This is a genomic window from Rhizobium sp. Root1204 (assembly GCF_001424965.1).
In the GTDB taxonomy this organism is placed as follows: domain Bacteria; phylum Pseudomonadota; class Alphaproteobacteria; order Rhizobiales; family Rhizobiaceae; genus Pararhizobium.
In genome coordinates, this window is the sequence record NZ_LMCZ01000023.1 from 1 (window position 1) to 115,343 (window position 115,343).

The 115,343-nt window shown below is 59.2% G+C and carries 100 protein-coding genes, 1 tRNA gene and 3 pseudogenes (1 of these 104 running past the window's edge); 76 read left to right on the forward strand and 28 right to left on the reverse strand.

The window, feature by feature from the left end; genetic code table 11:
- From ASC96_RS33955 to ASC96_RS18765, 23 genes and pseudogenes are all read left to right on the forward strand, one after another.
- A pseudogene (locus ASC96_RS33955) lies at positions 1-279 on the forward strand (flagellin); the annotation flags it as partial.
- 1 nt (position 280) lies between these two features.
- Positions 281-760, forward strand: a pseudogene (locus ASC96_RS33960) (flagellin); the annotation flags it as partial.
- Between the two features lie 277 nt (positions 761-1,037).
- A pseudogene (locus ASC96_RS18665) lies at positions 1,038-2,048 on the forward strand (flagellin).
- A 336-nt stretch (positions 2,049-2,384) separates the two neighbouring features.
- On the forward strand, positions 2,385-3,350 hold the full coding sequence (locus ASC96_RS18670) for a flagellin (RefSeq protein ID WP_060504871.1): 966 nt from the start codon (positions 2,385-2,387) through the stop codon (positions 3,348-3,350).
- 502 nt (positions 3,351-3,852) lie between these two features.
- Positions 3,853-4,509: a hypothetical protein gene (locus tag ASC96_RS18675; protein WP_060504640.1), complete on the forward strand. Its 657-nt coding sequence runs from the start codon at positions 3,853-3,855 to the stop codon at positions 4,507-4,509.
- Positions 4,506-5,729, forward strand: a complete 1,224-nt coding sequence (locus tag ASC96_RS18680; RefSeq protein ID WP_060504641.1) for a MotB family protein — start codon at positions 4,506-4,508, stop codon at positions 5,727-5,729. Before ASC96_RS18675 ends, ASC96_RS18680 begins: the two co-directional genes overlap by 4 nt.
- A 5-nt stretch (positions 5,730-5,734) precedes the next feature.
- Positions 5,735-7,048: a chemotaxis protein MotC gene (motC, locus tag ASC96_RS18685; RefSeq protein ID WP_060504872.1), complete on the forward strand. Its 1,314-nt coding sequence runs from the start codon at positions 5,735-5,737 to the stop codon at positions 7,046-7,048.
- On the forward strand, positions 7,045-8,580 hold the full coding sequence (locus ASC96_RS18690; protein ID WP_060504642.1) for a flagellar hook-length control protein FliK: 1,536 nt from the start codon (positions 7,045-7,047) through the stop codon (positions 8,578-8,580). The genes motC and ASC96_RS18690 overlap by 4 nt, the downstream gene beginning before the upstream one ends.
- Complete coding sequence (locus tag ASC96_RS18695) at positions 8,531-9,082, forward strand: lytic transglycosylase domain-containing protein (protein ID WP_060504643.1); 552 nt, start codon at positions 8,531-8,533, stop codon at positions 9,080-9,082. The genes ASC96_RS18690 and ASC96_RS18695 overlap by 50 nt, the downstream gene beginning before the upstream one ends.
- A 279-nt stretch (positions 9,083-9,361) precedes the next feature.
- Positions 9,362-10,033, forward strand: coding sequence for a response regulator transcription factor (locus ASC96_RS18700; protein ID WP_060504644.1), 672 nt, complete (start codon positions 9,362-9,364; stop codon positions 10,031-10,033).
- Between the two features lie 102 nt (positions 10,034-10,135).
- Positions 10,136-11,344 (forward strand): flagellar hook protein FlgE, encoded by a 1,209-nt coding sequence (locus ASC96_RS18705; protein WP_060504645.1) that lies wholly within the window; start codon positions 10,136-10,138, stop codon positions 11,342-11,344.
- 22 nt (positions 11,345-11,366) lie between these two features.
- On the forward strand, positions 11,367-12,809 hold the full coding sequence (gene flgK, locus ASC96_RS18710) for a flagellar hook-associated protein FlgK (RefSeq protein ID WP_060504646.1): 1,443 nt from the start codon (positions 11,367-11,369) through the stop codon (positions 12,807-12,809).
- 4 nt (positions 12,810-12,813) lie between these two features.
- Positions 12,814-13,887 (forward strand): flagellar hook-associated family protein, encoded by a 1,074-nt coding sequence (locus ASC96_RS18715; RefSeq protein ID WP_060504647.1) that lies wholly within the window; start codon positions 12,814-12,816, stop codon positions 13,885-13,887.
- Positions 13,888-13,924: 37 nt separating this feature from the next.
- Positions 13,925-14,272, forward strand: coding sequence for a flagellar biosynthesis regulator FlaF (flaF, locus tag ASC96_RS18720; protein WP_060504648.1), 348 nt, complete (start codon positions 13,925-13,927; stop codon positions 14,270-14,272).
- The gene (gene flbT, locus ASC96_RS18725) at positions 14,269-14,718 is read left to right on the forward strand and encodes a flagellar biosynthesis repressor FlbT (protein WP_060504649.1); all 450 of its coding nucleotides are present in this window, start codon (positions 14,269-14,271) and stop codon (positions 14,716-14,718) included. The genes flaF and flbT overlap by 4 nt, the downstream gene beginning before the upstream one ends.
- Positions 14,709-15,122 (forward strand): flagellar hook assembly protein FlgD, encoded by a 414-nt coding sequence (gene flgD / locus ASC96_RS18730; RefSeq protein WP_060504650.1) that lies wholly within the window; start codon positions 14,709-14,711, stop codon positions 15,120-15,122. The genes flbT and flgD overlap by 10 nt, the downstream gene beginning before the upstream one ends.
- Before the next feature lie 6 nt (positions 15,123-15,128).
- Entirely contained in the window at positions 15,129-15,395 is a 267-nt protein-coding gene (fliQ, locus tag ASC96_RS18735; RefSeq protein ID WP_060504651.1) for a flagellar biosynthesis protein FliQ, read from the forward strand.
- Between the two features lie 163 nt (positions 15,396-15,558).
- On the forward strand, positions 15,559-17,646 hold the full coding sequence (gene flhA / locus ASC96_RS18740; RefSeq protein WP_060504873.1) for a flagellar biosynthesis protein FlhA: 2,088 nt from the start codon (positions 15,559-15,561) through the stop codon (positions 17,644-17,646).
- Positions 17,643-18,395 (forward strand): flagellar biosynthetic protein FliR, encoded by a 753-nt coding sequence (gene fliR / locus ASC96_RS18745; RefSeq protein ID WP_060504652.1) that lies wholly within the window; start codon positions 17,643-17,645, stop codon positions 18,393-18,395. The genes flhA and fliR overlap by 4 nt, the downstream gene beginning before the upstream one ends.
- A gap of 4 nt (positions 18,396-18,399) precedes the next feature.
- The gene (locus tag ASC96_RS18750) at positions 18,400-18,813 is read left to right on the forward strand and encodes a hypothetical protein (protein WP_060504653.1); all 414 of its coding nucleotides are present in this window, start codon (positions 18,400-18,402) and stop codon (positions 18,811-18,813) included.
- A gap of 120 nt (positions 18,814-18,933) precedes the next feature.
- Complete coding sequence (locus ASC96_RS18755; protein WP_060504654.1) at positions 18,934-19,497, forward strand: rod-binding protein; 564 nt, start codon at positions 18,934-18,936, stop codon at positions 19,495-19,497.
- A gap of 104 nt (positions 19,498-19,601) precedes the next feature.
- Positions 19,602-19,970: a hypothetical protein gene (locus ASC96_RS18760; protein ID WP_060504655.1), complete on the forward strand. Its 369-nt coding sequence runs from the start codon at positions 19,602-19,604 to the stop codon at positions 19,968-19,970.
- On the forward strand, positions 19,970-20,539 hold the full coding sequence (locus ASC96_RS18765) for a hypothetical protein (RefSeq protein WP_060504656.1): 570 nt from the start codon (positions 19,970-19,972) through the stop codon (positions 20,537-20,539). The genes ASC96_RS18760 and ASC96_RS18765 overlap by 1 nt, the downstream gene beginning before the upstream one ends.
- An 18-nt stretch (positions 20,540-20,557) precedes the next feature.
- Here the strand turns inward: ASC96_RS18765 and ASC96_RS18770 are convergent, their stop codons facing one another.
- A complete protein-coding gene (locus ASC96_RS18770) occupies positions 20,558-21,547 on the reverse strand; it encodes a glycosyltransferase (RefSeq protein WP_060504657.1) in 990 nt (329 codons plus the stop codon).
- A gap of 160 nt (positions 21,548-21,707) precedes the next feature.
- Here ASC96_RS18770 and ASC96_RS18775 point away from each other — a divergent pair, with 160 nt between their 5' ends.
- From ASC96_RS18775 to ASC96_RS18785, 3 genes are read left to right on the forward strand one after another with little or no spacing between them, the layout of a single operon-like run.
- On the forward strand, positions 21,708-22,985 hold the full coding sequence (locus tag ASC96_RS18775; RefSeq protein ID WP_060504658.1) for a glycosyltransferase family 4 protein: 1,278 nt from the start codon (positions 21,708-21,710) through the stop codon (positions 22,983-22,985).
- Entirely contained in the window at positions 22,982-23,797 is an 816-nt protein-coding gene (locus ASC96_RS18780; RefSeq protein ID WP_060504659.1) for a WecB/TagA/CpsF family glycosyltransferase, read from the forward strand. The genes ASC96_RS18775 and ASC96_RS18780 overlap by 4 nt, the downstream gene beginning before the upstream one ends.
- 11 nt (positions 23,798-23,808) lie before the next feature.
- A complete protein-coding gene (locus tag ASC96_RS18785; RefSeq protein ID WP_060504660.1) occupies positions 23,809-24,687 on the forward strand; it encodes a DUF6492 family protein in 879 nt (292 codons plus the stop codon).
- A gap of 5 nt (positions 24,688-24,692) precedes the next feature.
- On the opposite strand, the gene ASC96_RS18790 is transcribed toward ASC96_RS18785, so the two are convergent.
- Entirely contained in the window at positions 24,693-25,958 is a 1,266-nt protein-coding gene (locus ASC96_RS18790; RefSeq protein ID WP_060504661.1) for a lipopolysaccharide biosynthesis protein, read from the reverse strand.
- 299 nt (positions 25,959-26,257) lie between these two features.
- On the opposite strand from ASC96_RS18790, the gene ASC96_RS18795 reads away from it, so the two are divergent.
- Both ASC96_RS18795 and folD read left to right on the forward strand, forming a co-directional pair.
- Positions 26,258-28,228 carry a GumC family protein gene (locus ASC96_RS18795; protein ID WP_162246372.1) on the forward strand — a complete coding sequence of 657 codons (1,971 nt, stop codon included), beginning with the start codon at positions 26,258-26,260 and terminating at the stop codon, positions 28,226-28,228.
- Between the two features lie 206 nt (positions 28,229-28,434).
- Positions 28,435-29,334 (forward strand): bifunctional methylenetetrahydrofolate dehydrogenase/methenyltetrahydrofolate cyclohydrolase FolD, encoded by a 900-nt coding sequence (gene folD, locus ASC96_RS18800; protein WP_060504663.1) that lies wholly within the window; start codon positions 28,435-28,437, stop codon positions 29,332-29,334.
- Between the two features lie 20 nt (positions 29,335-29,354).
- Here folD and ASC96_RS18805 read toward each other — a convergent pair whose 3' ends face one another.
- Positions 29,355-30,386 (reverse strand): substrate-binding domain-containing protein, encoded by a 1,032-nt coding sequence (locus tag ASC96_RS18805; RefSeq protein ID WP_060504874.1) that lies wholly within the window; start codon positions 30,384-30,386, stop codon positions 29,355-29,357.
- A gap of 297 nt (positions 30,387-30,683) precedes the next feature.
- On the opposite strand from ASC96_RS18805, the gene ASC96_RS18810 reads away from it, so the two are divergent.
- From ASC96_RS18810 to ASC96_RS18840, 7 genes are all read left to right on the forward strand, one after another.
- Complete coding sequence (locus ASC96_RS18810; protein ID WP_060504664.1) at positions 30,684-32,042, forward strand: ABC transporter substrate-binding protein; 1,359 nt, start codon at positions 30,684-30,686, stop codon at positions 32,040-32,042.
- Positions 32,043-32,341: 299 nt separating this feature from the next.
- On the forward strand, positions 32,342-33,352 hold the full coding sequence (locus ASC96_RS18815) for a sugar ABC transporter permease (protein ID WP_060504665.1): 1,011 nt from the start codon (positions 32,342-32,344) through the stop codon (positions 33,350-33,352).
- A gap of 1 nt (position 33,353) precedes the next feature.
- Positions 33,354-34,499: a carbohydrate ABC transporter permease gene (locus tag ASC96_RS18820; protein WP_060504666.1), complete on the forward strand. Its 1,146-nt coding sequence runs from the start codon at positions 33,354-33,356 to the stop codon at positions 34,497-34,499.
- Between the two features lie 34 nt (positions 34,500-34,533).
- Positions 34,534-36,192 carry an alpha-glucosidase family protein gene (locus ASC96_RS18825; RefSeq protein WP_156397669.1) on the forward strand — a complete coding sequence of 553 codons (1,659 nt, stop codon included), beginning with the start codon at positions 34,534-34,536 and terminating at the stop codon, positions 36,190-36,192.
- Between the two features lie 66 nt (positions 36,193-36,258).
- Positions 36,259-37,347, forward strand: coding sequence for a sn-glycerol-3-phosphate ABC transporter ATP-binding protein UgpC (gene ugpC, locus ASC96_RS18830; protein ID WP_060504667.1), 1,089 nt, complete (start codon positions 36,259-36,261; stop codon positions 37,345-37,347).
- A 148-nt stretch (positions 37,348-37,495) separates the two neighbouring features.
- Positions 37,496-37,903, forward strand: a complete 408-nt coding sequence (locus tag ASC96_RS18835; RefSeq protein WP_082512175.1) for a hypothetical protein — start codon at positions 37,496-37,498, stop codon at positions 37,901-37,903.
- 150 nt (positions 37,904-38,053) lie between these two features.
- Entirely contained in the window at positions 38,054-38,419 is a 366-nt protein-coding gene (locus tag ASC96_RS18840; protein WP_060504669.1) for a GFA family protein, read from the forward strand.
- 47 nt (positions 38,420-38,466) lie between these two features.
- On the opposite strand, the gene edd is transcribed toward ASC96_RS18840, so the two are convergent.
- The 5 genes from edd to ASC96_RS18865 form a co-directional block, all read right to left on the reverse strand.
- Positions 38,467-40,287: a phosphogluconate dehydratase gene (gene edd / locus ASC96_RS18845; RefSeq protein ID WP_060504670.1), complete on the reverse strand. Its 1,821-nt coding sequence runs from the start codon at positions 40,285-40,287 to the stop codon at positions 38,467-38,469.
- Positions 40,288-40,474: 187 nt separating this feature from the next.
- Positions 40,475-41,173, reverse strand: a complete 699-nt coding sequence (gene pgl / locus ASC96_RS18850; RefSeq protein WP_060504671.1) for a 6-phosphogluconolactonase — start codon at positions 41,171-41,173, stop codon at positions 40,475-40,477.
- A gap of 11 nt (positions 41,174-41,184) precedes the next feature.
- Complete coding sequence (gene zwf / locus ASC96_RS18855; RefSeq protein ID WP_060504672.1) at positions 41,185-42,660, reverse strand: glucose-6-phosphate dehydrogenase; 1,476 nt, start codon at positions 42,658-42,660, stop codon at positions 41,185-41,187.
- Positions 42,661-42,769: 109 nt separating this feature from the next.
- A complete protein-coding gene (locus tag ASC96_RS18860; RefSeq protein ID WP_060504876.1) occupies positions 42,770-44,056 on the reverse strand; it encodes an FAD-binding oxidoreductase in 1,287 nt (428 codons plus the stop codon).
- A 16-nt stretch (positions 44,057-44,072) separates the two neighbouring features.
- A complete protein-coding gene (locus tag ASC96_RS18865) occupies positions 44,073-45,509 on the reverse strand; it encodes a glutamine synthetase family protein (RefSeq protein ID WP_060504673.1) in 1,437 nt (478 codons plus the stop codon).
- 172 nt (positions 45,510-45,681) lie between these two features.
- Here ASC96_RS18865 and ASC96_RS18870 point away from each other — a divergent pair, with 172 nt between their 5' ends.
- From ASC96_RS18870 to ASC96_RS18875, 3 genes are all read left to right on the forward strand, one after another.
- Positions 45,682-46,866 carry an NAD(P)/FAD-dependent oxidoreductase gene (locus ASC96_RS18870; RefSeq protein ID WP_082512176.1) on the forward strand — a complete coding sequence of 395 codons (1,185 nt, stop codon included), beginning with the start codon at positions 45,682-45,684 and terminating at the stop codon, positions 46,864-46,866.
- 221 nt (positions 46,867-47,087) lie between these two features.
- Positions 47,088-47,243: a hypothetical protein gene (locus tag ASC96_RS33430; protein ID WP_164491956.1), complete on the forward strand. Its 156-nt coding sequence runs from the start codon at positions 47,088-47,090 to the stop codon at positions 47,241-47,243.
- 352 nt (positions 47,244-47,595) lie between these two features.
- A complete protein-coding gene (locus tag ASC96_RS18875; protein ID WP_060504675.1) occupies positions 47,596-50,124 on the forward strand; it encodes a HAMP domain-containing methyl-accepting chemotaxis protein in 2,529 nt (842 codons plus the stop codon).
- A gap of 63 nt (positions 50,125-50,187) precedes the next feature.
- On the opposite strand, the gene ASC96_RS32825 is transcribed toward ASC96_RS18875, so the two are convergent.
- Positions 50,188-50,340: a hypothetical protein gene (locus ASC96_RS32825; RefSeq protein ID WP_156393800.1), complete on the reverse strand. Its 153-nt coding sequence runs from the start codon at positions 50,338-50,340 to the stop codon at positions 50,188-50,190.
- Positions 50,341-50,507: 167 nt separating this feature from the next.
- Here ASC96_RS32825 and ASC96_RS18880 point away from each other — a divergent pair, with 167 nt between their 5' ends.
- A complete protein-coding gene (locus ASC96_RS18880) occupies positions 50,508-51,383 on the forward strand; it encodes a LysR family transcriptional regulator (protein ID WP_060504676.1) in 876 nt (291 codons plus the stop codon).
- A 70-nt stretch (positions 51,384-51,453) separates the two neighbouring features.
- On the opposite strand, the gene ASC96_RS18885 is transcribed toward ASC96_RS18880, so the two are convergent.
- Both ASC96_RS18885 and aceA read right to left on the reverse strand, forming a co-directional pair.
- Positions 51,454-51,705, reverse strand: a complete 252-nt coding sequence (locus ASC96_RS18885; RefSeq protein WP_060504677.1) for a hypothetical protein — start codon at positions 51,703-51,705, stop codon at positions 51,454-51,456.
- Between the two features lie 84 nt (positions 51,706-51,789).
- Positions 51,790-53,079 (reverse strand): isocitrate lyase, encoded by a 1,290-nt coding sequence (aceA, locus tag ASC96_RS18890; protein ID WP_060504678.1) that lies wholly within the window; start codon positions 53,077-53,079, stop codon positions 51,790-51,792.
- A 231-nt stretch (positions 53,080-53,310) separates the two neighbouring features.
- Here aceA and ASC96_RS18895 point away from each other — a divergent pair, with 231 nt between their 5' ends.
- A complete protein-coding gene (locus tag ASC96_RS18895) occupies positions 53,311-54,720 on the forward strand; it encodes a helix-turn-helix transcriptional regulator (RefSeq protein WP_060504679.1) in 1,410 nt (469 codons plus the stop codon).
- On the opposite strand, the gene ASC96_RS18900 is transcribed toward ASC96_RS18895, so the two are convergent.
- Complete coding sequence (locus tag ASC96_RS18900; RefSeq protein ID WP_060504680.1) at positions 54,721-55,674, reverse strand: fatty acid desaturase family protein; 954 nt, start codon at positions 55,672-55,674, stop codon at positions 54,721-54,723.
- A 344-nt stretch (positions 55,675-56,018) separates the two neighbouring features.
- On the opposite strand from ASC96_RS18900, the gene ASC96_RS18905 reads away from it, so the two are divergent.
- The 4 genes from ASC96_RS18905 to ASC96_RS18920 all read left to right on the forward strand — a co-directional run bounded on the left by ASC96_RS18905 (position 56,019) and on the right by ASC96_RS18920 (position 60,084).
- Positions 56,019-57,113: a polyamine ABC transporter substrate-binding protein gene (locus ASC96_RS18905; RefSeq protein ID WP_060504681.1), complete on the forward strand. Its 1,095-nt coding sequence runs from the start codon at positions 56,019-56,021 to the stop codon at positions 57,111-57,113.
- A 94-nt stretch (positions 57,114-57,207) separates the two neighbouring features.
- Positions 57,208-58,350 (forward strand): ABC transporter ATP-binding protein, encoded by a 1,143-nt coding sequence (locus tag ASC96_RS18910; RefSeq protein ID WP_060504877.1) that lies wholly within the window; start codon positions 57,208-57,210, stop codon positions 58,348-58,350.
- 4 nt (positions 58,351-58,354) lie between these two features.
- Positions 58,355-59,266, forward strand: a complete 912-nt coding sequence (locus tag ASC96_RS18915) for an ABC transporter permease subunit (RefSeq protein ID WP_060504682.1) — start codon at positions 58,355-58,357, stop codon at positions 59,264-59,266.
- A gap of 2 nt (positions 59,267-59,268) precedes the next feature.
- On the forward strand, positions 59,269-60,084 hold the full coding sequence (locus ASC96_RS18920) for an ABC transporter permease subunit (protein WP_060504683.1): 816 nt from the start codon (positions 59,269-59,271) through the stop codon (positions 60,082-60,084).
- A gap of 136 nt (positions 60,085-60,220) precedes the next feature.
- Here the strand turns inward: ASC96_RS18920 and ASC96_RS18925 are convergent, their stop codons facing one another.
- Positions 60,221-62,044 carry an AsmA family protein gene (locus tag ASC96_RS18925; protein ID WP_060504684.1) on the reverse strand — a complete coding sequence of 608 codons (1,824 nt, stop codon included), beginning with the start codon at positions 62,042-62,044 and terminating at the stop codon, positions 60,221-60,223.
- A 173-nt stretch (positions 62,045-62,217) separates the two neighbouring features.
- On the opposite strand from ASC96_RS18925, the gene ASC96_RS18930 reads away from it, so the two are divergent.
- Positions 62,218-64,170 carry an acetoacetate--CoA ligase gene (locus ASC96_RS18930; protein WP_060504685.1) on the forward strand — a complete coding sequence of 651 codons (1,953 nt, stop codon included), beginning with the start codon at positions 62,218-62,220 and terminating at the stop codon, positions 64,168-64,170.
- A 278-nt stretch (positions 64,171-64,448) separates the two neighbouring features.
- Here ASC96_RS18930 and ASC96_RS18935 read toward each other — a convergent pair whose 3' ends face one another.
- Positions 64,449-65,516: an alpha/beta fold hydrolase gene (locus ASC96_RS18935; protein WP_060504686.1), complete on the reverse strand. Its 1,068-nt coding sequence runs from the start codon at positions 65,514-65,516 to the stop codon at positions 64,449-64,451.
- A 149-nt stretch (positions 65,517-65,665) separates the two neighbouring features.
- Between ASC96_RS18935 and ASC96_RS18940 the strand changes: the two genes are divergently transcribed.
- Entirely contained in the window at positions 65,666-66,691 is a 1,026-nt protein-coding gene (locus ASC96_RS18940; RefSeq protein ID WP_347360121.1) for an AraC family transcriptional regulator, read from the forward strand.
- 27 nt (positions 66,692-66,718) lie between these two features.
- Here ASC96_RS18940 and ASC96_RS18945 read toward each other — a convergent pair whose 3' ends face one another.
- Entirely contained in the window at positions 66,719-70,540 is a 3,822-nt protein-coding gene (locus ASC96_RS18945; protein ID WP_060504688.1) for a PAS domain S-box protein, read from the reverse strand.
- Between the two features lie 250 nt (positions 70,541-70,790).
- Between ASC96_RS18945 and ASC96_RS18955 the strand changes: the two genes are divergently transcribed.
- From ASC96_RS18955 to bcsN, 8 genes are all read left to right on the forward strand, one after another.
- Positions 70,791-71,240, forward strand: coding sequence for a phasin (locus ASC96_RS18955; protein ID WP_037105817.1), 450 nt, complete (start codon positions 70,791-70,793; stop codon positions 71,238-71,240).
- A gap of 167 nt (positions 71,241-71,407) precedes the next feature.
- A tRNA-His gene (locus ASC96_RS18960) sits at positions 71,408-71,484 on the forward strand.
- 224 nt (positions 71,485-71,708) lie between these two features.
- Positions 71,709-72,263: an NUDIX hydrolase gene (locus ASC96_RS18965; protein ID WP_060504690.1), complete on the forward strand. Its 555-nt coding sequence runs from the start codon at positions 71,709-71,711 to the stop codon at positions 72,261-72,263.
- Between the two features lie 399 nt (positions 72,264-72,662).
- Positions 72,663-73,298 (forward strand): DUF1062 domain-containing protein, encoded by a 636-nt coding sequence (locus ASC96_RS18970; protein WP_060504691.1) that lies wholly within the window; start codon positions 72,663-72,665, stop codon positions 73,296-73,298.
- Positions 73,299-73,805: 507 nt separating this feature from the next.
- The gene (gene bcsA, locus ASC96_RS18975; protein WP_060504692.1) at positions 73,806-76,070 is read left to right on the forward strand and encodes a UDP-forming cellulose synthase catalytic subunit; all 2,265 of its coding nucleotides are present in this window, start codon (positions 73,806-73,808) and stop codon (positions 76,068-76,070) included.
- The gene (locus ASC96_RS18980) at positions 76,063-78,429 is read left to right on the forward strand and encodes a cellulose biosynthesis cyclic di-GMP-binding regulatory protein BcsB (RefSeq protein WP_060504693.1); all 2,367 of its coding nucleotides are present in this window, start codon (positions 76,063-76,065) and stop codon (positions 78,427-78,429) included. The genes bcsA and ASC96_RS18980 overlap by 8 nt, the downstream gene beginning before the upstream one ends.
- 5 nt (positions 78,430-78,434) lie before the next feature.
- Entirely contained in the window at positions 78,435-80,516 is a 2,082-nt protein-coding gene (locus tag ASC96_RS18985) for a bacterial transcriptional activator domain-containing protein (protein ID WP_156397671.1), read from the forward strand.
- On the forward strand, positions 80,513-81,475 hold the full coding sequence (gene bcsN, locus ASC96_RS18990) for a cellulose biosynthesis protein BcsN (RefSeq protein WP_060504695.1): 963 nt from the start codon (positions 80,513-80,515) through the stop codon (positions 81,473-81,475). The genes ASC96_RS18985 and bcsN overlap by 4 nt, the downstream gene beginning before the upstream one ends.
- 6 nt (positions 81,476-81,481) lie before the next feature.
- Here bcsN and ASC96_RS18995 read toward each other — a convergent pair whose 3' ends face one another.
- Positions 81,482-82,363 carry a LysR family transcriptional regulator gene (locus ASC96_RS18995; protein ID WP_060504696.1) on the reverse strand — a complete coding sequence of 294 codons (882 nt, stop codon included), beginning with the start codon at positions 82,361-82,363 and terminating at the stop codon, positions 81,482-81,484.
- A gap of 10 nt (positions 82,364-82,373) precedes the next feature.
- Positions 82,374-82,691 (reverse strand): antibiotic biosynthesis monooxygenase family protein, encoded by a 318-nt coding sequence (locus ASC96_RS19000; RefSeq protein WP_060504697.1) that lies wholly within the window; start codon positions 82,689-82,691, stop codon positions 82,374-82,376.
- A gap of 123 nt (positions 82,692-82,814) precedes the next feature.
- Between ASC96_RS19000 and ASC96_RS19005 the strand changes: the two genes are divergently transcribed.
- The 4 genes from ASC96_RS19005 (at position 82,815) to rirA (ending at position 87,371) form a co-directional block, all read left to right on the forward strand.
- On the forward strand, positions 82,815-84,311 hold the full coding sequence (locus ASC96_RS19005) for a CoA-acylating methylmalonate-semialdehyde dehydrogenase (protein ID WP_060504698.1): 1,497 nt from the start codon (positions 82,815-82,817) through the stop codon (positions 84,309-84,311).
- Between the two features lie 176 nt (positions 84,312-84,487).
- Positions 84,488-85,579 carry a YjgN family protein gene (locus tag ASC96_RS19010; protein WP_060504699.1) on the forward strand — a complete coding sequence of 364 codons (1,092 nt, stop codon included), beginning with the start codon at positions 84,488-84,490 and terminating at the stop codon, positions 85,577-85,579.
- The gene (locus tag ASC96_RS19015; RefSeq protein ID WP_060504700.1) at positions 85,569-86,636 is read left to right on the forward strand and encodes a M48 family metallopeptidase; all 1,068 of its coding nucleotides are present in this window, start codon (positions 85,569-85,571) and stop codon (positions 86,634-86,636) included. The genes ASC96_RS19010 and ASC96_RS19015 overlap by 11 nt, the downstream gene beginning before the upstream one ends.
- Positions 86,637-86,909: 273 nt before the next feature.
- Complete coding sequence (gene rirA / locus ASC96_RS19020) at positions 86,910-87,371, forward strand: iron-responsive transcriptional regulator RirA (RefSeq protein ID WP_060504878.1); 462 nt, start codon at positions 86,910-86,912, stop codon at positions 87,369-87,371.
- Positions 87,372-87,421: 50 nt separating this feature from the next.
- Here the strand turns inward: rirA and ASC96_RS19025 are convergent, their stop codons facing one another.
- On the reverse strand, positions 87,422-87,808 hold the full coding sequence (locus ASC96_RS19025) for a response regulator (protein ID WP_060504701.1): 387 nt from the start codon (positions 87,806-87,808) through the stop codon (positions 87,422-87,424).
- A 64-nt stretch (positions 87,809-87,872) separates the two neighbouring features.
- Entirely contained in the window at positions 87,873-88,577 is a 705-nt protein-coding gene (locus ASC96_RS19030; protein ID WP_162246373.1) for a helix-turn-helix transcriptional regulator, read from the reverse strand.
- Positions 88,578-89,073: 496 nt separating this feature from the next.
- Between ASC96_RS19030 and ASC96_RS19035 the strand changes: the two genes are divergently transcribed.
- From ASC96_RS19035 to ASC96_RS19060, 6 genes are all read left to right on the forward strand, one after another.
- The gene (locus ASC96_RS19035; protein ID WP_060504703.1) at positions 89,074-90,669 is read left to right on the forward strand and encodes an ABC transporter substrate-binding protein; all 1,596 of its coding nucleotides are present in this window, start codon (positions 89,074-89,076) and stop codon (positions 90,667-90,669) included.
- A gap of 106 nt (positions 90,670-90,775) precedes the next feature.
- Entirely contained in the window at positions 90,776-91,780 is a 1,005-nt protein-coding gene (locus tag ASC96_RS19040; RefSeq protein ID WP_060504704.1) for an ABC transporter permease subunit, read from the forward strand.
- Positions 91,781-91,789: 9 nt separating this feature from the next.
- Positions 91,790-92,683 (forward strand): ABC transporter permease subunit, encoded by an 894-nt coding sequence (locus ASC96_RS19045; RefSeq protein WP_060504705.1) that lies wholly within the window; start codon positions 91,790-91,792, stop codon positions 92,681-92,683.
- Positions 92,683-93,537 carry an ABC transporter ATP-binding protein gene (locus ASC96_RS19050; protein ID WP_082512169.1) on the forward strand — a complete coding sequence of 285 codons (855 nt, stop codon included), beginning with the start codon at positions 92,683-92,685 and terminating at the stop codon, positions 93,535-93,537. The genes ASC96_RS19045 and ASC96_RS19050 overlap by 1 nt, the downstream gene beginning before the upstream one ends.
- Positions 93,534-94,361, forward strand: coding sequence for a dipeptide ABC transporter ATP-binding protein (locus tag ASC96_RS19055; protein ID WP_060504706.1), 828 nt, complete (start codon positions 93,534-93,536; stop codon positions 94,359-94,361). Before ASC96_RS19050 ends, ASC96_RS19055 begins: the two co-directional genes overlap by 4 nt.
- Positions 94,362-94,479: 118 nt before the next feature.
- Entirely contained in the window at positions 94,480-94,824 is a 345-nt protein-coding gene (locus ASC96_RS19060; protein WP_060504707.1) for a RidA family protein, read from the forward strand.
- Between the two features lie 65 nt (positions 94,825-94,889).
- Here the strand turns inward: ASC96_RS19060 and ASC96_RS19065 are convergent, their stop codons facing one another.
- Entirely contained in the window at positions 94,890-95,276 is a 387-nt protein-coding gene (locus ASC96_RS19065; protein WP_060504879.1) for a hypothetical protein, read from the reverse strand.
- 184 nt (positions 95,277-95,460) lie between these two features.
- On the opposite strand from ASC96_RS19065, the gene ASC96_RS33435 reads away from it, so the two are divergent.
- From ASC96_RS33435 to ASC96_RS19095, 6 genes are all read left to right on the forward strand, one after another.
- Positions 95,461-95,631 carry a hypothetical protein gene (locus ASC96_RS33435; RefSeq protein ID WP_164491954.1) on the forward strand — a complete coding sequence of 57 codons (171 nt, stop codon included), beginning with the start codon at positions 95,461-95,463 and terminating at the stop codon, positions 95,629-95,631.
- Positions 95,632-95,791: 160 nt separating this feature from the next.
- On the forward strand, positions 95,792-97,285 hold the full coding sequence (locus ASC96_RS19075; protein ID WP_060504709.1) for an ATP-binding protein: 1,494 nt from the start codon (positions 95,792-95,794) through the stop codon (positions 97,283-97,285).
- Positions 97,282-97,728, forward strand: coding sequence for a response regulator (locus ASC96_RS19080; RefSeq protein WP_200954865.1), 447 nt, complete (start codon positions 97,282-97,284; stop codon positions 97,726-97,728). Before ASC96_RS19075 ends, ASC96_RS19080 begins: the two co-directional genes overlap by 4 nt.
- Positions 97,728-98,786: a histidine kinase dimerization/phosphoacceptor domain -containing protein gene (locus ASC96_RS19085; RefSeq protein WP_060504710.1), complete on the forward strand. Its 1,059-nt coding sequence runs from the start codon at positions 97,728-97,730 to the stop codon at positions 98,784-98,786. Before ASC96_RS19080 ends, ASC96_RS19085 begins: the two co-directional genes overlap by 1 nt.
- Positions 98,787-98,969: 183 nt before the next feature.
- A complete protein-coding gene (locus ASC96_RS19090) occupies positions 98,970-100,097 on the forward strand; it encodes an AI-2E family transporter (protein ID WP_060504711.1) in 1,128 nt (375 codons plus the stop codon).
- Positions 100,098-100,147: 50 nt separating this feature from the next.
- Positions 100,148-101,395 (forward strand): FAD-dependent oxidoreductase, encoded by a 1,248-nt coding sequence (locus ASC96_RS19095; protein WP_060504712.1) that lies wholly within the window; start codon positions 100,148-100,150, stop codon positions 101,393-101,395.
- Between the two features lie 5 nt (positions 101,396-101,400).
- On the opposite strand, the gene ASC96_RS19100 is transcribed toward ASC96_RS19095, so the two are convergent.
- Positions 101,401-102,198 (reverse strand): response regulator, encoded by a 798-nt coding sequence (locus tag ASC96_RS19100; protein WP_060504713.1) that lies wholly within the window; start codon positions 102,196-102,198, stop codon positions 101,401-101,403.
- Positions 102,199-102,484: 286 nt separating this feature from the next.
- On the opposite strand from ASC96_RS19100, the gene ASC96_RS19105 reads away from it, so the two are divergent.
- The gene (locus ASC96_RS19105; protein WP_244482198.1) at positions 102,485-102,649 is read left to right on the forward strand and encodes a NepR family anti-sigma factor; all 165 of its coding nucleotides are present in this window, start codon (positions 102,485-102,487) and stop codon (positions 102,647-102,649) included.
- Between the two features lie 394 nt (positions 102,650-103,043).
- Here ASC96_RS19105 and ASC96_RS19110 read toward each other — a convergent pair whose 3' ends face one another.
- Entirely contained in the window at positions 103,044-103,994 is a 951-nt protein-coding gene (locus ASC96_RS19110) for a LysR substrate-binding domain-containing protein (protein ID WP_060504715.1), read from the reverse strand.
- Between the two features lie 328 nt (positions 103,995-104,322).
- Here ASC96_RS19110 and ASC96_RS19115 point away from each other — a divergent pair, with 328 nt between their 5' ends.
- Together ASC96_RS19115 and ASC96_RS19120 are read left to right on the forward strand one after the other, a co-directional pair.
- Positions 104,323-104,616: a DUF1127 domain-containing protein gene (locus ASC96_RS19115; protein ID WP_060504716.1), complete on the forward strand. Its 294-nt coding sequence runs from the start codon at positions 104,323-104,325 to the stop codon at positions 104,614-104,616.
- 375 nt (positions 104,617-104,991) lie between these two features.
- Complete coding sequence (locus ASC96_RS19120) at positions 104,992-105,747, forward strand: alpha/beta fold hydrolase (RefSeq protein ID WP_060504717.1); 756 nt, start codon at positions 104,992-104,994, stop codon at positions 105,745-105,747.
- A gap of 116 nt (positions 105,748-105,863) precedes the next feature.
- Here ASC96_RS19120 and ASC96_RS19125 read toward each other — a convergent pair whose 3' ends face one another.
- Complete coding sequence (locus ASC96_RS19125) at positions 105,864-106,703, reverse strand: DUF937 domain-containing protein (protein WP_060504718.1); 840 nt, start codon at positions 106,701-106,703, stop codon at positions 105,864-105,866.
- Positions 106,704-106,883: 180 nt separating this feature from the next.
- Between ASC96_RS19125 and ASC96_RS19130 the strand changes: the two genes are divergently transcribed.
- Positions 106,884-107,315: a GNAT family N-acetyltransferase gene (locus ASC96_RS19130; RefSeq protein WP_060504881.1), complete on the forward strand. Its 432-nt coding sequence runs from the start codon at positions 106,884-106,886 to the stop codon at positions 107,313-107,315.
- 3 nt (positions 107,316-107,318) lie between these two features.
- Here the strand turns inward: ASC96_RS19130 and ASC96_RS19135 are convergent, their stop codons facing one another.
- The 5 genes from ASC96_RS19135 to ASC96_RS19155 form a co-directional block, all read right to left on the reverse strand.
- Positions 107,319-108,692: a glutamate--cysteine ligase gene (locus tag ASC96_RS19135; protein WP_060504719.1), complete on the reverse strand. Its 1,374-nt coding sequence runs from the start codon at positions 108,690-108,692 to the stop codon at positions 107,319-107,321.
- A 147-nt stretch (positions 108,693-108,839) separates the two neighbouring features.
- Positions 108,840-109,577, reverse strand: coding sequence for a 16S rRNA (uracil(1498)-N(3))-methyltransferase (locus ASC96_RS19140; protein WP_060504720.1), 738 nt, complete (start codon positions 109,575-109,577; stop codon positions 108,840-108,842).
- A 10-nt stretch (positions 109,578-109,587) separates the two neighbouring features.
- Entirely contained in the window at positions 109,588-111,093 is a 1,506-nt protein-coding gene (locus ASC96_RS19145) for an inorganic phosphate transporter (protein WP_060504721.1), read from the reverse strand.
- A 104-nt stretch (positions 111,094-111,197) separates the two neighbouring features.
- Positions 111,198-111,704 (reverse strand): NUDIX hydrolase, encoded by a 507-nt coding sequence (locus tag ASC96_RS19150; RefSeq protein ID WP_060504722.1) that lies wholly within the window; start codon positions 111,702-111,704, stop codon positions 111,198-111,200.
- Between the two features lie 277 nt (positions 111,705-111,981).
- Positions 111,982-112,776, reverse strand: a complete 795-nt coding sequence (locus tag ASC96_RS19155) for a FadR/GntR family transcriptional regulator (protein ID WP_112834558.1) — start codon at positions 112,774-112,776, stop codon at positions 111,982-111,984.
- A 188-nt stretch (positions 112,777-112,964) separates the two neighbouring features.
- Between ASC96_RS19155 and ASC96_RS19160 the strand changes: the two genes are divergently transcribed.
- Positions 112,965-114,248, forward strand: a complete 1,284-nt coding sequence (locus tag ASC96_RS19160) for a DUF3422 family protein (protein ID WP_060504723.1) — start codon at positions 112,965-112,967, stop codon at positions 114,246-114,248.
- Between the two features lie 37 nt (positions 114,249-114,285).
- Positions 114,286-115,343, forward strand: the 5' portion of a protein-coding gene (locus ASC96_RS19165; RefSeq protein WP_060504724.1) for a DUF6880 family protein. 394 nt of this gene lie beyond the right edge of the window; 1,058 of the gene's 1,452 nt are visible here — the first part of the coding sequence; the start codon lies at positions 114,286-114,288; the stop codon falls past the right edge of the window.

Here is a 115,343-nt window from a genome sequence, read left to right on the forward strand (position 1 = left end):
AAATCAAGGCCAAGCTGGTTGCTGCTCGCGAACCGGGCGTTGACAAGCTGAAGATCAACAAGGAACTGACGGAACTGAAGAACCAGCTGGTTTCGACGGCGCAGTCGGCTTCCTTCTCCGGTGAAAACTGGCTCTACAACGACTCGACTGCTGCCCTTGGTACCAAGGAAATGGTCGGCTCCTTCACACGTGACGCTTCTGGCAACGTTGCGGTTGGCGTTCTGAAATTCGATGCTTCGACATCGGTTCTGATCGACACCAAGGATGCCACAAAGGGTCNCTTCACACGTGACGCTTCTGGCAACGTTGCGGTTGGCGTTCTGAAATTCGATGCTTCGACATCGGTTCTGATCGACACCAAGGATGCCACAAAGGGTCAGCTGACCAAGGACATCTCTGTCACCCAGCCGAGCGGCGCAACGACGGCTGCTGCCACATACCGCCTGGTGAGCGCTGGTGGTACAGGTGCGACGGGTACCGTCATTGAACTGACGGCAACAACCAGCGATGACAACATCGAAGGCATGATCAGCGCCGTCGACAAGATGCTGACCAACCTGACGGACTCCGCTGCAACGCTGGGCGCTACCAACAAGCGTATCGGTATGCAGGACGACTTCATGGCCGACCTGATGGACGTGATCGACAAGGGCGTCGGCCGCCTCGTCGATGCCGACATGAACGAAGAGTCGACCCGCCTCAACAGGCTCTCTCGATCGCCAACTCGGACTCGCAGAACATCCTGTCGCTGTTCCGCTAATCGAAAAAAGGTACGGGGCCGCCATCCCCCCCAAACGGCGGATCCCGCGACCTATCGAAAACCGCATCTCGCAAGAGGTGCGGTTTTTTCTTTGCCGCGAAAAAATGTTTTCCGTCTTTAGGTTTTCTTTAACCATGTTGGTGTTTTCTATGCCCATCGAAACAGCGGGTTAACCAAAGAAATTAACGCGTTAGCAGGCATGAGGCTGGCCGCTGTTTCCCGGTAACGACCGGAATGTCCCTTCCATTTTCACCTGTTCAAAAGGGGCAGTATTACCATGACAAGCATTCTCACCAATTCGGCTGCAATGGCAGCACTCTCGACGCTGCGCTCGATCAATTCCGGCATGGAAATGACCCAGGGCCGCGTCTCTTCCGGCCTGCGCGTCGAAACCGCTGCCGACAACGCCGCTTACTGGTCGATCGCAACGACCATGAAGTCGGACAACAAGGCTCTCTCCACGGTTCAGGACGCTCTCGGTCTCGGCGCTGCCAAGACAGACACCGCCTACACCGGTTTGAACGCCGCTATCGACGTCGTTTCGGAAATCAAGGCCAAGCTGGTTGCTTCCCGCGAACCGGGTGTTGACAAGCTGAAGATCAACAAGGAACTGACGGAACTGAAGAACCAGCTGGTTTCGACGGCGCAGTCGGCTTCCTTCTCCGGTGAAAACTGGCTCTACAACGACTCGACCGCTGCCCTCGGTACCAAGGAAATGGTCGGCTCCTTCACACGTGACGCTTCTGGCAACCACCGGTCTTCTGTTTGCTGCGACCGCGGCTGGCCCTCGGTACCAAGGAAATGGTCGGCTCCTTCACACGTGACGCTTCTGGCAACGTTGCGGTTGGCGTTCTGAAATTCGATGCTTCGACATCGGTTCTGATCGACACCAAGGATGCCACAAAGGGTCGGCTGACCCAGGACATTGCTGTCACCCAGCCGAGCGGCGCAACGACGGCTGCTGCTACGTATCGCCTGGTCAGTGCTGGTGGTACCGGCGTAACGGGTACCGTCATCGAACTGACGGCAACAACCAGCGACGACAACATCGAAGGCATGATCAGCGCCGTCGACAAGATGCTGACCAACCTCACGGATGCTGCTGCCACGCTCGGCGCCACGAACACCCGCATCTCGATGCAGGACGACTTCATGGCCGACCTGATGGACGTGATCGACAAGGGCGTCGGCCGCCTCGTCGATGCCGACATGAACGAAGAGTCGACCCGCCTCAACGCTCTCGATCGCCAACTCCAATTCGGAAAACATCCTCTCGCTCTTCCGTTAATCGGAACAGGCAAGACGATAGCGTCGGCGAGCTAAGTTCACCTTTGGCCCGCCGGATAGCCTACAAGCCGCGTCCCACAAGGGGCGCGGCTTTTTCGTGCTTGCTTACCTCGTATCGCGGTCGTTAACGAAATGGCAATTGATCTTTATTTTTGTTCATTTTGATTACGCACTTGCTAACGCGCTTAATGATTTGTTAACCATATGATTGTTAAGTGTTCGTTAAGAGCGATAGGCTGTCCCTGGGCAAAACATGGGGCAGTTTGCATGACGCTGGTCCCGTCGCTGCCGGTCCGATCCGGAATGTTCCGTTTAATTTCGAACTGGGGCAATGACCATGACCAGCATTTTGACCAATTCCGCCGCGATGGCGGCTCTCCAGACATTGCGTTCGATCAATACGAACATGGAAGAAGTGCAGAACCGCATTTCGTCCGGCTATCGCGTCGAGACCGCAGCCGACAACGCTGCATACTGGTCGATCGCGACCACCATGCGCTCCGACAACGCCGCTCTCTCGACCGTTCAGGACGCGCTCGGGCTGGGTGCTGCGAAGGTTGACACATCCTATGCCGGTATGAGTTCCGCCATTGATGTCGTGTCCGAGATCAAGGCCAAGCTGGTCGCCGCACGCGAACCGGGCGTGGACAAGACGAAAATCAACAAGGAACTGACCGAGCTCAAGAACCAGCTGGCATCCGCAGCTGAATCCGCGTCGTTCTCGGGCGAAAACTGGCTGTACAATGACAGCACGACGCCGGCGGGTACCAAGTCCATCGTGGCATCCTTCAACCGCTCGACGAACGGTACGGTGTCGGTGTCGACGTTGGACTACGACACTGCTGCGTCAATCCTGATCGATACCAAGGATGCCTCCAAGGGGCAGTTGACCAAGGGCGTTGTGGTCACGCAGCCGAACGGCACGACGACCGCAACTGCAACTTATAAGCTGCTTGCGTTTAGCGGCGGCACTGCGGCGGCAGGTAATGTCATCGAACTGACGGCTGGCACCAGCTATGATGATATCGAAGGCATGATCAAAGCTGTCGATGCCATTTTCAGTAGCTTGACCGACTCCGCTTCGACGCTCGGTGCCATCACCAGCCGCATCGACATGCAGGAAAACTTTGTCGCCAATCTGATGGATGTGATCGACAAGGGCGTGGGCCGTTTGGTGGATGCCGACATGAACGAGGAATCGACCCGGCTGAAGGCGCTGCAGACGCAACAGCAGCTGGGCATTCAGGCACTGTCGATTGCCAACACCAATTCCGAAAACATCCTGCGTCTGTTCCAACAGTAAGCCTGAACGCGCCGGACCGGCGGGCATGAAACCGGTCTCGGCACCCCTGCCGCCGTTCCCCCTTTCGTGAGGGGACGGCCTCTTTTCCGCCAGGCCGCCGGTCATCGGCAGGTGGAAACGGTTGGACCGCGCCTATTGCCCAGGTGCGGTCCAACACCTTTTGCCGGTTTCGCCTGCCGGAGATTTTCCGCCGGGCTGATATATCTCTGACCTACATTTTCGCACAAGTTTGACCGGATAGTCTCCAATCGCAGCCATCCTCATCCGGGTTGCCAGCCAAGATGATTGTTGTGCTGCCGTTGTATGCTGTCTGTACTGCCGGTCCTTCCGGCGGCAGGCTGGTACGGATTGAAAATGTTCGGGCCTGCGGCACTCCTGCTCCGCTGGGTCCTGAAGGAGACATTCCGGAAGTGTCACAGACTTTTGTTTTCAGGCTTGTTAGCCCAACGCGGTCCGTATGGATGGCTGACCCGGTCTTGACCACGGACTGTGGAGGCCGCCGATGAGCGCGTCCATCTCCCGCTATCTCAAGGATTTCAGCGCGCCGAAGGTCGAGCTGTCCCTGGTTCCGCCAAGGTATTTTCCGGATCTGGACGACGACTTCCCGGCTGATGGTGCTTTTGTCATGAAGCCGCAGGCCCAGCCCCAGATCGATATTGACGCCGAGCGCAGTGAGGCGTTCGCGCAGGGGCGGCGGGAAGCGGAAAAGGAGCAGCTTGCGCTTCACGAGGCTGAAATCAGCGCACTGAATGCGCGCCACGCTGCCGAACTTGAGGCCATGCGCGTGCGCTGCGAAAACGAAATCGCCGCGATGATCTACGATCGCTTTTCCGACATGGGGTCGCAGCTTGCGGCTATGCTGTCAGATCAGACGGCACGGGTGCTGGCGCCCGTCATGGACAGCGTGCTGCTGCAGAAGTCTATCGCCGATCTCGCCCGGATGATCACCTTGTCGATCGGCGCCGGCGAGGGCGTCAAGATCACCGTCAAGGGGCCTGCGCCGCTCTTCGAGGCGCTGAAACGTCACCTCAATGATGAAACCCTGATTTTCCGTCACCTGGAAACCGACGATGTCGATCTTTCGGTCGAATTCGGCGATTCCATTCTGGTGACGCGTATGGCCGCCTGGGCCGATACCGTAGGCAAGGTGCTGGCATGAGCGAGAATGACGGCCACCACCACGGCAAGAACGAAATCATCATCATCAAGCGTCACAGTGGCGGCCACGACGGACATCACGGTGGCGCCTGGAAGATTGCCTATGCCGACTTCATGACGGCGATGATGGCGTTCTTTCTCGTCATGTGGTTGATCAATGCCGCCAACCCGCAGACGAAGGCGGCGCTCGCGTCCTATTTCAACCCCGTGCAACTGACCGACGCAAAGCCGTCCGAAAAAGGCGTCAAGCAGCCGGCCAAGGATGCCAAGGGTGAAGAAGACCAGATGAAGTCGAAGGTCGATGGAACGGAGACGAAGACCGGCGGATCGGCGAAAAGCGGCGATGACATGACTGCGACGTCAGGCGAGGAAACCCAGTATTCCGACGCCGACTTCTTTGAAAATCCCTATTCGGTCATGTCTGAAATCGTCAACGAAGTCGGCCGCAATGCCAATATCAGCGCCAAGGGTGAGGGTGGCGCATCGACGTCTGGACCCGCGACCGGTGCAGATGGTGGCGAAGCCTACCGCGATCCGTTCGACCCTGACTTCTGGACGAAACAGGTCGAGTTGCAGAACGCGGAAAAAGGTGGCGACAGTCTCGAAGCCAAGGCTGGTAACGGTCCGGCGGACGCATCCAAGCAAGAGATTGCAGCCTTGGCAGATCAGTCCGAGGCCGCCAAGAAGGATGCATCGGACAAGTCCGCAATTGATGCGCCTGCTGCCGCCGAAAGCACGACGCCGGTCAAATCCGGTGAAGATGCCGCCAAGTCCCTTAAGGCCGATATCGAAAAGGAAATCGGCGGTTCCGCCGGTAAGCTCGCCGAAGGTCTGTTGGTAACGCCAACGGAGGGAGGGCTTCTGGTGACGATCAGTGAGCAGGCCGACACGCCGATGTTCGGGCTCGGCTCGGCCGTACCTGAAAAGGACATGGTCATCGCCATGGAAAAGATCGGAAAGCTCCTATCGGCTCGCAGCGGCGCCATTGCCATTCGGGGCCATACGGACGCACGGCCGTTCAAGAAGGGCGCCTATGACAATTGGCGGCTGTCGTCCGATCGCGCCCAGAGCGCCTATTATATGCTCATTCGCGGCGGCCTTGCGGAGAGCCGCGTCAGCCAGATCAGCGGCTTTGCCGACAAGCGCCTCCAAGATACCAAGGATCCGCTGGCACCGGCCAATCGTCGTATCGAAATCCTGCTGCAGACGAACCAGGGCTGATGGTTATGCTGAAGGCGATCCGCACCCTCCTTCTTTGTGCATGTGCCGTCGGGACAACCCCGGCGACGGCCGTGCATGCGCAAGGTCCGGAGGACTTGGCGCCCTACAAGATGCTGCGCTCGCTGCAGGCAATCCAGGACGCCATCGTGCTCGGCGATCATTCAGCAGCCGAAATGCAGCGCTTCATGCTGGCGGCGATCGACAAGCGGTTGCGCGAGGCCGATCCCACGGTCTTCGATGATCCGCGCAATGTCGATGCTGCCTTCATCTATGCGATGAGCGGCGGCAATCCGGAAACGTTGTCCTACCTTGCCAACCACGACATCGAAGGCAATTTCGATACCCGCGTCATCGACGCGCTGAGCCATTATCTGGCCGGCAAGGGTGGGCTGATGGTGGAAAGCTTGGCGAAAGCCGTTCCGGAATACCGGAATTCACGGGTCGGCCCCTATCTCTATCTGGTGCTAGGAAATGCGACAGCCCAGCAGAACCCGGCGAAATCGGTGCAATATTACGATTGGGCGCGTCTGACCTCACCGGGTACCAATATCGAGGAAGCTGCCTTGCGGCGTTCGATCGCGCTGGCAACCCGGGGCGGCATGCCGGACAAGGGCTTTGCCTATTCGCTCTCCTATGCCCGGCGCTTCCTGACATCTCCCTATGCCAGCCAGTTCGCCGATGTTTTCGTCGAATTGGCTGTTGCCAACTACAATGAGAAGACGGAAATAAAGATCCAGGAAATTCTTGGCTTCATGGACAAGCCGCGGCAGCGCGAGGTCTATTTGCGCATTGCTCGCCGCGCAGCGATCGGCGGCATGCAGGAACTGGCAACGCTCGCGTCGACGCGGGCGCAAGATCTCTCCGATGCCGCAGATGCAGGTCCCAAGGCCTTGGCCAGCCTCTATTCCGGCCTTGTCGGTATTCCCTCCAAAGGCATTCTTGAAGCGGTCAAGGACATCAGCGCCATTCCCGAAGCGGAACTCTCGCCCAGGGATCGCGCGTTGCGTGAGGCGGCGAGGGTCATCGCGGAGGAAGTGCTGCGTGCACCCAATCCGGAAAGCTTGACGCAAGCATCTGTTTCTAATGTCAAATCCGATATTACCATGGAAGAGAGCGGAGTGGCCACCGGCAGCGGTGACAGCCCGTTTGCAACACCGGCATCGGAAGCGGCTTTGAAAGCGGCTCAACCCAATGCGGTGCCGCAGGCGGCCTCGTCTGAGCAGGGGCCAGTTGATCCGGTTCTCGATGCGTTTCTGAGCACAGGCCGCTCGAAGCTCGACGAGATCGATTCTCTCCTGAAGGGGGAAGACCAGCCATGACATTCGTGGACGATAACCTTTTGGCCGCAAGTCCGGTACGCTCGGGCAAGGCGGGCGCCAACGCGTCAGGCAAGTCGCATGACATGGACGCCGCCAATCAGAAGGCGGCCTTCGAAAGTGCTTTCGCCGATGCCGGCAAGAAGAAGCAGCCGGCCATTGCCGACGATCTCCCATCGAAGCCCGATTCCGCGGCTGAAAAGCTTACTGCGTCGGCCAAGGAGAGCGGCATCGATCCGCTGGCTTCCGACGCCGAAGCGAAGGCTCTTCCGTCGCTGCAGGATCTTGCTACGGAAAGCGATGGCTTCATGAAATCCTCATTCGGCTCTTCCAGCACGGCGGACGCTCACCTCTCAGGCAAGACAATCCCGGCGCAAGGTTCTTTGGCCGCAGCAAAGGGCGATCATGCGCAAAAGTTCTCCCTGATGCAGGCAAACTTTGCAGGAATTGGTGAGGACGCGGGCAAAACCGTTGATGGGCCGATCGGGGAAAAGAGTGCCAGCCTGTTGAAGAATGCTGAAGTAGGCGCCACCAAGACCGGCGATAAAACTGCAAAACCCGATGAGGCATCGGCGGAGAACCCGCAGAATGAAGCGATGGACGCGGTGACGGGCGATGTCAGTCAACTGCTCAGTCTTCTGGATGCAGCCCAGAAACCGGTTGTTGCAAACCAGCCTGCTGGAGCAGAAGCGACGCGGGGAATGTCTGAATTCCAGGCGCTGGCCGAACGGGCCGGCAAGGCGAAGCCTGCCGGGAAGGATGCGGTCAAGGCCGAGGCGCAGATGGCTGGCGATGCGAACGCGGTCAAGAACGCCACTGAGGCCGGAACCGATCAAGTGTTCCGCTTCGCCCGCGCCGATGGCAAGGGGCAGGCGGTGTCCATGAGCCTGGCGTCGGACGGAGACAGGACTGTCGCCAAGAACGACGTGTCTGCCGCTACTGCCAAGGCTGAAAACGTCACCGTGCTGGAAGCGCGCCGGTATCTCGGCTTAGCACCTTCCAGCAATGCGGCGGCCGTAACCAACCAGATCGCTGGCAATCCGGAATGGGCCCGTGCGCTACAGCCGGGTGGCACTGGGGCCGAGACACCGTTGACGCAGGCCTCCACCGGCAAAGTTCTCAACACCTTGAAGATCCAGATGCACCCGATCGACCTCGGCATGGTGACCGCGACGCTCAGGCTCAAGGATGACGAGCTGCAGGTTGAGATCAAGGTGGAAACCGGTGATGCGTTCCGGCAATTGAGCGACGATCAGTCCGCCATGGTCAGGGCCTTGCGCGCGCAGGGTTTCGCCGTCGATCAGGTCAACATCGTTTTCAATGCCTCGGATACCTCCAGCAGCAACAACGCGCAGCAGCAGGCACAGCCTCAGGCGGGGCAGCAGGGCCGCGAGGCGGCTGGGGATGGCTCGAGAGGGCAGCGCAATGACAATGGCGGTCAGGAACAAGGTCGCGGAAGGTGGACGGGCAATGAAGGGACGGGCGATGCGTCTTCTGGGGCTGAGCTTAACCGCACTGGTGACGTCTACATGTAGCGTATTCGCGAGCGCCGGTGTCTGCGAAAGCGAGATCACGGCGGCGGCGGCGAAGTATCAGATACCGGCGGGCATTCTCTATTCTGTCGGTTTGACGGAGACCGGCAGGAAGGGATCGCTTCAGCCGTTTGCGATGAATATCGAGGGCAAGGCTTACTTTGAAAACAGCGCCGGAGACGTTCTGCAGCGCTTTGCGGCGGCGCGGGCGCAGGGTGCCAAACTGATCGATCTTGGTTGCATGCAGATCAATTACTATTTCCACGGAGAAAATTTCAGCTCGCCGGACGAGATGCTCAACCCGCGAAAGAATGTCGAATATGCCGCTCAGTTTCTCTCCAGGCTTCACGCGCGGCATGAGACCTGGACGATGGCAGTCGCCCGTTATCATGCAGGCCCCAACAATGATCCCGCACAGAAGAAATATGTCTGCCGGGTGATCGCCAATCTGGTTGCTACGGGCTATGGGAAATGGACAACGAACGCGTCGAACTTCTGTCAATAACTCAATCACTGCGTGAATTAGCAAAATAATTTCCGCTTCGGACGATTGCGTCAACATTGAGTTAGAAAAATGACCACAAGCGATTTCTTAATATGCCGTTAACGTTTCCACATGAAAATTAGTGCCATATTCGCCTGGTGCCACTATATCTAGTTCAAATCGGTACACAAATCTTAATCTAGTATTAATTTCAGCCACTAACATTCCATAGTTGTTCATGAATCCCCCGATTCGTACCTCTTAACCATAGTGGTGCCATGCTGATTCGGAGGCGGACGAATGATCGTAGTGGTTGATGAGCGTGAGCTCGTGAAAGACGGATATACTTCACTGTTTGGACGGGAGGGCGTGCCTTCCCAAGGGTTCGATCCAAGCGAATTCGGTGATTGGGTTTCAAAGGCGGCCGATAGCGATATCGACGCCGTCGAGGCGTTCCTGATTGGCCAGGGCGAAAGGGCGATGAGCCTTCCACGCGCTATCCGGGATCGTTCCACGGCGCCGGTCATTGCAATCAGCGATAGTCCTTCATTGGAAACGACACTGGCGTTTTTCGACTGTGGCGTCGATGATGTGGTGCGCAAGCCGGTCCATCCGCGCGAGATCCTGGCGCGGGCAGCAGCAATCCGCCGCCGCCTGAAGGCTCTGGTGAATTTCACCGACATCGGCCCGATCCGGGTCTTTTCTGACGGCCGTGATCCGGAAGTCCAGGGCGAGGTTTTTGCCTTGCCGCGCCGCGAGCGCCGTATTCTCGAATATCTGGTCGCAAACCGGGGGCGTCGCGTTTCCAAGTCGCAGATATTCAACGCGATTTACGGCATTTTCGATGAGGATGTCGAAGAAAACGTCGTCGAAAGCCATATCAGCAAGCTGCGCAAGAAGCTGCGCAAGCGGCTGGGTTTCGATCCGATCGATTCCAAGCGTTTCCTTGGCTACTGCATCGACTGGAGCTGATCCTGCAATTGGGTTTTGGAGCCGCGCACCTGGCATCCCAAGACAGGTTCACGCAAGGCCCACCCCATAGTCTCGCCATAACGACGAAAACGAGGATCGGACATGAGTCTTTACGGAATGATGCGAACCGGTGGTTCCGGCATGAATGCTCAGGCAAACCGCCTGGGGACGGTCGCTGAAAACATCGCCAACGCCAACACCACCGGCTACAAGCGCGCTTCGACGGAGTTCTCTTCGCTGATCCTGCCAACGAGCAACGGTTCGTACAATTCCGGCGGTGTCGAAACCAAGGTGCGTTACAGCATTTCGGAGCAAGGCCCGACCAGCTACACGACATCAGGCACAGACATGGCCATCAACGGCGGTGGTTTCTTCATCGTTTCGGGTGCCAATGGGGCCAATGCCCTCACACGTGCCGGCGCTTTCACGCAGAACGGCGATGGCGACCTGGTAAACTCCGCCGGCTACACGCTGATGGGCTACGAATACAAGGCGGGCGTCGATCCGACGGTAGTGGTCAACGGCTTTGACGGCCTGACGAAGGTCAATCTCTCCTCTGATGGTCTCGTTGCCAAGGGCTCGACAGCTGGCGCCATGGGCGCAAATTTGAATTCCGGCGATGCGATCGGTGACGAATCGAAGACGTCACTTAGCGTGTTCGACAGCCAGGGGAACTCGCGCCTACTCGACTTTACTTATACCAAGACAGCTGCCAACGCTTGGAGCGTTAAGGTGGTTGACCGGACATCAGGCACCACGATCGGCACTTCGGCTCTCAGCTTCAATGCTGACGGGAGTTTGGCTACTTCGCCGGCGACCCTAACAACCTCGGCTCAGGGGCCTTTTGCTGGCACCGGCGCGACGCTAGCGCCCTTGGCGATCGATCTCACCAAAACGACGCAGCTCGGCTACAAGTTTAACCCCGATGGTGGCTCCATCGATGGCAATGCCCCGAGCAAGGTTGCTGGCTACCAGATCGACAAGGAAGGTATCGTTTACGTCAAGTACGAAAACGGCAAGCTCGATCCGCGCTACCGCGTGGCGCTGGCCACCGTTCAGAGCCCGGACAACCTCGTTCCGCAGTCCGGCAACGTTTATTCGCAGGGGGTCGATTCGGGCGTCATCGTCACCGGTTTTGCTGGCTCCGGCGATTTCGGCAGCATCCAGTCGGGCGCCCTTGAAGGCTCCAACGTCGATATCGCCAACGAACTGACGGCGATGATCGAATCCCAGCGCAGCTACACGGCAAACTCGAAGGTCTTCCAGACGGGCGCCGACCTGCTGGACGTTCTTGTGAACCTGAAGCGATAATTGAAAAGGTACGGTCTGCGTCATGTCGCTGTCATCAGCCATCAACACCGCACAGACGATATTCAACAACACGGCCGCCCAAACGGCGCTCGTTTCGAAGAATATCCAGAATGTCAGCAATGCGGATTATTCGCGCCGCATGGCAATGCTGGGCACGAGTGGCAACGGCGCGCAGATCGTATCCATTCAGCGTGCCCAGAACGACGCGCTGATGAAACAGCATTCCATCAGCATTTCGCAAGCTTCCGCCCAGGATGCGCTTCTGACGGGTCTGGAAGCGGTGAAGGCGGCGCTCGGCGGCAACGGTTATGAAACCTCGCCGTCGAACTACCTCAAATCCTTCCGTGACAGCCTGCAAACCTTTGCGGCGACACCCGGTAATACGTCCATTGCGGCGACGACGGTGTCGAGCGCAGCGGATCTTGCCAAGTCGCTGAACAAGACGTCTTCCGCCGTCCAGGACGTACGCTATGATGCGGACAAGGAAATCGACGCGTCTGTCAAAAAGTTGAACGGGCTGCTGGCCGAATTCGAAAAAGCCAACAGTGCGGTGCAGGGCGCGGCGGCCAGTGGTTCGGATGCAAGCGATGCGCTCGACCAGCGCGACAAGCTGCTTCGCCAGATTTCCGAGGTCGTTGGTATTTCGACGGTCACGCGCGCCAACAACGATACGGTCATCTTTACGTCCGATGGTACGGTCCTGTTTGAAAACACCGCGCGCACTGTGACGTTTCAGCCGACCCCCGGTTTCGGCGCAACCACAGTCGGCAACGCGATTTACGTCGATGGCGTGGCGCTGAAGGCCGGCAAGGGGGCCGATACGTCTGGCGAAGGCAAGCTCGCCAGCCTGCTTCAGCTGCGCGACGAGACAGCGCCGAAATTTCAGTCGCAGCTCGACGAGATCGCACGCGGTCTGGTCACATTGTTTCAGGAAAACACGACGCCTGCCACGACAGCACTGCCCGGTCTTTTCACCTGGGCAGGCGGCACTGTGCCGGCAGCTGGCACGGCAGTCCCCGGTATGGCGGCGTCGCTCACAATCAATCCGCTGGCTACAAGCAACCCGACATATGTCCGTGACGGTGGCTTCAACGGTCCTACCTACAAGTCAAATACCACCGGAAACTCCGGCTATACAGCGCTTCTCGACGGGTTCGTGACATCGCTTAGCGCCGACATGCAGTTCGATCCGGCCACGGGGCTCGACGGTTCAAGCAGCATCCTGGATTTTTCGGCTTCCTCGATCGGCTGGCTGGAAGAATTGAGGAGCGGTGCCTCAACTGCCAACGACAACAAGATGGCCATGCTGTCGCGCACGCAAGATGCGTTGAGCAACGTCACAGGCGTTAGCCTTGACGAGGAACTGTCGCAATTGCTGGACCTTGAGCAGTCTTACAAAGCATCGGCGAAATTGGTCAGTACGGTGGACGCCATGATGACGTCCCTTCTGCAAGCTGTAGGATAAAATCATGAAAACGTCTTTCGTTTCCAATCTGGCTGTTCAAAACGCCATGCGCCTGACCATCCAAAGAGGTCAGGTGGAAATGATGAAGCTGAACGACGAGGTGTCGACCGGCGTTCATGCCGATTACGGTCTGGCACTTGGGGCCTCCACCTCGAAATCCGTCAACATCTCATCGCAGCTTGACCGGTTGGCGACGTTGAAGAGCACCAATTCCATCGTCACGCAAAGACTTGCCGGTTCTCAGGAAGCCTTGAAGACGATGCAGGATGCGGCCCAGAAGTCGCTGTCGTCGCTGATGGCCTTCCGAGACAACAGCACTGCCGATCTTCTGAAAATCGCGCAGGACCAGAACGCTGCGGCGATGACGACGTTCACGTCGGCTGCCAACACATCCTTGAATGGGGAATACCTGTTCTCGGGCATCAACACCGATGTCCAGCCTTTCACGGAATACACACCCACCTCCGCTGCCAAGGCTTCCTACGATGCGGCATTGTCGACCTTTATCGCGGCACAGCCGGTTCAGGTTCCGCCGCTGAACTCAGTGAACCAGTTCACCAAGGCGCAGATGACCGACTTCATCGACAACTCGCTGGCGCCGATGTACGCGGATCCGTCGGTTGCCGGATCGAAGTGGACGGATTGGTCGGACGCTTCCAGCCAGAACATGACGAGCCGCATCAGCGCCAATGAAGTCATTCAAAGTTCCGCAAACCTCAATGCCGAGGGTGCACGGAAGTTCGCCCTGGCCAGCCTCATCTCGACTGAACTTCTCAGCGTCGGCTTGAGCGACGACGTTCGTGGCGCGGTCACCGGCAAGGCTATCGAGTTCATGGGTGAAGCTGTCACCGGTTTGATCAGCATGCAAAGCAATCTTGGTCTGTCGCAGGAGCGCGTCAAGAAAGCCAACACCTCGATCGAGGCGCAAACCAAGATCATCAAGGCCAATCAGCTTGATCTTGAGGGCATCGATACCTTCGCAGCATCGACCATGCTCAAGACTTTGCAGAGCCAGCTTGAGACCTCCTACACGCTGACCGCGCGGCTTCAGCAGTTGAGTTTGATTAATTTCCTCTGATGCGGTGAGGACCAGGACAAACATGAAGGATGTCTGAATGTATCAGTTTTCATATGCCGAGATCATGGAGGATGGCGTTGCCGACTCCAAGGATCGGGAACGGCAAGTGCTCGACCGATCGATCACGCTGCTCGCGGCCGCAAAGCGACAGCAGGGCTACTCAAGAGAGGCCATCGAGGCGATCTACTATACCAGGCGGGTCTGGATTCGGTTCATCGAGGATCTTCGTGCTTCGGACAATCAGCTGAACGACGAACTGCGCGCCAACCTTATTTCCATTGCCATCTGGATTCTCGGTGAGACAGAGAAGATCCGCAAGCGCGAATCCTCGAACTTCCAGGGCATTATCGATATCACAACCATCATCAGGGATGGACTCAAATGAAAAGCACACTGCGTATTTCGCTGAAGTCTGGCGAACGGATTTTTGTCAACGGGGCCGTGCTGCGTGTCGACCGCAAGGTTGCCGTCGAATTCCTGAACGACGTGACGTTCCTGCTTGAAAACCATGTCCTGCAGCCGGAAGATGCGACGACCCCGCTGAAGCAGCTCTATTTCATCGCACAGATGATCCTGATCAATCCGGAAGGCGCCGAGCAGTCGACGAACATGTTCCGCAAGTCGGTCGTCATGCTTTTGAATTGCTTCAAGAACGAAGAGATCGTTTCCGAGCTGAAGAAAATCGACGGAATGGTGACGCAAGGCCGCGCCTTCGATGCTTTGAAGGCGATCCGTGGTCTCTACGCCCTGGAAGACCGGATCCTGAACAACCAGGAAATCACCCCTGCAACGATCGAGCAGATTCGCAAGGAGATCGCACCATGGCGGTAAGTGGCGTCAATTCGGCGAACAGTTATGTGCCGACCGCGTCGGGAACGGAATCCGGAAACGATTCCGCCAAGGCCAGCCTGAACTATGACAGCTTCCTCAAGCTGCTCGTGGCCCAGATGAAGAACCAGGATCCCACCCAGCCGATGGATTCGACCCAGCAGATCGCCCAGCTGGCGACCTTCTCGCAGGTTGAACAGACGATCAAGACGAACACCAATCTGGAAAGCCTGCTGCAGCGCACGTCGCTCAGTGAGGCCAATGCCGTGATCGGCAAGACAGTGACCAGCGCCGATGGCAAGACAACTGGTGTCGTCAAGGAAGTAAAGCTATACTCGGATGGAATCATCGCGGTGCTCGATACCGGCAAGGAACTTGTCGTAGGCCCGGGTGTTACCATAAAGTGATAGCCAATGAATGAGGCGGATGCCCTCGATATCGTGCAAGCGGCGATCTGGACAGTGGTCGTCGCTTCCGGGCCCGCCGTTCTCGCCGCCATGATTGTCGGCGTCGTCATCGCTTTCATTCAGGCGCTGACCCAGGTTCAGGAAATGACCCTGACCTTCGTTCCTAAAATCCTTGCTGTGCTTGTCACCATCGCGCTTTCCGCCTCTTTTGTCGGTGCGCAGATTTCGATTTTCACCGACGTGGTGTTTTCCCGCATTCAAACCGGGTTCTGACCTTCCGGCGAAATTGAAACGGATGATGCTGAGAAAAGCGTGTCATCCCCTTCCTTTCGACATCGATGCCACCTTCGCGCAAGTTTGGTGCGTTAGGCCTGCTGCTTAGTATGGGCAGCAGGTATGAATGCTGTCCGCCTCTCATGAAGAGACGGAATTTCCGATGGCACAACCTCCTGCTCTGATCATTCCGAAAGTCGCGCCCAAAGGCCGCGACGTCGGCTTCGCGCTCGGCATCGTAGCGATCCTGTCGATCCTCTTCCTGCCGATACCGCCATTTCTGATCGACGTCGGGCTGGCTTTCTCCATCGCATTCTCCGTGCTCATCCTGATGGTATCGCTCTGGATTCAGAAGCCGCTGGATTTCTCGTCCTTTCCGGTCATCCTGCTGATCTCCACCATGACTCGGCTGGCGCTCAACATTGCGACAACGCGCGTCATCCTTTCGCATGGTCATCAAGGACATGATGCGGCCGGCGGTGTCATCGCCGGTTTTGCCGAACTGGTCATGGGTGGCGATTTTGTCATCGGTCTGATCGTCTTCCTGATCCTCATCACGGTGAACTTCATCGTCATCACCAAGGGCGCCACCCGTATCGCCGAAGTCGGCGCGCGGTTTACCCTCGATGCCATTCCCGGCAAGCAGATGTCGATCGATGCCGATCTGTCCGCCGGCCTGATCGACGAGAAGGAAGCGCAACGCCGTCGGCGCGAACTGGAGGAGGAAAGCTCCTTCTACGGTTCAATGGATGGTGCGTCCAAGTTCGTGCGCGGCGATGCGATCGCCGGCCTTCTCATCACCGCCATCAACGTTTTTGGCGGCATCATCATCGGTTACGCGCGCCACGACATGTCGATCGGCGAAGCTGCCGACGTCTTCGTCAAGCTGTCCGTCGGCGACGGCCTGGTTTCCCAGATTCCGGCTTTGATCGTATCGCTCGCTGCCGGCTTGCTCGTATCGCGTGGCGGCACCTCCGGTTCCACCGATCAGGCCGTCATCAATCAGCTTGCCGGTTATCCGCGCGCGCTGATGGTCGCATCAGGCCTGATCCTGATGCTGGCGCTGATGCCGGGTCTCCCGTTCATTCCGTTCGCTGTTCTCGGCGGCGGTATGGCCTTCCTCAGCTGGGTCATTCCCCGTCAGCTGGCTGCGGCCAACAAGCTCAAGCATGATCAGGACCAGCAGACGGCGCAGCTGAAGACGGACAGCGAAAAGGACTCGGTCAAGTCGGTCTTGAAGACAGCCGAGATCGAATTGCTGCTCGGCAAGCAGGTCTCCACACGCCTGCTCGGCGCTCATCAGGAACTGGCTTTCCGTGTCGGCAAGATGCGCCGAAAGTTCGCAGGCCAATACGGGCTCATCGTCCCGGAGATCAAGGTTTCCGACGATATCAGCATCCCGGACAAGGCCTATCACGTCCGTATCCACGGCACGACGATCGCGTCGAACACGGTGCGCGTCGGCGAGGTCATCGTCGTTACCGGCGGCGGCCGCAAGCCCAGCGTTCCAGGCGACGATATTCGCGAACCCGCATTCGGCATGCCCGCCGTGTCGATCCTTGAAACCTTTACCGAGGATCTGAAGCGCGAAGGCTTCCACCCGATCGACAACGTGTCGGTGGTACTGACGCATCTCTCCGAAGTGATCCGTAACAACCTGCCGCAGCTTCTGTCCTACAAGGACGTCAAGATCCTGATCGAGCGGCTGGACCCGGAATACCGCAAGCTCGCTGACGAAATCTGCACCTCGCACATGTCCTATTCGGGCCTGCAGGCCGTGCTGAAGCTGCTTCTGGCCGAGCGCGTCTCGATCCGCAACCTGCATCTGATCCTCGAAGCGGTCGCCGAACTCGCGCCGCATGTCAGGAAAACCGAGCAGATCGTCGAGCATGTCCGGGTGCGTATGTCGCAGCAACTCTGCGGCGATCTCGCCGACAACGGCACACTGCGCGTTCTGCGTCTCGGCAGCAAATGGGACATGGTCTTCCATCAGGCGCTGAAGCGCGACGCCAAGGGCGATATCGTCGAATTCGACATCGATCCGCGCCATCTGGAGGAGTTCAGCGAGCAAGCGACCAAGGTTATCCGTGAACATCTTGACCGCGGCATGCCGTTCGTACTGGTAAGTTCGCCCGAATCCCGCTCTTATGTCCGCATGATCATCGAGCGTCTTTTTGCAACATTGCCGGTTCTCTCGCATGTCGAGCTCGCCAAGGGCCTCGAGATAAAGATCATCGGCTCGATTTCATGATCACCGATCCGGAAGGCACAGTGCTGGCGCTCTTCGCCGCATTCTGCCGGATCGGCGCCTGCATCATGGTCATGCCCGGATTTTCCACCGCCCGCGTTTCGGTGCAGATCCGGCTCTTCGTGGCCGTGGCAATCTCGATGGCGATCCTGCCGATCATGTGGAACGAGATCTATCCGCAGATTTCCGGCAAGGGTCATACCTATATCTACATCGTCGCGACCGAAACCGTTGTTGGCGGCGTGATAGGACTGATCGCACGCTATTATGTGCTTGGTCTGCAGTTTGCCGGCACGGTGATCACGATGATGATGGGGTTCAATGCTCCTCCGGCCAACGACGTGTTGGAAGACACGGCGGAAAACCAGCTGACCAACCTGATCAGCTTTGCCGGTCTCATGGTTCTGTTCATGCTGGATTTCCACCATGTCATCCTGTCGAGCCTTGTCGATTCCTACAAGGTGATGCCGCTCGGCGTCGGCTTTGATCCGCAGGGCGTGCTGATCACGCTGACCAATGCGCTGGAGACCACGTTTTATATCATGCTGCGGCTGGCGAGCCCTTTCATCATCTACGGCCTGCTGTTCAACGTCGCGATCGGCATGGTCAACAAGCTTGCGCCGCAGATGCCGCTCTACTTCATCTCGCTGCCCTATCTCATCATGGGCGGCATGTTCCTGCTCTATCTTGGTATCGCCGCGATGCTGAAACTGTTTGCCGATGGCTTCGGTTCGATGATGCAAGGGATCTAGCCAGATGAAGAGCCGATCCGAAAAACTCAAGCGCCTCGTGGCCGTCCAGCGGCACCTGGAACAGATGGCGGAAAACGATCTTGCCGAAACCGCAAGGAAGCGCCGCGATCTTGCCGATACAATCGACGTGGTCGTCGATGCCATGGGATCGGCAAGTCCGCTGCACGCGATGTTTTCCGGACACTACGCCTCGCAGCTCGGCCGCCTTGCGATGAAGGACCAGATGCTTCTGGATATCCAGCAAGGGCATGAGGCCAGGGTTCTGAAAGAACGGGCCAAGGGCGACCGGCTTGAGGAAAACATGAAGGACGCTCGCGTCCTGGAAGACCGGACCGAAGCCGACGACGCCATTTATGACCTCGTCGATCAGCACGTGATGAGCGGATCACCAGCTTCCGGTAAGGTTGGCCGGTCATAGTACCGGCAGGAATGGTGGCATATTACGGCCGATCCGTTCTTTAAGATATTGATTTTATGGAGTTACCGCTGGCCTTGACAGAGGCGCTTGCAGCAGGCTTCGTAACCGAGAGGATACCGCATGGCCATTTCTCCTCCAAGCGACCTGGTGCTGGATGTCGTGCGCGCCGCGGATCCAGCTCAAGTGCAGGAAGCGCAGGCGCGGCTGAAGGCCAATCGGGCGGCGTTCCAGGCGACCAGCCTCGCCGAGAACGGGAACGGGTTTGCCAACACGGTTGCGGTCCTCAACCAGGACAGCCCGACTAACAGTCTTGGCGACGTCACCAACCGCGCCGAGGCCAAGAAGATTCCGGAAAGCTACCGCAAGTTCGAAGCCATGGTGCTGCAGAACTTCGTCAAGTCGATGCTCCCCACCGAAAGCGAAGAGGTTTACGGCAAGGGTACGTCTGGCGACATGTGGAAGAGCATGATGGCCGAGCAGATCGGTAACGTCATGGCGCAGGGCGATGGTGTCGGCATAGCCGAGCGCATGGTCACGGACCGCATCGTCGGTGAAGGCCCCGACCGGGTCAATGCATCGCTCGATGGGAATAGCAGCAATGTCGCGCTGAGCATGGTTCAGGAATACGAGCGCAAGGCGGTCGCCAATTTCACGGGCACGCAGGACAATAACGATCAAGCCTGAGGCGGGGCCGGTCATCGGCCGGGCTGATTTTAAAGAAGTTTCGCGCACTCATCACGCCAAGGGTTTGGGCCCTGCGTGCCGAAAGCGCCAATGGGAGCCAAATGATGGAAGTTGCAGCATCGAGTGACGTACGTATCCAGAATGTACTGGGGCGGCTTGAAATGATCCTCGACAATGAGAATACCCGGATCGGCGTCGATCCGAGCTTCGATCTGAAGACGTCGAACGCCCGCAAGAGCCGGTGCCTCTATGAACTGACAATGCTGCATCGCGACGCTTCGCCGGACGAAATTTCGCCGGCATTCGTATCGCAGACCCGGCACATCAAGACCAAGCTGATGACCAATTCGCAGAAGGTCAACGCCCATATGGAAGCCTGCCGTTCGGTGGTCGACCTGCTGAAGGCGGCTGTTCAGGACGCCGACGCGGATGGCATCTACACCGAACAGCAGTTCCGCTACGGCGATTTCTGATGCTGAAGCTTGTTTTCACCGGTGTGTGGATTTGCGCCGTATCGCTCGGATCCGTCTATTTTTCGATCCAGCATGCGTCGGCACCGGTGGAATCGGATGCGGAGGCTGAGCGCCGCGCATTGCAGGAATACATACCGGGCGAGTTGATCACCGTACCGGTCATCACCGATGGCGCGGTGCAGGGCTACTTTCTGACAAAACTCTCGTTCTCGGTCGACAAGGCCAAGGCCAAGACCATGGAAGTGCCGTTCAAGCAATCGGTGACCAATGCGTTGTTCGACATTCTGGTCGGCCAGAAACTGATCAACGTCGCGGATACCAGCAATTTCGATCTCGCCAGCTTCAAGACGATCGTCAAGGACCAGCTCAACAAGCAGCTGCGTGAAGAGGTGATTTTCCAGGTTCTGGTCGAGCAGCTCGAATATCTGTCGAAAGCAGACGTTGCCCGCGTCGCCAATGCGGCGAACGAAAAACAGCGCAAGCCCGTGCCGATCGTCGACAAGAATGGTCAGGTGGCCAACGACGAGATGCCGGAAAGCGAAAAGCGCGCGGCTGCCGCAGGCCACTGAACGGACACGGCGTACGGCTCAGTTTTTCTCCGGGTTGCGATATTGCTCGTTGACGAAGCCGAACTCCATCATCAGCCGCCCGCACGCCACATAAAAATGGTAGAGGCCGGCCGAAGGCAGGCCGGATGATTTCCAGAGCGAAATGCCGCGAAACGGCGAGGCGGCCAAAAGGGCCAGGGATCTGGCGATCGTCCTCACCCGTCCGGCAAAGCCGGGGGTAGCGCGATGTTCGAGCAAGGCGGAAATTGCCCCGTTTCGCAGGCTTCGTGATCTGATCCAGGACAGTTCTGTCCGCCGCGCCGGAATGGTTTCGGCCACCCAGGCTTCCGCTGCCCAGCCAAAGCAAAAGCCTTTCTCCTTGCACCGGCGATAGAAATCGCTGTCTCCGCCACCGATGAAATTGAACAACGGGTCGAGGAACGGCCGCGGCATGGCATCGAGAACAGGGCGCGTAATCAGGACATTGCCTGAAGAGTATAGGATCGGGACGGGGCCGGTCGTGTCATAGTGGGGCATGAAGACCGGGTGCCGCTTGCGGTCATTGCGGGTCTTGTCCTCCAAATCTGGAAGCTGCGGTCCGCCAACAAGATCCGCACGCGTCTGCCGGTGTACTGAAACGAGACTGTCGAGCCAATCGGGTGCCGCCAGTTCATCATCGTCGATCACGGCGATAGCCTGCAGATTGGGGTAGACGTCAAGCGCCATCGACCAGCCGGCATTGTAGGCATGGCAGTTGCCGCGCTGATGCGCGATCACCACCAGCGCGTTGACCCGGTGGTCGGCGAAGAACATTTTTGCGGCATTCGCGCCTTCCAGCCCATCCGCGTCATTTTCCATGACCACGATCGCAAAAGGGCAGCCTGGAGCCTGCGAAATAACGGTTTTCAGGGTCTTGAGCAGATGCTCAGGACGCCGGAATGTCGGCAGTGTGACGACGAGTTCAATACTGTCACGGCTATCGACCGCCGTCCGGTAGAATTCGGTCACATCCTGGGCGGGCGGGGTCATGGCGGCTACCTGTTGAAGGCGAAGAACTGGCAAGCACTAAAGCAAATGTTCCTAAACAGATGCTGAATTTCCAAATTCGCTTTCGAATGAATGGTTTAAAGCTCGCTTCACGCCGTGTTGCTACAGTCCGGGCAGTTGTTCTCAAGTCTCACGTGGCAGCATGCATCTGGTCTTCGTTTCCTCGCTGGTGCCGGTGGAGAACCCTTCATCGGGGTTCGACATCGCAAACCGCGCCGTCTTCGACGGTCTTCGCGCGCTTGGCCACAAGGTGAGCGTCATCGGCTATCTGCAGCCGGGACAGGCCGCTGCTTCGCACGAAGATGTTCATCTGCTGGGCCAACTGGAAGTCACCAATGCAAAGGTCGGCGCTGCCGCCAAGCTGCGTTGGCTGGCAAAGGCATGCCTTCATCGCACTACGCTGTCTTCGGCGAAGATGCTCGAGGTTAGCCGCGCGCATGTCGAGGCCCTGTTGCAGCGCCTGCAGCCGTTCGACGGCATCGTCCTCAACTCCGTGCAATTGCCCGGCGCCTTTGCCGCCGCATTCCAGAAACACAAGACGATCTACATCGCGCATAATGTCGAAGCAGGCTCGGCGCGTGAAAACGCTGCCACCGCCTCCAGTCTTTTGCAGCGCTGGCTGTTCAGGCGCGAAGCGTACTATCTCGAACGGCTTGAGCGGACGCTGACACAGGCGGCTTCGGTGATCTGGACATTTGCGGAAGCCGATCGCCTTGGCTTTGGCCATGCCGTCTCCAGCCGCGCAACCGTCCTGCCGCTTGTCACTCGATGGGACCTTGCTCAAGGCGGCCCGGAAAAACTGCCGCAATACGATCTGGCGCTGATTGGAACCTGGAGTTGGCAGTCCAATAGGCTCGGCCTGGATTGGTTTCTGTCAAAGGTCGTGCCGCTGCTGTCGGCCGAGATGACGATCGGCATTGCTGGCCAGCTGCCGGATGCACCCGTGATTGCCCATCCCGGCGTGCGCCTGCTTGGCAGGGTGCCTGATGCCCGCGCCTTCGTCTGCTCCGGCGCCGTTCTGCCGCTGATCAGCCGTGGTGGCACCGGTGTGCAACTGAAGACCATCGAGACTTTCGAACTTGGCATGCCGAGCGTTGCCACGCGCGCATCCCTGCGCGGCATCGGCGCGTTACCCGGCAACTGCTCGGTCGCCGACGATCCTGCCGAATTCGCGAAACTGTTGATCGACAAGGTCGCGCAAGTGCGGGCGGGCAACCATCAGCGCCTATCGGGCGCGATTTTTCATCAGGCTCAGAAAACAAAGCTGCTTGAGACGCTGGATGAGGGGTTGTCGTGGTTCGGCAAAACGACTGCCGCATCTGACCCGGCTTTTACGAGAGATGAAGCGCGTCCGCGGGCAACCAAAGTTGTCAGCGCATCTTACAGTCTTGCAGTGCATGAGGGGGGCAAATCTCGATGAACGTTTTTCCGGGTACATCGATCGTTGCCTCGCAGCGCATGATCCTCGACATGCCGGTCTGCGATTTCGGTTGGGCGGACGCTTTCGCATTTGCCGACGAAGTCGCCTCGCTGCCGATCGGGCAGACAGTCATATCGTTCCTCAATGCCCACAATGCCAATTTGATGATGCATGATCCGGAATACCGGGCCGTGCTCGGTCGGCACATTGTCCTGCCGGATGGGCATGGCGTCGATCTTGCTTCCTGGCTGTTCCACGGAAAGACCTTTCCAGCCAACCTGAATGGTACCGACTTCGTCCCGGCACTGATGACCTACATGACGGCGCCGAAGCGCATTGCCATGGTCGGTGCGCGAGCGGACGTGCTGAAACGCGCCGCCGAAAATTTCCAGAAACACGCGCCATGGCACCAGTTCATTGCTGTTTCCGATGGCTTTTTCGACCCAGTGCAATCCGATGAGATCATGGCCAAGGTCCGCGCTGTGAAGCCGGATATCCTGTTGATTGCGATGGGCAGTCCGAAGCAGGAGAAATGGATCGACCGCCATGTCGGCCCCGGACACGCCCGATTGGTGATCAGCGTTGGTGCGCTCTTCGACTTCATGGCCGAGGAGGTGCCGCGCGCTTCACCCACCGTCCGGCGCCTGCGGCTGGAGTGGCTGCATCGGCTGGTGCATGAGCCGCGCCGTTTGTGGCGGCGTTACCTGCTCGGCAATCCGTTGTTCATATATTATATTCTCCGCCATAAGCTGAGCGGGCGAGAGCCGCCATCGCGAGTGGACGGGCATCGTGCCGGGTCACGATCGTTCTAACGGAAACCATCATGCGCACTGCTGTCGCTACAGCCTCCTACGCCAATGATTTCGAGCGCTGCCGGCTGCTGTGTGAAAGCATGGATATGCGGCTGAAGGGCGACTGGGTTCATTATCTGCTCGTGGCGCCCTTCGACGTGGCATTGTTCCGGCAGCTGGAAGGCTCACGGCGCCAGGTCATCAGCGAGAGCGATCTTTTGCCGTGGTGGCTGCGGGCCATTCCCGATCCGCTTTCAGCCGGTAGGCGCAAGCTCTGGATCAGCCCATACAGTTTGCCGCTGCGAGGCTGGCATGCCCAGCAACTGCGCCGTCTGGCACTGTCACGGCATATCGGCGAGGCAACGATGTTTGCCGTCGATTCCGACGTGGTGCTGTTGCGCGATTTCGATCCGGCCGACCTCTGGCAGGGCGGCCSCCTGACGCTCTATCGCCAGGATGGGGCTATCGGCGAGCGCATGCGCTCCAATCATCTCGAGTGGCTTGCTCATTCCGACCGGCTGCTGGGCATCGGTCCCTTCAGCCTGCCTGCCAACGATTACATCAATACGCTGATTGCGTGGCGTACCGACACCTGCCGGGCTCTGCTCGATCATGTCGAGGCCCTCCATGGCTGCAACTGGGTACGCGCCATCGTTCGTTCGCGCCAGTTTTCAGAATGCCTGATCTATGGCCGCTTTGTCGATGAGGTGCTGATGGGGGAGGGCCATGTCGCGTCTGCCGAAGGGCTTTGCCACGTGCTTTGGTTCGACGATAGCTATGCGCGCGATATCAGCGGGCTCAGGCATTTCATGCGGGATATGGGACCGCATCAGATCGGGATCGGCGTCCAATCCTTCGTCGGCCATGATCTCACCGACATCCGGAACGTTGTTCTCGAACGCGCCGCCTGATCCTGTCAGATGACCCGGCCGGTTTGGCTGCGCAGAGCGGAATAGGTGAGGGTAAAGGATGCGGCGTAAAGGGCCAGGTAGACAGCATTGATAAGCGGCGCCCAATAGGCAACATCCGTGCTGGTCTTGAAAACGGCGGCGAGCAGCGCGACCTTGATGATGCCTGCAATCACCAGATTGGCCATCCTGCGTACCGTTCGGCCGGTCGCGTAGAGCAATTCGGAGTGATATTCGACAAGATTGCGGAAGGATGGCACCAATAGCACCGCCATCATATAGGGCGCAGCCTCGGCGACGTTGTTTCCCAGGCCGCTCGGGAAGATCCAGAGATATCCCGCCATCGCTGCAATTGCCAGGAAGGATATGGCAGCTACCAGTGTCTCGATCGTCAGCCGGGTGCGCCAGGACGAGATCGTTGCGGGCGTGCGCATGATCTTCTGCACCAGGAGCGTATTGAACGAGCGCACCGGCAGCGCCGTCAGGTCGGCAAGCCGCATGATGATCGCATATATGCCGGAAACCTCCGGCCCGCCGATTGCAAGAACCGCGATCTTGTCGAATTCCGACTGGATATAGAACAGCACTTCGGCGCCAGCCACCGTGACCGAATCCGCCCAACGGCGAATATAGAGCGCCGGGCGAAAACGAAGCCGGACTTTCGGAAAAAACCACACCAGCGCGATCACGAGAGCAGCAAAGTTGGCGCCAAGATAGAAAAACGACCAGGTATCGAGCGATGCCGAGTGCGACAGCGAAAAGGCGAGCGCGGCAACGGTGCGGATGCCTGTACCGATCACCACCAGAAGGGCGGCGCGGCCGAAGCGCCCGAGACCGTTGAGAACGATAACAACGACCTCAAGCCCCCGCCAGCAAAGGATTTCGGCGGCCATCAAGGCACTGAAAACCACAAGCGCAACATCGCCTGCAAAAACGGCATAATAGACCGCAAGACAAAGGACAGCGATCAAGGGCAGCGACAGAAGCGCGCCGGCGGCGAAGCCGGCGCTATAGATGCCGACCAGCAAGGGCTTGACGGTTGCCACCCGGTAAAGCGGCGACATGAAACCAAAGGCAAGCACGCGGGAGATCATGATGCCTGCGGCCGATGCCGTGGCAAACAAGCCGAACTCGGCAATCGAAAGCCCGTTGGCAATGCAGATGAAATAGACCAGCGACAGCACAAGCCTGCCCGCAGACCCGCTCGTCATCGAGATATAGGCGTGAATGACGCTTTTATGGCGTGCGTAGAGGGTCTTTGCGAAATCGATCACGAGGATGGTCCGGATGTGCTGGCCCGTTCTAGCCGGGAAAGCTTAATGAGGGGTGTGGCCCTGCGGTTTCGTGGTCTCCCCGGAGATGAATTTGCAGTCTGTTAACGGTTTGTTTTCCATAAAAACTTAAGCTTCGTTCACAATTCGTCACTTTGCCCAATTGCGGGCGTTTGCAGGCATCGATGTTCGATCCGGAAGACAACAAAAGGACTGTGGTGCATCGCTCCCCGGCCGGCCCTGGATCGAGGGAGGCGGGGTCGTCTTTGCGTTCGCGCATGTCGGCGCGTGGCGGAGCGCCGGTGGCGCGGACCGCCAGCGAGTTGCTGGACCGTCTTGGCAGTCCTGCCGTGAAGCTGAAAATACCGGGCAATGATCAGCAGCCTGCCAAAGCATCAGTGGAAAAGCCGCCCGGGCGTTTCTCCGGCTGGTTCAAGGCAGGAAAAGCAACACTGGCCAGCCCAGTGCAAGCCGATGCTGTCCTCTCCCAGCCTGCCGTGAGCGCTGAAGTTTATTATGGAGAGCCGCAGGACCGGCCATTGATCGATATCGCCACCATCATGTCTTCCGTCTGGCAGCTGCGAAAGACCATCGTGGTGCTGACGGTGGCGGGTGCCGTCGGCGGTGTGTTGATCGCCATGTCGACCCCGAGTGTCTACGTTTCCCAAAGCAAGCTTTATGTCGATCCGCGCGAAGTCCGATTGACGGATTCCGATCTATCCAAGGAAAGCCTGGCAACTGAAGCGATCCTGGCGCTTGTCGACAGCCAGCTCGAAGTGTTGCGCTCGCGGACCGTTCTGGAAAAGGTTGCCATTGATCTGGGGCTGGACCGCGATGCCGAATTCGGCGGCGTATCGAGCGGCAAGGGCGGCATTTCCGACGGCATCGGCGTCATTCGCGACATCGTTTCCCCCGGCAAGGCGCAACCGGCGCCAGCGTCCGGCGTCAACCCGCGCACACTGGAAAAATTGAGCGACGCCGTTTCCGTATCGCGAGATCCGAAAACCTTCATCGTGACCATCGAGGTCAAGAGCCGGGATCCGGCCAAATCGGCACTGATCGCCAATCGCCTCGTGTCGACATTCCTCAGCGAGGAGCAGGCTGCCCAATCCGGTTTCTTCCAGCGGACGACGCAGGCGCTCGACAGCCGGTTGGCCGATCTGCGCACGGAACTGGACGCGGCTGAAAATGCGGTGGAGAAATACAAGGCCGACCACGACATTGTCGGTGCCGCCGGCGAGTTGATCTTCGACAAGCAGTTGCTGGCCCTCAATGATCAGGTCGGTGCCGTCCGCAATCGCATCGCCGATGCGCAGGCGAAGGTCGACCTGGCGGCCAGGATCAGCTTGAACGACGTCTTGAGCGGTGCATTTCCCGAAGAGGTGAGTTCCGTGACGCTTCAGGATCTGCGCAAGCAGTATTCCGAGGCGCGCGCCCAGCTGGGTGCGCTGGATGCGAGCCTTGGGCCGCGGCACCCGCAGCGCCTGGCTGCTGTCCAGTCGCTTGAGGTCGCACGCTCCGAAATTGGCAACGCGCTTCGCCGCATCGCCGCAACGGCGAAGACCGAACTCGACCGCGCGGTGCGGACGGAAAAGGATCTCGTCCAGCAACTGGCGGTGCAGAAGGCACAGCAGATGAACTCCTCCACCGGCTTCATCGAGCTGCGGGAGCTGGAGCGCAAGGCCACCGCAACCCGGACGATCTACGAATCCTTCCTCAAGCGGGCGAGTGAAACCGGCCAGGAGGAGAAACTGACCTCGAAGAATATCCGGGTGATCGCCTCGGCGCAGCCGCCGCTTCAGGCTACCGGGCCGTCCCGCAAGCTGATTGCGATCGGCGGCATGATGGCCGGCTTCATCGCCGGGGTCGGGCTGGGCATCGCGCTCGGCGCCTACCGCAGCCTCAAGGATCTGCTCCAGCGTTCGAGCCGGCCGGTTGCCGTGGCTCCACAGCGTGATCCTCCCGGAAGGGACGATCATCACCCGGATGGTCCGGGAACACGGCAGGAGATCGAGGATCCATTGCCCGCACCTGTGGCCTACCGGGCGCGGATGCCATCGGCGCATCACGTAGCCGCGTCCGCCGCAGCACTGTCAGCGTTTCCTCCGCGAAACGACGAGGCAGATGCGGCCAGTCTGCGGGACTATTTGCGTGAAATGCAGGATAGCACCACGGACAACGGCGATATCGCCGAAGTGCAGGAAAACCTGCGCGCGCTGCGATCGCGTGTCGAGCACTATGCGAAACAGCGGGCCGGCGGCCGGCGGTATTAGCGCTCTGTATCCATAGAGGCTGACTTGCCCCAGGCAGAAATCCCTCATGAATGATAGGAATGCAAATCGTCGTGATGTTTATGCTGGACCTGGCGCGGATCAGTGGTGAATTTATTCGATCTGAACAGCATAGGACGCATTGAGGCGAGCGCTGTTTTTTGCTGAAACTAGACTGAACAGAACAAACGAGAATCTGGGAGAACTCCGTGACGACCGTGATTGATGGCAAGCAAGTTGCAGCGTCGGTGATCGATGCCGTGAAAACCGCATCGCAGGCATTGACCGAACAGACCGGCGTCAAGACCGGTCTCGCCGTCGTCATCGTCGGAAATGATCCGGCAAGCCACGCCTATGTCTCCTCCAAGAGCAAGATGGCCAAGGAATGCGGCTTTACCTCGGTTCAGCATACGCTGCCGGAGGAAACGACGCAGGAAGAACTGGCTACTCTCGTTCAGACACTTAACAGGGATGAGAGCCTGCACGGCATTCTCGTCCAGCTTCCGCTGCCAAAACATTTGAATTCCGAACCGATCATTCAGTCCATTCTGCCGGAAAAGGATGTCGATGGTCTGCATGTCGTCAATGCCGGCAAATTGGCGACGGGCGATCTCGATGGCGGTCTCGTCTCCTGCACGCCTGCTGGCGCCATGGTGTTCGTCAAGCGCACGCATGGAGAGGACCTCTCGGGGCTGAATGCCGTCGTCATCGGCCGTTCCAACCTGTTCGGCAAACCGATGGCGCAGCTGCTGCTTGCCGCCAATGCGACGGTGACCATCGCCCATTCGCGCACCAAGGATCTACCGGGTGTCTGCCGCAATGCCGATATTCTGGTCGCCGCTGTCGGCCGCCCGGAGATGGTCAAGGCCGATTGGGTGAAGCCCGGCGCCACCGTCATCGATGTCGGCATCAACCGTATTGCTGCGCCTGAAAAAGGTGAAGGAAAGTCGCGTCTGGTCGGTGATGTTGCCTTCCAGGAATGCGCAAAGGTAGCCGCTGTCATTACGCCTGTGCCTGGAGGCGTCGGCCCGATGACCATCGCGATGCTGATGGCCAACACGGTCATCGCCGCCTACCGCAAGGCCGGTAAGACCGCACCAAAGTTCTGATCCGGAAAAAGCGGACGATCTTACGATTTCGGAGCAGGGCCGGTCGAGGCCCTGACGATCAGTTCCGTTCGCCACAGCTCCTGTTCCGGATAATCTCCCGTCTTCAAGATGCGCGAGATTAGCCGGGTGGCGATCCGTGATCCTGCCGCCCGAAGTGATGAACGCGTGGTCGTCAGCGGTACGCTGAAGTTTTCCGGTTTCAGCATCGGCAGCACGTCGTCATGGGCAATCAGCGAAATATCCTCGCCCATCTGCAGCCCGGCCCGATGGATTGCCCTGACTGCGCCAAGCGCGATCACGGTGCTGGAGCAAAGAACGGCGGTCGGCGGCTCACCCTGTTCAAGAAACTGTTGCATGGCGCGGTGACCATATTCGTCGGTCATCAGTGAATTCTGAACCAGCCTTTCATCGAACTGCAGCCCGTTCTCCTCGAGTGCGCGGCGCATTCCCTTCAGGCGGCGAATGGAGAAGGTCAGGTTTCCCGGGCCGTTGATCAGCGCAATCCGCCGGTGCCCCAACTGAATGAGCAATCGCGTCGCATCATAAAAGGCACCGGTATTGTCGATATCGAGAAACGGATAGTCGGCGGGCTGGCCGACCGCCCGGCCATGGACAACGAAGGGGATCGACAGGGATTTCAGCATGGCGATGCGCGGATCGTTGGCCCGCACATAGGCGAGAAACAGGGCATCGACATTGCCGCTGGCGGCCAGCCGCTTGAAGGTCGCCTCCTCGTCGTCGGGCGCGCTCGGATTGATGACGAAATGGAAATCGTGCCGGACGGATTCTTCGCCAAGCCCGGCAAGGAATTCGCCGAAATGCACATCGGAATCGATGCCTTGCGCGATCGGCATGACCAGCCCGATCGAGCCTGCGCGCCCTGTTGCCAGTCTTTGAGCCGCACGGTTTGGCCGGTAGCCCGTTTCGCGGACCGCGCTCAAGACACGCTGGCGTGTTTCGGCGTTGACTTCCGGATAGCCGTTGAGTGCCCGGCTGACTGTCGTTTGCGACAGGCCCAACATCTCCGCCAGCTGTTTCAAATTCACGTTCATGGCAAGCGCGCACTCCCAAAGCGCTTTGATTTGTATTTTGTTTTTGCTTTCAAACTCCAACGCGCGACGGATTTTGTATCATCGGCTTTACGCATCAACCAGAAAAATCAGCTGCATTGCATTGCAAACCTTCGCTGCACTGCAGGAAGTGGGCCTTAATTCGACCTTTAAGGGAAAGCTCTTGACTTGGTGCCTGTCGCAATGGTTTGTTAGCAAACTCAAAGCGCTTTGAATTTTGGCGGCGCTGCGGTGTTCGCCCGGCATCAATGGGTCGGGTCTTTCTTGGGAGGAAATGACGTGAAGAGAACATTCTTGTTGGGAGTGGCGGCGCTTGCGCTTGTGGCGGGTGCCACCAACGCCGCCGAGCTGAAATTCAAGCCGGGCGAAGATTCAAAATTCAACTGGGCAAGCTTCGAAGAGTTCAAGAAGGGTCATGACCTGAAGGGTCAGACGCTGACCATCTTCGGTCCCTGGCGTGGCGAAGACGAAGCCTTGGCGCAGTCCATGCTCGATTACTTCCGCGATGCGACCGGCGTCGATGTAAAATATTCCTCGTCCGAGAATTATGAACAGCAGATCGTTATCGACACGCAGGCCGGCAGCCCGCCGGATGTCGCCATCCTACCGCAGCCGGGCCTGATCGCCGATCTCGCTTCGAAGGGCTATCTGACGCCGCTCGGCGACGAGACCCAGAAGTGGCTGCTCGACAATTATGCTGCCGGTCAGTCGTGGGTCGATCTTTCGACCTATGCCGGCAAGGACGGCAAGAAGGCTCTTTACGCGTTTCCTTACAAGATCGACGTGAAGTCGCTGGTCTGGTACGTGCCGGAAAATTTTGAGGATTCGGGCTATGAAGTTCCGAAGACGATGGAAGACTTGAAGGCGCTGACCGAAAAGATCGTTGCCGATGGCGGCACGCCGTGGTGCATTGGTCTCGGTTCCGGCGGTGCGACCGGCTGGCCGGCCACCGACTGGGTCGAAGACATGATGCTGCGCACGCAGCCGGCCGACGTCTATGACAAGTGGGTCACCAATGCCATTCCGTTCAACGACCCGGCTGTCGTCGGCGCCATTGATGAATTCGGCTGGTTCGCCAAGAACGACAAGAACGTTGATGGTGGCGCCGCTGCGGTTGCCTCCGCCGACTTCCGCGACAGCCCGAAGGGCCTGTTTGCGTCGCCGCCGAAGTGCTACCTGCATCATCAGGCATCGTTCATCCCGTCCTTCTTCCCGGAAGGTACCAAGGTTGGCGAAGACGCAGACTTCTTCTATATGCCGCCTTACGCAAGCAAGCCCGAACTCGGAAATCCGGTTCTCGGTGCTGGCACGCTGGCCATGATCACCAAGGATACGCCGGCAGCACGCGCCTTCATCGAGTTCCTTGAAACGCCGATCGCGCATGAAGTCTGGATGGCCCAGACCAGTTTCCTGACACCGCTGAAGAGTGCGAACAAGGATGTTTATGCCAACGGCCCGATGAAGAAGCAGGGAGAAATCCTGCTCAACGCCACGACCTTCCGTTTTGACGGTTCCGACCTGATGCCTGGCAAGATTGGCGCCGGCGCATTCTGGACCGGTATGGTCGATTACGTTGGCGGCAAGTCGGCCAAGGATGTCGCGGACGGCGTCCAGAAGGCTTGGGATTCGATCAAGTAGGATCGCTTGATACGCAGCGGCTCCCGGCGAAAACCCCGGAGCCGCACTTCAAAAGACTGCGAAGCCTGAAGTGCTGTTCGCCAAGCCGCCCGGTAGAGTTGGTACGGCGGAACGGCTTGGGGAAAGCTGACAAAAGAAGCCCGTTGAAATGAACACGTCCTTGCCGGCCGCCGTTTAGGTTCGGGCATGCGAGTGACGTGATCATTCTGGCCGCACATGATCTCCCGAAAAGCCGGGAGCCATAGGCCAAGGGGCGGGCAGGCCGTTGATCCGGCCTTATTCCTGGGGAGGACGTTGCCATGCAGCAGTTGATTTTTGCCATTGCCACGATGGCCGCCGGCGTTCTTGGCTGCGCCGCCTATTTCTTCGGCACGAACTGGATACTCGACAAGCTGTTTCCTTCGAAAGGCCTGACGGGGCCGGTCGCCTCACGCAATCTGCGCATCACCAATGCCATCCGGCCATGGCTCTTCCTCGGTCCGGCGTTGTTGTCGCTGACCATTTATCTCATCTATCCGGTGATCGCTTCCGTCTGGCTCAGTCTGCATGACAGGGCGGGCGAGAATTTCGTCGGTCTGAACAACTTCATCTGGATGTTCAACGACGGCGAATTCCGCCAGTCGATCTATAACAACTTCCTCTGGCTGCTGGTCGTGCCCGCTGCCGCGACGTTCTTCGGCCTGATCATCGCAGCGCTGACCGATCGCATCTGGTGGGGCAATATCGCCAAGACGCTGATCTTCATGCCGATGGCGATCTCCTTCGTCGGTGCCTCGGTCATCTGGAAATTCATCTACGATTATCGTGCCGAAGGCACGGCGCAGATCGGTCTCCTGAATGCTGTCGTCGTCTATTTCGGCGGCACGCCTGAAGCCTGGGTGACGTTACCCTTCTGGAACAATTTCTTCCTGATGGTGATCCTCATCTGGATCCAGACCGGCTTCGCCATGGTGATCCTGTCGGCCGCTTTGCGCGGTATTCCGGAGGAGACAATCGAGGCCGCTGTCATCGACGGCGCCAATGGCCTGCAGATTTTCTTCAAGATCATGATCCCGCAGATGTGGGGCACGATCGCCGTTGTCTGGACCACCATCACCATTCTGGTGCTGAAGGTCTTCGACATCGTTCTCGCCATGACCAACGGGCAGTGGCAAAGCCAGGTTCTCGCCAATCTGATGTTCGACTGGATGTTCCGCGGGGGCGGTGACTTCGGCCGCGGCGCTGCGATCGCCGTCATCATCATGGTGCTGGTGATCCCGATCATGATCTGGAACATCCGCAACGCAGCCAAGGAAATGGAGGGCCATTGAGATGATTGCTTCTTCCCGCTCCCCCCTCATCTGGGTCGTCCATCTTTCCGTGATCCTGCTTGTCACTCTGTGGACCCTGCCGACCGCCGGCCTTTTGATCTCGTCGTTGCGCGACAAGGATCAGCTTGCCGTTTCCGGTTGGTGGACGGCTCTGTCGACCTCATCACAGAACATGACCGGCCGCGCGGCTTCCCCCGAAACGCAGATAGAACGTGACGGCAAGTTCGTTATCGCCGGCAATCTGCTGGAGGGCAGCGATGCCAAGGTCTCGGCCTTCGGCTTCCGGCCGCTGCAGCCCACCGCCTTTGAGGTTGGCGCCGTCGCTGATATCGGCGACGGACAGACGCTGACCGTCAAGGACGATGGCAGCTATGAAATCGTCTCGCCTACGCGCATGGAAGGCACCCGCGGCCAGCGTATTTTCTATACTGCTGCCGTTCCGCCGCGCTTCACCTTCGATAATTACCGCGAAGTGATGCGGGCTGCCGGCATCGGGGCGTCGTTCATCAACTCGCTGACCGTCGCCATTCCGGCAACGGTCATCCCGATCCTGGTCGCTGCCTTCGCTGCCTATGCGCTGGCCTGGATGAAGTTTCCCGGCCGGGCGATCCTGATCGCCGTCGTTGTCGGCCTGCTGGTTGTGCCGCTGCAGATGTCGCTGATCCCGCTGTTGAAATTGTACAATGGTGTCGGCGCGTTCTTCGGTGTTCCGGCCAAGACCTATGTCGGCATCTGGCTGGCACATATGGGCTTCGGCTTGCCGCTCGCCATTTACCTCCTGCGCAACTACATGGCCGGCCTGCCGCGCGAGATCATGGAATCGGCCCGCGTCGATGGCGCCAGCGATTTCGACATTTTTATCAAGATCATCCTGCCGCTGTCGTTCCCCGCTCTCGCATCCTTCTCGATCTTCCAGTTCCTGTGGACCTGGAACGATCTTCTGGTCGCCATGGTTTTCCTTGGAACCGGTAATGACGAGCTGGTCCTCACGGGTCGCCTGGTCAACCTGCTTGGTTCGCGCGGCGGCAACTGGGAAATCCTGACGGCCTCGGCCTTCATCACCATCATCGTACCCCTGATCGTCTTCTTCACCCTGCAGCGCTACCTCGTGCGCGGCCTGCTGGCGGGATCGGTCAAGGGCGGCTGAGACTTCACAAACAAAGACTTCTACAGGAATGACTATGAGTATGACCCAGACAAGTGGCTCCACATTGCAGGCCGACCGGGACTGGTGGCGGGGTGCGGTGATCTACCAGATCTATCCGCGATCCTACCAGGACTCGAACGGTGACGGCATCGGTGACCTGAAAGGCATCACCGCCCGCCTGCCGCACGTTGCCTCGCTGGGCGTCGATGCAATCTGGATCTCGCCGTTCTTCACCTCGCCGATGAAGGATTTCGGCTATGACGTGTCGAACTATACGGGCGTCGATCCGATCTTCGGTCTGCTTGCCGATTTCGATGCGCTGATCGCCGAAGCCCACCACCTCGGGATCCGCGTGATGATCGATCTGGTGTTGTCCCATACCTCCGATCAGCACCCGTGGTTTGCCGAAAGCCGGTCGAGCCGCTTCAATCCCAAGGCGGACTGGTATGTCTGGGCCGATTCCAGGCCAGACGGCACGCCGCCGAACAACTGGATGTCGATCTTCGGCGGCTCGGCATGGCAGTGGGATTCCACGCGTCTGCAATATTACATGCACAACTTCCTGACCTCGCAGCCGGACCTCAATCTGCACAATCCCGAAGTGCAGGACGCGCTGCTGGCGGTCGAGCGCTTCTGGCTGGAACGGGGCGTCGATGGCTTCCGGCTGGATACGATCAACTTCTACTTCCACGACCTGGAACTGCGCGACAACCCGGCGCTGGCGCCTGAGCGCCGCAATGCCAATACGGCACCGGCGGTCAACCCATACAATTATCAGGAACATCTCTACGACAAGAACCGCCCGGAAAACCTCGAATTCCTCAAGCGCTTCCGCGCCGTCATGGACGAGTTCCCGGCGATTGCCGCCGTCGGCGAAGTCGGGGACAGCCAGATCGGTCTTGAGATCGCCGGGCAGTATACGTCCGGCAATGACAAGATGCACATGTGCTACGCCTTCGAATTCTTGGCGCCCGATCCGTTGACCCCGGCCGGCGTCGCGCAGGTGCTGCACGATTTTGCCCGCGCAGCCCCGGAAGGCTGGGCCTGCTGGGCGTTTTCCAATCACGACGTTGTTCGCCATGTCAGCCGCTGGGGCAAGGGCATCGCCGATCAGGATGCGCATGCAAAATTCCTGGCCAGTCTGCTGATGACCCTGCGCGGCTCGGTCTGCATCTATCAGGGCGAAGAGCTTGGCCTGACCGAAGCCGAGCTCGCCTTTGAAGATCTGCAGGACCCCTACGGCATTCAGTTCTGGCCGGATTTCAAGGGCCGCGACGGCTGCCGCACGCCGATGGTCTGGGACAAGAATGCCGTCAACGGTGGCTTTGGCGAGGGCAAGCCGTGGCTGCCGGTGCCGAAAGAACATCTCGCCCGCGCCGTTTCAGAACAGCAGACGGACCCGAATTCGGTTCTCAACCACTACCGGCGGTTTCTCGCATTCCGCAAGCAGCATCCGGCCTTTGCCAAGGGCGACATCGAGTTTCGCGCCTACGAAGCGCCGCTGCTCGGCTTTGAACGCAAGTCCGGCAACGAGACGATTTTGTGCCTGTTCAACATGAGCAACGAAGCGGTGACCATCGAACGGCCGGTTGAAAAGCTCGATGTGCTCGAAGGCCATGGATTCGGATCGGCATTGACCGGCGACACCATCACACTACCGGCCTGGAGCGGCTTTTTTGCCCGGGTCGACTGAATGGGATCAACCGGTTCGGATGAATGGAGAACCGGTCAGAAACGAGAGAATGAAGGGGAGGATGACATGGCAGGTTTGCAACTGAAGAATATCCGCAAGTCCTATGGCGCGGTGGATGTCATCCATGGCATCGATCTGGATATCACGCAGGGCGAATTCGTCGTCTTCGTCGGCCCCTCCGGCTGCGGAAAATCGACGCTGCTACGGATGATCGCCGGCCTTGAGGAAATCTCTGGTGGCGAAATGTATATCGCTGGCCGTCAGGTCAACGATGTGCCGCCATCGCAGCGTGGCATTGCCATGGTCTTCCAGTCCTATGCGCTGTATCCGCACATGACGGTCTACGACAACATGGCCTTCGGTATGCGGATCGCCAAGGAATCCAAAGAAGAGATCGACCGCCGCGTGCGCTCGGCCGCCGATATCCTGCAACTCACCAAGTATCTCGATCGCCTCCCCAAGGCGCTCTCCGGCGGTCAGCGGCAGCGCGTCGCCATCGGTCGTGCCATTTGCCGCAACCCGAAGGTCTTCCTGTTTGATGAGCCACTGTCGAACCTCGATGCTGCGTTGCGTGTCGCAACCCGTATCGAGATCGCCAAATTGAGCGAGTCCATGCCGGATACGACGATGATCTACGTTACGCACGATCAGGTGGAGGCGATGACGCTCGCCGATCGCATTGTCGTACTCTCGGCGGGGCACATCGAGCAGGTCGGCCCGCCTCTGGAACTCTATGAACGCCCGGCCAACCTTTTCGTGGCCCGCTTCATCGGCTCTCCCGCGATGAACATCATTCCGGCCAAGATTGTTGGAACCGGCGCTGAAACCACCGTCGAACTGCCGGGCGGCAAGAAGGACGTGCTTGATATCGCAACGGCCGCCTCTGAAAACGGCAAGGCGGCAAGTTTCGGCGTGCGGCCAGAAGACCTGCGTGTTTCGACTGGCGACAGCTTCCTGTTCGAAGGCACGGTCGCCATCATCGAAGCTTTGGGTGAAGTGACGCTTCTCTATATCGAAGGGCTGGTTGCCAACGAGCCGATCATCGCCAAGGTGCCTGGTATCCTCGACATCAAGCGGGGCGAGAAGGTACGCTTTACGGCCGACAAGGCAAAGCTGCATCTGTTTGATGAGAATGGAAAAAGCTACCGGGCATAGAGCGGTCCAGTATCCTCAAGACCCGCCTGGGCGTGTGATTCCGGGCGGGCTTTTTTACGCGCGGTGTGCCACAATCGGACGCTGACTCACGCTCTGTTAAATCTCCAGCGCTAAAGTTCAAAAAAAACAAAGGTGCATGGAGAAAAAGATGCGGGGACAGACATCAGATAAACCGACATATCTCAGCCGGGAAGAGTCGTTCATGTACGACCGGGAAGCCAACTTCCCGATGGAGGACACACGCAACGATGCCCGGATCGAGTACACTGAAAACGGTATGCTCAATCTCACCTCCCGCCGCTGTGAACTGCTGAAAATATCGAAAAGCAGTGCGGTTCTGGGCATCGCCACGCAGTTCAAGCTGCCGCAGAATTTCTATCTCGATATTCCCAGCGCCCGCATCGGCATGGTCGGCTGCATCGTCAAGCGCGTGCATGCCAACAACATCATCGAAGCCCGGTTCCTGCGGCTTATGTCCGAGCGCGATCTCAATCGGATCTTCGTCTATTCGACACACCCCAATCATCGTAATCGCGTGCTCGATATCTATAGCTGATCTTCCTGCTGCATCGCTCTGTGGTTGGGCTGGCATTTCTCCTCCGTCTCGGAGAGGAGGGTGCCGGCTTTCCCATGCGCGCAAGCGCTTGACTTCATCTGCGGGAGGCGGATTGATAGATGCCGAGTGATTGAAGCGAGACGATGACCGATGAAACGACCCTATCGCCTTTCCTGTCATTGCGGCGATATCTGCTTTGAAATCGATGCCGAGATTTCCGAGGTGGTCGAATGCAACTGCTCGACATGTCGCCGCTCGGGCTTCCTGCACTGGAAGGTTCCGGCAAGCAAGATCACACTCGTCAACGAAAAACGCCGGATTTCTACCTATGTCTGGCGTAGCATCACCGAAGGCCACCATTTCTGCGCGACATGCGGCGTTGCCCTGATGCGCAGCGGCTATCCGGGTGAACGCGTGTCTGTGAACGCGCGCTGTATTGAAGGCATCGATATTTTCGAACTGAACATCGAACGTTACGATGGCCGGAGTGACATGCATCCCGGGCCGCTACCGTAAAACTTTAAGTTTGCTAAGCCCTCGATTTTCCGTCGAGGGCGTAGCTTTCAGTGAAAGAAGACGCTCGCGCCGTGTTCTGCGGCGCCGACGGCCGAGCGGAAAGGCGCAAACATTTCACGGCCCATGCCAAAGTCATTCTCTGACAGATCGGCTTCGGCCGGCGCCCGGCTGGCCAACTCGGCAGCATCGACCAGCACCTGGATCGTGCCGTGAATGGCATCCAGCCGGATGATGTCGCCTTCGCGGATTTTCGAAATCGGTCCGCCATCCTTGGCCTCGGGCGTCATGTGGATGGCCGACGGCACCTTGCCGGAGGCGCCGGACATGCGGCCGTCGGTGACCAGCGCCACCGTCTGGCCGCGGTCCTGCAGGATGCCGAGCACAGTGGTGAGCTTGTGCAATTCCGGCATGCCATTGGCTTTCGGCCCCTGGAAGCGGACGACAGCAACGAAGTCACCCTCCAGCTTGCCGTCCTTGAAGGCCGCCTGCAGTTCCGACTGATCGTGGAAGATTTTTGCTGGTGCTTCGATGACGTGACGCTCCGGCTTGACCGCCGAAATCTTGATGACAGCCTTGCCCAGATTGCCGGTCAGCATCTTCAAGCCGCCGGAATGCTGGAAGGGATGTTCGACGGTCGAAAGCACCTTTGGATCGTGGCTGACCTCCGGTGCCGGTTCGCGGGCGACGGTACCGTTAGCGCCAAGCTTGACGTCGATCGCATAGGCATCCAGCCCCTGGCCGAAGACGGTGCGCACGTCGTCATGCAACAGGCCATGCTTCAAGAGTTGGCTGATCAGGTAACCCATGCCGCCCGCGGCGTGGAAGTGGTTCACGTCTGCCAGGCCATTCGGATAGACGCGGGCGAGCAGCGGGATGATGTCGGAAAGCTCGGAAATATCCTGCCATGTCAGCGCGATACCGGCCGAACGGGCCATGGCGACGAGGTGCATCGTGTGGTTGGTCGAGCCGCCAGTCGCATGTAGGCCGATAACGCCGTTGACGATCGACCGCTCGTCGATCATTTCGCCGGCAGGGGTGTATTCGTTGCCGAGCGCGGTAATGGCTAGCGCCCGCTTGGTGGCTTCCTTCGTCAGCGCGTCGCGCAGCGGCGTGCCTGGATTGATGAAGGAAGCGCCGGGCAGGTGGAAGCCCATGATCTCCATCAGCATCTGGTTGGAATTGGCCGTGCCGTAGAACGTGCAGGTGCCGGGGCCGTGGTAGGATTTGGATTCTGCTTCCAGAAGTTCCTCGCGGCCGACCTTGCCTTCGGCAAACAGTTGGCGAACACGCGATTTTTCGTCGTTCGGCAAGCCTGTTGTCATCGGACCGGCCGGAATGAACACGGCGGGCAGATGGCCGAAGGTCATGGCGGCAATCATCAGGCCGGGCACGATCTTGTCGCAGACGCCGAGATAGACGGTCGAATCGAACATGTTGTGCGACAGGCCGACGCCTGCCGCCATGGCGATCAGGTCGCGGGAAAACAGCGAAAGCTCCATGCCCGGCTGTCCTTGGGTGACGCCATCGCACATGGCCGGAACTCCGCCAGCCACCTGCGCCACACCACCGGCTTCATGGGCCGCCTGGCGGATCAGGGCCGGATAGGTTTCGAACGGCTGATGGGCAGACAGCATGTCGTTATAGGAGGTGATGATCCCGAGATTGGGTACTTCGTCGCCCGAGAGCGCCACTTTCTCGGAGGGGGAACAGACGGCGAAGCCATGAGCCAGGTTACCACAGCCGAGAACCGAACGGGTGACACGCTTGGATGCAGCCGAACGCACGCGAGCAAGATAGGGCTCGCGGTAGGGCTTCGAGCGTTCAACGATGCGGGCGGTAATCGCAGCAATACGGCTGTCGGCGGACATGGCAATCCTGTTCCGGAGTGGTCGGCACTCCTGTGGTCGGCATGGTTGCGGTTATCCGGGTCTTGGGTCCCCGGATTGCGGGCTTAAAGCGTGTCGCGCAAAAGTGGTCAGCGGTTTTGCGATAACGACATGCGTAAAATCAAAGGCCCAAAGCGCAGGAAGCGATCCTCAGAGATCGCGCCCCGCTTTAGGGTGCCCAGTAAATCTGAAGCGGGGAGGCGGCCCGGCGCAATATCGCCCGGATCGGCATCTCCGCCTCGTCACCGGGCGCTTCAGCCTTGGCAAGAACGTCCTTCTTGGCCGCTCCCTCAATATGGAGCACCAGAAGTCGGGCATCCTGAAGGCTGGAGAATGTAAATGTCAGACGCGGCTCGCCGGCTCCTTCGGCTTCCATCGTCATCACGCCGCGGGGCGTTGCCGGATCAAGTGCTTCCGCAAGGCGCGAACCACCCGGAAAGAACGAGGCCGTGTGTCCATCGCCGCCCATGCCGAGAATGGCGACATCGAAGGGACAGCCGAGCGTGGCAGTCTGTTTCACCGCGGCGGCCGCTGCTTCTTCAGCCGTCGCCGCCGGATAATAAAGCGGCTGGAAGCGCGCTGCGGCTGCAGCATTGGTGAGCAGGTTGTCCTTGACGAGCTTCTCGTTCGAGCGGTCGCTGTCGGGTGCGACGAAGCGCTCATCGATCAGGGTCACGGTGACCTTGGCCCAGTCGATGGCCTTGCCGGACAGCGCCTTGAAAAACGCCTTTGGCGTCGAGCCGCCGGAGACGGCGATGCACGCTTCTCCGCGCGTTGCAACAGCGGATGACAGGGCTGCAGCCACTGCTTCCGCAAGGCCCTCAGCCAGATCAGCACCATTGTCGAATACATGCATCGCAGCCGTCATGGCTTTCGTCCTCAGATCACTTCATGCCAGGTGCGGCCGTCCCGCTCGATCAGCGCGATGGCCTGGCTCGGTCCCCAGGTGCCGGCTGTGTAGGCCTGGACCTGCTGGTTGACGGCTTCCCAGGACTTCAGGATCGGATCGACCCAGCGCCATGCGGCTTCGACTTCGTCGCGGCGCATGAACAGGGTCTGGTTGTTGCGCACCACGTCGAGCAGCAGGCGCTCATAGGCGTCGGCGCTGCGGGCATTGAAGGCTTCGGCAAACGTCATGTCGAGCGAGACGTTGCGCAGGCGCATGCCGCCCGGGCCCGGGTCCTTGATCATCAGCGACTGCTTGACGCCTTCATCGGGCTGCAAGCGGATAATCAACTGGTTGGCCTCGATGCGGCCTGCGGCCTCGTCGAAGATCGAATGCGGGATCGGCTTGAAGGTGATGACGATTTCCGACATACGGCCGGCCATGCGCTTGCCGGTCCGGATGTAGAAGGGAACGCCGGCCCAACGCCAATTGTTGATTTCGGCCTTGATGGCAACGAAGGTCTCGGTGTTGGAGACGCCGCCTTCGAGCTCCTCGAGGTAGCCCTTGACCGCGCCACCTGCCGAAGCGCCAGCCTTGTACTGGCCACGCACCGTCATCTTCTCGACATTGCCCGGATTGATCGGCTTCAGCGCGCGCAGGACCTTCAGCTTTTCGTCGCGTACGGCTTCGGCGTTCATCGACGGCGGAACTTCCATGGCGACCAGGCAGAGGAGCTGAAGGATATGGTTCTGCACCATGTCGCGAAGGGCGCCAGCCTTGTCATAGTAGCCGGCACGGCTTTCAAGCCCGACCGACTCGGCAACCGTGATCTGGATGTGATCGATGTAGGACGAGTTCCACAGCGGCTCGTACAATGCGTTGGCAAAGCGCAGCGCCATCAGGTTCTGCACAGTTTCCTTGCCGAGATAATGGTCGATACGGAAGATCTGCTCTTCCTTGAAGACCTTGCCGATCGTGTCGTTGAGTTCCAGCGCCGAGGCAAGGTCGCGGCCGATCGGCTTTTCGACGACGATGCGCGTCGTCTTGGTGATCAGCTTGTGGTCGCGGATCTTTTCCGAGATGTCGCCGAAGATTGCGGGTGCTACCGCAAGATAGAATGCGCGGACGCGGTCCTTGCCTTCATCGAGAAGCGCCTTCAGCTGATCCCAGCCACCATCGGATTTGGCATCGACCGGCACGTAGAACAGGCGGTCGGTGAAGATCTTGACCTGCGCCTCGTCATACTCGCCTGTCTTCAGGTGCTCCTTGAGGGCATCAGCGGCAAATTTGCGGTATTCTTCATGGCTGAGCACGCTGCGCGAAGCGCCGATGATGCGTGTCGGATCGCTCAGTTGGCCATCCAGCTGACGATGATAAAGGGCTGGAAGCAATTTGCGCTCGGCAAGGTCGCCGGTGCCTCCAAAAACCACATAGTCAAAGGGTTCCACAGGAATGATCTGGCTGCTCATGAGAAATCTCGATCTCGTTCTGGTCTGAGGAGTGTATAATCTAATCGATTTAAAAGCGCTAGGGTGCGACGCAACAAATTGCGTTTCACCCGCTTTTCAGATGCGGCTTTTAAAATTTGTCGCGCAAGGCATACCAGCTGAGTGCAACGAACAAAAGCACGGAACGGAACCGCGTGCCGCCGGGAAATGCTGGAATGTTCAGCTCCCGGAACAGGTCGAGGTCCGAGCGGTTGCCAGTGACCATGTCGGAATAGAGCTTGCCGCAATAGTTTGACAGCATGACGCCATGGCCGGAATAGCCGCCAATCGAGGTAACGCCGGGCATGACTTCGCGCACGAAAGGCTGGCGCGGCAACGTGATGCCGACCGAACCGCCCCAGGCATGGGTCATTTCCACATTGGCGAGCGACGGGTAGATTTCGCTGATCTGCCGGCGGATATGCTCGGAAATCTCACGGGGATTGTCGGCCGTATAGGCCTCGCGGCCACCGAACAGCAGGCGTCCGTCTTTGGATTTGCGGAAATAGCGCACGACGAAGCGCGAATCGGCAACGGCCTCGCCCCCTGGCAGCACATCCGGAAAGTCGCTGAGCACCTTGGTGGCGCCGATGAACGAGCGGATCGGCATGACATGGCGCGCCGTCACCGGCTCGAGATTGCCGATATAGCCGTTGCAGGCAATCAAAGCGCGGTCGGCACTGATCGTGCCCTTGTCCGTCTCGATGCTGACGCGGCCGCCGGCCTGATTGATCTTCAACGCCTTGGTCTGCTCATGCAGCGAGGCACCGGCCAGTACCGCTTGCTTTGCCAGCCCGACCAGCAGTTTCATCGGCTGGATATGGCCGGTGCCGGTATCGCGGATGCCGAACAGGTAACGCTTCGAGCCCAGCCGCGTCACGGTTTCGTCGCGGCCCATGAAGCTCTGATGCGGATAGCCATAACGCGTTGCGGCGATCTCGACGCTGTCGCGATACTCCTTTTCTGAACGTGATTTATGACAGACGTTCATCTGCCCCTCGACATATTCAATGTCGATGTCATGCGCGGATGCAAAGTCGAGAAGATGTTTCTTCGCGTCCTCGGCAAGATCAAACAGCGCCTTGGACCGCTCAAAGCCGAGCGTGCCTTCCATCTCTTCGGGAGACCAGCGCTGGCCGGTACCGAGCTGGCCGCCATTGCGGCCGGAGGCGCCATCGCCAAAACGATAGGCATCGATCAACGTGACGCGAACACCCTTTTTCGCCAGATTGTAGGCCGCCTGCAGCCCGGTGAAGCCGCCGCCGACGATGGCGACATCAGTTTCCACCGAGCCTGAGAGAGCCGGGTATTCCGGCCGCTCGGCGACGTTGGACTCATACCAGGAAATCCCCGGTGAGATCGGGCTTTGCCAGGGCATGGCTGTGCCTTTCATATCAGACATTGAGAAGCAGGAATTCGCGCTCCCAGGGGCTGATCACCTGCATGAAGGTTTCAAACTCACCCCGCTTCACCCCGCCATAGATGGCGATGAATTCCGGGCTGAAGATCTCGGCGAAAGCCGGCTCTGCCTCGAGCAGCGATACCGCTTCGAGCAGGCCCCGGGGCAGGTCAATCGTCCCTTTATCTGCCGACGCATCTGCCGGTGCCGATGGCTCTAGTCCCTGAACAATGCCGAGATAGCCGCAGCCGAGGGACGCGGCGAGCGCCAGATAGGGATTGGCATCCGAACTCGGCAGGCGGTTTTCGACACGCCGGGCGACAGGTTCTGAGACGGGAATGCGAAACGCCGTCGTCCGGTTGTCGTAACCCCAGGCATTGTTGACCGGTGCCGACATGTCTGGCGTCAGCCGCCGGTACGAGTTCACATAAGGGGCCATCATCGACAGCGCCTTCGGGACAAATTTCTGCATGCCGCCGATGAAGGAGAAAAACTCTTTGGACGGCGAGCCGTCAGCATTCGAAAACAGGTTGCGGCCTGTGTTCACTTCGATGACGGACTGGTGGATGTGCATCGCTGACCCGGCCTGCGCCTGCATCGGCTTGGCCATGAAGGTGGCGTAGATGCCGTGCTTCAGCGCCGCCTCGCGGATGGTCCGCTTGAACAGGAAGACCTGGTCGGCAAGCTCGATCGGATCGCCGTGGCGAAGGTTGATTTCCAGCTGTGCCGGACCTTCCTCATGGATCAGCGTGTCGATCTCGAGACCCTGCTTTTCCGAGAAATGGTAGATGTCGTCGATCAGTTCGTCGAATTCGTTGACGCCGGCAATCGAGTAACCCTGTCCGCCTTGGATGGCGCGTCCGGAGCGGCCTTTCGGCGGATGCAGCGGATAATCCGGGTCCTCGTTCTTGGCGACCAGATAGAATTCGATTTCCGGTGCGACCACCGGCTTCCAGCCTCTTTGATGATAGAGGTCGAGCACATGCTTCAGAACGTTGCGCGGCGTGTAGGGAACTTTTTCGCCCTGTGAACCTGCAATGTCGCAGATCACCTGCGCCGTCGGGTCACTTTCCCAGGGGACGACCGAGAGGGTCGAAAGGTCGGGCACCAGCTTGATGTCGCTGTCCCGGCTGTCATAGCGGAAATTGCCCGTCTCTTCGGGATATTCGCCGGAAATCGTATGGCGGTAGATCGCCGACGGAAGGGCAAGGGATGTGTTGGACGTAAATTTCGAAGACGGCATCATCTTGCCGCGCGGAACGCCGGCGATATCGGGCGTGATGCATTCGATATCTTCGATACCGCGGATCTTCAGCCAGTCGGCGGCTTCTTTCCAGGTTTTTACCCCACGTGGAGCTTGTAGTGCGGCGGGTATTTTCGAGCTCTTGACAGTCCTTGCAGTTGGTTGGGCAGCATTTCTTCTGACGGGCATAAATCACCGGTTTTGGGTTCGGATGAGGCATCATAACCACAGTTTGGCAATTGGCTAGGGTGAAAGCTGGGACTTTTTCTGCCGCACAGGCTGTATTCTCACGCATCACAGCAACAGCGATTGACTTTGGCGTCCTTGCCTTCGAAAGGAAACTGAAACAGGAATGGATGTCTTGGCTGAACAGTTTGACGTGGTGATAATCGGGGCAGGGGCAGCCGGCATGATGGCGGCGATCGAGGCGGGCAAGCGCGGCCGCCGCGTCATCGTGCTCGACCATGCCAAGGCGCCGGGCGAGAAGATCCGCATCTCCGGCGGCGGGCGCTGCAACTTCACCAATATCCATGCGAGCCCGAAGAATTTCTTGTCAGCCAACCCGCATTTCTGCAAGTCGGCTTTGGCGCGCTACACGCCACATGATTTCATCAGCCTGGTCGATCGCTACAATATTGCCTGGCATGAAAAGACGCTCGGCCAGCTGTTTTGCGACGATACGGCCAAGGACATCATCCGCATGCTGCTGACGGAGATGAAGGAGGCCAGCGCGGTGCTGCGGTTGGGCGCAGAAATCCGGACGATCGACAAAGCCGTTTCAGGATTTCGCATCGTGACGGCGGATGGGGCGATCGATTGTTCCTCGCTGATCGTTGCCAGCGGCGGCAAGTCTATCCCTAAAATGGGCGCGACGGGTTTTGCCTATAGGATTGCCGAGCAGTTCGGCCTGCCGCTGGTCGAAACGCGTCCGGGGCTGGTGCCGCTGACGCTCGATCCCGTCCAACTTGAAAGCTTGAGTGCGCTTGCCGGTGTTGCCGTCGATGCACAGGCGCGCTGCGGCAAGACGATGTTCGAGGAAGCTCTGCTGATCACCCATCGGGGCTTGAGCGGACCTGCCATCCTGCAGATCTCCTCCTACTGGCGCGAGGGTGGCGATATCCGCCTCAACCTTCTGCCGCATGTCGATATCGCTGCTGTGCTGAAGGCGGCGCGCAAGGAGAATGGCCGTCAGGCGCTGCAGACGGCGCTGGCCGAACCTCTACCGAAAAGGCTGGCGCAGTTTTTTGCCGAGGCCGCCGGGCTGAGCAACCGGCCGCTCGCCGATCTCTCCGACAAGGCCATCGATGCTTTCTGCTTGACGATCAAGGACTGGGCCATCACGCCGGCCGGCTCGGAAGGTTACCGCACGGCCGAAGTGACGCTGGGCGGTGTCGATACAAGGGTGCTCGATTCCCGCACCATGCGGGCACGCGACGTTCCCGGCCTCTATTTCATCGGTGAATGTGTTGATGTCACCGGTTGGCTCGGCGGCTACAATTTCCAGTGGGCCTGGGCATCGGGCTTTTCGGCGGGACAGGCGGCATGACCGGACAAAGCGCAGGCCGCTTCAGCCATTGTTAAGATATCTGGCGGAACCTGTTTGAAACGCTGGCTCCACGGCTTTGCGGCGCGGCAAGGATGCAGTTTTCAGGAATTGTTTCAGAAACGTGACATTTTTGCTCTTTCGTGAGCTGTTGCAACAGGAAGTGGGCTGGCGGTCCGGATCATCCGGGTCTATTGTTGCTTAGGTCGAAAGGAAATGATGCCATGAATCAGTCACGCAGCCGTTCCACAGCCCGCGCAATCGCAATTGCGAAAGCCGACGAAAGCGCAGCGCGCAAGACTTTGCTGATCCGCGCTTCAGTGATCGCCGTGTTCGCTCTTGCAGCGCTCGTGGCCCTGCCGTCTTTCTGGTCCTTCTAAGCATTCGATCCGGCTTCCGGCCTCGGAATGATAGCGATCAAAGTGCGCTATGCGTCATGCTGTCATGTTGTGACGATCCTGTGCCGCGCTCCCTGCGGATATGCGGTAGAGTCAATCTGAAACGATTTAGACCGCATTTATTCAAATATTAATTGTTGCCGTTGAAGAATGTTTCGCAACGGAGCCTGCCGTGATCTTAGCCCCGGGAGGCGGCCGATCATGCAATGAATGCCTGGCAGGCTGGCGGCGATGCGCCGTATGATTTTTCAATTAAATCACCAGCTTGTTGGCGCACCGGGGAAGCCTCTCACGGCTTGGGGAGCGGACGCAGGCTGCGAGCCAAGGTGCGTTCATGTTCATCGACAAGATTCTTGCCCGCTTCAAAATCCAGACCAAGGTGCTGCTGTTCATTCTGCCCTTCGTCGTCAGCATTTGCGCTGTCGGTATTACCGGGCTTTATGCGTCCGGCCTGCTGCAGGGGCGCATGGAGATTTCCAATAGCGTCCTGCAGTCGCTGAGCGGCTTCAAGGACGTTTATGCGGGTATGAACAGCTTCCTGAAGAATACGACCGAAGAGTCTCGCCAGGCCGTGCTTGAGAAGATTACGGCCCAGCGTGCGGTTCTCGAAGGGACGCTTGAACAGGTTGATGACGAGAACGGTCGCGACCAGCTTCAGCAGGCCTTGAACGGTAGTACGACGATAGGCGAGCGGGTTGATGGCCTGTGGAGGCTCTACGAGCAGGAAGTGGCCTTGCGCCAGTCCATCAACGGAAGCCTCCGCCTGCTGCTCGCTGCACAGATGAAAATCCTCGACGAAGCAACCACCATGGAGCAGGGCGTCCGTCAGGACGAGGAGGCGGCAAAGTCGCTGCTGCGCGAGGCGGAACGCCTGACCTCATCCAGCGACACGCTCGCTGCATTCAACACGAGTTTTGCCAAGGCTGCCACTGCCGAAGACAAGATAAAGGTCGCGGCCGATTCCCATGGTGCGTTGACCAAGGTCCTGCGCAAGATCAGTTCGGGGCTGCCGCAAAGCCAGAAGGCGGTTTCTGAAACCTTCAAGACCACCATCGGTGAGATCAAGACACTGCTGGACAGTGGCGACAAGTCCGACGAAGCCGCCGTTGCGATCGGCAGGCTGATGGCCCGCTTCCGCCAGACGAGCATCCAGCTGAACGGCGCCGCGACTTTGAAAATGCGTGATGCAACAGCAACGTTCGGCAGGCTGGATGCAGCGCTCGTCAAGGCAAATTCTGTCCTTTCCGGCACCCGCTCGATCGTCAACTCCGTCTACTCGATCCGCATCGCAGCCGCGAGCTTTCTGGAAAAGACGGATGCCGACGGTAAAGAACGGTTGATGCGCGAGTTCAGTCTCATGAAACAGGAAATCCAGAGCCTGGCCCAGTCGGCTGGCGATTTGCCGTTCTTCAACAATCTCGTCGCTGCTGTGAAGCCGGTGACGGAGAAAATGCAGGCTGACAGTGCCGCGCTCGTTGACAGTAGCGCCGCCCGCCAAGCCGAATTCACCGCCGCAGCAGCGGAAATCGATAATATCTGGGGACAGCTGACGGCGTTTGCCGAAGGCCAGAAAACCACCGCTTCGGTCGAGCGCGACAAGGCCAACCAGGTTTCCGTCTTCGCGACGGTCGTGGGTATCCTGATCGCGCTTCTCGCTGGCGGTGCACTGGTGCTGACGCTGAAGGGCCCGATCGGCCAGATCACCGCCGCCATGCGCCGTTTGGCTGATGGTGCGCTCGATACCTCGATCGATGGCGGGGCTCGCCGTGACGAAATCGGCGACATGGCCCGGGCGCTCGGCATCTTCAAGGAAAACGCCCTTTCCAAGGTCCGCATCGAAGCCGAAAGCGAAGAGCAGCGTGCGCAGGCCGATGCCGAACGCACCCGCAATGATACGGAAAAGCGTACGCTCGACAGCCAGATCGATTTCGCCGTCAGCCAGCTTGCCGCCGGCCTTGGCCGCCTGGCGCAGGGCGACCTTTCGCAGCAAATCGACACGCCGTTCACCGGGCGCCTCGAGCAGTTGCGTATGGACTTCAACGGATCGCTGATCCGCCTGCAGGACACCCTCCTGCAGATCCGCAACAATGCCCTGTCGATCCAGCGTAGCGGCAATGACATGCATGCATCGGCGGATTCCTTGTCGAAGCGCACCGAGGCGCAGGCCGCGTCACTGGAAGAAACGGCTGCCGCCGTCGACCAGATCACCGTCACTGTCCGCTCATCGGCCGAACGGGCGCACGAGGCCAATGTTGCCGTCACACATACCAAGAAGAGCGCGGACAGCTCGGCTGTTGTCGTCAGCAATGCGATTGCAGCAATGGGGCGGATCGAAGATGCCTCGCACCAGATCGAGCAGATCATCGATGTCATCGACGAGATCGCCTTCCAGACAAACCTTCTTGCACTCAATGCCGGTATCGAGGCCGCACGGGCGGGCGATGCGGGCAAGGGTTTCGCGGTGGTTGCGCAGGAAGTCCGCGAGCTTGCGCAGCGTTCGGCGGGAGCCGCCCGCGAGATCAAGGGGCTGATCAACAAGTCTGCCAGCGAGGTGAATTCCGGGTCGCAGCTGGTTCAGGAAACCGGCGCCGTGCTTGCCTCGATCAGCCAGCAGATCGTCTCGGTCAGCAGCCATGTCGAAATGATCGCCACAGCCAGCCGCGATCAAGCGGCAGCCCTGCATGAGGTCAATGGCTCCGTCAACCAGATGGACCAGATGACCCAGCAGAACGCCACCATGGTCGATCAGGCGACCAGCGCCAGCCGCGAACTCGCTAATCAGGCCGATACGCTGATGATGCTGGTCGAACAGTTCCGCCTGGAGCCTGTCAGTACGGGTCATCAGATCGGCCGCGCGGCCTGATCAAACGGACAATTGAACGAGGAAAAGCCCGGCGTTTAATCGTCGGGCTTTCTGTTTGCCGCCTTACCGCACCCAGCGCAGGCAAAGCAGGCGCAACGCGCTGGACATCCTGTTAGGCAGGCGGTTCCGGTTGATCACTTCTTGGAATTCGTGCTGTTTGCGCCCGTCTTTCGCCAGCATATCCGCCAACAAAACTACTCCCATCATTTCTGGCATCGCAGGTCTCCTTCGGCAATGGAAAGCCGTTGCCGGACAAGGTGTCCTGCAGCCAACTTTCTTCAATCTGGGTGGGGAGGCGGTTCAGCCGCACTCCGTTTACGCCTCGAACCTATGATTCAAAAATCAGTTTATAAACGCAAGAAAACGGAGTATGTTTTTCAATTATGAAAGACATAAATTGGGATGCCTATCAGATATTTCTGGCTGTGGCGCGTCATGGCGGACTGACCGGCGCTGCGCAGGCCAATGGTTTGAGCCCGGCGACGGTTGGTCGTCGCATTCTTGATCTTGAACAGGGAATTGGGCGGCAGTTGTTTGTCCGCAGCCAGACCGGCTACCGCTTGACCGCCGATGGCCAGGCTCTTTTCGAGCAGTTGCAAGCAATGGATGCTGTTGTCCGTAAGGTCGATGGCTGGCGGCAGGAGGCGCATGGCGCGTCGGTGGTGCGGTTGATGGCCGGAACCTGGGTGACCTGGCTGGTCTGCGAAAACATCCAGGCCATCTGGAGCGAGCGCGATGGTTTTCGCCTCGATATGTCCGTCTCCGAGCGCCGGGCAACGCTGGCGCACCGGGAAAGCGATGTCGGTGTGCGCGCGGTGGCGCCGGAAGAGCCAAATCTGGCTAGCCGTCATACCGGCGATGTCGCCTATGCTGCCTACCGTCAGCGTAATGCGCCGGAAGGGCTTTCATCGGCCTGGCTTGCAGTATCCGAAGAGGATGCCATCTCGCCCTATCTACGCTTTCCGCATGAGCAGGCAGCAGCCTCGATCGCTGTCATCGTCAGCCGCCCGCGCTCGCTGCTCGATCTTGCAAAGGCCGGGGCGGGGCAGGCTGTGTTGCCCTGTTTCGTCGGCGATCTCGATCCCGGCCTGGAGCGGGCGGGTGAAGAGCTGAAACAGCTGCGACACGGCCAATGGATCGTCACCAATAGCGAAGATCGTCACCGGCGCGAAATCCGCACGGTCTCGGACCGATTGTTCCGGCTGCTGAAAAGCCACGCCGATCTGTTTGCCGGAAAGAGGCCAAGCCGAAGCCTGTAGAACTGTATGAAAATGCAAGATTCCGGCGAGAAAAGTCCCGCCGGAATCTTTGTGGACAGAGCGCCATGCCTCAGCCTCGGCCTTGCGTCACGATGACGGGGATCAGCAGGTCGCCCCAGTTGCCTTCGCCACCATGATGACGGGCGGAACGGACGAGTTCGACGGAAACGCCGGCATCCACGGCCTTCATGACAGCCTGGTTGAGCCTGTGCAGGTCGTTGGCGACCATGCGGATCATTGCCTGCTGTTCCGGTGTCATGGCCGAGGATTGCTCCTCCGCCCGTTCCTTGACATGTGTCTTGATAGTGGCCTGGACTGTCATCGCATTTCTCCTCTTATGTGGGGTTCTTGAAGGGACGTTTTGGTTGCCCTCCCCACCTCCAGAATGGCGGGGAGCGGAGTTCCTCTATTCCGCAGCCGGGCGGAATTGCTCGTGTTCGGTCGATTCATGCATGGCTGTGGTCGAGGACTTGCCGCCGGTGATGGCCATCGAAACAGCGTCGAAATAACCGGTGCCGACTTCGCGCTGATGCTTGGTCGCGGTGTAGCCGTTGACCTCGGCGGCGAACTCCGCCTCCTGAAGCTCCGAATAGGCAGCCATCTGCCGGTCCTTGTAACCGCGGGCCAGCTCAAACATGCCGAAGTTCAGCTGGTGGAAGCCGGCAAGCGTGATGAACTGGAACTTGTAGCCCATGGCGCCGAGCTCGCGCTGGAACTTGGCGATCGTCGCGTCATCGAGGTTTTTCTTCCAGTTGAATGACGGCGAGCAATTATAGGCAAGCTTCTTGCCCGGATGCACCTTGTGCACGGCTTCGGCAAACTTGCGGGCCTGTTCGAGATCCGGCTTGCCGGTCTCCATCCAGATCAGGTCGCAATAGGGTGCATAGGCAATGGCGCGGGCAATGCAGGGCTCGATACCGTTCTTGACCTGATAGAAGCCTTCCGTGGTGCGGCCGGCATCGTAATCGACGAAGGGCTGGTCGCGCTCGTCGATATCGGAGGTGAGCAGCTTGGCGGCCTCGGCGTCCGTGCGGGCGATGACCAGCGTCGGCGTACCCATGACGTCGGCAGCAAGCCGCGCGGCATTGAGATTGCGGATATGGGCCGCCGTCGGGATCAGAACCTTGCCGCCAAGATGGCCGCACTTCTTTTCCGATGCCAGCTGGTCTTCATAGTGGACGCCGGCAGCACCGGCCTCGATGAAGGCCTTCATGATCTCGAAGGCGTTGAGCGATCCGCCGAAACCGGCTTCGGCGTCGGCAACGATCGGTGCGAACCAGGTGTCGACCGAAAGACCCTTGCCCTCGGACGTTTCAATCTGGTCGGCGCGTTGCAACGTCCTGTTGATGCGCCGCGCCAGCTCCGGTGCCGCGTTGACTGGATAAAGCGACTGGTCGGGATACATCGATGACGCGGTATTGCTGTCGGCGGCAACCTGCCAGCCGGAGAGGTATATTGCCTTCAAGCCAGCGCGGACCTGCTGCATGGCCTGGTTGCCGGTCATTGCACCGAGCGCATTGACGAAATCTTCCTCGTGGATCAGTTGCCACAGCCGGTTGGCCCCCATTTCGGCCAGTGTATGGCGGATCTGGACGGAGCCGCGCAGTCGCTTGACGTCTTCGGCGGTGTAAGGGCGGTCCAGCCCGTCGAAGCGGCCCTGCGGTGCGCCGGGAATGAGATTGTAAAAATCAGTCATAGATTTCCTCCTGCAAACTTCAGAGTGTCATTCGACTTTGGTTGAATGACCGTCCGATCCACGAATTTGATGTGACGAGTTTTACAGTGCGCCGCACAAAACGGCGAGAACAAAAGGATTGTCGCGGCGTTGAAAAGGGTTATCATGTCTTGCCTTTTACAAAAGGCGTTTGTCATTTTGTAAATGATGTAAAGATTTCGAATGTCCGCGATTTTGTAACAGGTGTGACAAATGGCTGAGAACAAGATTTTTGCCGGTGCCCGCGTCCGGCGCATCCGCAATGGTTTGTCGCTGACGCAAACGGCGATGGCCGAGGCGCTCGGCATCTCGCCGTCCTACCTCAACCTGATCGAGCGCAATCAACGGCCGTTGACGGTGCAGCTGCTGTTGAAGCTCTCTTCGGTGTACAAGGTTGATCTCGACGAGTTGCAGGGCGAGGCAACGAGCAGCGTCACGCAATTGCGGGAAGTCTTTGCCGATCCGCTGCTCTCCGGCGAGCTGCCGGGTGACCAGGAGCTGATCGAAGTTGCGGAAGCTGCCCCCAATGCAGCAATGGGCGTTCTCAAGCTCTATCGTGCCTATCGGGAGCAATCGCTGCGGCTGAAGGATCTGAGTGCGCTCCTGTCCGATCAGGGGCATATGGCGGCTCTGTCGGATGCGCGGTTGCCGATGGACGAGGTGCGCGACATCTTCGAAAACCGCCCGCATTATTTTGCCGGGATAGACGAGGCCGCCGAAGCCTTTCATTCACAGCTCTCTCCCGGCGACGATCTTGCCGGTGCCTTGAAAGGCTTTCTGCGCAGGGAGCATGGTCTGACCGTCCGGGTGCTGCCGGTGCATGTCATGCCGGATTTGCGCCGCCGCTTCGATCGTCATTCGATGCGGCTGTTCCTGTCCGAGCGGCTGTCGGCACAGGATCAGCTGCGGGAAATCGCCATGGAGGCGGCGCAGATCGCCTTTCCGGAAGCGATCGCCGCCGATCTCCAGCAGCTGGCATTCTCGACGGGTGAGGCGCGCCGCATCGGGCGCTTCGAGCTTGCCCGCTATGCGGCACATGCGATCATGATGCCGTATGCGGGATTTCTCACCGTAGCACAGCGGACGAAATACGATATTGATGTCCTCAGCGCCCGGTTCCAGGTGTCGTTCGAACAAGTCGCAAGCCGGTTGGTGACGTTGCAGCGGCCCGGTGCTGCAGGGGTACCGTTCTTTATGATGGAGATCGATCATGCCGGGAACCGGCTGCGCAAGGCTGGTGCATCAGGCTTTCCGCAGGCGCGTTTCGGTGGCGACTGTCCCAAGCTCAATGTCCACACGGCATTTGCGCAAGCCGGGCAGGTTCTGGCTGACAAGGTGGAGATTTTCGGAGGCGGGGAGTTTTTGACCATCGCCCGGACTGTCGAGGGACCGCGGGCGAATTTTCAGGAGCGCGTTCGCCGCACCGCGATCCTGATCGGCTGCGATGCCGCCCATGCGCCGGACACCGTTTATGGCGGCGCGCCACTTGCGATCGTCGCCGGTGGTACCGCCTGCCGCCTCTGCGAGCGGCAGGGCTGTCTTGCCCGTGCCGAACCGCCGGTCACCCGGCCACTTGGGCTCGATGAAATGGTGACGGGTTTGAGCGCCTTCGATTTCCAGTAATCAGTAGCTGACCGGATGATGCGCGGGCAGCAGCGGCGCATCTGGCGCAAAGCATTCTGCCGGCAGGCCTGTCGTATAGCCACGGGTGATGTGCGCCTTGGCGGCATAGGTGGGGTTCTTCATCAGGATCGCATGCAGTTCCGGCAGGTTGTAATAAGGCACGCCGGGATAAAGATGGTGTTCCAGATGGTAGTTGATGTTGTGGGGCGCGAAAAACAGCTTTTCCCACACGTAGGGATAGACCGTGCGCGAGCTGCCCAGTTCATCGGAGTAGTCCATGCTGCCGAAATGTTCGGCAACGCTGCGGACGTAGAGGAACAGGCAGAAGAACGTGAAGAACGGCACCAGCCAATACAGCAGGAAGTCTGTCCAGAGCCCGAAGACCGAGAAGACAATGGCAGCAACGGCGTAGAAGCCAATGCGCAGCAGCTTGTAGGTCCGCGTCGAGCGGTCGTGTTTGGCGATGCGCTTGGCCATGTGCAGGATATCGCGAACGGAATTCACTGCGACGAGATAGCCGAGCAGTTGCACGACGCCGCGCCAGACTTTTTGCGGGAAGGTGAACTGTGCCATGCCGAGCTTGGCAGCCCAGTCCGGGTCATCATCGGTATTGGTGTGCTGATGATGAGCAAGATGGTTCATGCGATAGCCGTCCACCGTCGCCATGATCGGCCATGCCAGCAAAAGGTCGCTCATCCAGTCGCTGACTTTGCGGTTCTTGATGATGCGGTAATGGGCTGCCTCATGCATCAGGCAGCCGAACGCGTGCATGCGTCCGGCAATGACCAGCACGGCGGCGAGATAAACAAGCGGATGTTGCATATATTTGCTGACGGCGATGGCGCCGGCGATCAACACCCAGTCGAAGCCGATGGCAAGAAGCGTACTGTGGGACTGCAACACTGACAGCCGCTTCAACTCCCGTGGGTCGATCCGCTGCGACTTCACACTCATGATGGCCAACTCCGAAACGCACAACCGTTGCGGCGCAAAATCGCATTCCGGGCATGGTTAAGCAATCGTAAACGCCGCGGTTCGAGCTCGATCTGAGCTTATGGTTAATCTGCGTGCGCCGTCCGGCCATTCCGGTCTCAGGCCTGTCATGCCGCACTGAAAAGATTCGGCTTTTGCCAGTGAGTGCTAAAATTGCGCTGCCTCTGGATGGTTCGCGTGGGACCAGTAAAAGCGCTTGTGGTTGTTTGAAAACATGCCTACCTTCCAAACGCGCATACGGAGGGGCAGACAGGCAGGCGACGGCAGCAGGCCTATACTGACCCGATAAAACCAAGGGGAATTCTATGTCGCGTACGATTGCCACCGCCTTTGCCGCGTTGATCCTCGCAGGGTCCGCAACGATTGCCACCGCGCAGGAGCGCGTGGTCAATGTCTACAACTGGTCCGATTATATCGATGCCAGCATTCTGGAAGATTTCACCAAGGAAACCGGCATCAAGGTCGTCTACGACGTCTTCGATAGCAATGAAATCCTTGAAACCAAGCTGCTGGCAGGCGGCACCGGCTATGACGTCGTCGTGCCGACGGCAAGCTTCCTGCAGCGCCAGATCGCAGCCGGTGTCTTCCAGAAGCTCGACAAGTCGAAGCTGCCGAACCTCTCCAACATGTGGGACGTGATTTCCGAACGCATCCAGAAATACGACCCTGGCAATGAATATGCTGTCGACTATATGTGGGGCACGACCGGCATCGGCTACAATGTCGAGAAGGTGAAGCAGATTCTCGGTACCGACGATGCGCCGACCTGGGACGTGATCTTCAAGCCCGAAGTTGCTGCCAAGTTCAAGGATTGCGGTATTCACATCCTCGATTCTGCTTCAGATGTCCTGCCGTCCGCCTTGTCCTATCTCGGCCTCGATCCCGATAGCCGCACCCCGGACGATCTGAAGAAGGCGGAAGAGCTTCTGACGTCCATTCGTCCTTACGTTCGCAAGTTCCATTCGTCGGAATACATCAATGCGCTGGCCAATGGCGATATCTGCCTGGCTGTCGGCTATTCGGGTGACGTCTTCCAGGCACGCGACCGCGCTGCCGAAGCCAATGCCGGTGTGACGGTCAACTATGTCATCCCGCCGACCGGGGCGCAGATGTGGTTCGACGTCATGGCCATTCCGGCCGATGCGCCGCATGTCGCCGAAGCACATGAATTCTTGAACTACATGATGAAGCCGGAAGTCGTCGCCAAGGCCTCGAACGTGGTGTTCTACGCCAACGGCAACAAGGCCTCGCAACAGTTCGTCGATAAGGAAGTGCTTGACGACACCGCGATCTATCCGACACCGGAGGTGCTTGCCAAGCTCTTCACGGTCACACCCTATGACGCCAAATCGCAGCGTCTGGTGACGCGGCTCTGGACCAAAGTGGTCACCGGCCAGTAAGTCGAAAAGAATTGCCCGGACCTGAAAATCCGGGCAATTTTCTTTTATGGCGCTGGGGAAGGCGCCGTTTGTGCATGTCATTTGGGGATAGATGATGAAGTCACTTGGCAGTATCCGGCGCTCCTTTGCTCCCTGGGCCGATCCGAAATCCGTACCGTTCATCGCCGTCAAGAACGTCACCAAGAAATTCGGCGACTTCACCGCGGTCGATGATCTCTCGCTCAACATCTACCCGCGCGAATTCTTCGCACTGCTCGGCGCATCCGGTTGCGGCAAGTCCACGCTGCTGCGCATGCTGGCCGGCTTCGAGCAACCGACGTCGGGTGAAATCATCCTTGATGGACAGAGCCTCGCGGGCATCCCGCCCTACAAGCGGCCGGTCAACATGATGTTCCAGTCCTACGCGCTGTTTCCGCATATGACGGTGGAAAACAACATTGCCTTCGGCCTCAAGCAGGACGGCATGCCGAAGGCCGATATCGCCGCCCGCGTCGATCAGATGCTGAAGCTGGTGAAGCTCGACAAGTTTGCCAAGCGCAAGCCGCACCAGCTTTCGGGTGGTCAGCGCCAGCGCGTGGCGCTCGCCCGTTCGTTGGCCAAGCGCCCCAAGGTGCTGCTGCTGGATGAGCCGCTCGGCGCGCTCGACAAGAAGCTGCGCGAGGAAACCCAGTTCGAACTGATGGACCTGCAGCAGGAACTCGGCCTGACTTTTGTCGTCGTCACCCACGACCAGGAAGAGGCGATGACCATGGCCGACCGCATCGCCGTCATGGCACATGGCAAGGTGGTGCAGGTCGCAACCCCGCCGGAAATCTACGAAGCGCCCAACTCCCGTTTTGTCGCCGATTTCATCGGTGACGTGAACATTTTCGACGGCACGGTCTCATCCGCCGGTAACGGCACTGTCGAGATCGCCACGCAAAGTGGTTTTACCGTCCGCGTCGCCTCCGCCGAACTACCCGCAGTCGGCGCCAATGCCGGTTTTGCCGTGCGTCCGGAGAAGATTCGCGTCGGCCGCGACCGGCCCGCCTGTGCCCCCCTCAATGCCGTCCAGGGGGAAATCTGGGATATTGGCTATCTCGGTGACATGACGGTGTTCCACGTCAAGCTAAAGGACGGCAAGGTCATCAAGGCATCCTCGCTGAACGCCGTTCGCGCGGTCGAGGATCCGATCGGCTATGACCAGGAGGTCTGGATATCGTTCGATGAAAATGCCGGCGTCGTGCTGAAGGATTGAGGCCATGGCAAAACTCGGATCGGCTTTGTTCAACCGGCTGGTGATCATCATCCCCTATGCCTGGTTGCTATTCTTCTTCCTGATACCGTTTTTCATCGTCATCCGCATTTCATTGTCGGAAACCGCCGTGGCGATGCCGCCCTATCTGCCGGTTTTCGATCTCGCATCCGGCATTGGCGGCATTATCGATAACATCAAGCAGTTTTCGATCGATAACTATATCTGGCTGACCGAAGACGCGCTGTATGCCAAGGCCTATATATCCAGCCTCTGGATTGCTTTGGTTTCAACATTCCTGACCCTGTTGATCGCCTATCCGGTCGCCTACGGCATGGCGCAGGCGCCCAACACCATTCGCCCGACGCTGCTGATGCTGGTCATCCTGCCGTTCTGGACAAGCTTTCTGATTCGCGTTTACGCCTGGATCGCCATCCTGAAGCCGGAAGGGCTGCTCAACCAACTGCTCCTGACGCTCGGGGTGATCGATCAGCCGCTGATCATCCTCAACACCAACTGGGCGATCTATATCGGTATCGTTTATTCCTACCTGCCGTTCATGGTGCTGCCGATCTATTCGTCGCTGGAAAAGATGGATCACAGCCTGACGGAGGCTGCCCAGGATCTCGGCTGCACGCCGATCCGGGCGTTCTGGCGCGTGACGTTTCCTTTGTCGATGCCCGGCGTTGTCGCCGGCTGCATGCTGGTCTTCATTCCGGCCGTCGGCGAATTCGTCATCCCCGATCTGCTCGGTGGCTCCGAAACGTTGATGATTGGCAAGACCTTGTGGAACGAGTTCAATGCCAACCGCGACTGGCCGGTGTCGGCTGCTGTTGCAACCATCCTCCTGCTCATCCTCGTGGTGCCGATCATGTTCTTCCAGCACGCGCAATCCAAAGCCGATAGCGAGGGGAGATAGTCATGCAGCGCTGGTCCCGTTTCAACATCGCCTCGATCGTCATCGGCTTCGCTTTCCTCTATCTGCCGATCGTTCTGCTGGTGATCTTCTCTTTCAACGAATCCAAACTGGTCACCGTCTGGGCGGGCTTCTCGACCAAGTGGTATGTGCAGTTGCTCCACAATCAGGCGCTTCTCGATGCCGCCTGGGTGACCGTCCGGGTCGGCCTGATCTCGGCAACGGTGGCAACGGTTCTCGGTACGATGGCGGCACTTGCCATGACGCGCTACACGCGCTTTCGCGGCCGCATGCTGTTTTCCGGAATGATCTACGCGCCCCTCGTCATGCCGGAAGTCATCACCGGCCTGTCGATGCTGCTTCTGTTCGTTGCCATCGGCTTTGATCGCGGCTTCTGGACGCTGACATTGGCGCATATCACTTTCACCATGTGCTTTGTCGCCGTCGTCGTGCAATCCCGGCTTCTGAGCTTCGACCGTTCGATCGAGGAGGCGGCGATGGATCTCGGCGCCACGCCGGTCGCAACCTTCCTGCAGGTGACCCTGCCGGTGATCGCGCCGGCCGTGTTTTCCGGTTGGGTGCTCGCTTTCACGCTGTCGCTGGACGATCTGGTGATTTCCAGCTTCACCTCCGGCCCCGGCGCCACCACGCTGCCGATGCGGATCTACAGTCAGGTGCGGTTGGGCGTGACGCCGGAAATCAACGCTGTCTGCACCATCCTGATCGGCATTGTCGCGATGGGTGTGCTGATCGCCTCGGTGGTTTCCCGCCGCCGGGAAATCCAGCGTGTCAAGGACGAGCAGGCCGCTTTCGCACACTGAGGGGAAGACAGCGGGCGCGTCAGCCGCGTTCGCATTCTCTCTCGTGCGGCAGGAATACAGTGCAAGGATATTTGCGCGCACGTTTGCTCGCTGGTGATCTCATAAATGCCGCGAATGGCTTACCGATCTGCGCCGGTCATGGCTGTGTGATAATCGCAGGCAGCGGTGAAATGAGTGGGTTCGGCCAGGAGCCATCGACAAAGAAACGCGTCGCAGGCGTTGGGTCATCGCCAGCCCGGACGCCGCCGACCAGCGCAAGCGTTCCACTGCTGACGGGAATGGTCCCGGCAAGCGACAGCGTCCGGCCTTCGCCCGTGATATCCGCGCTCGTCAGTTCGACAACGCCCTTGCGCAAGGTCGCGGCGATATCCGCTGTCATAAAGGGGAAGGAGCCATTGGTGGCGTGGCTGATGCTGAAGGCGCGGCCCTGCGCGGCAAGACGCTCAAACTCCGGCAGATCGAAATTCACCACGGTGCCATTGTTTGCTGAGTAGTGAATTTCGCCGGAAATGCCGTCTTTGGTCAGTGTCTGCAAGGGACGGTCGGCGGATAGATCGACACTCAGAATACCTCGGCCCAGCGGCAGCGGCCCTGTCAGTCCAAGGCTGGCCGCAACGGGGGCGAGGTCGGCATTCTTCAGGGCGAATTGCATCTGACCACCTTCGGTGCCACCGTTGGCCAAAACGATGCGGCCGCTGATCGTGCCTCCGGCAAAAGTGCCGTCGCCGACATCGATGGACGCGCGGCCATTTTCCACCATGACGCCGGCGGCAACATCCGTCAGGGCGGCCGTGTCATAGCTGACCTCCTGCGCCGACAGGCGGAGATCAAGGTTGAACTGTTGGAGTAGCGTCCTGTCGAGGGGGAGTACAGAGCCGGATTGTGCGGACGAAATAATCTGCGCCAGGTCAAGCTGATCGAAGGCCAACGTTCCATCGATGCGTGGCCCGCGCGTCTCGTTCCAGGCGATGCCAAGAACGCCGGTAGCGTTGGATTCATCAAGGGACAGCGAAAGATTGTCCATTTTCCAGGCCTGCGCCGACATCGTCACGCTGGTATTGACGGCAATGGCACCGGTGCCAGCGGGTGGCAATGGCTGGCCTTTGAACCAGGCTTCCAGCGTGCTGGTCGATCTTGCTTTGAGCTGAAGCTGGCCGATGGCGAAGGGGTGGTTTGAAATATTGCCGTTGCCGTCGAAACTGAAGGTGAGCGGTATGGAGCTGAACGCCGTCTGGAGTGTGCCGTTCTGGCCCGATAGCAGCATCAGCGGTTCGTCGCAGGTGATGGACCATTGAACAGGCTGGCCGTTCATCACAGCTGAAAGGCTGGCATTCAGTCGCGCGGTCGGCGTCCGCCATTGCACGGCACCGGTTATCGCCGTGACGCGATGGGCGCTGGACGTGACACGATCTGTCAATTCGAGTGTGCCGTTGATGATTTCGATATCGCCGAGCGGCGTGTTGCGGGCGGGCGACGGCGTCTTGCCCGAGGCATCGGCGATCGCATCAGCCATCCAGCCGGCACGGCGCCAGTTGAACGTTCCGTCGAGCCGGCGTTCCACCTTGAAAACCGGATTGACCAGATGAAAGTCGTAAAAGAGGGGCGTGCCGCGCAGGGCAGCGAGAATGTCGAAACCGGCGGCAATCGCGTCAGCCTTCGCCAGCAGTTCCGGGGCGGCCGCATCGCCGCCTTCGAAAGTGACATTGCGCAGCGTCAGGACCGGATGCGGCCAGAAGCTGATCTGCGGGTCGCCCACAATATTTGCCCGCGCGCCCGTCCATGACGACAGAACATTCTCCATGTTCGTTTTGACGCTGGCGGTGGAGACGAACAGCGGCAGGGCGATCTTGAAAAGGGCGGTGAGGATAACCGCACCGACAAGCAGCCAGGCGATGGTTCGCGATAGAAAGAACTCTTTCCATCCGATTTTTCTGCTAGCGATGGTGAAGAATTGCCTCATGGCCGTCCGGGGCACTTTCAATCGTTTTGAAGGCCTCTGGATAGGCTTTCATCGCTCGGAAATCAAACGGTTGACACGCGAAATGTCGCAACTGCCACAGCCTTCATTTGCCCGGCCTGTTTATCTTGCGTCGCAGCATGATATAGAGGCTGGCTTGGGAAGCGGAGGAAAAAATGCAGTCAGATCGGCCCCTGTGGATACCGTCGGCAGAATTCATCGAACAGACGCCGATGAAGGCGTTCATCGATTGGTGCGGACAACGCTTTTCGAAGACTTTTGCGGACTATGATGGGTTCCATCAGTGGTCGATCACCGAGCGTGCCGACTTCTGGACGGCGGTCTGGGACCATTGCGGCGTCATCGGCAATCGCGGCGAACGAGTTTTGATCAACGGCGACGTCATGCTCGACGCGCGGTTTTTTCCGGACGCCACGCTCAATTTCGCCGAAAATCTCCTGCGCCATACCGGCAGCGGTGATGCTCTGGTTTTCCGGGGCGAGGACAAGGTGCAGTCGCGCATGTCCTTCGATGAACTGCGGGCGCTGGTCTCAAGACTGCAGCAGGCCTTGAAGGCAGAGGGTATCGGCAAGGGTGACCGCGTCGCCGCGATGATGCCGAACATGCCGGAAACCATTGCGCTGATGCTGGCAACGGCGTCCATCGGTGCCATCTGGTCGTCCTGTTCTCCGGATTTCGGCGAGCAGGGCGTGCTCGACCGGTTCGGCCAGATCGAGCCGAAACTGTTCATCGCCTGTGACGGCTACTGGTATGCCGGCAAGCTGCAGGACGTGTCGGCGAAGGCCCAGGCGGTTACCCGGAAACTCGGCGTGCCTGCCCTGATCATCCCCTATGCCGGTCATGCCGAAACGCTCGCTGCTTCGCTCGACAATGGCAGGACACTGGCTGGCTTCATCAAGCCCTTTACTGCAGGCGAGCTTGAATTCGCTGCACTGCCATTCGGGCATCCGCTCTATATTCTCTTCTCTTCCGGCACGACCGGCGTTCCGAAATGTATTGTCCATTCGGCCGGTGGCACATTGCTGCAGCATCTCAAGGAGCATCGTTTCCATTGCGGGCTGCGCGAGGGCGAAAAGCTGTTCTACTTTACTACCTGCGGGTGGATGATGTGGAACTGGCTGGTCTCCGGGCTGGCTCTCGGCGCAACGCTCTGCCTGTTCGACGGTTCGCCGTTCCATCCCGATGGCAACGTGCTGTTCGATTATGCCCGCGACGAGCAGTTCGCCATCTTCGGCACCTCGGCAAAATATATCGACGCCGTGCGCAAGGGCGGGTTCACGCCGGTCTCCACCCATGATCTGTCGTCGCTGCGGCTGATGACCTCGACCGGTTCGCCGCTGTCGCCCGAAGGCTTCTCCTTCGTCTACGAAGGCATAAAGCCGGATGTCCAGCTGGCGTCGATTTCCGGCGGCACGGATATCGTCTCCTGCTTCGTGCTCGGCAATCCGCTGAAGCCGGTCTGGCGTGGCGAAATCCAGGGGCCGGGTCTGGGCCTCGCTATGGATGTCTGGGATGATGACGGCCAGCCGGTGCGCCAGGAAAAGGGCGAACTTGTCTGCACCAAAGCGTTTCCCTCGATGCCGGTGATGTTCTGGAACGACCCGGAGGGCGCCAAGTACAAGGCTGCCTATTTCGAGCGCTTCGACAATATCTGGTGCCACGGCGATTTTGCCGAGTGGACCGAACATGGCGGCATCGTCATTCATGGCCGCTCCGACGCGACGCTCAATCCGGGCGGGGTGCGCATCGGCACGGCCGAAATCTACAATCAGGTCGAGCAGATGGACGAAGTGGCGGAAGCTATCTGCATCGGCCAGGACTGGGACGACGACGTGCGCGTCATCCTGTTCGTTCGGTTGGCGAAAGGGATCGTCTTGAGCGACGATCTGGTCAAGGCGATCAAGGCCAGAATCCGCAGCGGAGCTTCGCCGCGACACGTGCCGGCCAAGATCATCGCCGTCACCGATATTCCGCGGACCAAATCCGGAAAGATCGTCGAGCTTGCAGTACGTGAAGTCGTGCACGGCCGCCCCGTCAAGAACAAGGAAGCACTGGCCAATCCGGAAGCGCTCGATCTCTACGCCAACCTCGCCGAGCTTGGAAATTGAGCGGCGGCGTTAACGATTTCAAGTTCGCCGAATTAACCAAAGCTTAGGTCTTCCGGGCCGATACTTAAAATTTGCGGGTCAGCTGGAAAGGTTTTGTTTACGAATGGCAGCGCATGTTGATCTCAACTTGAGGCCACCCGATGTGGGGTTGGCTTTGGCAGAGATGCCAGCGCAGACATGATGTCATTACCTCTCGAGCACCTGTTTTAGCATTCAACTTATCGAGGCAGCTTTTAAGCTGCCTCTTTTTTTCGTTGCTCGACGGTACAGATGCCGTGTTAGGGGCGATCCTTGAGCGTCTTCCGCAAGGCCTCTCGGATCAGCCCCGTCAGTTCGGTATGGATATCCGCCCGCGAGCGGGTGCCGCTATCGGTGCAAATTGGATCGACCTCGCCAAACGTCACCAGCTTTTCCGCTCCACCCGGCTTGCATTCCGGCAGGAAGCTGAAATGGTCGGCGCCGGCCACCGTCGCGTAGGAACCTTGTGGAGGCAGCTTCGCCAACCGGTCGGCGATCACGGCTGCGGGGATCGTGCCGCTGCTGCCCAGATTGATGAAGCTCATCGGGATCACGATCTCTTTCAGGCTTTCCGCTTCATAAGCCTGCGCTAGGCCCGGATCGACGAGAACGGCGGCTTGAACACGGCGATCAAGGTTTGACTGGTCGAAACGGGCCTTGTCGATGGTCCGCAGATCGACTTTATCGACCTTGACCGGCTCGTCGTTCACATAGCCCTTTTCGCCTGAAAACCAGGCGCAATCCCATTTCGTGTAGGTGTCGCAATAGCGCGCATAGGCATCCAGGCTGGCCCGGGCGCCTGCGATCTCCATGGCGGTGGCCCCGCCAAGCGAGAAGCCGACGACCCCGATGCGGGCAGCGTCGATAGCGCCGCTCCAATGCGTGTCCGTCGTGAGGGCGTCGATCACTGCGGACAGGTCCTGCGTGCGCTCCCAGAGTTTTGGCGTGTCGGCCGGGGTCGAGTCGCCGCTGGTCGTGCCGGGATGATTGGGGCCTGCAACGACAAAGCCTGCCTTGGCGAGTTCGGTCGCAAGCCAGGTCATGGCTTCGATACGGCCACCCGAGCCATGCGACATCACTACGAGCGGAAAGTTCCTTTTGATGAGCGGCGCATCGCGAAAGGCGAGTGCGCCCTTGAAGATCTTGTTGTCGCCGACAAGGACAGGCTCGCCGCCGGCCTCTGCAGGATACCAGACAGTAACGGTAAGATCGCGCTCGCGCTCAGGCGCGGCTACACTGATTTGGCGCATGCCGACTTCGGCTGCATGGCAGGGAACGGCGAATGTGATGGGAAGGATGAGGGAACAAAAGGCTTGAAAAAGGTTCATGAGGATCTCGCTTGGTTTGGTCGAACATCCGCATGATCACGGTTGCTTGGCCTGACCGCTTCCTAGATCACGATCCAGGTCGTCTCGAATCGCGATATGGGCCAACATTGACGCATTGAATGCCACGCAAAGGACGTCCCTTGATCTTCGTGCCCCTGCCGTTTGTCGTCGCCTTGCTGCTCCTCATCCTGCTGGCCGCGATCTTGCGCAGCACGGAACCTTCCAAGGGAAACCGGCCATTCCTGGCTCTGGTCGCCGTCTGTGCGGTTCAGTCGATTATTGTCGGCTTGCGATGGGGCTACGGCATCGAGACGCTGCAATTCATCCTTCCAATCTTGCCGAGCGCTGTACCGCCTCTCGTATGGGCAAGTTTCCGCAGTTTGGTTCATCATGAGGGATCGGCAACTGGCAGGATGAGCTGGATGCATGCTGCGCCGCCATTCGCGATGGTCGCGTTGCTGCTTCTGGCGCCCGAATTGATCGATATTGCCCTGATCGCTCTGTTCGTCGGATATGCGCTCGCGCTACTGGATCTTGCCCGCGGCGGTGCCGACGGATTGGACGATGCGCGCTTCGAAGGCGCTATTGCCGCGCATCGCGCCCTGTTTTTGGCCGCTGCCTGGCTTTGCCTTTCAGCCTTGTTCGACCTGGTAATCCTGCTGGAATTCGAGTGGAGCAAGGGGAAGAATATGGCGCTGCTCATCGGCAATGCCAATCTTTTGGGGTTGTTCCTGCTGGGCGTCACCGCTCTTGTCGCCGCCCGTGAGCGTGCGGCTCCCGTGCCGGTCCCGAGCGGCGACCACCTCCTGTCTCTGGTTGCACAGGACCGCGACATCCTTGATAAGATCGATCGTCTGCTGGTGGATCAGAAATTATCACGCGACGAAAACCTGACCCTGTCGCGGCTGGCCCGGCGCGCAGGCGTCCCGGCCCGCCAGATTTCCGGCGCGGTCAACCGGCTCGCGGGCAAGAACGTCTCTCAGTACATCAATGATTTTCGAATTGCCGAGGCCTGCCGGCTGCTCCGCGAGACCGGCATGCCGGTGACTGCCGTCATGTTCGAATGCGGCTTCCAGACGAAATCGAACTTCAACCGCGAGTTCCGGCGGGTCACGTCCCTCAGTCCCGTCTCCTGGCGCGAGCAGAACCGGCAACCGCCACCATCTGGCACGTGACTGCCGCCGTCTCCCATTCCTCCTTGGCTAGTTCGCCAGCACCCGCTGCGACGGGAAGGAAATCTCCACCAGCGTGCCTTCGTTGGGGGCCGAGTTGATTGAGAAATGCGCGCGGTTTGCCTCCGCCATCGCCTTGGTCAGCGGTAGCCCAAGGCCGGTGCCGTCGCCGCGCTTGCGGGCGCCGGTGGTCACCTGGCGGAACGGCTTCATGGCCTGCTCAAGCTCGGTGCGTGTCATGCCGACGCCGGTGTCGCGGATCCGTAGGATGACACTGCCATTCGCCTCATAGGCGGTCGACACGACGATCTGGCCGCCGGACGGGGTGAAGCGGATGGCATTGGACAGGATGTTGAGCGCGATCTGCTTGATCGAACGGTTGTCGGCAACCACGTTCGGAACCGATCCCGACAGGGAGGTGCGGATGATCACCCGCTGGCTGTTGGCCTGCGGCTGAACCAGGGACACGGCTTCCGAGACGGCATCGTTGATCTCGACGGCGGTAAAGTCGAGGTCCATCTCGCCGGCTTCGATCTTCGAGATATCCAGCAGATCATTGACGATATCGAGCACATGACGGCCGGAGCGGCCGATGTCACCGGCATATTCGACGTAACGTGGATTGCCGATCGGGCCGAAATGCTCGCTTGCCATCATGTCGGAAAAGCCGATGATCGCGTTGAGCGGCGTGCGGATTTCGTGGCTGACGCGGGCGAGGAAATCGCTTTTGTGGGCGTTGGCGGTTTCGGCGGCCCGCTTGGCGTTGCGCAATTCTTCCTCCGTCCGCTTCCACTGCGTGATGTCGCGGATGACGGCGCAGAAACCATTGGAGGAGGACAGGCGGCCCATGGTCATGAACAGCGGGATGAAGCCGCCGGACGCTTCGCGGCCGATCACTTCCCGGCCATCGTTCAGCACGCTGGCGACGCCATGGCCGGAAAGCCCGGCGAGGTAATCGAGCACGGCCTTTTGGCTCTCATGGGCAAACAGCATGGCAAAAGGTTTGCCGCGGACTTCGCCGTCATCATAATTGAACAGGGCGCTGGCTGACCGGTTGACCGAGCGGATCTCACCCTCGGCACCGACGACGACAACGCCATCGGTTGCCGTCTCAAGAATGGAGTGGAGTTCTTCCGCTTCCATGCGGAGCGCCTGAAGTTCCAGCACTTCGGCAGGCTCTTCGGCTGCGTCGGCCGGCTGGATTTCGGCAGCGAGAGGCGCAGCCGCCGTCTGCGTTGCCGAAAGCGCCATCATCAGCGCGTTCTTGTCCTCCCAGCGGATCGACTGGAGCCGTGCCGAGACTGGCACGAGTTGGCCGTCATTGCGGATCAGCATCATCGTGCCATCCGGCAAGTCGAACAGGTCATCCTCGTCGCCAGCGAAAAGGGCGTCGATCCCACCTTCCTCGCGCAGCTCGTCCAGATCGGAATAGCCCGTGAGCGCCAGGAATTCGGAATTGGCGTGAAACAGGTCGTCGCCGCTATGGACCAGAAGGGCGAGCGGAAGATTGTCGAGGATTTCCGGCGTCAGGCTGCTGTTGCCGCTGGTACGGGCAGGCACGATCGGAGCGGGTGGCTGGACCTCTTCGGCAGGCGGCTCGACGATCTCGTTGCCGCCTGCGCGATCCTCGCTTCCGTTCCGGCCATCCTCGACGGCCGCCTCGATGTTCGGCGAAGCATCTTCGCGTACCGGCGTTTGAACGGTCGTCCCGTCTGTGGCAGCCACAGCCTCGTTCGGACGTTTGCCGAAATTCTCGCCGAGTTGACGGGCGATCTCGCGAAAGGCGGCCTGTTCGCTGCGGCTCAAGGGTTCGGTGCCCGGGCGGTGATTGTCGAGTTGGACCACCTTGTCGGATATGCGGCGTCCCGCTGTCTCGACGAGCTTCAGCGCCGGGCGTTCGCCGCGGAAAGGGTCTTCCTGGTCGTCAACTGCCGCCGGTTCGTTGGTCGGCTCGGCAGGTTGGCTCGCGCTATCCTCCTCAGATGCGGCCGGTTCGGATGCCGCGCTGTCCGCCGGTTCGCTCAGAGCCTCACTATGCTCCGCTGACGGGGCATGTTCTTCCGCCTCGTGCGGGGCTTCTGCCACCACGTCGTGATCTGCGGGCAGCAGAACTTCCGCCGCGCCATCCACTTCGTCTGCAACAGTCTCTTCGGCAGTAGCCGGCGGGCTGAACGTCAGGCCCATGGCCTGATCGTCATTAATCGTATCGGCCACGCGTACGATGCCGAAGCCGCGGAAACCGTCGAATTCGCGGTTGCGCGAATAGGTCGGAAGGGCGGCAAGATCGACCGGTACCTGCAGGCGCGTACCCTCAACCGGCCAGTAGATCGTCTTGCCCGACCAGGTGTCGCGCCGCTTCAAAAGCTCGCTGATCGTATTGCCGGGATCAAGGTTATAACGGTCCGCCAGATCGCTAAAGCTCTGGCCGGTAATATCGGCCGCGTTCGGCCCGACGGCGGTTGCGAATTCCTCGGAAATCTCGCTGAATCGCCCGTCTGCATCAATCTTCCAGACGAAGCGGACGGCGCGGCTGTTCGGGTTGAAGACGAAACCCTGCACAGGCCCGGTTACGCCAGCGTCTTCTCCAAGGGTTTCATCTGGTGCGCTATCGGCAGGAGGGAGGGGAACATCGTCTGCCACGCCATCCGCGGCGATTTCGCCATCCGCGGTGTCTCTCGCGCTCTGGGCCGCCATCGTCTCATCCGGCGCAACGCTGCCCTGGACGGGCTCTTCCGGAGTTTCTGCCGGTGGTGTTTCGCCACGCTCGATCTCGCCGGCCGCCTTTTCATCGGCTTCCGGTAGAATGGTGGCTTCGTCAAGCACCTGAGCTTCGGACGTCTCCTCCGGCCCGGCTGTCTCAGAAACGATGTGTTCCGGCTGTGATTGAGATGGCGCCGGCAGATGCGGGGCTGCCTCTTCGGTCACAGGGTCAGCAGGAGCCGCGGTATCTTCAGCGGAAGGCTGCTCTGTTTCTGCGGCTGAATCACTGTCATCACCGGCATCGATGAAGCCATCGTCTTCCGGCGTGATTTCCTCGATCTGCCCGATCTCGTCGATCACATCGGCAGGCAGCGCGACTGGTGACAGAAGTGGAGCGGCGGTCTGGCTTGCATCTGGTTCTGGCACGGCCGGCGTACCATCGGCATCTGCAATCTCCTGAAAATCCGTTCCAGGATCGAGATTACCCAAAATGGTCTCGACCGCAAACAGCAGATGCAGGGCAGGGCGCTCGGAGAGCTTGCCGATTGCCGCCGGCAGATGGCCCTTGCCCGTCGGGATCGGCCGCTTGAGCAGCCAGTCGCTGTCGCGGCTGACAGCCGTCACCAGCGAGCGGCATGTCTGCGGTGTCATGGCCAAAGCCCTGAACCCCGGCGAGGCGGCCAGCACGGCGCCGTCGCCGTCCAGCACAGCCATATGCGTGTCCGGGTCGTCGAAGCCCGAGATCATCCGTGCTGCACGATCCTGAATGGCAAGCAGTTTGCCGCCGCGAGGAGCTGCAAAGAGGATGGCCGTCTCGCCAGGCCGCACGGTGATCATCTCGACGGATGCGCTGACCGAGGCGCGCTGGAAGCCGGAAGCGATCCGCATCAGGAATGTCCGGCTGTCGCCGCTGCGCTTCAGCTGACGGGCAGCCGCCTCCATCTGGCGGTAGGCGGCATCGTTGCGGTTGGCGCCGCTATCGATGAAATCGTAGATCGACGGCAGCCCGAACAGGAAGGCACCTTCGCCATTCGACCACAGCACCTGGCTCATGTCGGGCGAAAACAGGACGGCGGCATCGCCCCTGGCAAAATGCTCCCGCACCCGTTCATGAACGGCGATGTCGATAAAGGGATACGATTTTGCGGGCATCGGCAGACCTGGTTTGCGCAACCGCCATAGGGGCGGGATTGTTAACAGTCTATTAATAGACGCCGGGGGGGCAGGGGTCCAGCTTGCTGACCATGGCGCACAGGCCTTTCGCCGCGCAAGGTTAATGTCGGTGATTTTAATGAATGCTGCATTGCACAAATATATTGCAATGCACAACGAAATCGCCTATATAGACATCACTGAACAACGGGTGCCTCATGAGAGGGCCTGAAACCAAGGAGCGCAGATCATGGCTACCAAGAAAACCGACGACGTCTTTTCGCTTGCCTCGTTCGACCCGGCAAAGGTCACCGAAACTTTCCGCGATTTCGCTGAAAAGGGTGCTGCCCAGTCCAAGGAAGCCTATTCCAAGATGAAGACCGCCGCCGAAGATGCGACGAAGACTGTTGAAGCGACCATCGAAAGCGCGCAGTCCGGCACCGTCGAACTCGGCCTGAAGGCGATCGACGCCCTGCGCACCAATGCAGAAAACTCGCTGTCGCACATGGAAGCGCTGCTCGGCGTCAAGTCGGTTTCGGAACTGTTCGAACTGCAGACGGCCTTCATCCGCAAGCAGGCCGAGCTTGCCATGGAACAGGCAAAGTCGATGCAGGAAGCCACCCGCAAAGTTGCCGAAACCGTGACCAAGCCTGGCAAGGATGCCGCCGAAAAGGCCATCTCCGGCTTCAAGAAGAACTGATTTCTGCGGGCGCGGACTTTGTTCGCGCAGCACGATAAAAAGAACCGGGTGATTGTTTACCCGGTTTTTTCACATCTACGGGCAAGTTATGGCTTGCAAAAAATCCGGACTGCCCGTATTTGACCCGGAAAGCGCGGCGCGACTTTGTTTCGTCAGCTTTGTTTTGTGCGGTTGTAGCTCAGTTGGTTAGAGCGCAGGTTTGTGGCACCTGAGGTCGGAGGTTCGAGACCCCCCAACCGTACCATTCTTTCCACAGTCAAATATCCGACGACACTGCGGTTTTGCTGATCTTGGCTGAACGCATTGAAATTCCCTTCACGTTTGACATTGCGTCTCCCTGCTGTCTGCAAGTCATGCTTTCCCGGCTATTTGGTGATCTTGGGCAGTCTTCCCTATCGTAAGCTATCAATAAATGGCCTACTGGGGACCGGAAGTGATTCACTACCGAGGTGACCAATCGGGGAACAGATGACTGACGATGCTCTCGAAATCACAACGCTAAGCACCAAGATTGTTTATCAGAACCGCTGGATGAAAGTTCGCGAGGATAGAGTCGAGCGCCGTGACGGTTCGCAGGGCATCTACGGGGTTGTCGAGAAGAACGACTTTTCTCTCATCGTCCCCATCGATGCGGCTGGGATTGTCTATCTGGTCGAACAATTTCGCTATCCGGTCGGAAAGCGCTTTTGGGAGTTGCCGCAGGGCTCCTGGGAGGAGCACGAGGATGTCGATCCCCTGGAGTTGGCCCATGGTGAACTGCGAGAAGAAACCGGTCTTGCCGCCGATGAAATGACATATGTCGGCCAGCTCTTCGAAGCGTATGGCTATTCGACTCAGAGGTGCCATATTTTCCTCGCGCGCGGTCTGCGCCCGCTTTCAACGAACTTGGATCCGGAAGAACAAGGGCTGATCAGCCGCGGCTTTGCAATTGAAGAGGTCATTGACATGATCGTTCGTGGTGAACTCAAGGATGCTGCCACAGTGGCGGCGTTTGGGCTTCTGCACCTCAAAGGGCTGCTTTAACGCGGCCATTCGTTGACCGCCGTCGATCTGTGATCAGCGCAAAGTTGCATAAACGCCGCACTGCCATGTTTTCTATTTCCGAATAGGCCGCAGGCCTCCACGCCGCGCAAATCATTTGCTAACCTGACGACCAAGAGCGTTGGCGCACAGAGGTTGCAGTTTGCCTAAGTAATACCGGTCTCAATCCAGTTTCACCCCGTACTGCGCGATGGCGATGCCGTCGGCGTACAGATGTGTTCATCGGGTGGTGGCGAGAGACCGGTCTGGCATTGTTTCAATGTGCCGTGTGCAGCTCTGCGCTCTCAGCTCTTCAGCCGCCCCAAACATCGCCACGCCGCGCCCGCAAAGGGTTTCTCCTGCACCATCTTGGTGGACTTCCGAACGGAAGACCAAGACGATATGTGCAATCTACTTCGGGTCCGATGGACCATTACACCGCAAACGGCGCCCCAACCCTGGATCGCCTGCAGCGGATGCGGAATGCAAAGGCCATTCCAGAGCAGCGGCAAAATCCGCCTCAACGCCAACGGCCGCAGGCTTGATGCCTGGCTGATTTATAGATGCCTGGCCTGCGAAAAGACCTGGAACCGGCCGATCTTCGAACGGCGGGGCGTCGGCGATATCGATCCTAAGGTCCTTGAAGCATTACAGTCCAACGATGCGGATTGGATCCGGGCCGAAACGTTCAACATCGAGGCGCTGCGGCGCAAGTCGCAACGCATCGAGGAGTTTCCCGGCTTCGAAATCGGCAAGGAACTTCTGGAGGAACCCTCCGGTTGGACGGTGCTCGACATCGAACTGAACGTGCCGTTTCCGGTCAGCCTGCGGCTTGACCGCCTGCTGGCCGGAGAGTTGCCGGTATCGCGCTCGCGGTTGCAGGCGCTTCACGACGGTGACGTGCTTCGGGCCGGACCGGGCGGTGCCGATGCATTGCGCCGGCGGATCAGGAATGGCACCCGTATCACGATCGATCTCGCCGCCGAGGGGAACCGGGAGCAGGTGTGGAGGCCTGTTGCAGCGGGTGGTGCTGCATAGGCTCCAAACGACAGCACAAGGGCCTGGATTGCTGGGCCTTTGTGGTTTTGTGCAAAGGTGAGGGGGATTTACCGCCTGGTCTGCATTCTTGATCGGGCAATGTCAGCAGTGTCCCACCTGTTGCGGCGGTTCCGGATTTTCGTCCGGATTGGGCAAGGGGTCCTCGTCCGGCAGCCGGTCGGGCTCCGGCTCCCTGACGGGTGGCGGCTGCTCAATGGGGGGAATAGGGCCTGGAATGGGATCGGCGGGAAGCGTCATCTCTGTCTCCTGTTTTCAGAAATATCAACGCGATGACGGCCCGCATGTTCCTTCCGGCTGCCAAAAGCCGCCCCTCCTCATATCTTGGCGCGCCGCGTAAACCTTGTGTTTACCTAGTCCTGTACCGTTTCCATCCACCACGCCTCAAATTAGGATTCTGTTGACCCTTCGCCGCTTAGGTTCCGGCTGTTCGATGTAGAACCGGCACGCATGATGCGCCGCTGAAGATGACGATGGGGTTGGTGGCACATGACGTGCGGAAAATATCTGGCACTTCCGGCCGGGGCAGTCGGCTTGTCTCTTATTCTGCTGCCGATGAGCCTGCAGGCGCAGCTTATGCTCAGCTTCGCAGTTCTGGGCATCATGTTCATCGGGATGACGCGTCCCGACAACAGCGCGTTTCGTGTGGTCACCCTCGTCTTCGCCGGCATCATTGCTTTGCGCTACGGTTTCTGGCGCACAACCGAGACGCTGCCTGACATCACCGAGCCGCTGAATTTCATCCCCGGCTTCCTGCTCTATCTCGCCGAGATGTATTGCCTGGCAATGCTGGCGATCAGCTTTTTCATGGTCATCGATCCGATCAAGCGCAAGACGCCGGACATGGGCGCTACCCCCGATCTGCCGACGGTCGATGTGTTCATCCCGAGCTATAATGAAGATGCCGAACTTCTGGCGGTGACGCTGGCCGCCGCCAAGTCGATGGCGTATCCGAAGGACAAGCTGAACATCTATCTGCTCGATGACGGCGGCACGGATGCCAAGCGCAACCACAAGAACCCGCATGTCTCGGTCGCCGCCATTCGCCGTCATGAACAGCTGAAGGCGCTCTGCGCCGCCATGGGCGTGCACTACCATGCTCGCAAGCAGAACGATCACGCCAAGGCCGGTAATCTCAATGAAGGCCTGAAGGTTTCTAACGGTGAACTGGTCGTGGTGTTCGATGCCGACCACGCGCCGGTGCGCGACTTCCTGCGTGAGACGGTCGGCTTCTTCAAGGAAGATGAAAAGCTCTTCCTCGTCCAGACCCCGCATTATTTCCTCAATCCAGACCCGCTGGAAAAGAACCTCCAGACCTTTGCCCGTATGCCGTCGGAAAACGAGATGTTCTACTCGATCCTGCAGCGCGGGCTCGACAAGTGGAACGCCTCGTTCTTCTGCGGTTCAGCGGCCGTGCTGCGCCGCAAGGCGCTGGAGACCACCGATGGTTTCTCCGGCCAGTCGATCACCGAGGATTGCGAAACGGCGCTGTCGCTGCATTGCCAGGGCTGGCACTCGGTCTATGTCGACAAACCGCTGATCGCCGGGCTGCAGCCGGAGACGTTCGTCTCGTTCATCGGCCAGCGTGCCCGCTGGTGCCAGGGCATGCTGCAGATCCTCATCCTCAAGCGGCCTTTCCTCGCCAAGGGCCTCTCGATCCCGCAGCGCATCTGCTATGCCGGCATCAACATGTTCTGGTTGTTCCCGCTGTCGCGGCTGGCCTTCATGTTCTCGCCGCTGCTCTACATCTTCTTCTCTCTCGAGATCTATAAGGCCAACATCCTCGAGTTCGCCTCCTATGCGGTCACCTATCTGATCAGCTCGTTTGCGATGCAGAGCTATCTCTATGGCCGTGTCCGCTGGCCGTGGATTTCTGAGCTTTACGAATATGTCCAGGCCGTCTTCCTGTTTGGCAGTATCGTCAGCGTCGTGCGCAATCCGCGCAAGCCGACGTTCAATGTGACAGCCAAGGGCCAGACTCTGGACAAGAGCAAGCTGTCGCCGTTGGCAACGCCGTATTTTGCCATCTTCTTCCTGCTGCTCGCTGCAGCCCTTTATTCCGGATATCGCGTCCTGACCGAGCCGGTCGCCAGCGAGCTACTGTTGATCGTTGCGATGTGGAACCTGATCAATCTCGGTCTCGCCGGTGCGGCCCTCGGGGCGATTGCGGAACGCCGTGAACTGCGCCGCAACCAGCGCCTGCCGGTCAAGCGCCACGCCCTGATGCATGTCGATGATATCATCCACCATGTCATCATCCAGGATGCTTCAAGCGGCGGCGTGTCGATCGAATTTGTCGACAAGGAACCGAAGCTGGACCTCGTCACTCCAACGATGGCCAAGGTCGAAGTCCGCCGTGGTGGCCAGACGATCAACTTCAACGTCGTCTATCGCTCGCGGCGCATGCTCGACCAGACGGCGATCTGCGGCTTTGCCTATTCCGAAAGGACGCCGGAAACGGTGATGGCGATTGCCGAGCTGATGTATTCCGACCAGTCCGTGCTGCAGGATCGCCTGGAGCGCCGCCAGACGCGGAAAAACTTCTTCTGGGGCACCAGCCGCTTTGCGCTCTGGAGCTTGACGGAATCGCTCCGTGCCATCCGTTACAGCGCTGGCCTGATCCGCGAGAGCGTCGTCCAGTCCTTCGACGATGCGCCGATGGTGTTGAACGACAACAAGATCGTTCCGGTGCCTTTGCCTGTCAAAACAGCCGACCATGCCCCGGTTCTCAAGGGAGAGCAGCTCTATGGCTAAGCCTTTTCGCACCCGGACAGTCGGCCTGTCGCTCGCCCTCATCATGGCCCAGACGCTGCCGCTTTCCGCCCAGAGCCTGCTGGATGCAGCCCCGTCTGCGGCCCGCATCCTGCCTGGAGACAGCGAGAGCATCCTGTCGACCCGGCCGGTTCCGGCGGAAGCCGCGGCTGCCAAGGTCAGCGGTCTGGTTCCGTTCGAACAGGCGCTGCCGGCCTATCACCTCTCCGGCGAAGATGCCGTCGCACGGCTGAGCTTCAATCTCGCCGCCGATCAGGCCGCAAGCGGCGGGCAGCTGACACTGTCTTACCGAAATGCTGTCTCGGTTTTGCCCGATACGTCCGTGATGGATGTGGAGGTCAACGGCAAATCGGCCGGGACATTCAAGATCGCCTCGCCGAATGGCTTTAAACAAGAAGCGCTGGCGATCGGCGCGGACTTTCTAAGACCCGGCCGCAATCAGGTGGTTCTGCGGGCGCGCCAGTTCCATCGGGTCGATTGCTCGCTGGAGGCTACCTATGAGCTGTGGAGCGAGTTTGATCCTTCTGCAAGCGGTTTTGCCGCAACCCGGCAGCATGGGTTTCAGTCGTTCGCTGATCTCCTCACCGTCGCGCGCACCGAAGCCAATGTCACTGACATCCGGCTGATCCTGCCGCAGGCGGCGACTGCCGAAATGCTGAATGATGCGGCTCCCGTTCTACAGACGCTGGCGCTATTCATGAATCGGGACGATCTCGCGGTCACGGTCGGCGAAAAGCCTGGCACCGGCCCTGGCGTCGATCTCTATGTGTCTTCGGACAAGACGCGGGCGCAGGCGCGTGGTGCCGATGGACAGGCGGCACCCTATGGCCTTTCCGTCCGCGACGCAGGACCAGAGGGCCGTGCAATGGTCAGCCTGCGAGGCGCCACCCGCGCCGATATGAGCAGCCAGCTGCTTCAAGCCATCCAGGGGCCACTGAAGGAAAGCCTCGATAGCGGCATTTTTTCACGCCAGTCGGGGACGATTATTGCCGACGCATCAACGAGCTTTACACTGGCCGACACCGGATATGAGACCCGCGTCTTTTCCGGTCGCCTGTCGCGCACCGGTTTCAACATGGTCATGCCGGCGGATTTCTACCCGGCCGACTATGCAACGATCGGCTTGAAGCTCAGCGCCGCCACGTCACCGGGCCTGAAGCGTACGGCGCAGTTTCTGGTGCGGGTCAATGACCGCGTCGTAACCAGCTATCCTTTCCGCAATACCGCTGGAGAACAGTTTGACGGCAAGCTGATCGAACTGCCGCTGCGGGCGTTCCGTCCGGGCAATAACAAGGTCGAGCTTCTGGCCGAATTGCCTGTCGATGCCGACGAGACCTGCGCGCCCGAGGCCCGCGACGATACCGCGCCGCGGTTCATTCTCCTGAAGGAGACGAAGATCGAAATCCCGGCGCTCGCCCGGATCGGCCGTCTTCCGGATATCGGCGGTCTCGCCGGTACCGCCTATCCCTATGCCGATGGCAGACCGTTCGACATATTCATCGAACGCCCGGATGCCCAGTCCACAAGTGCCGCCCTGACCATGTTGTCCCGCCTGGCGCTTGCCGCCCGCAATCCGCTGAATGCCGATATTCGCTTGAGCGGCGCCGCTCCATCCGGAGAGCGCAATGCGCTGGTGATCACCACGCAGAATGCCTTTGCCGAGCTGGGCAATGCCGGTAAGAGCGCTTTTCCTGTGAATGCCTTCCAGCCGATGACCGTATCCACCGCAGACGTCGATCCCATCAGAACAGCGACCATCGGCAATATGTTCGAAGCCGGCCCGGAGCAAAACAATGACGACGATTCGACCGCATTGCTGGATGCGTTCCGCAAATCGACCACGAGGCCGCAGGACGAATTGTCCGTAACATCGAAGATGCAGGACTGGTTTTCAGGTGCGGGCACACGTTTTGGCAAATGGCTGAATTACCAGGATGGGTCTGGTTCCACCGCCAAGCTCCGGCCGGGACACTCGCTTCTGACCTTGACGCAAACTCCGTCACCCTCCGGCGATGCAGTCTGGACTGTGGTCCATGCGGCATCGCCCGCCGATATCGCGCTTGGCGTTCGTCGGCTCGTCGAGCCTGCCGTCTGGCAGGGACTGAATGGTGGGTCTGCCGAGATCGAAACTGCCAGCCTCGCCGTTAATACGGTGCCGGCCGGAGCGCATTTCATCGCCGGGATGACCGACCAGAGCCCCAGCAACCTGCGCCGCCTGGCGGCCGCCTGGTTCTCGGACAATTTCCAATTCTACGTTGTGCTTATCGTCGGGTTGATGGGCGTCTTCGCCGTGTGGCTCGGGTTTGCCATTCCGCGCAAGGGTGTGAGGTCGGATCAATGATCGTCATGAAGAAACACTGGCTCGCCCTTCTGGCCGCTTCCAACCTGCTTGTGCCGGCAACGGCTTTTTCCGAGGATTCGGCAAAGCTTCTAACGCAGGCGGCCGGCTCCTTCCGCATCATCGATCAGGCGATGACCTCGGCGATCGCGGGACAGGCTGACCCTGCGGTAGTGAACAATGCAGAATCCGCCAAGACACTGCCGGCCGCGAACAAGCCCGATGATGTCGAAATGGCAGCGCTCTATTATTATGCCGGGCAGAAGCAGGATGATCGCGTTGCCGCCGAGGCTGCGCGCCTGCGGCTGAAATTCCCGCAATTCGAAATGCCGCAGGACCTGTACCTGCCGCAATCGGCGCGTGGTATCGATGAGACCTTGCTCTGGCAACTCTATGATCGAAGCGATTTCACAGGCATCGACGCCGAAATCATCCGCCGCAAGAGCGAGACGCCGGACTGGCAGCCGACAGCCGATTTCGCCGAGAAGCTGGCGCGCCGCAAACAGCGGGTGTTGATGACGGAGGCGGCGAAGGACAACGACTGGACGGATGTCATCCAGGCTGGCGGCAGTATCGATCCCGCGACCGAAACAGAGGTCGACCTGCTTTGGACTCTGATCGATGCCTATGCGCAGACAGGCATGAAACAACCGCTCGCAGACATCTATCGCGGCATCCTGCTGCGTGACGGTGACAAGCGTCTGCCCGACGCGGTGCTGGTGACAACACTGCAGAAGGCCATCCGCGATTTTCCGGCCGCTGAAGTCCAGGCCGTGATGCAAAAGCTTGCGGTGACGCCCGCGATGCAGGCGGGCCTGCAGCCGGTGTCCTTCGATCTGATGCGCAAGACGGTGGCCGATTTCAATGCCGATGAAAAGCAGACGGTGCCGCTGTCGGACGATCAGCTCGCCCCGCTCAAGGCAACAAATCCTCCGAAGGTCGAGGATATGGCTTTGCTCGGCTGGTATTACCTGAAGGTCAAGCAGCCGGCCGTCAGTGCGCAGTGGTTCGGCAAGGCGCTGGCAGTCCAGGCGGATGCATCGAATGCGAAGGGACTGTATCTCAGCCTCGCCGCACAGAACCTCGAGGAGGAAGCCTATAAGGTGGCGGCCACCTACCTGCAGGACCTGTCCGGCGATCCGGAATTCCTGATGAACGCGCTGTCGCTGCGCTTTGCCAAGCCCGATATGGCCGTCATCGACGAAAGGATCGTTGCGTCCTATTCGACGACGATCCTGCAGACGTTGAATGCCGACCACGCCGAAATTCTCGCCTGGTATGCCTATAATTCCAAGCAGTACGAAGCGTCTTCCGCCTGGTTCCAGAAGGCCGTCGACTGGAAAGTGGCGCCCGCACGCGTCAAGGGGTTGGCACTGTCCTACCTGCGGCTATCGCAAAAGCCGGAATTTGCCGCGCTGCAGGAAAGATATGGCCAAACCTATCCTGACATCTGGGATGAAATCCGCACCGCATCGCCGCCGAAGGGGAGGGCGGCTGCATCGGTCGTCAAGCCGCGCGGGATAATCCAGGCCAACTATTTCCGCAATTTTCAGGCCAAGCGTTATGCCGCCTGCATCAACGATCTCACTGATTTGCGCAGCCGGGGACAACTGTCTGCGGACGCGGCGCAGATCGGTGGCTGGTGCTATCTCGGCCTTGGCCGTCTTGCCGAGGCGCGCGCCGCCTTTGCGGATGGTCTGAGCGCCGGGGGACAGGTGCGCGCCGATGCTGCCTATGGGACGGCATTGACCCTGTTGCGCGGACGGCTGACGGATGACGCCGAAGCGATCATCCGGGCCTATCCGCTCAGCGCCGAACGGGACCGGGAAATCCGGGCGGAAATCTATTTCCAGCGCGCCCGGGCAAGTTTCGATCGCAAGCAGTACCAAAAGACGCTCGACGCGCTGAATGCGCGGGCAAGCCTGGTCGCGGAGCCTGCCGATCTCAGCCAGCTGCGTGGCTGGGCCTACTATCATCTCGGGAACAAGCAGATCGCCAAGCAGGTGTTCCAGCGCCTTAACGATCACCTCTCGGATGCAGGCGTGAGACGCGGTCTTGTTGCCACAAGTTGGACGGATACACGCCGATGAAAAAAATTTTCTCCGCAATCGCTCTGGCCTTGATGCTTGCCTCTTGCACGTCGGTGGTCGACGATCCTTTCCTGCGTACAGGTGCTGTCGAAGGCAACTGGCCGTCGCTGGCCACCACGGTTTCTCCCGAATATGCAGCCGCCACTCTTCCCGGGCTCCCAGCGACGACGGTAAGGCAGACGGGAGCCAAGGGAAAAATCGAACAGACGATCGTTTATGCCAACGCAACGGACCTTGCCGGCGAGAACATGCTGAGCATCACGATCGATCCGTCCGCAAAGATCACCCGCAGCAACGGCGCACCATCACGCTCGCAGGTTCAGGCGGAAATGCGAAGCGCGTTGTCCGGCGTTAAGATGCAGATCAGCCCTGTGATTGCCGATAACGCCTATGGCGTCTTCGGTTACGCGACCGGTTCCATCGGCAAGAGCGGTAGCTGCGTTTACGCATGGCAGTTTGCAAAGAACATCCGGCCCTATGATGGCGGGCAGTTCGCCACGGCAGGTGGCGCAGCGCAGATCCGGTTGCGCTATTGCAGTCCGTCGATTGCAGCCGACCGGATCGTCGCGCTGATGCAGGGATTGCGGCTCCATCCGGCCTCGTCGCAAAACGCTCAGGCTCTGGGATATGCAGTGGGGCCGGGCGCTTTTGCGCCGGTGCCTTTCGTGGAACAGGAAGCCCGGCCCATTGCGGCGGAGACCGCCATTGCGGCACCTGTACGCCGGGTGAAGCGGCCAGCAGTTCTTGAAAATCCATCGGTGGAAACGACGGCGGCCGAACCAGCAGGGAAGGTTGAAAAAACGATCACCAACGCCGTCAAGGTGCCGATGCCGGGAGAGGCGGCCGTGATGGCTGCGGCAGAGCCTGTGCCGGTTGTTGTGCAGCCGGAAGTGTCCAAGGTGGCGGCGAAGCCATCCTTCGTGCCGCTTCCGGAAGCTGTTGCCTCCGTGGCGCAATAGATCGTCTCAAATGAAAATGCCGTGCTCCTCCGTCACCAGTTCCTGAAGGAAATCGACGACGGTGCGGACGCGAACGAGCTCGCGGGCGCTTTCGTGATAGGTGGTCCAATAGCCCCGCCGTATCGTGGTCTCCGGCAGGATGCGGATCAGCTCGGGATATTGGCGGGCGATGTAATTATGCAGGATGCCGATCCCAGCGCTTGAGCGCACGGCTTCGGTCTGGCCCGTGGCGCTGGAGATTTCGAACGAGGCATCCCAGCTGCGCATGATCTCGCCAGTGAAATTCAGCGATGCCGTAAAGATCAGATCTTCCACATAGCCGATGCGGCGATGGTTCTTCAGATCATCGACCGTGTCGGGAGCACCATAGGACGACAGGTAGTCCTGTGAGGCGTAGAGCCCGAGTGTGTAATCGGTGAGCTTCGACGAAATCAGCCGTCCCTGTTCCGGCCGCTCAAGGGTGATGGCGATATCAGCCTCGCGCTGCGACAGCGAAAAGGAGCGGGGGATCGGGACCAGTTGGATGCGCAACTCCGGAAACCGGGCAGTCAGCTTGCCAAGCCGCGGGGCCAGGAACGAGACTCCAAATCCGTCCGGCGCACCGACACGCACGGTCCCCGCAACGGCAGTGTCGATGCGGCCGATCTGCGCCTGTGCCGCCAGCATCTCGGTTTCCATCCGCTCTGCCGCATGCAGGAAGATCTCACCCTCGGCCGTCAGATCGCAACCATTGGTGCGGCGGATCAAAAGCCGGGTCTTCAGGGATTCTTCCAGCGCCGTGACGCGCCGGCTCAAGGTGGCATGGTTGACCCCCAGCCGCTTGGAGGCCGACAGGATCTGGCCGCTACGGGCAACCGCCAGAAACATGCGGACATCATCCCAGTTCATCGAGCAATCCTCATTTGGCCGAAAGCACGATGGGATCGACATCGACAAGGTTGAGCGACAGCACCATGCCAGCCGTCAGCGTCTTGTATTTGAGGAAATGCGGCGTCTGGATATGCGCTTCGTAAGCCTGCCTATTGGCATAGACTTCGAGGATACGAACCTTCTCAGGCGCGCCTTTCACCGAGACGGCATGCAGCATCAGCACGCCCGGTTCCTTCTCCACGGATGCTTCGATCTCTTCGGCCAGAAGGGCGAGATAAGCCTCAAGCTGGGCAGGATCGATCTCCAGCTCCGCCATTCTCACGATCTTTTCAGAACCGGTTTTCATCAAAGAGCCTCCACAGATACCAGTGGCATCAATTTTTGCACAACGGTTCCTGAATATCCCGCGTTGATTTGTGCATATTGTAGTGCGACACTCCGGCCATAATCAAGATCAGGAGGATCACCCATGTACGAGATTGGTCATTTCATTGGCGGCAAGAAGGTTGCCGGCACCAGCGGCCGCACCAGCAATGTCTTTAATCCGGCAACCGGCGAAGTTCAGGCCACGGTGGCACTGGCCAGCGACGCGGAAATGGACGCAGCGGTTCAGAATGCCAAGGCTGCACAGCCGAAGTGGGCTGCCACCAACCCGCAGCGCCGTGCCCGCGTCTTCATGAAGTTCGTCCAGCTCCTCAACGACAACATGGATGAACTGGCCGAAATGCTGTCGCGCGAGCATGGCAAGACCATCGAGGATGCCAAGGGCGACGTCATCCGCGGCCTCGAAGTCTGTGAGTTCGTCATCGGCATTCCGCACCTCTCCAAGAGCGAATTCACCGAAGGCGCTGGCCCGAACATCGACATGTATTCGATCCGCCAGGCTGTCGGCGTCGGCGCAGGTATCACGCCGTTCAACTTCCCGGCCATGATCCCGATGTGGATGTTTGCTCCTGCCATCGCCTGCGGCAACGCCTTCATCCTGAAGCCTTCCGAGCGCGATCCGTCTGTTCCGATCCGCCTTGCCGAACTGATGATCGAGGCAGGCCTGCCGGCCGGCATCCTCAACGTCGTCAACGGTGACAAGGGCGCGGTTGATGCGATCCTGACGCATCCGGATATCTCGGCCGTCTCCTTCGTCGGCTCGACGCCGATCGCCCGCTATGTCTATGGCACGGCTGCAACGAACGGCAAGCGCGCCCAGTGCTTCGGCGGCGCCAAGAACCACATGATCATCATGCCGGATGCCGATCTTGACCAGGCCGCCAACGCCCTGATGGGCGCCGGTTACGGTTCGGCCGGCGAGCGCTGCATGGCGATCTCGGTTGCCGTTCCGGTCGGCAAGGAAACCGCCGATCGCCTGATCGCAAAGCTGACCCCGATGGTCGAAAGCCTGCGCATTGGCCCGTACACTGACGAAAAGGCCGATATGGGTCCGGTCGTCACCAAGGAAGCCAAGGAACGCATTCTCGGCCTGATCAACAAGGGTGTCGAAGAAGGCGCAAACCTCGTCGTCGATGGCCGCGATTTCAAGCTGCAGGGTTATGAAAACGGTAATTTCATCGGCGGTTGCCTGTTCGACAACGTCACCCCGGACATGGACATCTACAAGCAGGAGATCTTCGGACCGGTTCTCTCCGTGGTTCGTGCCAAGAATTACGAGGAAGCCCTCGATCTGCCGATGAAGCATGAATATGGCAACGGCGTCGCGATCTACACCCGCGATGGTGATGCGGCCCGCGATTTCGCTTCGCGTATCAACATCGGCATGGTCGGCGTCAACGTGCCGATCCCGGTTCCGCTGGCCTATCATTCCTTTGGCGGCTGGAAGTCCTCGTCCTTCGGCGACCTGAACCAGCACGGCACGGACTCGATCAGGTTCTGGACCAAGACCAAGACGATCACCTCGCGCTGGCCGTCCGGTATCAAGGATGGTGCCGAGTTCTCCATCCCGACGATGAAATAATTGGTATCCTCGGATACTCCTCGATTGGGCCTCCTCACGGAGGCCCTTTTTGTTGTGGCCTGCCGGTGCGGTTGACCTGCGGGGGTGACAGTTTAAGACTTGGCCCGAGCGGCCGAATATCGGGGGATTGCCGGCCGTTCTTGAATTGCATCTGATGATACGCAAGAGGGGCAACGATGAGCGCAACCGACACGGCACCATTACCGGCTGCATCGCAGGATTTTCACCGGCTGTCGTTCACTGGTAATGCCGCAGAATATTTCGGCATCTGGATCGTCAATATCCTTTTGACCATCATTACGCTCGGCATCTATTCGGCCTGGGCGAAGGTGCGCCGCAACCGCTATTTCTACGGCAATACGATACTGCTTGGCCGCGCTTTCGAATATCACGCCAAGGGCAAGCAAATCCTCATCGGCCGGTTGATCGTCCTTGGATATCTTGTGGTTTACAATATCATCCTGGCGGTGTTGCCAGTTGCCGGTCTTGTCGTGGGTCTTGTTGTCCTGTGCTTCTTTCCCTGGCTGATCATGCGCGGCTTGCGCTTCAGCGCCCGCGTCACCAGTTACCGCAACGTCCGGTTCGATTTCGTCGGCAAGATGGGTGGTGCGTTCATCGCCTTCATGGCTGCTCCGGTGATGGCCGTCCTGTCGCTCGGCATCCTGGCGCCGCTCGCCAGCCGCTGGATGTATCGCTATCTCGGCAACAATCTGCGCTATGGCGGCCGGTCGTTTGCGACGGATCCGAAGCTCGGGTCGATCTACCAGACCTGGTTCTTCTCGGCGCTGATCATCGTTCTTGGCTTGCTGATCGTTGCGGTCGTCGCCTTTGCCAATATGTCGCTGCTGATTGCCCTGATCGATCACCCCAATGCACTGCCGCCCGAATTCCAGGCATCGATGTTTGTTTTCGGCGTCGTCGGCTATCTGGCCGTGCTCTTGTCCTTCGGCATCGCGGCGCTGTTTTACCGTGCGGGTGTGCGCAACATCGCCTGGTCGGCAACGCGCTTTGACGGCAAGCATGAGCTGAAAAGCGATCTGTCGCGGTTCCGCTATGTCTGGATTGCCCTGTCGAATGTGGTCGTGACCGTTCTGACGCTGGGCCTGATGCGTCCCTGGGCCGCGGTTCGCATGGCACGTTACGTCAACGAGCACACGGCGGTCCGCTTCGACGGAGATGTCGGCGAAGTTCTGGCCACGGCTGGCCGGGAAGGCTCTGCGGTCGGGGCGGAGTTCATGGAATTCGAGGGTTTCGATTTTGGCTTCTGACGAAAACACGGTCTGCCGGGGCGATTGGCATCCGCGTGATTCCAGCCGTTCAGTCCCATCCCGCCTGGTCGAGAGGGAAGGGCAGATCCTTGCTGTTGCGGAAGACGGCAGTGAATTCGCCTCCGCAGTCTTTTCACACCTCGGCATCTCTCCCCGCGTCGGCTCGATCCCGCGCCGTATCGAATTTCCTGATGGCTCGCTGTTTGAAACGACGGACAATGCGGCGATCGACGGTCTGCACGTGGCGAACGGGCGCAAGCGGGCAGGGTTTATCCACGGGCTCGAGCGGTTTCATCCGCGCCTCCTCGCCTTTGTCGTTGCGGTGTTCCTACTGTCCGGGCTGGTCTACCGCTATGCCCTGCCGGTGCTGGTTGAAGTCGCCGTTGCGGTCACCCCGCCGGTCGTGCCGCGTCTGATGTCCGCCAGTACGCTGGAAACACTGGATCACACCGTTCTCGGCGAGACCAAGCTGGACGACGCAAAGCGTCGGGCGGTATCGGACGGTTTTGCCCGCATCGCGCTCAAGTCGGCCCGTGGTCTGTCCGCCTATACGCTGAATTTCCGCGAGGGTGGATCGATCGGCCCGAATGCATTCGCACTGCCGGACGGCACGTTGATTATCACCGATGAGCTGGTCGGCCTTGCGGACGGTGATACGGAGATGCTCATCGGCGTTCTGGCGCATGAAATCGGTCATGTCGAACTGGAACACAGTCTTCGCCAGATTTACCGCGCGGCGGGGATGGCCGGCCTGATCATGCTGATCGCGGGCGATATCGGCGATAGCGTCGAGGATCTGCTTGTCCAGGGGAGTGGTCTTCTGGCGCTCTCCTATTCCAGGGATGCGGAGGCGGCAGCAGACCGGCACTCGGTCGAATTAATGCAAAAGGCGGGTTACGATCCCACGGCGCTCGCACGCTTCTTTGAGGTCGTCGAGAAGGAAATCGGCGATACATCCGATGCCAGCATTCTGTCGACGCATCCAGGCACGCCCGGGCGCCGGAAGGCGATCCGGGAATATGGGGCCGAGTTGCGTGAGAAACGGGCGGAAAACTAGATTCTCAGGGTGGTAATCCACCTAAACTTGAGATGACATGTCAGCTTTTCCCGTTTGGAGGGTGGACAGACCGCTGGAAGCTGATCATGATCACTTCAATCAAGATTTTCTGCTTTTTGGAATTGTTCCAAACTATCATCCGTCCTATATGGGAAGCAGAATGTGGGATGCCGGTCGAATCGGCCATGTGACCACGAAATCTTGAGTGCCTCTGATGGGCTCGCAGGTTCATTCGAACCGGGGGCGCCGAATGATCGAAGCCTGGAGTTAATGATGCGTCTGACGAAGCAAACGAACTACGCAGTCCGCATGCTCATGTATTGCGCTGCCAATGACGGCCATCTCAGCCGCATTCCGGAAATTGCCAAGGCCTATGGGGTGTCCGAGCTTTTCCTCTTCAAGATTCTTCAGCCGCTCAACAAGGCCGGCCTCGTCGAGACGGTGCGCGGCCGCAATGGTGGCGTGCGCCTGCCGAAGCCTGCGGCCGAAATCAGCCTGTTCGATATCGTCAAGGTTACCGAAGACAGTTTTGCCATGGCGGAATGTTTCGAGGCTGGCGAGATCGATTGTCCGCTGGTTGACAGCTGCGGCCTCAACGCTGCCCTGCGCAAAGCGCTGAATGCGTTCTTCGAAGTCCTGCAGCAGTATTCGATCGATGATCTGGTGAAGGCCCGGCCGCAGATCAACTTCCTGCTTGGCCTTGACCAGCTCACCCATCCGAAAACAGCGGCCTGATACTGTTTCCAGTCCAGCAGAAAGCCCGGCTCGTCCGGGCTTTTTGTTGTTTATGCTCTGGTCACATATTCACGCAGGATGAATTCGATCGCGGTCGGATCGAGCTCGCCTTTGTCGATCCGGAAATCGGCGCCATATTCTTCAAACTTCTGGAAATAGGGGTCGGCGAGCGATGAGGAAATCACCCCGATCGGACCGATATAGCCTTGCTGGCGTAGCGCCGGAACCGTCTCGCGAAAATCACATTGCTGAAGTCGGTTGTCCATCAAGACCATCGAGACAGATGTTCCCGAGGCGATGAAGGCCAGCGCCTCGCCGATCGTCTGGCAATAGTGTAGGTGAATCTCCACGCTTGAGACCTTTTTCATCACGCCGCGCATGATCAGGTTTTCCGCCGGATCGTCGTCGACAAGCAGGATATGGATCGTGTGGGTCATCTGGCGGTTTCACTTGGTGAATGGCTTAGAGTACGGCGTGTGATTATGCGGACGCCCACCGGCGTCATTGAATGATCTGTTCCCGGATCGCTTTCGCCACCATCTGGGTTCTGTTGACGACATCGAGCTTCTTGAGGATCGTCGCCGTGTGCGAATTGACCGTGTGTTCCGAGACGGAGACGATCAGTGCGATTTCGCTCGCCGTCTTGCCATGGGAAATCCAGCGCAGGATTTCCGTCTCGCGCGGCGTCAGCCCAAGTCCCGCCTTGTTGGATAAAACCAGCCGGTAAAAATAATCGAAGGCGCAAATGGCGTCGTAGCACAGGGCGAAATGGGCTTGCCGTTCCATACCTTCGCCATCGCCGAGAAACAGCACGGCATAACGCGCACCGGTGATGCCGGCAACCGGCACGCATATCAGCACGTCGAAACCGAGCTGGTCGAGAAGATTGCCGCCCGGATGGAGATCGCCGGCCTTCCAGGTGGACGGAATGGATGATGTATGAAGGCTTTTGAAAACGACTGAATCACCAAATCGGTGGCGCTTGTCATAGGCGTCGGAAAGTCCGGAGGGGAGGTCGTGTAGAGCCAGCCGGTTGGTCAGCGTGCAGGCGTCGCCTTCGTTTCCGAGTTGAAGGATACCGAAATGGTCGAAACCATAGCGGAGCGCCATTGTATGGAAGATCCGAAAGAAATCGACACGATTGAGAGCCTTCTCCAAATCGCTGTCACAATAGTATTGCCGGTGGTTTTTCAAATCGGTCGTCACGTCGCGGCCGTCCCCCCACGTATTCCGCGAACACCATTTTAACGTGCGATTCACGATAAGCAACCGCATCGGAATGGAAAAGGGGAGTTGTCGGCAGTTTTGAAAGCAGACGTTGTTAGCCCGGGTGGCAGTGGCGAGGGGGAGGGCTGAATATAGTTGCTTTCATCTCATCCCCGCCTGGCAGATAAAAGCTGAACAGTCCTCCCCGCCCCGCGTGTGCCTTATGCCATGGCAGCTCTTCCCAAGCTATCAGTGCAATTTGGGATTGACTTTAACGGTAAAACGAAATCGATTCGGGTGGCGATGCTGGTGACGGAAAGAAAGTCGTGTATAGCCTCACGCTTTGTCGCATATGGGAGAATTTTCCAATTGGACAAATTTTTCGGGTCGCTTATTGCATTGCCCGATCAAATGTCGTTCCATCCGGCCTTGACCGGAACAACGGCTTCTGCGTCAGAAAAATACGAGAACAAGAACAAAGCTGGGAAGCAAATTCATGAAAAAGCTCTCTACTCTCCTTGCTGCAACCGCAATCGCCACTTTGATGGCCGGTTCTGCTTGGTCAAAGACCTTCGTTTACTGCTCGGAAGCGTCGCCGGAAGGCTTCGATCCCGGCATGTATACCGGCGGCCAGACCTTCGATGCTGCCGCACATACGGTTTACAACCGTCTGGTGGAATTCAAGCGCGGCACGACGGAAATCGAACCTGCGCTGGCCGAAAGCTGGGAAATTTCTGCTGACGGCAAGGAATACACGTTCAAGCTGCGTCCGGGCGTAAAGTTCCAGACGACCGAATACTTCACGCCGACGCGCGAACTGAACGCCGATGACGTGGTCTTCTCCTTCGAGCGCCAGTACAAGGCCGACAATGCATGGAACAAGTACGTTCCGGGCGCCTCATGGGAATACTTTTCCGGCATGGGTCTGCCGGACCTCCTTGAAAAGGTCGAGAAGGTCGATGACCTGACGGTCAAGATCGTGCTGAAGCGTCCGGAAGCGCCGTTGCTGGCCAACCTCGGCATGCCTTTCATCTCGATCCTATCGAAGGAATATGCCGACAAGCTTCAGGCTGAAGGCAAGATGGAACTGATGAACCAGCAGCCGCTTGGCACCGGTCCGTTCACGTTCGTCGCCTACCAGCCGGATGCGGCCATCCGCTACAAGGCCAACCCTGATTACTGGGGTGGCAAGCAGAAGATCGATGACCTCGTCTTCGCGATCACCACGGACGCCGCTGTTCGCGCCCAGAAGCTGAAGGCCGGCGAATGCCACCTGATGTCCTATCCCAACGCAGCTGACGTTGCCGAACTGAAGGCCGACCCGAACCTGAACATCTCCGAGCAGGCCGGTCTGAACGTTTCCTACCTCGCCTACAACACGCTCGTTCCGCCGTTCGACAAGGTTGAAGTCCGCAAGGCCCTCAACATGGCGGTCAATCGTCAGGCCATCGTCGATGCCGTGTTCCAGGGTGCCGCAACGGTAGCCAAGAACCCGATCCCGCCGACAATGTGGTCGTATAACGACAAGGTCGAAGACGACAAGTACGATCCGGAAGCTGCCAAGAAGATGCTTGAAGACGCTGGCGTCAAGGATCTGAAGATGAAGATCTGGGCAATGCCGGTTGCTCGTCCGTACATGCTGAACGCCCGCCGTGCAGCTGAACTGATGCAGGCTGACCTGGCCAAGATCGGCGTCACCGTCGAAATCGTCTCCTACGAATGGGCTGAATACCTGAAGCTCTCGTCCGCCAAGGACCGCGATGGTGCGGCTATCCTCGGCTGGACCGGTGACAATGGTGATCCGGACAACTTCCTCGACACCCTGCTCGGTTGCGACGCTGTCGGCGGTAACAACCGCGCTCAGTGGTGCAACAAGGAGTTCGACGACCTGGTAACGAAGGCGAAGGAAACGTCCGACGTTGCCGAGCGCACCAAGCTCTATGAAGAGGCGCAGGTCGTCTTCAAGAAGGAAGCCCCTTGGAACACGCTCGACCACTCGCTCGCCGTTGTTCCGATGAGCAAGAAGGTTTCTGGCTTCGTCCAGTCTCCGCTCGGTGACTTCGTCTTCGAAGGCGTCGACATCGCCGAGTAAGATCGGCTAAAACAAAAGAAAGGCACGCCGCAAAGAGCGTGCAATGGCCGGCGGCTCGAAGACATTCGGGCCGTCGGTTTTTCAAAGAAAGAAGGGATAGGCTCCCATGTTGCGCTTTATTTTCGGGCGGCTTGCCGTCCTGATACCCACGTTCCTCGGGGTATCCTTGATCGCGTTCTCCTTCATTCGACTGTTGCCGGGCGATCCGGTCATGTTGATGTCGGGTGAGCGCGTCATGGCTCCGGAACGGCATGCTGAACTCATGCACCAGCTCGGTCTCGACCGGCCGATGTATGTTCAGTATTTCGATTATCTCGGCGGTCTTGTGACGGGCGATTTCGGTTCGTCCATCGTCACCAAGCGGCCGGTTCTCGATGATTTCATGAACCTCTTCCCGGCAACGCTGGAACTGTCGCTCTGCGCCATCATCGTTGCGGTGCTGCTCGGCATTCCAGCTGGCGTGATCGCTGCGGTGAAACGGGGGACCTGGCTCGACCAATCGCTCATGGGCGTCGCCCTCGTCGGCTACTCGATGCCGATCTTCTGGTGGGGCTTGCTGCTTATCATCTTCTTCTCAGGCTATCTCGGCTGGACGCCGGTCTCGGGTCGCATCTCGATGATGTATTTCTTCCCGCAGGTCACTGGCTTCATGTTGATCGACAGTCTAATCTCGGGGCAGGCGGGCGCCTTCAAATCGGCGGTCAGCTACCTGATCCTGCCGACCGTCGTGCTGGCGACCATCCCGCTCGCCGTCATCGCCAGGCAGACGCGCTCGGCCATGCTGGAAGTGCTCGGCGAGGATTATGTCCGTACCGCCCGCTCCAAGGGCCTGACGCCATTCCGCGTCATTGGCGTGCACGCGCTGCGGAACGCGCTTATTCCGGTTATCACCACAATCGGCCTTCAGGTCGGCGTGCTGCTGGCCGGTGCGATCCTGACGGAAACAATCTTCTCCTGGCCGGGCATCGGCAAATGGATGGTCGATTCCGTGTTCAAGCGTGACTATCAGGTCGTGCAGGGCGGGCTGATGCTGATCGCCGCCATGATCATGATCATCAACCTCATCGTTGATGTGCTTTACGGCTTCATCAACCCGCGTATCCGGCATTAGGAGGGTCTGATGGCTGTCGCTGAAATCAAAACTACCAAGCCGCAGACCGGCTTTGCCGAATTCTGGTTCTATTTCTCGCGCAACAAGGGCGCGGTCATGGGGCTTGCTATCTTCCTGATCATTCTGGTTCTGGCAATCTTTGCGCCGTTCGTGGCGCCGCATAGCCCCAGCATCCAGAATCGTGACGTTCTTCTCTTGCCGCCGGCCCTGGCGGCGGGCGGTCAATGGACCTATTTCCTCGGAACTGATGCTGTCGGCCGCGATATCCTGTCTCGCCTGATCTATGGCGCCCGTTTCTCGCTGTTCATCGGCCTTGTGGTCGTGACGCTTTCGGTCATCTCCGGCGTTCTCGTCGGCCTGATCGCCGGCTATTTCCGTGGCCGTACCGATACGATCATCATGCGCGTCATGGATATCATCCTCGCCTTTCCGTCGCTGCTTCTGGCTCTCGTGCTGGTCGCCGTGCTCGGTCCGGGCCTGGTCAACGCCATGATTGCGATCTCGCTGGTCAACCTGCCGCATTTCGTGCGGCTGACGCGCGCTGCCGTCATGTCTGAACGCACGAAAGACTATGTCATCGCGTCCAGGGTTGCCGGTGCCGGCACCCTGCGCCTGATGTTCCTGACCATCCTGCCCAACTGCCTCGCACCGCTGATCGTCCAGGCAACGCTCGCCTTCTCGGCGGCGATCCTCGATGCGGCGGCACTCGGCTTCCTCGGGATGGGCGCTCAACCGCCGACACCGGAATGGGGTACGATGCTGGCCGAAGCCCGCGAGTTCATCCAGCGCGCCTGGTGGGTCGTCACCTTCCCCGGTCTTGCCATTCTCGTCACCGTCATTGCCATCAACCTGATGGGCGACGGCCTGCGCGATGCGCTTGATCCCAAGTTGAAGAGGTCGTGATGTCGCTTTTCGAAATCGAAAATCTCGTTGTCGAATTCCAGACGGCTGCCGGTCCTTTCCGTGCCGTCGATGGTGTATCGATGAAGGTCAATGCCGGCGAAGTGCTGGCGATTGTCGGTGAATCCGGCTCCGGCAAGTCGGTGTCGATGCTGGCTGCCATGGGCCTGTTGCCCTGGACGGCCAAGGTGACCGCCGACACGTTGCGTTTCAATGGCATCGATCTGCTCGGACTGTCGCCGTCGGATCGGCGCAAGATCGTTGGCAAGGATATTGCCATGATCTTCCAGGAGCCGGTTGCCAGCCTCAATCCGTGCTTCACGGTTGGGTTCCAGATCGAGGAAGTGCTGCGCATTCACCTCGGTCTCGACAAGAAGGCGCGCCGGGCGCGGGCCATCGAACTGTTCGACCTGGTTGGCATACCCAACCCTGCCGAGCGGCTGGGCCATTTTCCGCACCAGATGTCGGGCGGTCAGTGCCAGCGCGTGATGATCGCGATTGCGCTGTCATGCAATCCCAAGCTCCTGATCGCTGACGAGCCGACCACGGCGCTCGACGTGACCATTCAGAAGCAGATCCTCGATCTCCTGATGCGGCTGCAGGCCGAACATGGCATGGGCCTGATCATCATCACCCACAACATGGGTGTGGTGGCGGAAACCGCCGATCGCGTTATTGTCCAGTACAAGGGCCGCAAGATCGAGGAAGCCGACGTTCTGTCGCTGTTTGAATCTCCCAAGAGCGAGTACACGCGCGCGCTGCTGTCGGCCCTTCCGGACAACGCCACCGGCGACCGGCTGCCGACGATCGCGGAATTCCTCAGCGACGACCAGATCTTTGCAGGAGCTGTTCGATGACCCATGTTCTCGAAGCCAGAAACCTTACCCGCGATTATCACATCCCGGGCAGCCTTTTCAAAAAGGCCAGGACCGTTCATGCCGTCAAGGGCGTGAGCTTTTCAGTCGATCAGGGCAAGACACTGGCCATTGTCGGCGAAAGCGGCTGTGGAAAGTCGACGCTTGCCCGTATCGTCACCATGATCGACCCGGCGACGTCGGGTGAGATGCTGATCGATGGTGCAAAGGTCGATATCGCCAAGGAGCGTCTGACGCCGGAGATGCGCCAGAAGGTGCAGATCGTGTTCCAGAACCCCTACGGCACCTTGAACCCGCGCAAGAAGATCGGCGAAATCCTCACCGAGCCGCTGATCATCAACACCAGCATGAAAGCAGACGACCGCCGCGACAAGGCCATGGCCATGTTGAAGAAGGTCGGGCTTGAGGAAAAGCATTACGGGCGCTATCCGCACATGTTCTCCGGCGGTCAGCGCCAGCGCGTGGCGATTGCCCGTGCGCTGATGCTCAACCCGCGGCTTCTGGTGCTGGACGAGCCGGTTTCGGCGCTCGACCTGTCGGTGCAGGCACAGGTTCTCAACCTGCTCGCCGATCTGCAGGACGAGTATCAGCTGACCTACGTTTTCATCAGCCACGACCTGTCGGTGGTGCGCTACATCGCCGACGACGTGATGGTGATGTATTACGGTGAGGCCGTGGAATACGGCAGCCGTGAAGAGGTCTTCAGCGATCCCAAGCACAATTACACCAAGACGCTGTTTGCCGCGACGCCACGCGCCGATGTCGACAGTATCAAGGCACGGCTTGCCCGCAAAAACGCGGCTTGAACGGAACGTTGGTGTGGCAATCGCGCGATGACGGTTCCACTGGCCGGAAATCTGCGGTAAAGCGCCTGCGTCAACTCAATTCACATGCGGCCCGCCGCATTCTACGAGGAATATGAAGATGGAAATCAAACGCTTCGAAACCGGTCCGCGCATGAGCCAGGCCGTTGTGCACAATGGTACCGTCTATCTCGCTGGTCAGGTCGGCGAAGCCGGTTCCGACGTTACGGAGCAGACCAAGCAGGCTCTCGCATCGGTTGACCGTCTGCTGGCTGAAGCCGGCACCGACAAGTCCCGTATCCTGTCGGCAACCATCTGGCTGGCCGACATGGTTGATTTCCCGAAGATGAACGCTGTCTGGGACGCCTGGGCATCGCAGGGCAACACACCGGCACGTGCAACTGGCGAAGCCAAGCTTGCAACACCGGAATACCTGGTCGAAGTCATCGTCATCGCCGCTCTCTAAGAGCTGTCATCGATTGAGAAAGCCGGCGTCCTTTCGAGGAGCGCCGGCTTTTTTGTGTCTCCGCATCAGTCGCCGATGCGTGCCGTGCCGGTTTCGCCATTGTCGCGCACCCACCTGACCTTGCCTTCGCCGGTTTCCGTCAGGTCGAAGCACATTGGCGACCCATCGTACCAGACCGTGAACTGCTGGCAGAGCTTGTCGGATTGTATCCACCAATGGCCCTTGTCAGTCGGCTGGATGAATTTGCCGAGACCCAGCGCCTTGCCGCTGCCATCGACCTCACCGGAGGGACGATAGTTGAGTGGAAACTCTCCGCCCATCGGCGCGGCAAGATAGATCGTCTTGCCGATGATGAGACTGCGGATATCGGCCTCCTTCATCGGCGTGGCCTCAGCCGCCACTGCAACGCTGGAGATCGTGGCGTACAGAATGGCGATTGCAGTTTTCCGCATGACAGTCTCCATCGCATTGTACTCCATACGCGACGTTCTGCGGCTGGATCACTCAGCAATTGGATTAACGGCGCATACGCCAAATGGTTCGCCAGGATCAACACAAGGCTATGGAACCATTCGGCTCAAACCGCGTTAAACTGGGCATTTCAAGAGAATGCTCTCCAACATAAAGGAATGTGCCATGCTGTACTGGTTGCCAAGGCTATGCTTGTTCCTGCTCGTCGGTGCTGCCTTGGGCCTGGGTGTCCTGCACGCAACGTCGGAAGACATTGCCAACACGCTGATCGTCGTGATCCTGGGCCTCGGCCTGTTCTCGCTGACGCTGCACGTTTTCCCTCCGGAACGCCATTGACGTGATGGGGCCGCAAGGTGGGACAAATCTGTTTCATTTTCTAGTGGACGTTGTAGGCTCATCTTGTGAGCCGCTCAGAAAAAACGAATATTGACATCATTCCCACAGCCCTTGCGGTCGGTCAGGCTGCGTGGGCGAAGGGAATGTTTGGGGTTGGGGAATGGTGATCGCACGGCCGGCCTTTTCCAGAGCCGTGCCGCTCATGCTCTTAGCGGGCGCTATCTTGCTCCTCGCCGTTGTCCTCCTTTCGCTGCGTTTTGCCAATCAGACCCGTCAGAATTCCAACGATGCGCTTGATGCGTCGGGTCTGAACAATCGGGCACTGTTGCTTTTCAGCCTGATGCAGGACGCAGAAACCAGCCAGCGCGGCTATCTGATCACCGGTGAAGAAAAATATCTGGGGCCGTTCAAGCGTGCCGAGGCGCTGATCAACCTTCAATTCACGAGTATTACCGGCGACATGATGAAACTGGGCATCAGTGACGTCACGATCGACCGGTTGAAACGCCTGGTCGATGAAAAGCTGGCCGAGATGCGCCGTACCATCGCCTTGAAAACGGCGGGCAAAGACGCCGACGCCAGCGCGGTAGTCCGGAGCGACAACGGCAAGCTCGCGATGGACGAGATCCGCCAGATCATGACCAGGATCGATGCCATTACACACAATATCTCGTTCCAGAAAGGCATGTCCCTCGACAACGCGGCCCGGTGGTTGCTGATCTCTATCGCTGGCGGCGCGGTGCTGCTGATCATTCTGGTCGGCGGCGCGGTCTACCTTGCGATTGCTCATGCACGGCAACTGGAAGCCGCCAGCAACGCCCTGGCAGAGCACAATGAAATGCTCGAAGTCAGGATTGGCGAGCGCACACGCTTCCTCAAGCGCGCCAATCGTGAACTGCAAAGCTATTCCTACATTGTTGGCCACGATCTGCGGGCGCCTCTGGTCAATATCATGGGCTTCACATCCGAGCTTGAGCGGGCGGCAGGCATCTTTGCCGGTTATATGAAAAAGCCGCCCGCGGCCCGTGATGCGCTGACTGAAAAAGCTGCTCTTGAGGCCGTTGACGTCGATATTCCCGAGGCGCTTGGCTTCATCCGCTCCTCCATGCGGCGCATGGACGATCTCATCAATGAGATTTTAAGGCTCGCGCGGGCCGGAAGCCGTCAGTTGGCCGGGGAGCATCTGGACCTTGCTGAATTGCTGCCGGAAACCGTCGCCAATCTCCAGCATAGGCTTGACGAAAGCGGTGCGAGCATCGTGCTGTCACCACGCTTGCCGCATGTTGTTTCGGACCGGCTTGCCCTGCAGCAGATTTTCAGCAACCTTTTGGACAATGCGTTAAAATATGCCGATCCATCCCGAAAGGCGCTTATCCATGTGTCTGGAATGGCCATGGGCGGCAATGCGGTCATTCAGGTTAGCGACAATGGAAGAGGGATCTCGGAGCGCGATCTGGAGCGAATCTTTGAACTGTTCCGGCGCTCCGGACCGCAGGACCGGCCGGGTGAGGGAATTGGCCTTGCCCATGTCCGCGCGCTGGTTCGCCGGCTGGGAGGAGACGTCACCGTGCAGTCGGTCCTGGGAGAGGGAACGACATTCACCGTGACGTTTGCGGCCGATATCGCATCGATAAAAGACGGGGAGGAGACATGAACAACGGACTGCAACCGGTCGCCATCATCATGATCGAGGACGATCAAGGGCATGCCCGCCTGATCGAGAAGAACATCCGCCGCGCAGGCGTTACCAATGACATCATACCGTTCGGGACAGGCCTGACGGCGTTGTCCTATCTGCTAGGCCCCGACGGCAGCGGGAAAGTGCATGCCGGAAGAGCACTTCTCGTTCTTCTCGATCTAAACCTTCCGGATATGACCGGAATGGATATTCTTGCCCGGGTGCGCGACAGCGAGCACCTCAAGCGAGTGATGGTGATCGTGTTGACCACCACGGATGATCCTGTGGAAATCCACCGCTGTTATGATCTCGGTGCCAATGTCTATGTCGCCAAGCCGATGGAATACGAAAAATTCGTCAACGCCATCCAGCAACTCGGCCTGTTCCTCTCCGTCGTGACCGTGCCGGAGGTGTCGTGATGGGTGGGGACATGTCTGCCGATCATTGTGAAACAACAATCCTCTATATCGATGATGACGAGGCGCTCGGTATTTTCCTGCGCAAAAACCTCGCCCGGCAGGGCTTCAAGGTCATCAACGCCATCGACCGGAAATCCGGTCTCGCCCGGCTGGCGGAGGGCGGTATCGATGTCATCGCGCTTGATCATTATCTGCTCGGCGAAACCGGCCTGGATATTCTCCCGATTATCGCCGACATGCCAGACCATCCGCCTGTCGTCTATGTCACGGGCTCGGGAGATGCCAGCATCGCCGTGGAAGCTCTCAAGCGCGGAGCTGATGATTATGTGACGAAAAGCATCTCCACCGATTTTGTCGACCTGTTCGTCGCCGCACTCAATCAGGCACTGGAGCGGGCGCGGCTTCGCCGTGAAACGGAGGCCGCGCATGAGGCAATGCGCCAGGCGCGGGATCGCGCCGAACTGTTGCTGCGCGAGGTCAATCACCGGGTCGCCAACAGTCTGAGCCTCGTGGCCTCACTGGTACGCCTGCAGACCTCCCTGATCGCCGATCAGGCAGCGGTCAGCGCGTTGCAGGAAACCCAGATACGCATCCACGCGATCGGCAATGTGCATCGTCATCTGTACGCCAACAACCAGGTCGGCATGGTCGATCTCGATGACTACCTGAAAAGCCTGCTTGATGAATTGCAATCGTCCATGGGCGATGAGGCGCGGCCCCATGATATCGTGCTGGTATCCGATCCGCTGCAACTGACGACCGACAAGGTGATTTCCCTTGGGCTGGTGGTCAGCGAACTGGTGACCAATGCCTTCAAATACGCTTACCCAAAGGGACAGGCGGGTGAAATCCGCGTCCGGCTGTCACGCCGTGCCGGTGATATGATCGAGCTTCTTGTGGAGGATGACGGGACGGGGTTTGATCCCAATGCTCCTGTGAAGGGAACCGGGCTCGGCACGAAAATTCTCAACGCCATGGCTTCCACCATGGGTGGTGATCTCACCTACGATCGCAACTCCGCAGCCGGCACGCGTGCGTGTTTGACTTTCCCGATCTAGCTTCAGTGCCGCGATAAAGGCTGCGCGTTTGACGCCGCCGCCGCCGCGGGAACTTTTTCACAAGCAATGCGTTAACAGCCGCTACACACCGATGCTGCCTCTGCACCGGTGTTTTCCGCATATTGATCTTATCGTTCGTCCGGCAGCCTGCGTGCCGTGGCCGGGCACATGGAGAGACGCGAAATGGGTGCTGCCTTGGCGGGGAGTGGGGTTTTCAGGAAGCGAAAACTGGCGGAGCTTGAAGCGCAGGTGGCAGCGGCGGATATTCCCGAAACGTCAGCGAAAACCGGTCTTGATCTGGTGGTGGCCTGGAGCATTGTCGGCACGTTCATCATCTTCGCTTCCGGCGTCATCTACATGATGGAATCGATCCTGATGCCGGTCACGCTCGCCATCGTCGTTGGCATGGTGCTGGGCCTCGCAGCCGACCGGCTGGCACATTTCGGATTGCCACCGGCGCTCGGCGGCCTGCTGCTGGCAGCGATTTTCGTCGTCGGGCTTTTCTTCCTGATCAATGCCCTGATCGAGCCTTTGACGTCACTCGCAGGCCAGGCGCCCGGTATCCTTGAACGGGCGATCGAGCGTATCCTGCCCTATATCCAGCGGTTTGAATGGGCAAAGGTCGCGATAGCCGGAACGGACGAAAAAGCCGTGACCGATGTGGCTATTCAAAATGCAGGCACCATGCTCGGGCTGGTAGCTGCAGGCGTAACCCCGGCGTTCATCCAGACGCTGATCTTCATGGCAGCGCTCGGCCTGTTTTTGGTCGGGCGTGGGCATTTGCGCAAGACCATCATCCTTGCTTTTGCCACCCGCGACCGCCGCCTGGCCGCGATCAGGATCATGAATGCCACAGAGAACGCTGTAGGTTTCTATTTCTCGACGGCGAGCCTGATCTATCTCGTTCTCGGCACGATCACTGCCGCAATCGCCTTTGTCGGCGGCCTGACAATGGCGCCGCTCTGGGGTCTGTTCGCCTTTGTTTCCAGCTTCATTCCTTATCTCGGCGTCACGGTGATGACGGTGGCACTGCTCTGCGCCGGTCTCATGACCCATGACGCGCTGTTGCTGGCGCTGGCTCCTGCGGCAGCCTTTTTCATCCTGCATCTTGTGATGGAAAATCTAGTGACACCCGCCATTCTTGGTCATCGGCTGGAGATCAACCCGTTCCTGATCTTCCTTGCGATCATCTTTTGGACGTGGATGTGGGGTGCGGTCGGAGCCATGCTGGCCATGCCGCTGTCGCTGATCGCCATGACCATCTTCAACGAGGTCCGCACCCAGCCGCCGGAACGGCAACTACCGGGCTGATCAGGCATACCCCAAGATCGTTCCGGCCTACGCCAACCGAAGGCAAATTCATGCCCCCAATGCTCGATTCCTCCGATACCGTGCAGGCCGATCTCCATGGTGGCCGCGCACCCTGGGGAAGGGGTTTTCGCCCGCCCGGCAAGCCCCCTCTCTCGCAAAGCATGAAGACGGACGTGCTCGTCGTTGGCGGCGGCATCACCGGATCGCTTGCCGCACAACATCTGGCAGCCCACGGAGTGGATGTGACGGTCGTCGATCGCGAGCAGCCCGGGCTTGGTAGCACCGCCGCCAGTACGGCGATGCTACAGTGGGAGATCGACTGCACATTGGGGGAACTGACGGGATTCTATGGTTTTGACCGGGCCGCCCAGCTTTACCGGCGAAGTGTCGCAGCTGTACAGGGGCTTGCCGGTCTGGTGGGTGGGCTGGGCTTTGATTGCAGCTTCCGGCCGCGTTCGACCCTCTACATTTCAGCGGCAGAGGCTGGTCCTTCCGTTCTGCGCGACGAATATGTGCTGCGTGAGCGCGCCGGTCTGCCCGGACTGCTGCTCGATCACAAAGACCTTTTATCCCGCTTCGGCATCGACCGGGCGGCGGCTATCCTCTCGCCCGGCTCTGCCGATGCCGACCCGCTTCTCCTGTCCTGGGGGCTGTTGCGTGATGCGCAGGGGCGTGGTGCGCGGCTGGTTGATGCGATGGTGACGGCTTACCATGATGCGCCGGGGGCTGTGACTGTCGAGACTGATGGCCCGTTCGTCATAGAGGCGCGTCACGTCGTTCTGGCAACGGGATATGTCATGCCGGATTTTGTCCGCAGTGAAATCCATCGGACAGCATCGAGCTGGGCGATTGCGACGGTGCCGCAAGCGGCCGGTACGCTCTGGCCCGGTGGCGAGCTGATCTGGGAAGCCTCACAGACCTACAATTATGCCCGCACCACGGTCGATGGACGGATCATTATCGGTGGAGGGGACGACAATACGGTCGATCCCGTCGCGCGCGACAAAAAAATGACGGAGAAATCGGAAAAGTTGGCCAGCGACCTCGTCAAGCTATGGCCTGCCGCCAACCCCGCCATTGATTTTTCATGGTCCGGTGCATTTGGTGAAACCGATGACGGTCTTCCGCTGATCGGCGCAGTTCCCGGAATGCCGCGCATTCTTGCCGCCTATGGTTATGGCGGCAATGGTATCACCTTCAGCTTCACGGCATCGCGCATTCTGGCTGAACTTTGCGCCGGCCGCCGGGAAGGCTGGTTCGACGCGTTTGCCATCGATCGGCCTTCACCAGCGGGATAGAGAGGTCAGCCTTTGTAGGCGCGGGCGTTCTCGTCGAAGAACAGTGCCTGGCTGATCAGCGCCTTGACCATTTCCGGATTGAACGGCTTTGTCACCAGAAAGGCCGGCTCTGGCTTGGTTCCCGTCAACAGGCGTTCCGGGAAGGCGGTGATGAAAATCACCGGAACCGTCGCGCTCTTCAGGATTTCGTTGACGGCGTCGATGCCTGAGCTGCCGTCGGCAAGCTGGATGTCGGCGAGGATCATCTTCGGAGCCGTTTTTTCAAACAGTGTGATTGCTTCGCCGTAGGTTCTTGCGACGCCTGAGACCGTGTGACCCAGACTGCTCACCATGTCTTCGATATCCATGGCGATCAGCGGTTCGTCTTCGATAATCAGGATTTCGGTGGCAACCTGCCGGGAAATATCCTCGGATGCCTCGCGCAGCAGGCTGGCCGCTTCTGCGTCGGTAACGCCGAGAATCTCGGCCATCTCATCCGGCGAGAAACCCTCGACGGAGACCAGTAGGAAGGCTTTGCGAGCAGCCGGTGAAATCACCGAAAGATTTGCTGCCGCGCGTGCCTCCCAACCGAAAGGTGAAGCTGCTTCGGGCACGTTGATAACCAGCGTATCGAACACGGAGCAGAACAGCTTGAACAGGTTGACCCGGTCGTTGGAGCCCTGCGGGAAAAGCGTGATGTCCGCGATCAATGCCTCCAGGACGGCGGCGACATATGCGTCGCCCGAGGCCTGAGACCCCGTCACGGCGCGGGAGAAACGGCGCAGATAGGGAAGATGGGCTGCGATCCGCATGGAAAGTGACATTTATGACTTCCTTCAGTATGATGGCACCGAATTTTACCGGTGCCGACGCTATCGCGTTACGAACCATGGCATTGGTTTGAACATGTTTTATAGTTTAAGGGAAGTTTTCCCACTGAATGAATTGTGTGCCGGCTTCAACAGGGCCGGCTGAAAGTTCGGAATATAGCAACGTTTTTAATGTACCAAAAAGGACGCATATAAGCGTCGCTGCGGGGCGATTGCCGGCGCGGGCTCAGGAGTGAAACTGTCCATGGTCGACCTACCGGAAAATCAGCGGCGTGCCGCTATGGGCGGGAGAGCGGGTGCCCGCGCCACCGATCCCAACGGACAAATCGCCTCCAAGCTGAAAGCTCTCTATAGCGCCATCGAACAGGAACCCATTCCGGATACGTTTCTCGATCTCCTGGAAAAACTCGACCAGGCAGAGCGGCTGGGCAAAACACCGGGCTGACCGACTGTACCCTCAGCTTCCGCGACTTTCCAGACGCAGAAAATGTCATGTCCGAACCATAAACCCCAGCCAGGACCAGTGGGTGTCAGCGGCCTTCTGGGCTCTGAAAGGCCTCGGTTTTGGAGTTTTGAGGCCTGAAAAACCCTTTTTGCCGTTAATCAGCCCCTAATTTGATAGGGGATTTCACCAAAAATGGTCCATTTCGACCCCTTGGGCATATATTCAAAATGGCGTATAAAAATTCGGCAGAACTTTTTGGGGCTGCGGATAACCTAATTATATTACAGTCGACTTTTAGGCCGCGCTTGATGGCCGAGTATGCATATTAGCAAATACAAGAGGGCCGCGCCTCCGAAAGGAGCACGGCCTTTTTGCTGGTTTGCAGCTGTGGATTTTACCAGCCAGGCAGCATGTGGCTCTGGCGCAGCCGCGGGTAACGCGGAAAGTTCTTCATGTCGCCATCAAGATCATCGGTGCTGGTCGTCGGTGTGATATTGTCGAGACAGGCGGTGATGTGATTAGTGATCGCATTCGACAGCGATGGCGATAGCCCCGGCCGCTTCATGATGCCGATCTGCACCGGAGCCAGTGCCGGAAAGCCATCCGCCTGGGTCAGAACCTTCATGCCGGTGCGAAGCGCTGATTCAGGCAGAACCGAAACCGCCATGCCGGCCAGCACCGCAGCGGCCACCACCGTCGAAGACCAGCTCGTAAACAGGATATTGTATTCCTTGCCGGTGGCATCGAGCGCCGAGCAGGCCGCCTGGCGCCACGCGCAGTCGCGTTTGCCGACCGCGAGCGGTACCGGCGCATTCTCCGGCAGCGGATGGTTGATCGAACTGACCCAGCAAAGCGGCTCGGTGCGCACCACGTCGGAGGCGCGGGCGCGGGGATTGTGTGTCACGAGCGCGATGTCGAGTTCGCCCTTGGCCATCTTCTCGGCAAGGTCGACCGAGGGCTCGCAGACGATGTTGAGCTCCACATTCGGATGGGTCTTGGCAAAGCGGACGATGATTTCCGGCATGTACCGGTCGGCATAGTCGTCGGGCGTGCCGATCCTCAGCGTGCCCTCCAGCCGGTTGTCGTCGAAGGAAGCGATCGCCTCGTTGTTGAGGCGGATCATCCGGCGGGCGAAATTGAGCAGCCGGTCGCCTTCCGTCGTCAGACGGTTGCCGCGGCCATCCTTGGCAAACAGTTGCTTGCCGATGCGCTCTTCCAGACGGCGCATCTGCATCGAGACGGCTGACTGGGTCTTGAAGACACGATCGGCGGCCTTGGTGAAGCTGCCAGTGTCGGCGATGGCAACGAAGGTCTGCAATTGATCGATATCGAGCGGTGCGGACATGGTCCTGGTCCTCAAAAAGAGCACACATAAAATTGTTTGATGAATACCATTAGAAACATTCGTTGGACTGATCAATAAGGATTTGCGAATTTGGCCGGGCAAATAGCATCCTGAACCATCCCGGCGAGCCTCCCAAAAAAGCCGGTCCACCATCATAGTTTCGGCCCAAACCCTGCGCTGACCTCCCTGCAGGGGAGGGGCCGCCCTTGCATAATTTCCCAGATCGAAATCGATCTGGGAGAAAATTATGCAAAATCTTGAATGACAGCGACCTTTGCACGTCTGAAAGACGTGCGGCGCTGGCGTGCCTGCGAAAAGGAGCAGTACAATGCGCACGACCGACCACGCACTTGACCTCACCCTAGCCGGGAAGCTGTCCGCGACATCCCGCCAGACGGGACTGACGGGCGTGCTGGTGTCGGTATGGCGCCAGCTGCGAAACCGCAATGCCATCGGCCGCCTGCAGGATCTCGATGATCATCAGCTGCTCGACATGGGGCTTTGCCGCCATGAAGTGCGCGAGGCGATGACCTCGCCGTTCTTCGACGATCCGGGCCGCCATCTGACACAGGCGTCCCGCGACCGGGCGAACACGTTTTACCGGAAGGCGCGCCTCGACTGAGGCGTGCGTTCACGACGCGGGACCGAAGGCCGGATGGTCCCGCACGATGATGAGTTTTGTTGCGTGCCTCAGACGTTCCAAAAAACGTTCCACGCAACAGGGACGCGCAGCCGCCTCTGCGCGTTACCGTTCCCCGCAGGGTTAGAGCCAATTGCCCTGCTGCTTGCCCGGTGCCCGGTCCCCAAGACCAGTACCGGGCTTTTTCTTTTTTGGGGGGCGATGAAACGAAACCGTGACTTTGGCAAAAGACCAGAGTTGGGCGGTCGGCGGCTTTTCCTGATCTGGGGTGATTACGGCTGCACTGCGCCAACAGTGGTCGTTGACAGTAGGCCTTGCCGCCGTATTCTCGCCAGAAGATGTAACGGGATGACTACCATGTCTGAGGTCACAGAACACACCATTGATCGAGGCAATGGCGCTCGTGTTCAGTTATTCCAGACGCGTGCTTCAGATCGACGGAGCGGAGCGATATTGTTCGTTCACGGCAATCAGGGAGGACTTCTTCTAGGTGGGAAGGAGGCGGTCGATGATGGATCGCTTGTCCGGTTTTCCTCTCGCCTCGGCGTAACAGCGGCCGCCGTATCGCAGCCCGGCTTCGGCGGATCGGACGGTCCGCCGGATTTCTGTGGACCGTCTACTCAACAAACGATTATTGCGGCGTTGGATTTCCTCAAGCAGCAGCCGTCCGTCGATCCAGAGCGTATCGTCCTATATGGAAATAGCCGTGGGGCTGTGGCCTCCGCCATGGCGGCCACTAAGGTGCCTGATCTTAGAGCAATCATCTTGACAGGGGGCGTCTATGATTTGAGAGACGCATACAGGAACAGTTCGCGAGGCTTGCAACAGGCCATCCAGAACGAAGCTGGTCTCTCAGACGAGGCCTTTCTGGAGCGTTCCGCACTCTATTATGCTGATAGCATCCGATCAGAAACCCTACTTCTTCACGGCAAATATGATGATCGTGCATCGATCGATCAGGCTGAACGATTTTCCGAGGCTCTTGCACGTGCAGGGGTTCCTGTAAGGTTCCAAGCACTTGACGGCGGCCATCGCCTTCCCCGCGAGCAGGTCACTCCCATTCTCCGAGATTTCCTTACCCGTGTATTCGCGCCCGTGGCGCCCGTCCATTGATCGTCGTCCGCTTCGGGCCGAAAGCCGCCGTGACCGCGGATCAATTACTGGTCAACCCTCGGATCGCCTCTTGGCCACAAACCGGGCCGAACGCCCACAATCAGGGTAACCGCCGGTCAGGCGCTGCCATTCTTTCGATACGTCTCGAACAGCCCGTCGATGCTCTTCTGGTATTCCTTCTGCGCCTCAAGCCCGCTGTCGAACATGCTGTTGAACATCTCGGAAAAGGGGGCCATCGGATTGGCGTCTGCTGGCTTCTTTTCCTGCTCCGGCGCGGCTGTTGTCTGCGGCTTACCGCTCATCATGTCCTGAAATGCTTTCATGAACGGATTGGCGGCGAACATGTCGGGGGCGGATTTTGGCTTTTCCTCCGGCTTTCCCATGCCGAAGAAACCCTGCATCGCCTGGGTGAAGGGGTTGTCGAATGGATTGGGTGCGGGGTCCGGCTTTTTGGCAAAACCGGAGGCTTCGAGCCACGGTTTCATCATCGCTTCCATCGGCGTATTGGCGAACGGGTTTTGCGCCCCGCCCATCTGCCCCGATGCTTGCTTGAACAATCCGCCCATGATGGCGCTCGCCATGACCGGCAGCATCTGCTTGTAGATTTCCTGGCCGATGCCGGTCATCTGTGCGGCTTGCGCAGAGACAGCCTGCAGCATGTCCTTGGAGCCGAAAAGCTGGTTGAGAATGGTATTGCCGTCAGCTAGCCCCTGCGGGGTGAAGGCCTTGTTCATGTCCTCGAAATACTGGGCATAGTTGCCGCTCGACATCGCGGTAAGGAAGGCCCCGAAATCATAGGGATTGGCGGTGTTGCGCTTGAGCGCCGTGGAAAAGGCAGGCATCAAGGCGGCCGTCGCCTTGGCCATTTGTTCCTGGGCGAGGCCGAACTGCTTGGCCATCACATCCATGGCGTTGCCGTTCTGCGCCTGCATCATCATGTCAAACAGCGGGATCATCTTTTATCCTCTCCAGCAGGCAGCGCATCGCATGTGTTTGCACTATAACGGGAAAAGGCCACGAGAACACCGATTTTTGTTAGCCGGGACAAGCCCGTCCATGTCGGGAGAATTTCACGCTCCACAACGTTGAGGTGTTCACTTATTCTCCGGTTCGTTGAAGCTATGAGCGGAATCCGCATGAAACGCCCCGTCATCGAAGTCATTTCGGAAAACGCCAGTGAGCAGGATATTGCGCCGGTCATCGCTGTGCTCGATCAGCATGCAGCGCTGCATATGGGGGAAGTCGAGGAAAAGCCGGATTTTGCCATTCTCGCGCGCGATCCGGACACGCAGGCGGTTGTCGGCGGACTCTACGGAATGGACAGCTTCGGCTGGGCCTTCGTCAAGTATCTTGCCGTTGTCGATGAATATCGCGGGCAGGGCCTCGGCTCACGCCTGCTTGCTGAGGCGGAAGCGATAGCGCGGACGCGCGGCTATGTCGGTGTCTGGCTGGACACGTTCGAGTTCCAGGCAAAACCATTCTATGAAAAGCTCGGCTACACCGTGTTCGGCGAACTCGAAGGTGCGCCGAACGTCATTCCACAGTATTTCCTCAAGAAACGTTTCTGAGGCTTAATACTGGTAGTCGGTAAAGACCGGTTCGACCGAACCGTTCCAGCGTCCCTTGTAGAGCGCCAGCAGATCCTCGGCGAGCGTCGCCTTCTTGGCCAGAACTTCGTCAAGCGGAGCAAGGAAGATGCTCTCGTCAACGTCGTCACCATTCAGCCGGTTGCGGTTCTTCAGACCAAGGCGCGAAATCGCCAGGACCTCGCGGGCGACGTCGAACAATGACGTGCCGCGATGAGTGGCCGAAAGGCCTTCCGCGGGAACCGCATTGCGCATGGCAAGCGTGTCTTCGTAGGTCCAGTTGCGGGTCAAGTCCTCGGCGGCGTCTAGGGCTGCATCATCATAGAGCAGGCCAACCCAGAAGGCCGGCAGCGCGCAGATGCGGCGCCACGGACCACCGTCTGCACCGCGCATTTCAAGGAAGCGCTTCAGGCGAACATCGGGGAACAGCGTCGAGAGATGGTTCGTCCAGTCGCCCATGTTGGGCTCCCAGTCGGCAAGCTCGCCTTTCAACGCGCCCTTCATGAACTGGCGGAAGGTGATATGCGTGCAGTCGTGATACCTGCCGTCGCGCACGACGAAATACATCGGTACGTCGAGCGCCCATGTGACGTAATCCTCAAAGCCGAAATCGGCATTAAAGACTGCGGGCAGCACGCCGGCCCGCTGATTGTCGGTATCGCGCCAGATATCGCCGCGCCAGGAGAGCAGGCCGTTCGGCTTGCCATCGGTAAACGGCGAGCTGGCAAACAGCGCCGTCGACAGCGGCTGCAGCTTCAGCGACACCTGCATCTTGCGGCGCATGTCCTCTTCGGACGAAAAGTCGAGGTTCACCTGGATCGTGCAGGTGCGATACATCATGTCGAGGCCCTGCGTACCGACCTTCGGCATGTAGCGGCTCATGATGTCGTAGCGGGATTTCGGCATGCGCGGGGTTTCGGCGAGCGTCCATTTCGGCGAACCGCCGATACCGAGGAAACGGATGCCGAGCGGCTCGGCAATTTCGCGCAGGACGGCGAGGTGCCGGTTGGATTCCTTGCAGGTTTGGTGCAGGTTTTCGAGCGGTGCGCCGGAAAGCTCGAACTGGCCGCCGGGCTCCAGCGAAATCGCGCCCTGGCCGGACTGTTCGGCAAGGCCGATAATGTTTCCGGCGTCGATGATCGGCTCCCAACCGGTCTTTTCCGCCATGCCGTTCAGGAGAGCCGAGATGCTGGCTTCGCCGAAATAGGGAACCGGGCTGTTGTCCGCCTTGAAGAAGGCAAACTTCTCATGCTCCGTGCCGATGCGGAATTTATCCTTCGGCTTGTTACCCTCTGCCAAATATTCGGTCAGGTCTGCAAGCGAGGTAACCGGCGTCTGGTCGGTGGTATCTCTGGCCATGGGCGTCTTCTTTTGAACGGGCGGAACCTGCCGGACGGCAGATATTAGGAAGGGTGATTGAACCGGTTTCACATGTGGTGCAAGTGAAATTCTTTCAAGGGCGGTTCAAATTTTCAACACCTCAATGGGACTTGAAATTCTAATGTCTTAATGCCAGTCGCCAATCGATGCCTGGATCACGGCCATCGCTGCCACTGCTGCCGTATCTGCCCGCAGAATCCGCGGCCCAAGTGGGATGGCGGTCACAAAATCGAGACTGCGCAGCAAAGACCGTTCACTATCGGAAAAGCCACCCTCTGGACCGATCAGCAGCGCCAGTTTGCGTTCTTTCACCGCCGCAAGGACCGGCAGCGGGTTTTGCCCGGCATCGCCTTCATCGCAAAAGATGATCCGGCGATCCTTAGGCCAGCCGTTGAGAATGTCTTCCAGCTTGCGCGGCTCCGTGACCTGCGGAATGCCCAGAACGCCGCATTGCTCCGCGGCCTCAATGACATTGGCCCGGACCCGGTCGAGATTGCTGATCTTGCCCTGCACATGCTGGGTCATCACCGGCTGAAGCAGGCCGGCACCCATCTCGACAGCCTTCTGCACGAGATAATCGAGCCTGCCGACCTTCAGCGGGGCGAACAGGTAGTGCAGGTCGCAGGGTGCCGGTTGCGGCCGGGCCTGCTCCGTCGCCGTCAGGAACAGGCGCTTCTTGGTCGGGAAGGACAGTTCCGCCTGCCATTCGCCATCCTGTCCGTTGAAGACGAGCACGGCGTCGCCGGCTTCGAAGCGCAGCACGTTGACGAGGTAGTTGAACTGCTCCCGCGTCGCCTCATAGATCGTACCTTTTGCCAGCGGCACATCGATGAAGAGCCGCTGCATGCGGAAATTGGCGCGCATAGATCAGTCCTTAGATGAAGAGTGCTGCGAAGACCAGGTAGACCGCCGCCGACAACAGCGCTGAAATCGGAACGGTGATAACCCAGGCAGCAACGATTGTCATGAAATGCGAGCGCCGCACCAGACGGCGGCGGTGTGATTCCTCCGGACTGTGCTGAACGCGGCGCTCGAAGTCCAGTTGCCCGGTTTTCCGCCGCACATATTCCAGCCGCCGTTTCGAGTTGCGGGTGTACCATTCGCGGAAAAAGCCGATGCCGAAGACGGCGCCGACGGCGGTATGCGTGGTCGAGACGGGCAGCCCGAGCGATGTGGCGATGATCACGGTGATCGCCGTTGCCAGTGCCACACAATAGGCACGCATCGGATTGAGCTTGGTGATCTCCTCACCGACGACGCGGATCAGTTTCGGACCAAACAGCAAAAGGCCGCAGGAAATGCCGAAGGCACCGATTAGCATAACCCAGAGCGGCACATAGGTGGTCTGGGCGATGGCAAGCCCATTGACGTTGGCGACGATTGCCGCCAGCGGACCGACGGCGTTGGAGACGTCGTTGGCGCCGTGCGCAAACGAGAGGAGCGCCGCCGACAGGATGAGCGGCATCCGGAACAGCTTGCGCAGCGACTGGTTGCGATTGTCGAACCCACGGGCCTGGCGGGCGATCCAGGGCCTGCTGACAATTACAGTCATGACGGCCACTGCGAGGCCAGCCCAAAGGCCGGTCATCATCGAAAGATGCGCCACTTTCTCGATGCCGATCACGGTAAAATAGGTGGCGAAGGCTCCCATCATCAGGGCGAGCAGGAGGGGTGTCCAGAAGACTGCCGCGTCGATCTTGTCTTCGCGGTAGATGATGAAGGTCTTGATGAAGGCCAGAAGCAGGGCTGCGATGCCGCCGCCGAGGATCGGCGAAATCGTCCAGCTTGCCGTTATTCCCGCAAGCGATATCCAGTGGATCGAGGAAAAACCCGCAGCCGCAACGCCTGATCCGAGAATACTGCCGACGATCGAGTGGGTGGTTGAAATCGGTGCGCCGGACCATGTTGCAATGTTGATCCATGCCGCAGCCGAAACCAGCGCCGCCATCATCACCCAGACAAAGGTCTCTCCCGACGGCATCTGGGACGCATCGACAATGCCGGCCTCGATCGTCGAAACAACGCGTCCACCGGCAAACACGGCGCCGGCGACCTCGAAGATGGCGGCAATGATCAGCGCGGTCGTCATGGTGATCGCTTTGGATCCCACCGCGGCGCCGACATTGTTGGTCACGTCATTGGCGCCGATGTTCATCGCCATATATCCGGCGACCGCAGCGGCGGCCAGAATGATCAGATATTTGGGCTCTTCGGAAACATAGGCGGCAGCGAAGATCACGCTGATCAGCATGAACAGCAGCCCGAGGCCGAGGCCAGCCCAAGGTCGCAGCACATGATGCGTTGCTTCCTCTGTCAGGGTCACTCTGTCCAGGTATTTGTCGAGGGTTGGCTTTTCGAGGCTCGGGCGCGGTTTTGTCACCGTCTGTTCTCCAATTCAGGCTGCCTGCCCGAAATTCGGGTAGGCACTGTCCGGCGCAGCAGGATCGGGGATGCCTCGCGTCGTTCTTCCATTGACTTCAGCGTTTATCGGGTCACTGCCTCTTGAGCCGGGTTCATCGTGGCAAGCAGGCGCTGCTCGAAACCGAGGATCAGGTCCTTGAGCATCGGCTCGGCGACGCGGTTGGCGCCTTCCGCGAAGCTGACCCATTCCATTTTCCGGCTGCCTTTTTCCGGAAAGCTCTTGAGCATGTCCAGAACGACCAGTGGATAGACCTGAACCATGCACTGAACCTTCAGCCCCTGATCCATGCCCTTGTCGTACATGTAAAAGCCGATCCGTTCCGCGCCGGTCTCGCCTTTGACGCCAGCTTCTTCATACGCCTCGCGTTCGGCAGCCTGATGACACATCTTGCCTTCCATCGGCCAGCCCTTGGGAATGACCCAGCGGCCGGTATCGCGGCTGGTGATCAAAAGCATCTCTGGCGCCGCGCTCTTCTTCTTGAACCGGTAGCACAGTGCAGCACACTGCATTCGCACCGGACGGCGGAACATCAGGCGTACATCAGTGACAATGCGATTCAGAATATTCAACGTGGGGGCATCCTTTCAAACAAACGAATCAATTTAGTCTGCAATATCGTTTCAATATGCTCCCTTTCAGCAGCCTGTAAACGCGCAGATTTGGTGAAGCACATATAGTTATCGCGGCGCTCCGTATGAAGGGCGTGGCAACGCGAAAGACGGGCAATTTAGTGTGATTGCGCCAGCAAAATGTGCCGATAGCGGCCTTATAGAGCATGTTTGCGGCATTGGCGAGACGCGCACCGTAATTTGCCGGTGCGTGTCTTCTGTGTTGCGGATGTAACGATCAGGCCCCGGTGAGGCGGTCGCGTTGCTGCATTCTCAGCTGCGAGATACGCGCCCATTCGCCGGAGCGCTCGGCATCCCGTGTGGCGGTGATGATGAAGTCGATATGGGCCTGAGCGGCTTCACGCGCCTGTGCCGGATTGCCGGCGATGATCGCCTCGTAGATTGCCTCATGCTGGGCAAGCAGCATGTCGCCGGCACCGGGGGCGGCAAACAGCACCTCTCGGCTGAAGAAGATGCCGCCGCTCAAAAGCCGGTAGCAGGCGCGCAACGTATGCAACAGGATGATGTTGTGGGCGCATTCGCCGATGGCGCTGTGCAACTCGACATCGGTCCTTAACCCGCCCTCCGCCGAGCCGGACAGATGCGCCGCCCGCATCTCTTCCATGATCCGGGTCAGCATGTCCCGGTCGAAGCGGGTGGCGCGGCGTGCGGCGAGTTCCGCCGTCATGCCTTCCAGTTCGCGGCGATATTCGAGATAATCCTGCGTCGCCTTCTGGTGGCGGGAGATCAGGTCAATCACAGGTTTGGAAAACACCTGGCCGATGACGTCGGCAACGAACGTGCCGCCGCCATGATGACTGATCAGCAACCCGCGCGCCTCCAGTTCCTTCAGGGCCTCGCGCAGGATCGGCCGCGAAACGTCAAAGCGGCGCGAAAGGTCCCGTTCGCTCGGCAGGCGCTCGCTGTCGCGCAGCACGCCTTCAAGGATCAGAAGTTCGATTTGCTGGATGATTTCGCCGGAGGTCCGGCTATGCGGGATGCGGGCAAAAGCATCGATGGTGTCGTCGGTCACGGCGGCTCTCCTCGATGCCAACTTAGTCACCGGCTCGAAAGTGGTCAATTTCTTTAGCCACTTTTCCAGATCAGGCCTGCCCACGCTTAAGCGAAACAAAGCCGGGCCTGCGTCAAAGCGTCCTTTCCTTTTTGCCCGGCCTGTTGATAAGACAGTGCTGATTGATGCGTGAGAGGGGAAAACGCTTCATGGCCAAACGCAGTTTTGCATTTCCGTCGGCTCCGGCCCGCGCGCAGGCGCTGGGCGAGATTCACGCGCGTCCATATGCGCTGGTGACGTCGCCGCGCGTCATTTTCCAGCTTGCCTTCATGACCGATGGCGGGGCGGCTGTCGATCATGCCGTGCTCTCTGAGCTGTCACGCGCGCGCGGCGTCTCGCCGCCCAGCCGCGAGGCCAGCCATCATGCGATCTCCTGGGGGCAGGGCACGCTACGCTGGGAGCGCCATACCGAATTTTCGACCTATTTCTGGGATGGCGTCATTCCCGATCAGTTTGGCGGCGACGTTACCACCCATCCTTTCGGCGATGGCTTTTCGCCGCCGGGAACGCTGATCTCCGGTATCCGTCTGGAAATCCGGCCGGATACGGAGGAAACCCGCGCCGCAATGTCTGCGTTCGACCCCACCAGCCTCTGTTACAGCGATATCAAGAATGGCCAGTCGGTGGTGCTGACGGACTTTCGCCAGAATGGCGACGGCCTGACGCAGATCCTCGTCATAGACCGGGGCATGACGGAGGCTGGAACCGGCGCGCTTGTGCAGCGCCTGCTCGACATCGAAACCTATCGTACGCTTGCCATGCTCGGGCTGCCGCTGGCGCAGTCGCTGTCGCCGGATATCCGCCGGATCGAGGATGGGCTTACCGGTGTCACCCAACGCATGCGTACCAGCGCCCGCGAAAAGGCGGACGAGATGCTGGCCGAAATCACCCTGCTGGCAGCAGAGCTCGAGGCGGGGGCGGCCCTCAGTCTCTACCGTTTCGGCGCCAGCCGCGCCTATTACGGCATCGTTCAGGAGCGCATCCGTTCACTGATCGAAACCGGCGTACCAGGCTATGAAACGCTCGGCACCTTCCTGGAGCGGCGATTGGCCCCGGCCATGCGCACGTGCCAGTCGGTCGAGGAGCGCCAGGCCAACCTGTCGCGCAAGCTCACCCGCGCCACGGCACTGCTTCGGAGCTGGGTTGATGTTGAGCTTGAACGGCAAAACAGTGCGCTGTTGAATTCGATGGACCGCCGCGCCAAGCTGCAGCTTCGTCTCCAGCAGACGGTCGAGGGGCTCTCGGTTGCTGCGATTTCCTATTATGTGGTCGGCCTGTTCGGTTATCTCGCCAAGGCCGTGGAAAGTGAAGGCATTCCGGTCAAATCCAGCGTGCTGACCGGCTTCTTCGTTCCGGTTGCGGTGCTTGCCATATGGTTTGTCGTGCGGCGTATCCGCAAGCATCATGAAGACGAGGACCGCGAAAGCCTTTAAGTCTTGGGATATTCGAAACGAATCGATCTGCAAGACCATGGCAAAAGTTGTAAAAGCAGCAAAAAAGGCAAAACTCGATAGGGACGGCCTGACCGCGCTCGGGCTGGAGCGGTTGATCGAGATCGCGCTGGATGAGGCAGCCCTCAATCCTTCTTTCAAGAAGCGGCTGAATGCTGCGCTGGCCGGCATCGGCGGCGCGGCCGGTGCTGCCAATGTGGCCAAGCTGATCGACAGCCGCCTGAATGCACTCGAAAAGTCGCAGACCCGTATCCGCTGGCAGAAGGAGCGTGCCTTCGGCAACGACCTCGACAGCATCTCCGCCAGCATCATCAAGGAATTCGGTGCCGTCGATCCGGGCATGGCGCTGGAAAGGCTGATCCGCTTCGTCTTCGGTTATGAGGGCATCTCGGACCGCGTCAACGATTCCAGCGGCCGCATTGCCGGGCTTTATGTTCAGGCCTGCGAAGCCGCTGGCCGTCTGGCACTGACCGTGCCTACGGATCAGCAGGCGCGCATACCCGCATTGATCACGCCGGGTTTGCCGATCATGGATTATCACGGCGTCAGAACCTTGCTTGCCGTGCGGATTGCGGCCGCGCTTTCGCCGGATGTGCTGAAATCCTGGGACGAAACGCTGGCAGCAGCGATGAAGATCCCCGCCGGTACCACGCTGCTTCCTGCGATCGTTTACGTGCGCCGGGCCATTGCCGATGCGCGCGGCGATCTCGATGCGTATATCGCGATCGAGGAAAGCCTGCCGGACTCGCTGCGCGAGCCGGTCGCTATTGCCGAGCGGTTGCACGCCGCTGGCCGTCACGCGGAGGCTTTGATCTGGGTCCGGAAGCCCCGTAAATCGCGTGTCGGCTTTGTCCGCCGTGCCGAAGTTCTGAGCGGCGATGTAAAGGCGCTGTCTGACAGGGACCGGCTCGAGGCTGCGATCCTCGACGGTCTCAAGGACCGCACGGCATCGCAGGCCATACGCTGGAAGATTTTCGAGCAGGGGCTCGATGCGGAGATGTTGCGCGAATATATTGCCAAGGCCGGTGATTTCGAAGAATTCGAAGCGCTGGACAAGGCTTTCGCCTTTGCCGAGCA

Bases quoted from the DNA above. Each gene is read 5' to 3' on its own strand.
- ASC96_RS19010 (WP_060504699.1), top strand. From the start codon at position 84,488: ATGAGCGCAACCGACACGGCACCATTACCGGCTGCATCGCAGGATTTT.
- ASC96_RS18875 (WP_060504675.1), top strand. From the start codon at position 47,596: ATGTTCATCGACAAGATTCTTGCCCGCTTCAAAATCCAGACCAAGGTG.
- motC (WP_060504872.1), top strand. From the start codon at position 5,735: ATGCTGAAGGCGATCCGCACCCTCCTTCTTTGTGCATGTGCCGTCGGG.
- ASC96_RS18895 (WP_060504679.1), top strand. From the start codon at position 53,311: ATGGCTGAGAACAAGATTTTTGCCGGTGCCCGCGTCCGGCGCATCCGC.
- fliQ (WP_060504651.1), top strand. From the start codon at position 15,129: ATGAATGAGGCGGATGCCCTCGATATCGTGCAAGCGGCGATCTGGACA.
- ASC96_RS18985 (WP_156397671.1), top strand. From the start codon at position 78,435: ATGAAGAAACACTGGCTCGCCCTTCTGGCCGCTTCCAACCTGCTTGTG.
- ASC96_RS18805 (WP_060504874.1), bottom strand. From the start codon at position 30,386: ATGAACGTGAATTTGAAACAGCTGGCGGAGATGTTGGGCCTGTCGCAA.
- bcsN (WP_060504695.1), top strand. From the start codon at position 80,513: ATGAAAAAAATTTTCTCCGCAATCGCTCTGGCCTTGATGCTTGCCTCT.
- flgD (WP_060504650.1), top strand. From the start codon at position 14,709: ATGGCGGTAAGTGGCGTCAATTCGGCGAACAGTTATGTGCCGACCGCG.
- ASC96_RS18780 (WP_060504659.1), top strand. From the start codon at position 22,982: ATGAACGTTTTTCCGGGTACATCGATCGTTGCCTCGCAGCGCATGATC.
- flhA (WP_060504873.1), top strand. From the start codon at position 15,559: ATGGCACAACCTCCTGCTCTGATCATTCCGAAAGTCGCGCCCAAAGGC.
- ASC96_RS19025 (WP_060504701.1), bottom strand. From the start codon at position 87,808: ATGACCCACACGATCCATATCCTGCTTGTCGACGACGATCCGGCGGAA.
- ASC96_RS18760 (WP_060504655.1), top strand. From the start codon at position 19,602: ATGGAAGTTGCAGCATCGAGTGACGTACGTATCCAGAATGTACTGGGG.
- ASC96_RS18700 (WP_060504644.1), top strand. From the start codon at position 9,362: ATGATCGTAGTGGTTGATGAGCGTGAGCTCGTGAAAGACGGATATACT.
- ASC96_RS18670 (WP_060504871.1), top strand. From the start codon at position 2,385: ATGACCAGCATTTTGACCAATTCCGCCGCGATGGCGGCTCTCCAGACA.
- ASC96_RS18955 (WP_037105817.1), top strand. From the start codon at position 70,791: ATGGCTACCAAGAAAACCGACGACGTCTTTTCGCTTGCCTCGTTCGAC.
- ASC96_RS19005 (WP_060504698.1), top strand. From the start codon at position 82,815: ATGTACGAGATTGGTCATTTCATTGGCGGCAAGAAGGTTGCCGGCACC.
- ASC96_RS19160 (WP_060504723.1), top strand. From the start codon at position 112,965: ATGGCCAAACGCAGTTTTGCATTTCCGTCGGCTCCGGCCCGCGCGCAG.
- ASC96_RS19065 (WP_060504879.1), bottom strand. From the start codon at position 95,276: ATGCGGAAAACTGCAATCGCCATTCTGTACGCCACGATCTCCAGCGTT.
- ASC96_RS18755 (WP_060504654.1), top strand. From the start codon at position 18,934: ATGGCCATTTCTCCTCCAAGCGACCTGGTGCTGGATGTCGTGCGCGCC.
- ASC96_RS33430 (WP_164491956.1), top strand. From the start codon at position 47,088: ATGAATCAGTCACGCAGCCGTTCCACAGCCCGCGCAATCGCAATTGCG.
- fliR (WP_060504652.1), top strand. From the start codon at position 17,643: ATGATCACCGATCCGGAAGGCACAGTGCTGGCGCTCTTCGCCGCATTC.
- ASC96_RS18765 (WP_060504656.1), top strand. From the start codon at position 19,970: ATGCTGAAGCTTGTTTTCACCGGTGTGTGGATTTGCGCCGTATCGCTC.
- pgl (WP_060504671.1), bottom strand. From the start codon at position 41,173: ATGACGGCTGCGATGCATGTATTCGACAATGGTGCTGATCTGGCTGAG.
- ASC96_RS19110 (WP_060504715.1), bottom strand. From the start codon at position 103,994: ATGTCCGCACCGCTCGATATCGATCAATTGCAGACCTTCGTTGCCATC.
- ASC96_RS18715 (WP_060504647.1), top strand. From the start codon at position 12,814: ATGAAAACGTCTTTCGTTTCCAATCTGGCTGTTCAAAACGCCATGCGC.
- ASC96_RS18880 (WP_060504676.1), top strand. From the start codon at position 50,508: ATGAAAGACATAAATTGGGATGCCTATCAGATATTTCTGGCTGTGGCG.
- ASC96_RS18815 (WP_060504665.1), top strand. From the start codon at position 32,342: ATGCAGCAGTTGATTTTTGCCATTGCCACGATGGCCGCCGGCGTTCTT.
- ASC96_RS18930 (WP_060504685.1), top strand. From the start codon at position 62,218: ATGCAGTCAGATCGGCCCCTGTGGATACCGTCGGCAGAATTCATCGAA.
- ASC96_RS19075 (WP_060504709.1), top strand. From the start codon at position 95,792: ATGGTGATCGCACGGCCGGCCTTTTCCAGAGCCGTGCCGCTCATGCTC.
- ASC96_RS19135 (WP_060504719.1), bottom strand. From the start codon at position 108,692: ATGGCCAGAGATACCACCGACCAGACGCCGGTTACCTCGCTTGCAGAC.
- ASC96_RS19035 (WP_060504703.1), top strand. From the start codon at position 89,074: ATGAAAAAGCTCTCTACTCTCCTTGCTGCAACCGCAATCGCCACTTTG.
- ASC96_RS19000 (WP_060504697.1), bottom strand. From the start codon at position 82,691: ATGAAAACCGGTTCTGAAAAGATCGTGAGAATGGCGGAGCTGGAGATC.
- bcsA (WP_060504692.1), top strand. From the start codon at position 73,806: ATGACGTGCGGAAAATATCTGGCACTTCCGGCCGGGGCAGTCGGCTTG.
- ASC96_RS18980 (WP_060504693.1), top strand. From the start codon at position 76,063: ATGGCTAAGCCTTTTCGCACCCGGACAGTCGGCCTGTCGCTCGCCCTC.
- aceA (WP_060504678.1), bottom strand. From the start codon at position 53,079: ATGACTGATTTTTACAATCTCATTCCCGGCGCACCGCAGGGCCGCTTC.
- ASC96_RS18865 (WP_060504673.1), bottom strand. From the start codon at position 45,509: ATGCCCGTCAGAAGAAATGCTGCCCAACCAACTGCAAGGACTGTCAAG.
- ASC96_RS19100 (WP_060504713.1), bottom strand. From the start codon at position 102,198: ATGTCACTTTCCATGCGGATCGCAGCCCATCTTCCCTATCTGCGCCGT.
- ASC96_RS32825 (WP_156393800.1), bottom strand. From the start codon at position 50,340: ATGCCAGAAATGATGGGAGTAGTTTTGTTGGCGGATATGCTGGCGAAA.
- ASC96_RS19085 (WP_060504710.1), top strand. From the start codon at position 97,728: ATGGGTGGGGACATGTCTGCCGATCATTGTGAAACAACAATCCTCTAT.
- ASC96_RS19055 (WP_060504706.1), top strand. From the start codon at position 93,534: ATGACCCATGTTCTCGAAGCCAGAAACCTTACCCGCGATTATCACATC.
- ASC96_RS18920 (WP_060504683.1), top strand. From the start codon at position 59,269: ATGCAGCGCTGGTCCCGTTTCAACATCGCCTCGATCGTCATCGGCTTC.
- ASC96_RS19125 (WP_060504718.1), bottom strand. From the start codon at position 106,703: ATGATCCCGCTGTTTGACATGATGATGCAGGCGCAGAACGGCAACGCC.
- ASC96_RS19095 (WP_060504712.1), top strand. From the start codon at position 100,148: ATGCCCCCAATGCTCGATTCCTCCGATACCGTGCAGGCCGATCTCCAT.
- flaF (WP_060504648.1), top strand. From the start codon at position 13,925: ATGTATCAGTTTTCATATGCCGAGATCATGGAGGATGGCGTTGCCGAC.
- ugpC (WP_060504667.1), top strand. From the start codon at position 36,259: ATGGCAGGTTTGCAACTGAAGAATATCCGCAAGTCCTATGGCGCGGTG.
- ASC96_RS18900 (WP_060504680.1), bottom strand. From the start codon at position 55,674: ATGAGTGTGAAGTCGCAGCGGATCGACCCACGGGAGTTGAAGCGGCTG.
- ASC96_RS19080 (WP_200954865.1), top strand. From the start codon at position 97,282: ATGAACAACGGACTGCAACCGGTCGCCATCATCATGATCGAGGACGAT.
- edd (WP_060504670.1), bottom strand. From the start codon at position 40,287: ATGTCCGCCGACAGCCGTATTGCTGCGATTACCGCCCGCATCGTTGAA.
- ASC96_RS18935 (WP_060504686.1), bottom strand. From the start codon at position 65,516: ATGAACCTTTTTCAAGCCTTTTGTTCCCTCATCCTTCCCATCACATTC.
- ASC96_RS18915 (WP_060504682.1), top strand. From the start codon at position 58,355: ATGGCAAAACTCGGATCGGCTTTGTTCAACCGGCTGGTGATCATCATC.
- ASC96_RS18860 (WP_060504876.1), bottom strand. From the start codon at position 44,056: ATGCCCTGGCAAAGCCCGATCTCACCGGGGATTTCCTGGTATGAGTCC.
- ASC96_RS19060 (WP_060504707.1), top strand. From the start codon at position 94,480: ATGGAAATCAAACGCTTCGAAACCGGTCCGCGCATGAGCCAGGCCGTT.
- ASC96_RS18905 (WP_060504681.1), top strand. From the start codon at position 56,019: ATGTCGCGTACGATTGCCACCGCCTTTGCCGCGTTGATCCTCGCAGGG.
- ASC96_RS18945 (WP_060504688.1), bottom strand. From the start codon at position 70,540: ATGCCCGCAAAATCGTATCCCTTTATCGACATCGCCGTTCATGAACGG.
- ASC96_RS18690 (WP_060504642.1), top strand. From the start codon at position 7,045: ATGACATTCGTGGACGATAACCTTTTGGCCGCAAGTCCGGTACGCTCG.
- ASC96_RS18705 (WP_060504645.1), top strand. From the start codon at position 10,136: ATGAGTCTTTACGGAATGATGCGAACCGGTGGTTCCGGCATGAATGCT.
- ASC96_RS19090 (WP_060504711.1), top strand. From the start codon at position 98,970: ATGGGTGCTGCCTTGGCGGGGAGTGGGGTTTTCAGGAAGCGAAAACTG.
- flgK (WP_060504646.1), top strand. From the start codon at position 11,367: ATGTCGCTGTCATCAGCCATCAACACCGCACAGACGATATTCAACAAC.
- ASC96_RS18965 (WP_060504690.1), top strand. From the start codon at position 71,709: ATGACTGACGATGCTCTCGAAATCACAACGCTAAGCACCAAGATTGTT.
- zwf (WP_060504672.1), bottom strand. From the start codon at position 42,660: ATGAGCAGCCAGATCATTCCTGTGGAACCCTTTGACTATGTGGTTTTT.
- ASC96_RS18680 (WP_060504641.1), top strand. From the start codon at position 4,506: ATGAGCGAGAATGACGGCCACCACCACGGCAAGAACGAAATCATCATC.
- ASC96_RS33435 (WP_164491954.1), top strand. From the start codon at position 95,461: ATGCTGTACTGGTTGCCAAGGCTATGCTTGTTCCTGCTCGTCGGTGCT.
- ASC96_RS18695 (WP_060504643.1), top strand. From the start codon at position 8,531: ATGCGTCTTCTGGGGCTGAGCTTAACCGCACTGGTGACGTCTACATGT.
- ASC96_RS18970 (WP_060504691.1), top strand. From the start codon at position 72,663: ATGTGCAATCTACTTCGGGTCCGATGGACCATTACACCGCAAACGGCG.
- ASC96_RS19130 (WP_060504881.1), top strand. From the start codon at position 106,884: ATGAAACGCCCCGTCATCGAAGTCATTTCGGAAAACGCCAGTGAGCAG.
- ASC96_RS19120 (WP_060504717.1), top strand. From the start codon at position 104,992: ATGTCTGAGGTCACAGAACACACCATTGATCGAGGCAATGGCGCTCGT.
- ASC96_RS18885 (WP_060504677.1), bottom strand. From the start codon at position 51,705: ATGACAGTCCAGGCCACTATCAAGACACATGTCAAGGAACGGGCGGAG.
- ASC96_RS18820 (WP_060504666.1), top strand. From the start codon at position 33,354: ATGATTGCTTCTTCCCGCTCCCCCCTCATCTGGGTCGTCCATCTTTCC.
- ASC96_RS18775 (WP_060504658.1), top strand. From the start codon at position 21,708: ATGCATCTGGTCTTCGTTTCCTCGCTGGTGCCGGTGGAGAACCCTTCA.
- ASC96_RS18675 (WP_060504640.1), top strand. From the start codon at position 3,853: ATGAGCGCGTCCATCTCCCGCTATCTCAAGGATTTCAGCGCGCCGAAG.
- ASC96_RS19040 (WP_060504704.1), top strand. From the start codon at position 90,776: ATGTTGCGCTTTATTTTCGGGCGGCTTGCCGTCCTGATACCCACGTTC.
- rirA (WP_060504878.1), top strand. From the start codon at position 86,910: ATGCGTCTGACGAAGCAAACGAACTACGCAGTCCGCATGCTCATGTAT.
- ASC96_RS19140 (WP_060504720.1), bottom strand. From the start codon at position 109,577: ATGCGCGCCAATTTCCGCATGCAGCGGCTCTTCATCGATGTGCCGCTG.
- ASC96_RS18770 (WP_060504657.1), bottom strand. From the start codon at position 21,547: ATGACCCCGCCCGCCCAGGATGTGACCGAATTCTACCGGACGGCGGTC.
- ASC96_RS18750 (WP_060504653.1), top strand. From the start codon at position 18,400: ATGAAGAGCCGATCCGAAAAACTCAAGCGCCTCGTGGCCGTCCAGCGG.
- ASC96_RS19105 (WP_244482198.1), top strand. From the start codon at position 102,485: ATGGGCGGGAGAGCGGGTGCCCGCGCCACCGATCCCAACGGACAAATC.
- flbT (WP_060504649.1), top strand. From the start codon at position 14,269: ATGAAAAGCACACTGCGTATTTCGCTGAAGTCTGGCGAACGGATTTTT.
- ASC96_RS18910 (WP_060504877.1), top strand. From the start codon at position 57,208: ATGAAGTCACTTGGCAGTATCCGGCGCTCCTTTGCTCCCTGGGCCGAT.
- ASC96_RS18925 (WP_060504684.1), bottom strand. From the start codon at position 62,044: ATGAGGCAATTCTTCACCATCGCTAGCAGAAAAATCGGATGGAAAGAG.
- ASC96_RS18835 (WP_082512175.1), top strand. From the start codon at position 37,496: ATGCGGGGACAGACATCAGATAAACCGACATATCTCAGCCGGGAAGAG.
- ASC96_RS18995 (WP_060504696.1), bottom strand. From the start codon at position 82,363: ATGAACTGGGATGATGTCCGCATGTTTCTGGCGGTTGCCCGTAGCGGC.
- ASC96_RS19050 (WP_082512169.1), top strand. From the start codon at position 92,683: ATGTCGCTTTTCGAAATCGAAAATCTCGTTGTCGAATTCCAGACGGCT.
- ASC96_RS19115 (WP_060504716.1), top strand. From the start codon at position 104,323: ATGCGCACGACCGACCACGCACTTGACCTCACCCTAGCCGGGAAGCTG.
- ASC96_RS18840 (WP_060504669.1), top strand. From the start codon at position 38,054: ATGAAACGACCCTATCGCCTTTCCTGTCATTGCGGCGATATCTGCTTT.
- ASC96_RS19045 (WP_060504705.1), top strand. From the start codon at position 91,790: ATGGCTGTCGCTGAAATCAAAACTACCAAGCCGCAGACCGGCTTTGCC.
- ASC96_RS18825 (WP_156397669.1), top strand. From the start codon at position 34,534: ATGAGTATGACCCAGACAAGTGGCTCCACATTGCAGGCCGACCGGGAC.